The following is an 86,123-nucleotide window of genomic DNA, read 5'->3' as shown; positions in this document are numbered from 1 at the left end:
TAACAAGGGGCGCCGGGCGCCCCTTTTTTACAGCGCCATCGCCAACCGCGTGCCCTGATCGATCGCGCGGCGGGCGTCCAGCTCGGCGGCCACGTCGGCGCCGCCGATCAGGTGCACGGTTTTCCCCATCGCCAGCAGCGGCTGCTGCAGTTCGCGGCGCGGTTCCTGCCCGGCGCAAATGACCACCGTGTCCACCGGCAGGCAGCTGTCTTGCTCGGCGCGGGTGATGTGCAGCCCTTCGTCGTCGATCAGCCGATAGCTGACGCTGTTGAGCATCTTCACGCCGCGCATCGCCAGGCTGGCGCGGTGGATCCAACCGGTGGTTTTCCCCAGGCCTTCGCCCACTTTGCTGGTTTTGCGTTGCAACAGGTAGATCTGCCGGGCGGCGCGCGGCGCCTGCGGCCCTTGCTCCGCCAGCCCGCCGCGCTGCTCAAGGCGCCCGTCGATGCCCCATTCGCGGTTGAATTCCGCCTGATCCAGGCTGCTGGACACGCCGTGCTGGCTGAGGTACTCGGCGGTATCGAAGCCGATGCCGCCGGCGCCGACGATCGCCACCCGCTGGCCGACCGGTTTTTTATCGCGCAGCACGTCCAGATAGCTCAGCACCTTGGCGTGCCCGATGCCGGGAATATCCGGGGTGCGCGGCACGATGCCGCAGGCGAGGATCACCTCATCGAATTCGCTTAAATCCGCCGCTTCGACCTTGACGCCCAGCCTGACCGTCACTTCACGCAGCGCCAGCTGGCGGCGGAAGTAACGCAGGGTTTCATGGAATTCTTCCTTGCCGGGGATCTGCTTGGCGATGTTGAACTGGCCGCCGATCTGCTCGGCGGCGTCGAACAGCGTCACCCGATGGCCGCGGCTGGCGGCGGTGGTGGCAAACGCCAGCCCGGCGGGGCCGGCGCCGACCACCGCCAGTTTTTTCGGTTTTTCCGCCATCGTCAGCGGCATTTCGGTTTCACGGCAGGCGCGCGGGTTGACCAGACAGGAAGTCAGCTTGCCTTCAAAGATCTGGTCGAGACAGGCCTGGTTGCAACCGATGCAGGTATTGATCTCGTCGGCGCGCCCCTCGGCGGCTTTCTGCACAAAGGCGGCGTCGGCGAGAAACGGGCGCGCCATCGACACCATGTCGGCGCAGCCGTCCGCCAGCACCTGCTCGGCCACCGCCGGATCGTTGATGCGGTTGGTGGTGATCAGCGGGATGCTGACCTTGCCCATCAGCTTGCGGGTCACCCAGCTGAATCCGGCGCGCGGCACCATGGTGGCGATGGTCGGAATACGCGCTTCGTGCCAGCCGATGCCGGTATTGATGATCGTGGCGCCCGCCTGTTCGATCGCCAGCGCCAGCTGCTCGATCTCCTCCCAACTGGAGCCGTCTTCCACCAGATCAAGCATCGACAGCCGGTAGATCAGAATGAATTCCGGGCCCACGGCCTGGCGTACCGCCCTGACGGTCTCGACGGCGAAGCGCATGCGGTTGGTGAAGCTGCCGCCCCATTGGTCATCGCGCTGGTTGGTGCGCGTCGTCAAGAATTGGTTGATCAGGTAGCCTTCGGAACCCATCACTTCAACGCCGTCGTAGCCGGCCTGCTGCGCCAGCGCCGCGCAGCGGGCGAAGTCGGCGATGGTCTGCGCGATCTCCGCTTCACTCAGGGCGCTCGGCGTAAACGGGTTGATTGGCGCCTGCAGCGCGGAAGGGGCCACCAGCTTGGGTTGATAGCTGTAGCGGCCGGTGTGCAGGATCTGCAGCGCAATTTTGCCGCCCGCCCGGTGGACGGCCTCGGTTACCGGGCGGTGGTGAGGCAATTGCGCTTCGCTGTTGAGGATCGAACCGCCGCGAAACACCACGCCCTGTTCGTTCGGGGCAATGCCGCCGGTGACGATCAGCGCCACGCCGGCGGCGGCGCGCTCGGCATAGAACGCGGCCAGGCGCTGCGGGCCGTCGGGCAGCTCTTCCAGGCCGGTATGCATCGATCCCATCAGCACCCGGTTTTTCAGGGTGGTGAAGCCGAGATCCAGCGGCGCCAGCAGGTGAGGGTAATTGCTCATTGCACTCTCCATCGTTCATCCCCCGCCTCTTTCAACCTGCAGCGTTGTTGCCTGCGTTCGCTCGCCCCAGTCACTTACTTGAGTAAGCTCCTGGGAACGCCCGAACTTGCCGCCTGGCTGCAGGTTGAAAGCGATTGGGGATGAGCATCTGTTATTATTATGTGAACACAAGTGGTCGGATGAGATAAATCTAGCCGTTGTCGCGCCGCTTGGGAATCTGCGTTGCGCCGAATGTGATAGATGTCATGAATCTCAGACTCTGTTTGCATAACGAACAAAAGATCGGTTAGCCTTTACGCGTTGCAAAATCCTTCTCTCTGCGGAGCCATTACCGAAAATGAACACCCACACCTGTTGATATCGTGTCCCACGCTGTGCGCTCTCGCGCCCTGTGGGGATGTTTTGATCTCATTCAGGAGTGCTTATGGCTCATTCAGCGCAGTCCCCTTATTTCGTTTTACATCAACTGGTCTGCCAATTTGCTGACGGCGAAACGCTGTTCGGTCCGCTGGATCTCGCTTTTGATCGGCAGCGCTGCGGCCTGGTGGGGCGCAACGGCGTCGGCAAAACCCAGCTGCTGCGCCTGATCGCCGGGCTGGATCAACCGGGCAACGGGCACGTTGAATCTCATGCCACATTGGCTTACGTTGCACAGCAACCGGAGATCGCCGCGGACACCACGCTGGCCCAGCTGCTGGGTTGTGGCGAGACGTTCGCCGCGCTGGCGCGTCTCGAGCAGGGGCGGCCGCTGGCGGACGATATCGATCGTCTGGAAGGGCGATGGGATCTCCACGATCGCCTGCAAAACGCTTTCGTCGCCGCCGGGCTGCCGGCCTTCGATCCGTTGCGATCCGCCAGTTCGCTGAGCGGCGGCGAGCGGATGCGCGCGGCCCTGTGCGGCGCCTTGCTGGGCGAGGCGGATTTTCTGCTGCTGGATGAACCGACCAACCACCTCGACAGCGCCGGGCGCGCCTGGCTGTATCAACAGCTGGATCAGTGGCGGGGCGGGTTGCTGATCGCCAGCCATGACCGGCAGCTGCTGGCGCGCATGGAGCGCATCGTCGAACTGACGCCCGGCGCGCTGCGCAGCTACGGCGGCAACTATGATGACTACCGGCGCCAGCGCGATACGGAGCAGCAGGCGGCGCGCGCCGATCTGGAACATGCGCGCGAGGAGCGCCGCCGCACCCGCGCCCGCCAACAGAAAGAGCACGACATGAGCCAGCGGCGCTCGGCGCAAACGCTGCGCGTCGTCGATACGCTGAATATCGCCTCTTTCGAACGGGTGGCCTACAAGTCGGCGGCGAAGGAGAGCCTCGGCACGCTGCGCAAACAGCATCAGGATCGGCGCGACAGCCTCGATGCGGCAGTGCGCGAAGCCTATCAGCGGGTGGAAGAGGAACAGCCGGTGTTGCTGGCGCTGCCCGGCAGTGAAGTGAACGCAAACAAGCAGGTGCTGGTGCTCGAGCGGCTGCAGCTGCCGTTCGTCAGCGCGCCGCCGCTGGATTTGCGGATCGACGGTCCGATGCGCGTGGCGTTGACCGGCCCCAACGGCTGCGGCAAATCCACCTTGCTGAAGACCGTTCTCGGTCAGTTGGCGGCGCTTTCCGGCCATTGTCATTGCCCGCTGTCGACGGCCTACCTCGATCAAACCCTGTCGCAGCTCGATCCGGGCCTGTCAGTAATGGAACATCTGGGGCTGCAGGATTCGCCGTTGGCGGAAGGGGCGTTGCGCACCCGGCTGGCGCAGCTGCAGCTTGGCGCGGATCGCATCGCGTTGCCGCTGGGCTCGCTGAGCGGCGGTGAACGGCTGAAGGCGGCGCTGGCCTGTGCGCTCTGGCGGCGACAACCGGCGCAGCTGCTGTTGCTCGACGAGCCGACCAACCACCTGGATCTGGCGTCGTCGCTGGCGATCGAAACCGCGCTGGCGGATTTCCCCGGCGCGATGCTGGTGGTGTCGCACGACGAAGACTTCCTGCAGGCGCTGCGGCCGACGCACCGCCTGTACCGACAGGCGGACGGCTGGCGGTTTCAGGCCTGGTGAGGCAGGCGGGCGGCGCTCTGACTTAGTGCGGGGCGTTGATGCACGCCAGCAGTTGGGTGAAGGCGGCGGCCATCTGCTCTTCCGGCACGCAGGCAAAACCCATCAGCAGACCGCGCCGGCGGTTGGGCAGCATGTAGTAGCGCGACAGCGGCCTCACCAGCACCCCTTGCGCGCCGGCGGCGGCGGCGATCGCCACGTCGTCGGCCTCGTCCGGCAGGTTGAGGATCAGGTGCAATCCGGCGTTGCTGTTGAACTCGCTGAGCGCCTGTTTGCCGAGGTGCCGTTCGATCAATCCGGTCAGGAAGGCGCGCCGCCGGGCGTACAGCAGCCGCATGCGACGGATATGCGCCGTATAGTGCCCCGCCTGAATAAACTCCGCCAACGCGCTCTGGATGAGCAGGTGCCCGCCGCGGTACAGCTCGGCGTGGGCGGTTTTCAGCGCCTGCACCAGCGGCGGCGGCAATACCACATAGCCGAGACGCAGCGCCGGGTAGAGCGTTTTGCTGAAGGTGCCGATGTAGATCACCGGCGCATCGGCTTCCAGCCCCTGCAGCGCCGGGATCGGTTGGCCGGAAAAGCGGAATTCGCTGTCGTAATCGTCTTCGACGATCCAGCCGCCGGCGTTCCGCGCCAGCGCCAGCAGCCGTTGGCGGCGCGCCAGGCTCATCACCGAGCCGAGCGGATATTGGTGCGACGGGGTGACGAAAATCAGGCGGGGCGGCGTCGTTGGCTGCTCCGGCGGCACCAGCCCGGCCTCGTCCACCGCCAGTGGGCAGATGTTCAGCGCATTGATGCGCAGGATATTGCGGATCCCCCAATAGCCCGGCTCTTCGATCCAGGCGTCATCCCCCGGATTGCACAACATGCGCGTCACCAGATCGATCGCCTGATGGATGCCTTCAGTGATCAGGATCTGTTCCGGCGAGCAGCGCACCGAGCGCGCCACCCGTAAATACTCCACCAACGCATGCTGCAGCTCCGGGCTGCCGCCCTGATTGCTGTAGGTCAGCCGCTGCGGCGTCGGGCGGCGGCTGAGGCGCGCCTGGATCTTGCTGAACAGCTGATGAGGAAAGGCGTTGACGTCGGGGACGCCGGGAATGAACGCCCCCCACTGTTTGGGGCTGGCGCTGGCGTGGTGCAGCAGCGTGGCGCCGCGCTCCGACAGTTCGACGCGCCGCGGTTGCCCGCTGCCGTCCGCCGGAGCGCCGCCGGTGGACAGGCAGCTGTCCGGCACCGTGTCGGCGACGAAGGTGCCGCTGCCGGCGCGCGCCGACACGTAGCCCTCCGCCAGCAGTTGTTCATAAACGGTTAATACGGTGTTGCGTGACAGGCTGAGCTCCTGTGCCAGATCGCGCGAGGCGGGCAGGCGGCTGGAGGGCGGCAGGCTGCCATCGAGAATGCTGGTGCGGATCGCGTTGTAAAGCCGCTTGTGCAGCTTGTCATCGGGCTGTTCGCCGAGGCGTTGCAGCAACAGATCACCACTCAATGAGCGCAATTGGATCCCTCATTTATTCGTAACTGGCACTCGATTATAGGGCCACATCCTGTGTAAATAAACGTCATTGTTTCACGAATGTGAACGAAACGTGTAACTGGCACCGACCGGAGAGAACAGCATGAAAAACGCAGAATTGAACCAACGCCGTCAGGACGCCACCCCGCGCGGAGTGGGCGTGATGTGTGGTTTTTACGCCGAGCGCGCAGAGAACGCCACGCTGTGGGATGTGGAAGGTAAGGAAGTGATCGACTTCGCCTCGGGGATCGCCGTGCTGAACACCGGCCATCGCCACCCAAAAGTGATCGCCGCAATTGAAAAGCAGCTGCAGGCCTTCACCCACACCGCCTATCAGATCGTTCCTTACGAAAGCTATGTCTCGTTGGCGGAGCGCATCAACCAGCGCGCGCCGATCGCCGGTCCGTGTAAAACCGCTTTCTTCACCACCGGCGCGGAAGCGGTGGAAAACGCGGTGAAGATTGCCCGCGCTTACACCGGCCGTCCGGGCTTGATCACCTTCGGCGGCGGCTTCCACGGCCGCACCTATATGACCATGGCGCTGACCGGCAAAGTGGCGCCTTACAAACTGGGCTTTGGCCCATTCCCCGGCTCGGTGTTCCACGGCCAGTACCCGAACTCGCTGTACGGCGTGACCACCGAAGACGCGATGAACAGCCTGGATCGCCTGTTTAAAGCGGATATCGATCCCAAGCAGGTGGCGGCCATTGTGCTGGAGCCGGTGCAGGGCGAGGGCGGTTTCAACGTGGCGCCGGCCGATTTCATGCAGGCGCTGCGCGCGCTGTGCGACCAGCACGGCATCCTGCTGATCGCCGACGAAGTGCAGACCGGCTTCGCCCGTACCGGCAAGCTGTTCGCCATGGAGCACTACAGCGTTAAACCGGATCTGATCACCATGGCAAAAAGCCTGGCGGGCGGCATGCCGCTGTCGGCGGTGGCGGGCCGCGCCGAGGTGATGGACGCGCCGGCGCCGGGCGGGCTGGGCGGCACCTATGCCGGTAACCCGCTGGCGGTGGCCGCCGCGCACGCGGTGCTGGACGTGATTGAAGAAGAGCAGTTGTGCCAGCGCGCTCAGCGCTTGGGGCAGCACCTGGTGGAAGTGCTCCAGCAGGCGCGCAAAACCAGCCCGGCGATCGCCGATGTGCGCGCGCAGGGATCGATGGTGGCGGTGGAGTTCAACGATCCGGCTACCGGCAAGCCTTCGGCGGAGATCACCCGTCAGGTGCAGCAGAAGGCGATGGAGGAAGGGCTGCTGCTGCTGAGCTGCGGCGTGAACGGCAACGTGATCCGCTTCCTCTACCCGCTGACCATTCCGGACGATCAGTTCACCAAGGCGATGGGCATCCTGTCCCGCGCGCTGGCCCACTAAAGGAGTGAACGGCATGAAATTGAACAATCCCGAGCTGTTGCGCAGCCAGTGTCTGATCAACGGCGAATGGTGCGATGCCCTGAGCGGCAAGCGCGAAGCGGTGATCAACCCGGCCACCGGCGCCGAGCTGGCCAGCATTCCGCTGGTCAGCGAAGAGGAAACCCAGCAGGCGATCGCGGCGGCGCAGCGGGCGCAAAACGACTGGAAACAGCTGACCGCCAAGCAGCGTTCTGCGCTGCTGTTGGCCTGGGCCGACCAGGTGCTGGCCGCGCAGGAAGATCTGGCGCAGCTGATGACCGCCGAGCAGGGCAAATCGCTGGCGGAAGCGCGCGGCGAAGTGGCCTACGCCGCGTCGTTCATCACCTGGTTCGCCGAAGAGGCCAAGCGGGTGGACGGCGCGGTATTGCAGGCGCCGCAGGCTTCGCAGCGCCTGGTGGTGGTGAAGCAGCCGATCGGCGTGTGCGCGGCCATCACCCCGTGGAATTTCCCGGCGGCGATGATCACCCGCAAGGTGGCGCCGGCGCTGGCGGCCGGTTGCGCCATCATCGTCAAACCGGCCGAGCAAACGCCGCTGACCGCGCTGGCGCTGGCCAAGCTGGCGCAGGACGCCGGTATTCCCGCCGGCGTCCTGCAAGTGGTGACTGGTGAAGCGGCGCAGGTGGGCAAGGTGCTGTGCGACAGCCCGGTGGTGCGCAAGCTGAGCTTTACCGGTTCGACCGAGGTCGGCCGCATCCTGATGGCGCAGTGCGCGCCGAGCATCAAGAAACTGTCGCTGGAGCTGGGCGGTAACGCGCCGGTCATCGTGTTCGACGACGCCAATCTGGACGCGGCGGTGGCGGGCATCATGGCCTCCAAGTTCCGCAACAGCGGCCAGACCTGCGTGTGCGCCAACCGCATCTACGTGCAGGACGGCATCTACGAGCGGCTGGCGGAGAAACTGGTGGCGGCGGTCGAGCAGTTGAAAGTCGGCGACGGCAGCCAGGAAGGCACCACCCAGGGGCCGCTGATCGACAGCGATGCGGTAGCGAAGGTGCAGAGCCATATCGACGACGCGCTGATCAAAGGGGCGCAGATCGCCACCGGCGGCCAGCCGCACGCGCTGGGCGGCACCTTCTTCCAGCCGACGGTGGTGACCGGCGTGACGCAGAAGATGCGCTTCGCCAAAGAAGAGACCTTCGGGCCGGTGGCGCCGCTGTTCCGCTTCCATGACGAGGCGGAAGCCATCGCCATGGCCAACGACACCGAATTCGGCCTGGCCGCCTACCTGTTCACGCAGAACGCCGCGCGCCAGTGGCGGGTGCCGGAAGCGCTGGAGTACGGCATGGTCGGCATCAACACCGGACTGATTTCCAACGAAGTGGCGCCGTTCGGCGGCGTGAAACAATCAGGGCTCGGGCGTGAAGGATCGCGCTACGGGATAGAAGAATATCTGGAGCTGAAATACCTGTGTATCGATGTGAGCCGTTGAGCGTCAGGACGTTAACCCATCCCGGCGGCCAGCGTCGCCGGGCGATAAAGGATGATGCATGTCTGATAATATCTCTGTTTCTCCGGCGCTTGCCGCCGGGGTGCGAGCACCTGCACCCGCCAAATCGTTAAGTTTCCTCGAAGGGGTGGCGATGATCGTCGGCACCAACATCGGCGCCGGGGTGCTCTCCATCGCCTACGCCTCCAGCAAGGCCGGTTTCCTGCCGCTGCTGTTTTGGCTGGTGCTGGTGGGGAGCCTGACCACCATCACCATGCTGTACGTTGCCGAATCTACGTTGCGCACCCGCGCGCATCTGCAACTGAGCGGGCTGGCGAAGCGCTACGTCGGCGGACTTGGTGCCTGGCTGATGTTCGCTTCGGTGTGCGTCAACAGCGTCGGGGCGCTTACCGCCTACATGACCGGCAGCGGCAAGCTGCTGCAATCGCTGTTCGGCATCTCGCCGGCGCTGGGCAGCCTGCTGTTCTTCGTACCCGCCGCCGGCGTGCTGTACCTCGGTTTGAAAGCGATCGGCCGCGGCGAGAAGTTCATCAGCATTGGCATGGTGGTGATGTTGACCGCGCTGGTGGCGGCGACGCTGCTGAAAGACACCACCCAGATGCGCAACCTGCTGGACGGCGACTGGCGCTATATGGTGCCGGTGTTCAACGTGGTGGTGTTCTGCTTCTCGGCGCAGTACATCGTGCCGGAGATGGCGCGCGGCTTCGCCGACAAGCCGGAACAACTGCCGAAGGCGATCATCGTCGGCATGGTGGTGACCTTCATTTTGCTGGCGGCGGTGCCGATGTCGGTGATTGCGCTCAGCGGGCTGGATGACATCTCCGATGTGGCCACCATTTCCTGGGGCCAGGCGCTGGGGCAGTGGGCGTTCTTCTCCGCCAACATCTTCGCGCTGTGCGCGATGCTGACCTCGTACTGGGGGTTGGGCGGCAGTTTTCTGACCAATATTTTCGACAAGTTTAGGCTGGGCAACGACGAGCTGCCGCTGCGCCGTTTCGGCGTGCTGCTGCTGGTGGTGGTGCCGCCGTTCGTGCTGGCTTACAGCGGGCTGGTGTCGTTCGTCAACGCGCTCTACTTCGCCGGGGTGTTCAGCGGGGTGATCCTGTCGATCATGCCGATGCTGATCTTGCGCGGCGCGCGCAAACACGGTGACCAGACCCCGCGCTGGCAGTGCAACTGGATCACGCACCCGCTGCTGCAGGTCAGCATTGTGTTGCTGTACCTGGCCAGCGCGGTGTACGCCATCGCTTCATTGTTAGGCTATCTGCCCTCTGGATGGTGATTTGCCTTCCCTCAAGCAGTGATGTTGTTTCTCGGCATTGAGAACGGCGGCGTCGTGGCCGCCGATTTTTTTCTCAGGCACGCCGTTTTTCCGACAACGCCAGCCAGGCCTGCACCGACGGGCGCTGCCACTGCTTGTGCGCATAGTGGCGCACGCGCTCCGGCACCGGATCGCCGTGCATCACCAGCCGGTTGAGCATCAGCGCCAGATCGGTGTCGGCGATGCACCACTCCCTGAACAGATTGTCCTGCCCGTGGCTCAGCAGTTTTTCCACGGCGGCGATCAGCTTGCGCGCGGCCTCCTGCGCGGCTTCGGACAGCGGCGGGAACTTGCCGTTGTTGAACACCACTTCGGTCGAACGCTCGGCGCGGATCGGCAGCAGATCGCTGCGCAGCCAGGCCTGGATCTCGCGCGCCTTGGCGCGCAGCTTCACGTCGCGCGGATACACGGCGTGGGCCGGGTGGATGTCTTCCAGGTATTCGGCGATCGCCGAAGACTCTGAGAGCTGGAATTCGCCGATCGCCAGCGTCGGCACCCGGCGGGTGAGCGACAGCGCCGCGTAGGCCGCCTCTTTGTTCTCTTCTTTCGCCAGATCCACCGGCTTCACGGTGAACGGAATGCCTTTTTCCGTCAGCACGACAAAGGCGGACATGGCGTACGGGCTGAAAAATTCACTGTCGGTATAAAGCTCGGTGATCGGTTGAGACATCGGCGGTTCCTCGGGGTTAAGGGGGGAACATTCATCATTGTTGAGAGGAGGCTAAAAATCAATCTGTTAGCCTAAAAGTTCTTGGGCGGCGCGGTTTACGGCGCCGTGAGTTCCTTCAGGATGATGTGATATATTTGTTGCCAACACGTGAATTGAGCCGTATTGGGTAACATGAAGACGCAGTGGATAGAACGGGTGAAAGTGGGATGCGCGCGCCTATGGCCGCACCCGCTGGCGGTGGGCAAACGAGAGATGCTGATTTCCAGCGTCGGCGCCGGTTTGGGGCTGATGCTCGCCGGCTGGATCAGCCACTTTATTTTGGGCGAGGTGAACCTGTGGTTTATCGCGCCGATGGGCGCTTCGGCGGTGCTGCTGTTCGGCGTGCCCAACAGCCCGTTGGCGCAGCCTTGGTCGATCGTCGGCGGCAATGCGCTGGCGGCGACGGTGGGCGTCAGCGCCGGTCTGCTGATCCCCGATCCCGGCCTGGCCTGCGGCGCGGCGGCGGCGGTGGCCATCGGCCTGATGTTCAAGCTGCGCTGCCTGCATCCACCCGGCGGCGCGGTGGCGCTGACCGCCATCCTCGGCGGCCCCGGCATTCACCAGATGGGCTACCACTTCGTGTTGTACCCGGTGCTGCTGAACTCGGTGCTGCTGGCGGCGCTGGCCATTCTGTTCAATAACCTGGCCGGGCGGCGCTACCCGCACGCGCTGGCGCCGGCGGAGGCCAAGCCGGCCAATCTGCCGATCGATGCCGTTTCCATTACCCGCGCCGATCTGCACGAGGCGCTGATGGAGGGAGATCTGTTCGATATCGACGAGGACGATCTGCAGGAGATCCTGCTGCGCGCCGAGCAGCTGGCGCATCAGCGGCAAAGCAAGATTGCCTGATCAGCCCAGCGTTTTATCGGATGGCGGAAGGCGCGTAGCCAAAGCGCTTTTGAAAGCGTTCGCTAAAACGCGCTCTGGATTTGTAACCGCAGGCCTCTGCAATGCGGGCCATATCCCATCGGGTGGTTTGAAGCAACATCATGGCGTGATGCATACGGACGTCTATCAGCAAATCTTCGAAGCGTGTCTGTTCGGCGGCAAGACGCCGCCGCAACGTTGCCGGGCTCATCGCTAACGTTTTTCCCGCTGTTTCTGCTGTCCAGTTTTGTTCCGGAGCCTCAAAAATCAAGGTGCGCAGGCGCTGTGATGGGCTATCCAATGGTAAATGCGTAAAAAAATGTCCCCGTTCGGCCAGCGCGGTCAAAAAGTCCAGAAGGCGGTATTGCAGGCGAATATCACTGATTTCCTGTTTTTCCACGCTTTCAATCACGTGATAAAACGTCGCCGACAGGTCTTCGTCCAGAGGCAGCGTTTTCCACGCGTCATCTTTAGGGGGAATAGGGGGTGAAGCCTGCCGGGGTCGGTGAAAGACATCCAGCAGTTCTGCCGACAGCGTCAGGAGTATCGAGCGAAAAGGCCGATCGATATCGCCCGGCGTTTTGACTAAATCTGCGCGGGTGTTGGGGGGAACCAGGAGCAGTTCGCCGGGGGTCTCCAGAGACAAATGTTGTGAAGCGGATGTGATACCGAGTTGGCCCGCCACGATCAGCAAGACCGTCGCTTCATGGAAGACGAACTGCGGCGTGTACAGCTGGCGTTTCAATGTCGGCTGGCACACTCCGCACAAGCGGCGCCTCGACACCGGAGCCCCCGACGGAGAGTGCCAATGCAAAAGCTTCACACCCGGCTCGCGTCTGGTTCGCACTGATCCGAAGGAACCGGTTCGGCTCATATTCGACTCCTTCATGCGATTATTTCGCCGTTGATGCTACGTTAGGGTTCAGGCTATAAAGGCCTGTCAGGCTTGCCTGGGCCAGCACTGGCGCCTTCGCCAGGGCGGCATTCACATTAGCCCCTGTCAACGGCCCTTGTACATCCAAACCGTGGGTAGCAAGCGCATAAACCGTGAAAATATAATGATGAACTAACGTATCGTTCCACGGTGGGCATGGGCCATCGTAACCGTAATATTCCCCCTTCATCTGCTCGTCGGCGGCAAACCAACCGGTATAGTCATTGATGCCGTGGCGATAGGCCGAAGGGGCGTTTGGCCCGGTTTTGCCACGCGGCGTTACGCCGTCCGATTGAGAGCCCGCCGCAATTTCCACGGTACTGGCCGGAATATCCAGCAGCAGCCAGTGAAAGAAATCAACGCGCGGCAACGATGCGGGCACAACCCGACCCTCTTGATTCACATCATCACCGCGGCTTGGCACGTCGGGATCATGGCAGACGATCACGAAAGACTGCGTGCCTGCAGGCACTTCACTCCAGGCGAGATGGGGGTTGCGATTTCCCGATAAAGCGACACGATTGGCGGCATCGGGGATAGCGAAGGCGAACTCAGCGGGAATGAACTCTCCTTCTTTAAAGCTTTGGCTGGTCAGTTTCATAAATGCCAATCTCCTGTTCTATTGAGCGGTATCTGCGGGTATGTGATGTCCCCATTATAAGTTTTTCAAAATAAAGTAAGGCGACAAATCCAATCAAAATAGAACCAATTACGCTCATTATGATTGTATTTGATAGCCTTATGTTGATGGGCGACCGATTCGGTTGCTGTGCCGGTGAGAGTGCCACGGCAAACGCTGGATGGGGATGGGGATGGGGTTTGGTTAATATTGGTGGGGAAGAGGCTGCTGCGCGCCGAGCAGTTGGCGCATCAGCGGCAACACAAGGTGCCTGATCAGCCCAGCGTTTTTCGGTAAAACACCACCCGTTCCGTTTCTGCAAAGCCCAGCGCCGCATGCAGGCGTTGGGAGTCCAGATTGGCGATATCGGTATCCGACGCCAGCTCGCTGCACCCCTGTTGCTTCGCCCACTCCTGCACCTGCGCGATCAGGCGGGCCGCCCAGCCCTGGCGGCGGGCGCGTTCGGCGGTATAAATCCCTTCCAAAAACGCCACCGGCGACGATTCGCAGCCGTTGACGTAATCGTGGCGCAGCGCGACCTCGGCAAAGCCAACGAAAGCGCCGTCCAGCCCCCGCGCCATAAACGCGGTGTGGTGCGGCGAAGCCAATATTTCGCGCATCTCCGCGCGGTGCTCTTCCAACGGGCAGGTGGGCCACAGCGCCGAGCGCAGCGCCAGCCAGGCGTCGAGGTTGTCGTGGTCGCAGTTGACGATCATGCAGGGGCCTTATCTGATGGCAGAGAAGTGATGGGGAATAATATCACGTTGCATCGTCAGTGAGCGGCCGGACATGCCGGCACGCGTGATTGGCGCATCCTGGATTTATCGCCACAGATGGCGACCACACCGTCAACGTCATCGAAAGACGGGGATCGTGCCTAAAGCCGTCCGTCGCTCGCCGGCCTCTTTAAGTCTGCGCCCCAGTTCGGCGATGCGGCGTTCACCGGCTTCCAACGCGGGTGCTGAGGTATGCACCGAATAGGCGCCGAGGTGCAGCGGGTGCGGGTGAGGCACGGCTGAGCCGAGAACGAATACGGCATCTTCATTGCCGGATGCTTCAAGTGCAATGGGCATTTCCCCCGGTTCGAAGACCACCATTTCGCCCGCGTCGACAGGAGCGCCGGCGCTGAGACGGCCTTTGGCCAGTGCGAGCCAGCCGACAGAATGATGCGCTGGCGGCCGATAAGTCCAGCGTTCGCCCGGTTTGAGTGTGACGAGCAAGTAATTGATACCTTCCTGCGCGGGCACCGGGCTTTGCACGCCTTCATGGTTGCCAATGATGACATGCGCCGGCCCGATTTGGCGCATGTTCTGGGCTTCGATATAACGGCTTTCCTGTTCACCGTTTTCCAGTTCGGCGGGCAAGGCCAACCAGAGCTGGAATCCCTGGATGCGCGGCGTATCCGTGGCGGACAATTCCTTGCCGTGCCACATGCCGCCGCCCGCCCGCGCCCATTCCACCGCGCCATAGCCGAGCGTACCGACAGAGCCGCCGGCGGGATCTTCGTAGTGAAAAGCGCCTTCGAGCGGTACGGTCACGGTGGCTATGCCTGAATGCGGATGCAGCGGCATGTTGGCCAGCATTGCCATGGTGCGCTGATCCGCATCGAACAGATCGAGGAATACGAAGGGTTTAAGCACCTGACCCAGATCGGAAGGGCTCATCAGCCGGGTGATCGGGCCGTGGCTTTGGCCTCGGGTGCGTTGTGTAATACGCCGCGGGTTGGGCGCGAGTGGCGAGGTCAACGTGGTGTTCATGATTGAATCTCCAGTTTACAAATCCGGCGCGAACGAATTCCGGGGTACGCGGCACAGCCATAGGATTGAGCGGTATTGCATCGCCGGTGGCCAGCCCAAAAAAGGGACTGGCCGCGATCCTGTTATCGTTGTGCCGAACAGGCTCGATTAAGCGGTCAGGCCGTCAATCTGAGCCGCCGCCGCATCGATGGCGACAGTGCGGTTTTCCGGGCTGAGTGCCAGTCCCTCTGCTCGAACGAAGGTGATGTCCGTAATGCCAAGGAAGCCGAAGAAACTGCGCAGATAGGTTTCCTGATGGTCCAGGAAGGCCAGTGGCGTGCCTTCGCCGTACAGGCCACCGCGGGTGGAAGCAACGATAACGCGTTTCCCCTTGGCGAGGCCTTCAGCGCCGTTTTCCGTATAGCGGAAAGTTCTGCCTGGCACTGCAAGTCGGTCAAGCCAGGCGCGCAGCTGAGTCGGCAACGTAAAGTTATACATAGGCGCACCGACGATAATGACATCGGCGGCAAGGAAGTCGTCGACGAGTTTGGCGTTGCGGGCAACGGCCTGTTTGACGTGCTCGTCTTGCGGCTCCACGCCTTGCAGAGCCAGAAATTCGGCGCTGGAAAGGTGGTTAATCGGGTCGGCGGCGAGATCGGTGTGGATGATCCTGGCGTCTGGCTTAGCTGCAGACAGCTGTTTGGCGATCGCCGCCGTGAGCTGGCGGCTAACCGATTGTTCGTTGAGAATGCTGGAGTCGATATGAAGCAGTGTCATGATGAAATCCTTAGGTATAAAATGGTAACCAGGGATAACAATATAACCATGTCCTAAAATGGCAGACAATAAGGCACATTAGGAGAACCCGGTATCATGAATGTGACTGATCAACCTCGAGATTTAAGACATGCCGACTGCCAAAAGATCAGCCAGGTATTGGCGCGCGTTGGTGAGAAGTGGAGTGTCCTGATCATTATGCTCTTGGCGAACGGGCCACGCCGATTCACTGAAATAAAGCGTACAATCAATGGAATATCTCAGCGGATGCTGACGCTGTGCCTGCGCAATATGGAACGAGATGGGTTAGTCAAGCGGACAGTTATTGCCGTCATGCCGCCGCACGTCGAATATGAATTGACGCCGCTCGGTTGCTCATTGACCGTACCCGTCATCGCGCTGGGAACCTGGGCGAATGAACATATTGCCGATATTGATGCGGCGAGAACCGCATTCGACGCGCAAAATAGCGAGGCCGGTGAGGATGTTAATTCACGCTAGAGGCGGCAGGGGGGCGAATGAAATTTGCGTTCTGTTGCAAAAGAGGCGAATGCCTGGTTGCGCCGCAGAAAAAACTAAGGGGCTACGCTGTTAACGTAACCCCTTGATAATTTGGTGGCCCCTGTTGGGTTTGAACCAACGACCAAGCGATTATGAGTCGCCTGCTCTAACCACTGAGCTAAGGGGCCAAGCCGCGAGATTATAGGGAATCCTTAAGCATCGGTCTACTGTTACCCGCCCGTATGTTGCTTTTCTGCGCAGTTCTAGCCTGTTGTAATTGCTGGCGGATTTTGCGATAACCGCAGTAAATCCCTGCAATGGACTCACGACACTCATGGAACTTCTGGCGCCCAATCTGCGGGTGGTGTTTTGCGGCATCAACCCCGGCCTTTCTTCCGCCCATCAGGGCTATCCTTTTGCCAACGGCAGCAACCGCTTCTGGAAGGTGATCCATCAGGCCGGCTTTACCGAGCGCCAGCTGGCGCCGGAGCAGTGGCAGCAGTTGAAGGACAACGGCTGCGGCATTACCGCGCTGGTGGCGCGCCCGACGGTGGCGGCCAGCGAGCTGTCGCGCGACGAGTTGCGCAGCGGCGGTGAGGCGCTGCAAGAGAAGATCCTGCGCTACCAGCCGCGCGCGCTGGCGATTTTAGGCAAACAGGCATTCACCACCGCCTTCGGGGTGAAAAACGCGCCCTGGGGCAAGCAGGCGATGATGCTGGGGCAAACCGAGGTGTGGGTATTGCCCAACCCCAGCGGATTGAACCGCGCCACGCTGGAGCAGCTTACCGCCAGCTATCACGAGCTGTTCCTGGCGCTGCAATGACATAAGGGAGTATGCGATGACATCGATGATGAAAGGCTGTGTGATGGCGCTGTTATTGGTGACCGGCGCTGCGCAGGCGGGGCATTCGCCACAGGAGGCGCGCAACAAGCAGAACGTGCTGGAGTTTTATCGGCAGGGGCTGAACAACAAGGATTTTGCGGCGGCGCGACCGTTTTTAGGCGAACAGTACAAACAGCATAACCCCAATGCCCAAGACGGCGTGGCGGGTTTTCGTCAATTTGTCGAGCTGCTGAAAACGCGTTACCCCAACTCGCACAGCGAGATTAAACAGGCGTTCGTCGACGGTGACTATGTGATTTTGCATGTGGAAGTCAGCGGGCGCGAGGCCGGCAAGACGGCGGCGATCGTCGATATCTTCCGTCTGGACAGCGCCGGAAAAATCGTCGAGCACTGGGACGTGACGCAGCCGGTGCCGGAGAAGACCGCCAGCGGCAACGGCATGTTCTGAGGCATAAAAAAACCCCGGCAGGCCGGGGTTTTTGTTTTGGGTGCGGCAGCCGGACTTAGTCGTCCAGGAAGCTGCGCAGCACTTCGGAGCGGCTTGGGTGACGCAGCTTGCGCAGCGCCTTGGCTTCGATCTGACGAATACGCTCACGGGTAACGTCAAACTGCTTGCCTACCTCTTCCAGCGTGTGGTCGGTGTTCATGTCGATGCCGAAACGCATGCGCAGCACTTTCGCTTCGCGCGCGGTCAGGCCGGCCAGCACGTCGTGGGTGGCGGAACGCAGGCTTTCCGAGGTCGCGGAATCCAGCGGCAGCTCGAGGGTGGTATCCTCGATGAAGTCGCCCAGATGCGAATCTTCGTCGTCGCCGATCGGCGTTTCCATCGAGATTGGCTCTTTGGCGATCTTCAGCACTTTGCGGATCTTGTCTTCCGGCATCAGCATGCGCTCGGCCAGCTCTTCCGGCGTCGGCTCGCGGCCCATCTCTTGCAGCATCTGGCGCGAAATACGGTTGAGCTTGTTGATGGTCTCAATCATATGCACCGGAATACGGATGGTGCGCGCCTGGTCGGCGATGGAGCGGGTGATAGCCTGACGGATCCACCAGGTGGCGTACGTCGAGAACTTGTAGCCGCGGCGGTATTCGAACTTGTCTACCGCTTTCATCAGGCCGATGTTGCCTTCCTGGATCAGATCCAGGAACTGCAGGCCGCGGTTGGTGTATTTCTTGGCGATGGAAATAACCAGACGCAGGTTGGCCTCAACCATCTCTTTCTTCGCGCGGCGGGCTTTCGCTTCACCGATCGACATGCGACGGTTGATGTCTTTGACCTGCTCGATGGTCAGGCCGGTCTCTTCTTCGATCTGACGCAGTTTCTGCAGGCTGCGCTGCACGTCTTCAGCAACGTCTTTCAGCTTTTCCGACCATGGCTTGGCCATCGCCAGCGCGGCTTCAAACCAGGAATCGCTGGTTTCGTTGCCGGCGAACAGGGTGACGAAGTTTTTCTTCGGCATTTTGCACTGTTCAACGCACAGCTTCATGATGATGCGTTCTTGGGTGCGAACGCGGTCCATCATGGTGCGCATGCTGTTGACCAGGAAGTCGAACTGTTTCGGCACCAGGCGGAACTGCTTGAACACTTCAGACAGCTTCAGGATCTCGTCCGCGGCGCTGGCGTGGCTGCGGCCGTTTTTCTTGATCACCAGACGCGTCGCTTCATACTGATCGCGCAACTCGGCGAACTTCTGACGCGCCAGCTCAGGATCGATGCTGTTATCGTCTTCGGTGTCGTCGTCTTCGTCGTCTTCATCTTCTTCGTCGTCGTCTTGCTCTTCGCTCGACAGTTCAGAACCGATGTGGGTCGCGGTGGGGGCGATGTCCTCTTCCGCGTTAGGATCGACGAAGCCGGTGATCAGATCGGACAGGCGCGCTTCACCCGCTTCGACGCGATCGTACTGCTCAAGCAGGTAGGTGATGGCTTCCGGGTATTCGGCAACCGAGCACTGTACCTGGTTGATGCCGTCTTCGATGCGCTTGGCGATGTCGATTTCGCCTTCGCGCGTCAGCAGTTCGACGGTGCCCATTTCGCGCATGTACATGCGCACCGGGTCGGTGGTGCGGCCGATTTCGGATTCCACGCTGGACAGAACCTGTGCGGCGGCTTCTTCCGCATCTTCGTCCGTGCTGTTCGAGTTTTCGGCGAGCAGCAGGTCATCGGCGTCCGGTGCTTCTTCCATCACCTGGATGCCCATGTCGTTAATCATCTGGATGATGTCTTCGATCTGATCGGAGTCGACGATATCTTCCGGCAGATGGTCATTGACCTCAGCATAGGTCAGATAGCCTTGCTCCTTACCACGGGTGACAAGTAGCTTCAGCTGTGACTGCGGGTTTTGCTCCATAAGACGGTATCCACACTTCAGAGTATTTAGGTTGGTGTCGGTCGGCGAAACCGCCAACAATAGCATTTGGGGCGTTTTCGTTATCGCCGCGGCCCACTATGGCGGCACTGTGCAGGGCTCTGCCCTCGCAATTATCGGCACTTAAGCCGTTTGGTATTCAGTTTTTCTTCGCTAAAACCTGGTTGAGAGAACGGACTTCTTCACGTTCCTCCGCGCTCAGACCGCGCGTTCTGGCCTGGGCGATCAGCGTTTCCAGCCGTTGCTCGAGCACCGAGTCGTACAGGCTGGCCAACGTATCCAAAAAGGTCTGTTCGACCATGTCCTCAACGATCATATGGTTCCATGTCGCCAAGGTTTCAAGCTGCTGGCTGAATTTGTTGTCGCGATACAGCTCCAGCAATTGCCCGGTCGTCAGGCCCGGCTGCGCCAAACAGGTCTGCACCAGTTCGACGAACAGCGGCAATCCCGCCTGTTTGGTCTGCTCCAACCCTTCCAGCGAAGGGATAAGTGTAGCCAACTGCGGATTTTGCACCAGTAACCCTATCAGTATACGCATGGTTGTGCGTTTTAGCTGGGGCGCCTGATAAGGATTCGCATTTTCAGCCTGCTTGGGCATCAGCTTGTCGAGCTGGCTGTCGTCCAGCAGCCCCAGCTTGTTGCCGAGCTCCTGGCGCAGGTACAAGCGCAACGTTTCGCCCGGCACCTGAGTAATCAGCGGCAGCGCCAGCGTGCTCAGCTTGGCGCGCCCGTCCGGGCTGCTCAGATCCACCTGCGGCAGCAGGCTTTCGAACAGGAACGTGGACAGTGGCTGCGCCTGCTCCATTCGTTGTTCGAAGGCTTCTTTGCCTTCCTTGCGCACCAGCGTGTCCGGGTCTTCGCCGTCGGGCAAAAACATGAACCGCAGCTGGCGCCCGTCATTCAGGTATGGCAGCGCGGTTTCCAGCGCCCGCCAGGCCGCTTCGCGGCCGGCGCGGTCGCCGTCGTAACAGCAGACGACGTTGTCGGTGGCGCGGAACAACAGCTGAATGTGTTCCGCCGTCGTCGAGGTGCCGAGCGAGGCGACGGCATAGTCGATGCCGAATTGCGCCAACGCCACCACGTCCATATACCCTTCCACCACCAGCAGCCGCTGCAGGTTAGGGTGGTTCTGCTGTGCTTCATACAGGCCGTACAGCTGGCGGCCCTTATGGAAAACTTCGGTTTCCGGCGAGTTCAGGTACTTCGGCATACCGTCGCCCAGGACGCGGCCGCCGAAGGCGATCACGCGCCCGCGCTTGTCGCGGATGGGGAACATCACCCGTTCGCGGAAACGGTCGTACGAACGCCCCTGATCGTTAGTCACCAGCATGCCGGCATCGTTCAATGCGCGGCGCGAGTCGGCGTCGCGGCCGAAACGCTTCAGGGCGTTGTCCCATCCCGCCGGCGCGAAGCCGATGGCGAAATGGCGAATAACGTCGTCACTCAATCCGCGCTGCTGCAAATAGCTGCGCGCCGGCGCCCCGGAGGACTGCTGCAGTGACTGTTGATAGAACGCGCTGAGCTGTTCCATCAGTTGGTACAGGCTCTGGCGCTGATGGCGCTCGATCTGGGTTGGCCCGGTGCCCGCTTCGTAAGGCACTTCCAGCCCGTGCATGGTCGCCAGTTCTTCGATGGTTTCGACAAACTCGAGTCGGTCGTAATTCATCAAAAAGTCGACGGCGTTGCCGTGTGCACCACACCCAAAACAGTGATAAAACTGCTTTTCGCCATTAACGGTAAAGGAAGGCGTCTTTTCGTGGTGGAACGGACAGCACGCGTGATAGTTCTTGCCTTGCTTCTTGAGCTTCACGCGGGCGTCGATCAAATCGACGATGTCGGTGCGAGCCAGCAAGTCATTGATAAATACGCGCGGAATTCGTCCAGCCATAAGCCCTTACTTCATTAGCCTATAAACGAGAACAAGCCGCGCATTCCTTTCGGAAAGCACGGCCTTCGTATGCAACTACTCGGTCTGCGCGATTTTGAAAATCAGAAATTCACGCGGTGGGGTTGCCCCCGAAGAATTAATACAGACGAGTGCGGCGTGCGTTTTCGCGAGCCAGTTTCTTCGCGTGACGTTTCACAGCAGAAGCTTTAGCGCGTTTACGTTCGGTAGTTGGTTTTTCATAAAACTCACGACGACGAACTTCAGCTAAAACACCCGCTTTTTCGCAAGAGCGTTTGAAACGACGCAGAGCAACGTCAAATGGCTCGTTTTCACGTACTTTAATTACCGGCATGTGCCTCTCACCTCAATAAAATTCGGTTTGCTGCTGGCCAAGCGCCAGCCTTTTCAAAATGGTGCGGAATTTTACTCCAATGGATGCTGCTTTGTAAAGCATCACAGTAAATTGAAACCCGCGTCGCTCTGCCGCAACGTGCGCAATTTTGCACCGGGCGCTGATTATAGACTAATCAGAAAAAAATGCTCGTGTTTAATCGCTCGGGCATTTTCTGGATGAATCATCGACATAGGCGCAAGCCGGTGACAAGATGCGCGGCGCCGGCGGTAAATGCGGCGGAATGTGGTAGACTGGCGGCCGCACGTGAATGATGGGAAATGTAATGCGAGTACTGGGTATAGAAACGTCCTGCGATGAAACCGGAATTGCAGTGTATGACGATCAAACCGGTTTGTTGGCCAACCAATTATACAGCCAGGTGAAGCTGCACGCCGACTACGGCGGCGTAGTGCCGGAACTGGCCTCCCGCGATCACGTGCGCAAAACCGTGCCGCTGATTCAGGCGGCTCTGAAAGAGGCTAACCTGACCCCGGCCGATATTGACGGCGTGGCTTATACCGCCGGGCCGGGCCTGGTGGGGGCGCTGCTGGTCGGCGCAACCGTGGGGCGTGCGCTGGCGTTCGCCTGGAACGTGCCGGCGGTGCCGGTGCACCATATGGAAGGCCACTTGCTGGCGCCGATGCTGGAAGATAACCCGCCGGCGTTCCCGTTCGTCGCGCTGCTGGTCTCCGGCGGCCACACTCAGCTGATCAGCGTCACCGGCATCGGTGAATATGAACTGCTGGGCGAGTCGATCGACGACGCGGCCGGCGAAGCGTTCGACAAAACCGCCAAGCTGCTCGGCCTGGATTATCCCGGCGGGCCGATGCTGTCGAAGATGGCGCAGCAGGGCACGGCGGGGCGTTTCACCTTCCCGCGGCCGATGACCGATCGTCCGGGGTTGGACTTCAGTTTCTCCGGGCTGAAAACCTTTGCCGCCAACACCATCCGCTCTAACGGCAACGACGATCAGACGCGTGCCGACATCGCCCGCGCCTTCGAGGATGCGGTGGTGGATACGCTGGCGATAAAATGCAAACGCGCGTTGGAGCAGACCGGCTTCAAACGCCTGGTGATGGCCGGCGGCGTGAGCGCCAACCGCACGCTGCGCGCCAAACTGGCGGAGATGATGCACAAGCGCGGCGGGGAGGTGTTCTATGCCCGCCCGGAATTTTGCACCGACAACGGCGCGATGATCGCCTATGCCGGCATGGTGCGGCTGAAGAGCGGCGCCAACCCGGCGCTGAGCGTTTCCGTGCGGCCGCGCTGGCCGCTGGCGGAACTGCCTGCGGTATAAAACAAAGGGCCGGATTATCCGGCCCTTCTGTTATTCTTCTCTCGGCTGGTCACCGTTATCCGCGTCGTTTTTCTTCTTGCGGAACTTGCCCCAGATCTTGCCTTCCTGGCCGCGCCACAGGCGCTGAATATTGTCGTGATGCCGCATCAGGATCAGGCAGGAGAGCATCGCTACCGGGAAGGTGAACTGCGGTTTGAACCACCAGACGTAGAACGGGGCGATCAACGCGCTGACGATGGCGCCGAGCGAAGAGTAGCCGCTGAGCAGCACCGTCAACAGCCAGGTGCCGGTCATCAGGCCGGTCAGATCCCAGCCGATAGGCGCGATGGCGCCAAACGCCGTCGCCACGCCTTTACCGCCGCGGAAGTGGAAGAACACCGGATAGATGTGCCCCAGACAGGCGGCGATCGCCGTCAGGCCCAGATACAGCGGCGGCACATCGAGTTTGTAGGCCAGCCAGACCGGCAGCATCCCTTTCAGAATATCGAACACCAGCACCGCCGCCGCCGCCAGCCGGCCGCCGATGCGCAGGACGTTGGTCGCCCCGGGGTTTCCTGAGCCATGTTCACGCGGATCCGGCAGCCTGGCGATCCGGCAAACCAGGATCGCGCTGGAAATCGAGCCGCACAGATACGCGAAGATAATCATGCCAAGCGCGGTAGCACTCATAACGCGGTTCCGTTTAATAATGGTCGTTTTACTCGCAACATCTATGGATAATACGCACATTCCGCTGGAAGTGGTATCCGGCAAGGCCAAAAACAGAGAATGACGTGATGGATATCGTATTTATTGAAGAGCTTACCGTAATTACCACCATTGGCGTTTATGAGTGGGAACAGGGCATTCGTCAGAAGCTGGTGTTCGATATCGAAATGGGCTGGGATAACCGGCCGGCCGCCGCCAGCGACGATGTAAATGACTGTCTGAGCTATGCCGATGTCAGCGACGCCGTGATCCAGCATGTTGAGTCGAACCGCTTCGCGCTGGTGGAGCGCGTGGCGGAGGAAATATCCGAAATGTTGCTTCAGCGCTTCAATTCCCCGTGGGTCCGTATTAAGGTCAGCAAACCGGGCGCTGTAGCACATGCCAATCGGGTCGGCGTGATCATTGAGCGCGGCACTCGTCCCGCATGATTTTATGTCATCTGCTTGCAACGAAAGACCGTTAAACTGGTCTTAATCCTGAGAATTGTTTTAGCGGCATTGTCTTTTAAGCACTGCCGCTTTTTTATGTGATGGCCGTTATTTTATGGGGTGAGCGAAGCACATGGCTGACATGCATTCACTGTTTATTGCGTTTGTTCTTGGGGTTGTCGAAGGGTTAACCGAATTTCTGCCGGTGTCTTCCACCGGGCATATGATTATCGTTGGCGAGTGGCTGGGTTTTACCGGCGACAAAGCCAAAACCTTTGAAGTCATCATCCAACTGGGGTCGATCCTGGCCGTGGTGGTGATGTTCTGGCGCCGGTTGTTCGGCCTGATCGGCATCCATTTCGGCGGCAAGCCAGTGGAGCACGAGGGCAAAACCAGCGGCCAACTGAAGCTGGGGCATATCCTGCTGGCGATGATCCCGGCGGTGGTGCTGGGTCTGGTATTCCACGATGTGATTAAATCGCTGTTCGCGCCGAAAAACGTGATGTACGCGTTGGTCGTCGGCGGCCTGCTGTTGCTGGCGGCGGAATGGCTGAAGCCGAAGAAACCGAGAGCGGAAGGGCTGGATGACATCACCTACCGCCAGGCGTTCATGATTGGCTGCTTCCAGTGCCTGGCGCTGTGGCCGGGTTTCTCCCGTTCGGGTTCCACTATCGCCGGCGGTATGCTGGTGGGCGTAAACCGTTATGCGGCGTCCGAGTTCTCCTTCATCCTGGCGGTGCCGATGATGATTGGCGCCAGCGGTCTGGATCTGTACAAGAGCCTGCACTTCTTGACCTGGGGCGATCTGCCGATGTTCGCCGTCGGTTTCGTGACTGCCTTCGTGGTGGCGCTGATTGCGATCAAGACCTTCCTGTCGCTGATCAAACGCATCTCGTTCGTGCCGTTCGCCATCTACCGCTTTATCGTGGCGGCCGTGGTTTACATGGTATTCCTGTAAGCACGATGGCAAGTAAAAAACCCCGCTCTGCGGGGTTTTTTTATGCCTGATCGTTGAGGATGGTTTGGTTGAGCTTCCAGTCGGCCAGCGCCTGCTGGCGACGGCGTTTGAGCTCATCGCGGATCGCGGTGCCCTGCAGCCCGCTGGCTACCACCTCTTTAATCGATACCGCGTTCGCCACCTGATACGCCTGGCGCAGATAGTCGCCCTGCGGATAAGGATTCTCCTCAAAGCCGGTGCGGCCGCGCGCGTCCGCTTCGCTGGTCAGGATCATCTGCTCCAGCCTTTGGGGCTTGCGCCAGACGTCGATGGCATCGAACAGCTTCAGCAGGGTCTCCGGCCGCAGCTTGTTCACGGTGTGGATCAGATCATGGTACTCGGCCACCAGCTTGCTCAGATCGCGCACCGGGTTGGGCACCCGCAGCCGCTGGCACAGCGCCTCGACCAGCCGGACGCCCGCCGGGCCGTGGCCGTGGTGATGCGGCCAGAACGCTTTCGGCGTCAACCCTTTGCCAAGATCGTGGCACAGCGTGGCGAAGCGCACGTCCACCTCCGGCGTGAGGCGGGCGGCCATCGCCAGCGCCATCAGCGTGTGTACGCCGGTGTCTATCTCCGGGTGCCACTTGGCGGGGGCCGGCACGCCGAACAGCGCGTCGATTTCCGGGAACAGCACCGCCAGCGCATCGCAGTCGCGCAGCACCTGAAAATAGACCTGCGGGCTCTGGCTTTGCAGCGCTTTTTCAGTTTCTTTCCAGACGCGTTCGGCGGTCAGCGCGGCCAGTTCACCGCTGTGCGCCATCCGGCGCATCAGGGCCAGCGTTTCGTCGGCGATGCGAAAACCCAGATGAGCGAAGCGAGCATTGAATCGCGCCACGCGCAGCACGCGCAGCGGATCTTCGCCGAACGCGTCGGAAACGTGGCGCAGCACGCGCGCCTGCAGATCGGCCACGCCGCCGTAAGGGTCAATCAGTTCCCCTTCGGCGGAACGGGCGATGGCGTTGATGGTCAGATCGCGCCGCAGCAGATCGTCTTCCAGCGTCACGTCCGGCGCGGCATAGCAGGTAAAACCGGTGTACCCCTGGCCGGATTTGCGCTCGGTGCGCGCCAGCGCATACTCCTCGTGGGTATCGGGATTGAGGAACACCGGAAAATCTTTGCCGACCTGCTGGTAGCCCAATGCCAGCAACTCCGCCGGCGTGGCGCCCACCACCACCCAATCATGATCGACCACCGGAATGTTGAGCAGGCTGTCGCGAACGGCGCCGCCGACCAGATAAATCTGCACTGTTGACTCCTGAATATCGTGTAAGGCCCTGTCTATCAGATTACATGAATTGGCCGCGGGATGTCGGCGCCAATGAAAAAGGCGCCCGCAGGCGCCCATACTCAAACTGAACGATACTGAAATCAGTTCATCCAGCGATTGTTGTTCTTGCGACGCGGGATCAGGTGCGGCAACAGCAGGCCCAACAGCAAACCGACGCCGGCAACGCCGCCGCCGTACATGAACCACTGCAGGATAATGGTGCGCTGCTTGTCGTCGAGCTGCAGGTTAACGGCGTTGACCTTCTTCTGCGCAACCACCAGCTGGTTTTTCAGATCCTGGTTTTCCTTCTGCAGGCTGCTGATGGTGCTGTCGCTGCCCGCGACTTTTTCCTGCATTTCCGAGGTACGCTGGTTCCAGGTGTTATCGATGTTGGCCAGTTTGTCGGTCAGGGTTTTCACCTGCTGTTCCAGCTCCGGCACGCGGGTGCGCAGGCTTGGCGTCTGGCTGAGCTGATCGAGCGGGATCCAGGTGGTGCGGCCTTTCGGATCGCGGATCTGGCCGTAATTGGTGCTGTCGTTGACGCTCAGCAGGGTCACTTCTTCACCGGCGTTCAGAGTGCCGACAATACGGTACTGATTACCTGGGCCGCTATGGACGTAAGTGCTTAACTCATCGGAGATATAGCGTTTATCTTCGGCATGTGCGGCCCAAGTGATGCTGAAGCTCAGCGCGGCAAGGAAAATCAGGCGTAATTTCTGCATTAGTTCATCGTTTCTGGGTGAATTTATGGAACGATAGTAGAGGGTTCAGTCTGACGACGCAACGCCAAAACCGGAATGAGAACTATCTTACTGTGGCTGATTCTGTGAGTTGCGCAGCGTTTTATAACGTAACAGGTTTTTTCTACAGTTAGCAGGGTTAAGGCGCCGGGAATCGCGGTAAGATAATGACAACTGTGCGTCAGTAGGCAGCATACGGCGGGCCGAGCGCGCCGCGCTGAAACCGACGCGAATGCGTAACTTATTGGTGTTAAAGAATTATGACCGTTGAAATTGAACTGAAATTCATCGCCGCGCCGCAAGCGGTGGCCGCTCTGCCACACTGGCTCGCCGCCTGGCCGCATCAGCATTCCGCGCCGCAAAAGCTGACCAACATTTACTTCGAAACGGCCGACAACTTCCTGCGCCGTCACGACATGGGGCTGCGCATTCGCGGTTTCGACGATCGCTTTGAGATGACCATCAAAACCGCCGGTAAAGTGGTGGGCGGCCTGCACCAGCGCCCGGAATACAATGTCGCTATCGCTGAGCCGCAGCTGGCGTTGGCGCAGTTCCCTGCCGACATCTGGCCGCAGGATTGCGATATCGCGGCGCTGCAGCAGGCGTTGCAACCGCTGTTCCGTACTGATTTCGTGCGTGAGAAGTGGGTGGTTACTTACGGCCAAAGCGAGATAGAGATTGGCTTGGATCAGGGTGAGGTACGCGCCGGTGATCTCAGCGAAGCCCTGAGTGAGATAGAACTGGAGTTGCTGAAAGGCAATACCGCCGATCTGCTGGCGTTGGCCGGTGAGCTGGCGGCGCACGACGGGCTGCGTCAGGGCAGCCTGAGCAAGGCAGCGCGCGGTTACCACCTGGCGCAGGGCAATCCGTCGCGTGAGGTGCGTCCGCTGCGGGTGCTGAAGCCGGCGGCGAAGGCGACCGTAGAGCAGGGGATGATCGCCGCCTTCGAGCTGGCGCTCAGCCACTGGCAGTACCATGAAGAGCTGTGGCTGCGCGGCGACGCGCAGGCGCGCGCTTCGGTGATTGAGGCGGTCGGAACGATCCGCCAGGCGCTGGTGATCTTCGGCGGCCTGGTGCCGCGCAAGGCCAGCGCCGATCTGCGCGCCCGCCTGACCGAGCTCGAACCGCTGTTGGCGGACAAAACCGCGCAACCAGAGACCCTGTGCTACAGCGCGGTCTACCTGCAATGTAAGTTGGCGCTCACATCATGGCTGGTGAGCGGCGCCTGGCGACCGTTTATCGACGCCAAAGCGCAGGCCAAGCTGGATGGTTCTTTCAAACGCTTCAGCGACATCATGCTGGGGCGCAGCGGCGCGGAGCTGAAAGAGGCCTTCAGCCGTACGCTGAACGAAGATGAATATCAGGAACAATTGCCGCGCCTGACGCGTCAGATTTCGGCGCTGGTCCTGCTGTCGGGCGCTTATCCCGACGAGCAGACCGGGCCTTATATCGAGGCCTGGCGCGAGCTGCAGGCGGCGCTGAGCGAGCGCCGCCAGGGCTGGTATGAAGCCAGCCGCAAACAGGCCTTATCGCATGCGCCATTCTGGTTAAACGGCGCGCTTCGTTAATCCAGCCGGCCCGCCAGCCGTGGGCCGCAGAACGGGTCATACACTATGTCGCCACTTTCAGCCGCGTTACAGGCTCAGGCACAGCAGATTGTGCAGCGTTTTCAGGAAGTTCACGGCGCGGACTGCGCCTTTAGCGAGCAGGAACAGTGGGTGCTGGCGTCGAGCGATTTCGTCAGCGACGCGCTGCTCGCTCAGCCTGCCTGGCTGGCGACGCTGCGCGAACAGCCGCCGGCGCCCGGCGAGTGGCAACACTATGCCGCCTGGCTGCAGGACGAGCTGGAAGAGGTGCGCGACGAGGCGCAGCTGATGCGCACGCTGCGTCTGTTTCGCCGTGAAACGCTGGTGCGCATCGCCTGGGCGCAGGCTCAGGGGCTGTGTTCGACCGAAGAAACGCTGCTGCAGCTGAGCGGACTGGCGGAAACGCTGATCGTCAGCGCGCGCGACTGGCTGTACCAAACCTGCTGCCGCGAATGGGGCACGCCGTGCAACGCCGCCGGCGAGCCGCAGCCGCTGTTGATCCTCGGCATGGGCAAGTTGGGCGGCGGCGAGTTGAATTTCTCGTCGGATATCGATCTGATCTTCGCCTACCCGGAGAACGGCCAGACCCAGGGCGGACGGCGCGAGCTGGACAATGCCCAGTTCTTCACCCGCCTCGGCCAGCGGTTGATCAAGGCGCTGGATCAGCAAACCATCGACGGCTTCGTCTATCGCGTGGACATGCGGCTGCGGCCGTTCGGCGACAGCGGCCCGTTGGTGATGAGCTTCGCGGCGCTGGAAGATTATTATCAGGAGCAGGGGCGCGATTGGGAGCGCTATGCGATGGTGAAGGCGCGCCTGATGGGCGGGGCGGAAGACGCCTATAGCCAGGAGCTGCGCAAAACCCTGCGGCCGTTCGTGTTCCGCCGCTACATCGATTTCAGCGTCATCCAATCTTTGCGCAACATGAAGGGCATGATCGCCCGTGAAGTGCGGCGGCGCGGTCTGAAGGACAACATCAAGCTGGGCGCCGGCGGCATTCGAGAAATCGAATTCATCACTCAGGTATTCCAGCTGATCCGCGGCGGCCGTGAACCGGCGCTGCAAGGGCGTTCGCTGCTGCCGACGCTGCAGGCGGTGGGTGAGCTGGGGCTGTTGGAGGCCGAGCAGGTGCGGGCGCTGAGCGCCGCCTACCTGTTCCTGCGGCGGCTGGAGAACCTGTTGCAGGCGATCGGCGATCAGCAAACCCAGACGCTGCCGCAGGAGGCGCTCGATCAGGCGCGGTTGGCCTACGGCATGGGATTGGCGGATTGGCCGGCGCTGATGGCGGCGCTGGACGCGCACATGCAGGCGGTGCGCGCGGTGTTCGACGACCTGATCGGCGACGATAGCCCGGATGTCGGTGAAGATCCCGACTACCAGCACTACCACAGCCTGTGGCAGGACGCGCTGGAGGAGAACGAGCTGGCGCCGCTGACGCCGCACCTCGACGAAGAGGCGCGTCGACAGATGCTGCGCACCATCGCCGATTTCCGCCACGACGTCGACAAGCGCACCATCGGCCCGCGGGGCCGCGACGTGCTCGATCAGCTGATGCCGCGCCTGCTGGCGGAGGTGTGCCCGCGCCAGGACGCGCCGACCGCGCTGGTGCGGCTGGCGCAGCTGCTGCTGAGCATCGTCACCCGCACCACCTACCTCGAGCTGCTGGTGGAGTACCACGCGGCGCTCAGCCATCTGATCCGCCTGTGCGCCGCGTCGCCGATGGTTGCCAACCAGCTGTCGCGTTACCCGCTGCTGCTGGACGAACTGTTGGATCCGGCCACGCTGTATCAGCCGGTGGCGCTGGACGCCTACCGCAGCGAGCTGCGGCAGTATCTGCTGCGGGTGCCGGAAGACGACGAAGAGCAAAAGCTGGAGGCGCTGCGCCAGTTCAAACAGGCGCAGCAGCTGCGCATCGCGGCTGCGGATATCGCCGGCGCGCTGCCGGTGATGAAAGTGAGCGATCACCTGACTTATCTGGCTGAGGCGATCATCGACGCGGTGGTGCAGCAGGCCTGGAGCGACATGGTGGCGCGCTACGGCCAGCCCACCCATTTGCAGGAGCGTGAGGGGCGCGGCTTTGCGGTGATCGGCTACGGCAAACTGGGCGGTTGGGAGCTGGGTTACAGTTCCGACCTCGATCTGGTGTTCCTGCTGGATTGCCCGCCGGAGGTGATGACCGACGGCGATCGCTGCATCGACGGCCGCCAGTTCTACCTGCGGCTGGCGCAGCGGGTGATGCATCTGTTCAGCACCCGCACCTCTTCCGGCATTCTGTATGAGGTGGACGCGCGCCTGCGGCCTTCCGGCGCCGCGGGGATGCTGGTCAGCACCGTCGAGGCGTTCGCCGACTACCAGCAAAATGAAGCCTGGACCTGGGAACATCAGGCCCTGGTGCGCGCGCGCATCGTGCATGGCGACCCGGCGCTGCATCAGCAGTTTGACGCGATCCGGCGCGAGATCCTGTGCAAAACGCGCGATCCGGAGACCCTGAAGCGCGAAGTGCGCGAGATGCGCGAAAAGATGCGCAACCATCTCGGCAACAAGCAGCGCGATCTGTTTGATATCAAAGCTGATGAGGGCGGCATTACCGACATCGAATTTATCGCCCAATATCTGGTCTTACGCTATGCGCCGGGTGAACCGCGCCTGACGCGTTGGTCGGACAACGTGCGCATCTTCGAGCTGATGGCCAATTACGACATCATGCCGGAAGAGGAGGCGCGCGCGCTGACCCAGGCTTATGTCACCATGCGCGACGAGATCCACCACCTGGCGCTGCAGGAGCATTCCGGCAAGGTCGACAGCGAGCTGTTTGCCGCCGAGCGCGAGCAGGTGCGCGCCAGCTGGGCCAAATGGCTGGATTGATACCTTTTTGCGGGTATTCCGGCGGTCTGTGGTAATATCTGCGCCACTAAAATTTTGTTCTTTTTTGGAGTTATCGGATGAAAGTTACGCTGCCTGATTTTCGCCGCGCCGGTGTGCTGGTGGTCGGTGACGTCATGTTGGATCGCTATTGGTATGGGCCGACCAGCCGCATTTCACCGGAAGCCCCGGTGCCGGTGGTCAAGGTCGATACCATCGAAGAGCGTCCCGGCGGCGCGGCTAACGTGGCGATGAACATCGCTTCGCTGGGCGCTACTTCCCGCCTGGTGGGTCTGACCGGCATCGACGATGCGGCGCGGGCGCTGAGCGCCAAACTGAATGAAGTCAACGTGCGCTGCGACTTCGTCTCGGTGCCGACCCATCCGACCATCACCAAGCTGCGCGTGCTGTCGCGCAACCAGCAGCTGATCCGTCTCGACTTCGAAGAAGGCTTCTCCAACGTTGATCCGCAGCCGATGCTGGAGCGCATTCAGCAGGCGTTGCCGCAGATCGGCGCGCTGGTGCTGTCCGATTACGCCAAGGGGGCGCTCAGCCAGGTGCAGGGCATGATCCAGCTGGCGCGCGCCGCCAAGGTGCCGGTGCTGATCGATCCGAAAGGCTCCGATTTCGAGCGCTATCGCGGCGCGACGCTGCTGACGCCGAACCTGTCCGAGTTCGAAGCGGTGGTGGGCCACTGTAAGGATGAGGCGGAACTGGTGGAACGCGGCATGAAGCTGGTGGCGGATTTCGAGCTGTCGGCGCTGTTGGTTACTCGCTCCGAACACGGCATGACGCTGCTGCAGCCTGGCGTTGAGCCGCTGCACTTGCCGACTCAGGCGCAGGAAGTGTTTGATGTGACCGGCGCCGGCGACACCGTGATCGGCGTATTGGCTGCCTCGCTGGCCGCCGGCAACTCGCTGGAAGAGTCCTGCTTCCTTGCTAACGCCGCCGCCGGCGTGGTGGTGGGCAAGCTCGGTACGTCTACCGTGTCGCCCATCGAGCTGGAAAACGCGGTGCGCGGCCGCGCCGAAACCGGCTTTGGCGTGATGACCGAAGCGCAGTTGAAAAATGCCGTGGCGCAGGCGCGTCAGCGCGGCGAGAAAGTGGTGATGACCAACGGCATCTTCGACATTCTGCATGCCGGCCACGTCTCTTATCTGGCCAACGCCCGCAAGCTGGGCGATCGCCTGATCGTGGCGGTGAACAGCGACGCCTCGACCAAACGCCTGAAAGGGGAAAAACGCCCGGTCAACGCGCTGGAGAACCGCATGATCGTGCTGGGCGCGCTGGAAGCGGTGGATTGGGTGGTGCCGTTCGAAGAGGACACGCCGCAGCGCTTGATCGCCGACATCTTGCCGGATCTGCTGGTGAAAGGCGGCGATTACAAGCCGGAAGAGATTGCCGGCAGTGCGGAAGTGTGGGCCAACGGCGGCGATGTCAAAGTGCTGAACTTTGAAGACGGCCTGTCGACCACCAACATCATCAAAGCGATCAAAGACGGGCGCGGCTAACGCCGGGCGACGTAAAGTACAAGGGCGCGCGGTGCGCGCCCTTGGCGGGAATTATTCGTCTTCCTGCTTGGCGGCCGGCGCCGCGCTCAGCTTGCTTTCCAGCTCGGCCATGCGCTGCTCCAACAGCGCCAGCTTCTCGCGGGTGCGCAACAGCACCTGAGTCTGCACGTCGAACTCTTCGCGGTTAACCAAATCCAGACGGGTCAGCTGCGACTGCAGCACCTGACGGATTTTTTTCTCAACGTCTTCCCCGAATTCACGAACGCCTTTAGGCATGGACTCATGAACCTGGCGTGCGATTTGTTCGATTTTTTTCGGGTCAATCATGGCGTATCCCTTTCAGAGTTTAATAGCTGCCGCTTAGTGTAATGCGAGTTGCCCGTCGGATAAACCATTAAGCGCATTCGCCGTACGTGGCCGAATTGTGCTTTTACCAATTGCCCTGCCTACCCATTAGCGTTATAGTCATCTTGCTTATTCTCAGGGCGGGGTGAAAGTCCCCACCGGCGGTAAATCACCTTCTACGGTGAAAGCCCGCGAGCGCTCAGCCAGCCTGTAAAGGCCGGTTAGAGGTCAGCAGATCCGGTGTAATTCCGGGGCCGACGGTTATAGTCCGGATGGGAGAGAGTAACGGTATCTGCCGGGCATGCGCCCGCTTGCGTTATTTTTTTAGCTATTGCTAGCTACTCCTCAAGATCGCCCTGGTTCTGGTAATCCATAATTTTTAATGAGGTTTTTTACCATGAATCAGACGCTACTTTCAGACTTCGGCACGCCAACAGAACGCGTTGAACGCGCGATCGATGCACTGCGCAACGGGCGCGGCGTAATGGTGCTCGATGATGAAAACCGTGAAAACGAAGGTGACATGATCTTCGCCGCGGAAACCATGACCGTTGAGCAGATGGCGCTGACCATTCGCCACGGCAGCGGTATCGTGTGCCTGTGCATCACCGAAGAACGCCGTCAGCAGCTTGAGCTGCCGATGATGGTGACCAACAACTCCAGCCAGTTCCAGACCGCCTTCACCGTGACCATCGAAGCGGCGCAGGGCGTGACCACCGGGGTTTCCGCTTCCGATCGCCTGACCACCATCCGTGCGGCGGTGGCAGACAGCGCCAAGCCGAGCGACCTGAACCGCCCGGGCCACGTGTTCCCGCTGCGTGCGCAGCCGGGTGGCGTGCTGAGCCGTCGCGGCCACACCGAAGCGACCATCGATCTGGTTTCCATGGCCGGTTTCAAACCAGCCGGCGTGCTGTGTGAACTGACCAACGACGATGGCAGCATGGCGCACGCGCCGGAAGTGATCACCTTCGCTAAACAGCACGACATGGTGGTGCTGACCATCGAAGATCTGGTGGCCTACCGCCAGGCGCACGAGAAAAAAGCCAGCTGATAGCCGGCCGCTTTCAACGATAAAAAAGCCGCGTAAAGCGGCTTTTTTTGTGGCTAGCGTTTTGACAGGCGTTCGCCGATGCGGCTGGCGTAATTCATCACGTGGAAGGTGTAGTTCTCCTCCACCGTGCCCTGGAACAGGTGCGCCCAGGGGCCGATGGCGTAGATGCCGAGATCTTCCCCGCCGTGCGTCTCGCTGTTCAGCGGCACCAGTGCCGGCTGAATAAAGTCGGGCGCGGTGGTTTGCTCCATGGTCAATGCCGGGCGCTCGGTCAGCGGGATCGCGCCGCCGGGGCCATTGGCGAAACCGACGGTGGTGTAGGGCTTGCCGTCGCTGCCCAACCGAGGTTTGCCGTCGACGCCGACGGAAATGCCGAGGATAGGATTGCCGCGCTTGGCATAGCCGGCGATGGTCAGCGTGTGGCTGTGATCGCCGGTCACTATCACCAGCGTGTCGTCCAGATCGACCTTATCGACGATGGTTTTCACCGCTTCGTTCAGGGCGACCGCGTCGCTCAGCGTGCGGTAGGCGTTGCCGTTATGGCTGCCGTGATCGACGCGCCCACCCTCCACCAACAGCAGATAACCCTCAGGATTCCTGGACAGAATATCGATGGCCTTGCCGGCCATTTCCGCCAGTGAGGGTTCTCCCGCCGCGTCTTGTCGCCGGTCGTGCTCGAAGTTCATGTGCGACGGCTCGAACAGAGCCAGCAGATGGTCGACGTTGCCCGGTTCGATTTTGTTGAACTGCGCCTGATTCCAGACGTATTGCCCGCGCTCGCCGTAGCGTTGCAGCCAGGCCTGCGTCAGGTCGCGGCCGTCCTTTCTGGCACCTTTCTTGCCGGGGTATTCCGGATCGCTCACGCTGTCGGGCAGGAAGTTGGCGCGCCCGCCGCCCATCGCTACGTTCAGGCCGTTGCCGTACTTCATTTCCACCAACTGGCGCGCGATGTCGCGGCAGCCTGCGGCCAGGGCATTTGCCGGCATTTTGGCGTCAGACTCCCAGTCGCGATTGGCGATATGGGCATAGGTGGCGCCCGGCGTGGCGTGGGTAATGGTGGCGGTCGTCACGGCGCCGGTGGACATGCCGAGCGTTGCGGCCATCTCCCACAGCGTGGTGACGACCTTGGTTTGCTGATCCTCGCAGTTGTTGAGGGTAGCCGTATGATCGAGACCCATCAGATCGTTGATGGTTTTGACGCCGGTGGTCATCGCCACCGCGCTGGGCGCAGAGTCGGTGATTTGGGCGTCGGCGGAGTAGGTTTTGGCCGCCGCCAGATAGGGGAAGGCCTCCCAGGCCAACACGTTGGATTCGCCGTCCACGCCGCGCTGCTGCCCTTCAAAAATGCGGGCAGCGGTCACGGTGGAAAACCCCATGCCGTCACCGACGACCAGAATGACGTTTTTGGCGCGGTTGGTGTTTGGGGTTTGTTTCAGTCGCTGTTGCAGCTGAGCTTGCGCCTGAAGGAAGTAAGGATCTTCGCGCTGCGTCAGCTGCGCGTTGTCCGCCGCGCCGGTGGTTGCCGTCCAGCCGGCGAGTAAGAACATGGAAAGCGCCAGGCGGGTTGCCAGTGTGAGTCTGAACATGAATTCCTCCTTGGTGAGACGTAATTCCCATCGCGCGACGGCGTTGCCTGCTCCCGTCGGCAGAGGAGGAGTGTATAGATTTTGTTAACAAAAAATACATAAATTGTTCACAAATTGGATCTGTGTGGCAGTAATGTCATGGCATTCACTGAACTTATTATTTTATTGAAATATATGATTTTTTTATCTTTCTGTTGACCGGCGTATTTCTCTGCTTTTAATTCAAATTTATTGAATATCTTCATCACGGTTATCCGGCTGTGTTGCTGCGGCAAAGCGCGTAATGTAGCGGCATAGCACAATTTGAACTAAGGATCCCTCTATGAACACCTCTCGTATGCCGGCACTGTTTCTTGGCCACGGTAGCCCGATGAACGTGCTGGAAGACAACCGTTACACCCGGGCATGGCGTGCGTTGGGTGAGTCATTGCCGCGCCCGAAGGCGATCGTGGCGGTTTCCGCGCATTGGTATACCCGCGGCACTGCGGTCACCGCGATGGAAAAACCCAAAACCATTCACGACTTTGGCGGGTTCCCGCAGGCGCTGTTTGATACCCGTTATCCGGCGCCAGGCTCTCCCGCACTGGCCGCGCAGCTGCAGCACATTCTGGCGCCGGTGCCGGTAACGGCGGATCTCGGCGAGTGGGGGTTGGATCACGGCACCTGGGGCGTATTGATCAAGATGTATCCCAATGCCGATATCCCGGTGGTGCAGCTCAGCGTCGACGGCACGCAGCCGGCGGCTTACCACTATGAGCTGGGCCGCAAACTCGCGGCGCTGCGGGATGAGGGCGTGATGATCGTCGCCAGCGGCAACGTGGTGCACAACCTGCGCATGGTGAAATGGCAGGGCGACACCAGCGCCTACCCATGGGCGGAATCGTTCAATAACTTTGTCCGGGATAACCTGCGTTATCGGGGCGATAATCACCCGCTGGTGGATTTCATGCGCCATGAGGGCGCGGCGTTGTCGAATCCGACGCCGGAACACTATCTGCCGTTGCTGTATGTGCTTGGCGGTTGGGATGGAAAAGAGACCATCAGCGTGCCGATCGACGGTATCGAAATGGGGGCGCTGAGCATGCTGTCGGTACAGGTGGGGTAAAGAAAGAACGCCAGTCAGAGACTGGCGTTTTTGCTTTCAGCGGGGCGATCAGCCGAGAATAGTGTGCGGATAGAAGCGCGACAGATCCTGCGTGATCAGTTCGCGATCTTCGCGCAGGCCGATGCCGCAGGGTTGATCGTTCACCAGCCAGCTGCCGATCAGCGTGTAGCTGTCTTCGAACTTCGGCAGCGGATGGAACTGCTGCACGATCATGCCTTCTTCACCGTACGGCCCATCGACGCGCGCCACTTCCTGACCGTTTTCGACGATCTGGATATTGGCGCCTTCCCGCGAGAACAGCGGTTTGGTGACGTAATGATCCATCGGCGGATGATCGTCTTGCGCGAAATAAGCCGGCAGCAGGTTAGGGTGGTTCGGGAACATTTCCCACAGCAGCGGCAGCAGCGCCTTGTTGGAGATGATGCTCTTCCAGGCCGGCTCCAGCCAACGCACGCCAGCGTCTTCCAGCTTGGTGGAGAACATCTCGCGCAGCATGAATTCCCACGGGTAGAGCTTGAACAGGTTACCGATCACCTGATCCTGCAGATCGGTGAACTGGCCTTTCTCGCCAAGGCCAATCTCTTCCATGAACAGGAATTCGGTCGGCAGACCGGCTTCCTGCGCGCAGTCCTGCAGATATTGCACCGTGCCGCGATCTTCTTCGCTGTCCTGGCAGCACGCCAGGTGCAGCAGGCCGAAGCCGTGGTGCGCTTTCAGCTCGCCGAAACGCTCGATCAGCTTCTCCTGCAGGCTGTTGTACTGATCCGATTGCGGATCCAGCTTGCCGGCATTGATCTGGTCTTCCAGCCACAGCCACTGGAAGAAGGCCGCTTCATACAGCGAGGTCGGCGTATCGGCGTTGTTCTCCAGCAGCTTCGGCGGATTGACGCCGTCGTAGGCCAGATCGAGACGCGAATACAGCGACGGCTGGTTGGTGCGCCAGGAACTGCGCACGAACTCCCAAGTGTGTTTCGGGATGCAGAACTTGGCCATCAGCTCGTCGCTGGCGACCACTTTCTCCACCACCAGCAGGCACATCTGATGCAGCTCGGCGGTGGCGTTTTCGATCTCTTCAATCTGCGCCAGCGTGAACTGGTAATAGGCGTCTTCACACCAGTACGGCTCGCCGTACATGGTGTGGAAACGGAAGCCGAACTCGGTCGCTTTTTCACGCCAGTCCGGGCGCTCGGTAATAGCAATACGTTTCATGCATCAACCGCCCATGCTGCGAGAGCCGGAGTTGGAAGTGGCGCTGCTGCGCTGCATGCTGGTCTGCTTGGCCACGGTCTCGCCGAAACCACCGCGGGTCACGGTATTGGTGACCGCAGGCTTCGGCGCCATGGCGGTTTTCGGCACCGTCATGGTGCGGCCGCCGGCGGTGGCCGGGCCGTAGCTCTTGCCGCTGGCGTCGACAAACTTGCCGTTCGCCGGGCTGGCGGCGTTCTTGGAGGTGAACAGCGGCTGCTGCGCGAAGCCGGAACCGCCCATCAGGCGGCCCATCATATAGCCCGCCATCAGCGGCATCCAGAAGCTGCCGCTGCTTTGTGATTCCGCCGCCATGCCGGCCTGTGCCGGAGCCTGGGTACACTGCGCTTCGCCGAACTCGGCGACGCAGTCTTCGCGAGTGGCGTATTTCGGCGCGGTTTTCGCGGCTTCTTTCAGGGCATTGTTGTAGGCGGTGGTGCACTGTTCGCTCATCGAAGGATTGGCGCGCGAACAGTCATCGGCATTCTGATACAGGGAGACCGTTTCATCGCTCTTCTCGCAGCCGGCCAGCATAAAGACGGCGCTGATCGCCAAAGCCACGGGCGCGACACGGTAGCTGCGCCAGGATTTGCGGAACGTCTCTTGGTTGATGTTTTTTGTCCGTTTCATCGTTATCAATCCCATCATGCGGGCTGTTTTCGCCCTTTCCCAGTAGTGGCGCTAAGGATAGGGGAAACATGGTCAAAATTAAAGCTGAAACGCCCGCAGAATCGACTCTTTACGCAGTTATACGTTGGGGTGTGCGCCAGTTCGCTTTCGCGGCGAAAAAACGCGCGTTGGCGTTTCATCATGAAACGTTGTCGCTATGATGATGTTCCATAATGGAACAAAAATCGCGTGGCTCGCCAGGCGGGCGGCAGGCGCTCATAGTCGAAGCACAACAACAAGCCGGCGGCGAAGTCGGCGCGTCATCACCTGATATCTGAACGTACCATCGCCAACTCCCTACAAGGATCCGGTTATGTTGAGAATCATCCAGTCACCAGGCAAATACATTCAGGGCGTCAATGCGCTGGCCGCCGTCGGCGAATACGCCAAATCCCTCGCCGACCATTATTTCGTGATCGCCGACGACTTCGTGATGCAGCTGGCGGGCGACACCCTGATGGGCAGCCTGCGGCAGCACGGCGTGAAACATCATGCGGCCCGCTTCAACGGCGAGTGCTGCCGTAAAGAGATAGACCGGCTTGGCTGCGAGCTGCAGACCCACGGCTGCCGCGGGGTGATCGGCGTCGGCGGCGGCAAAACGCTCGACACCGCCAAGGCCGTCGCCCACTACCAACGGCTGCCGGTGGTGCTCATTCCCACCATCGCCTCCACCGATGCGCCGACCAGCGCGCTGTCGGTTATCTACACCGAACAGGGCGAATTCGCCGAATACCTGATCTACCCGCGCAACCCGGACATGGTGGTGATGGACAGCGCCATCATCGCCAACGCGCCGGTGCGCCTGCTGGTGGCCGGCATGGGCGACGCGCTCTCCACCTATTTCGAAGCGCAGGCCTGTTTCGACGCCCAGGCCACCAGCATGGCCGGCGGCAAATCGACGCTGGCGGCGCTCAGTCTGGCGCGGTTGTGCTACGACACGCTGCTGGCCGAAGGGGTGAAGGCCAAGCTGGCGGTCGAGGCCGGCGTGGTGACGGAAGCGGTGGAACGCATCATTGAGGCCAATACGTATCTGAGCGGCATCGGCTTCGAGAGCAGCGGGCTGGCGGCGGCACACGCCATTCACAACGGTTTCACCGTGCTGGAGGAGTGTCACCACCTGTATCACGGCGAGAAAGTGGCGTTCGGCACCCTGGCGCAACTGATGCTGCAGAACAGCCCGATGGCGCAGATTGAAACCGTGCTGGCGTTTTGTCATGACATCGGCCTGCCGATCACGTTGGCGCAGATGGGCGTCACCGGCGATGTGGCGGCGAAGATGATGGCGGTGGCCGAGGCCAGCTGCGCCGCGGGTGAAACCATTCACAACATGCCGTTCAAGGTCACCCCTGCGGGCGTGCAGGCGGCGATCCTGACGGCGGATAGGCTGGGCGCCGCCTGGTTGCAGCGTCATTGATACCGTTGGGGCGCGGTGCGCCGCGCCCCTGTTCTTACAGAGGAAACCATCGTGAAAAAACTGATTAATCAGGTCGAGTCGGTGTTGGAAGAGCAGTTGCAGGGGCTGGCGGAGGCCCATCCCGAGCTGCTGGTGCACGCGGATCCGGTGTTCGTGACCCGCGCCGACGCGCCGGTGGCGGGCAAGGTGGCGATCTTGTCCGGCGGCGGCAGCGGCCATGAGCCGATGCACTGCGGCTTCGTCGGTGAAGGGATGCTCGACGGCGCCTGTCCGGGCGAGATTTTCACCTCGCCGACGCCGGATAAAATGTACGAGTGCGGTCAGGCGATCGACGGCGGCGCCGGGGTGCTGCTGCTGATCAAGAACTACACCGGCGACGTGCTCAACTTCGAAACCGCCACCGAGCTGCTGCACGACAGCGGCGTCGCGGTGGCGACGGTGCTGGTGGATGACGACGTGGCGGTCAAAGACAGCCTGTTTACCGCCGGGCGGCGCGGGGTGGCCAACACCGTGCTGATGGAGAAACTGCTGGGCGCCGCCGCGGCGCGCGGCGACGATCTGGACAGCGTGGTGACGCTGGGGCATCGCATCAACAACCACGGGCATTCAATCGGCATCGCACTGGGCGCCTGTACCGTGCCGGCCGCCGGCAAGCCGTCGTTCACCCTGGCGGAGAACGAAATGGAGTTCGGCGTCGGCATTCACGGCGAGCCAGGCATTGCGCGCCGCCCGTTCACCACGCTCAACGCGGCGGTGGACGACATGTTCCATACGTTGATCGACCACGGCCACTATCAACGCGCGATCCGCGTCTGGGATCGTCAGCAGGGCGAGTGGCGCGACGAAATGCAGACCAAGCAGCCGCTGACGCGCGGCGATCGGGTGATCGCGCTGGTCAACAATCTGGGCGCCACGCCATTGTCTGAGTTGTATGGCGTGTACCATCGGCTGGCGGAGCGCTGCGCCGAGGCGGGCATCATCATTGAACGCAACCTGGTGGGTTCTTATTGCACCTCGCTGGATATGCAGGGGGTGTCCATCACGTTGTTGAACGTGGACGACGAGCTGTTGTCCTTGTGGGATGCGCCGGTGAAAACGCCTGCGCTGCGTTGGGGTTGCTGAGGAGGAATCATGGCGTTGACCAAACAACAGGTTGTCGATTGGCTGATGCGTTGCGGCGAGGTGTTCAGCCGGGAGCGCGATTTTCTGACCCAGCTGGACACCGAGATCGGCGATGCCGACCACGGTTTGAACATGAATCGCGGTTTCAACAAGGTGGTGGAAAAGCTGCCGTCGGTGGCGGACAAGGATATCGGCTTTATCCTGAAAAACACCGGCATGACGCTGCTGTCGAGCGTGGGTGGCGCCAGCGGTCCGCTGTTCGGCACCTTCTTCATCCGCGCGGCGCAGGCGGCGAACGCCAAGCAGAGCCTGGATCTGGCGGAGCTGCATCAGGTGATGCAGGAAGGGGTGGAAGGCGTGGTGATGCGCGGCAAGGCGGAGCCGGGCGACAAGACCATGTGCGACGTCTGGTGGCCGGTGGTGGAAAGCCTCGGTCAGTCCGCGCAGCAGAACCTGAGCGTGGCGGAGGCGCTGCAGCGCGCCGCCGACAGCGCCGAGCGGGCGGTGGAGAGCACCATCACCATGCAGGCGCGCAAAGGGCGGGCCAGTTACCTGGGCGAGCGCAGCATCGGCCACCAGGATCCCGGCGCCACTTCGGTGATGTTGATGATGAAAACGCTGGCCGAGGTCGCCGGCAGTTAGCAGGAGGCGAGATGATTAATATCGTGGTGGTTTCGCACAGCGCGTTGCTGGCGCGCGGCGTTGAGCAGTTGGCGCGGCAGATGATGCGCGGCGACGGCTGCAAACTGGCGCTGGCGGCGGGCGTGGATGACGAGCAGCATCCGATCGGCACCGACGCGGTCAAAGTGATGGAGGCGATCGAAGCGGTCGCCGACGGCGACGGCGTTCTGGTGCTGATGGATCTGGGCAGCGCGCTGCTCAGTGCCGAAACCGCGCTCGATCTGCTGGATCCGGATCTGGCCGCCAAAGTGCGGCTGTGTGCGGCGCCGCTGGTTGAAGGCACGCTGGCGGCGGTGGTGGCCGCCAACTCCGGCGCCTCGCTGGAGCAGGTGGTGGCGGAGGCGCAGGGGGCGCTGCAGGCCAAACAGGCACAGCTGGGCGAGGCTTCACCGACGGCGAAAAGCGTGGCCTTGCCGCTGGCGCAGGGCAAAAGCGCAACCTGGACGGTGCAGAACCCGCATGGGCTGCATGCGCGCCCGGCGGCGCGGCTGGTCGAGACGCTGGCGCCGTTCAAGGCCGAGCTGGTGCTGGAGAAGCAGGGGCAGTGCGTCGATCCGCGCAGCCTCAATCAGCTGGCGCTGCTGCAGGTGCGTCACGGCGACACCGTTCGCCTGATCGCCGACGGCGCGCAGGCGGACGAGGCGCTGGCGGCGTTCAAAGCGCTGGCGGAACAACATTTTGGCGAGACGGTCTCCGAGCGGCAGCAGCCTTCGCTGCACGGTATCCCGGTGGCGGAAAGCGTCACCAGCGGGCCGGTGTTTCAGGCCCACAGCTTCTGGCCGCCAACCGCCGATCGGCGTATCGGCGCGGACGAGGTTCTGGGCGAACAGCAACGCCTGCGGGAGGCGTTACAGCACACGCTGAGCGATCTGAACCGGCTGGCGGAACGCACCGGCACGCTGATCGGCAAGCCGCAGGCGGCGATCTTCGGCGCCCACAGCATGCTGCTGGACGATCCGGATCTGCAGCAGGCGGCTTACACCTGCATCGCGCAACAGCTGTGCAGCGCCGAGCAGGCCTGGCGGCAGGTGCTGGAGGCGATCGCCGAAGAGTACCGCGAGCTGGATGACGACTACATGCGGGCGCGCGAATTGGACGTGCGCGACATGCTGCGCCGCACGCTGTGCCATCTGCAGAGGCTGCCGCTGCCGGTTATTGCGCTCGCAGAACCGTCAATATTGGTGATGGACGAACTGATGCCTTCGGAGGTGGTGATGCTCGACAGGCGGCTGGTGCTCGGCATCTGTCTGAGCGGCGGCAATGCCCTGTCGCACAGCGCCATTCTGGCGAAGGCGATGGGCATTCCGATGGTGGTCGGCATGCAGGATTGCCTGAGCAAAACCCGCAGCGGGCAGAAGGCGATGCTGGACGCCGCGCGCGGGGTATTACAGCTCAGCCACTAAGCGCGCAGCTTGAACTGGCGGATGTCGATCCCGTGCTGTTTGATCTTCCGCCACAGCGTGGTGCGGCCGATGCCCAGCAGCTGCGCCATCTCCGTCACCTGGCCGCGGCTGACGGTCGCCGCGCGCAGGATCGCCTGGCGTTCCATGTCCGTCAGCGTCAACAGCGGCGCGCCGGGCTGCGGATCGCTTTCCAGCAGCGACGGCTGGCCGAGCAGGTGCGCCGGCAGATCCGCCAACTGGATGTGGTGGCCGTGGCAAATCATCGCCGCGCGCTCCACCACCCCTTTCAGTTCCAAATCGTTGCCCGGCCACAGATAAAGCGCCAACTGGGCCATTACCTCGTCATCCACCCGGAAGCGACACTGAAAATGCTGCTCCAGCGTGCGCAGATGGTGTTTGACCAGCAGCGGAATATCGCTCAGCCGCTGGCGCAGCGGCGGGATCTGGATCTCGAACGCCTGCAGGCTGTAAAACAGCTGGCGGCGGAAGCGGTTTTGCTGCACCAGCAGCGGCAGGTCGGCGGCGCTGCCGGCGATGACTCGGACATCGACCGGGATCACCCGGCTGGAATTGAGGCGGATCACCACGCCGGTTTTCAGCACCTGCAGCAGCGCCGACTGCATCTCCGCCGGCAGGTATTCGATCTGTTCGAGATACAGCGTGCCGCCGTTGGCCAATTCGAATTTGCTGAGCTGGCCCGCCTCTTCTTCGCTGGCGTCGCTGCCCAACAGTTCACGCAGCCCCTGCGCCTGCGGCAGCAGCTGGCAGTTGAGGGCGATATACGGCCCGGCGGCGCGTTCGCCGGCGTTGTGGATAGCCTGGCTGAGTAGCTCTTTGCCAACCCCTTCCTCTCCGCGCAGCAGGATCGGATGCTGGCCCTTGGCCGCCTGCTGGCCGTAACGGATCAGCCGCCGCATTTCCAGCGAGGCGGAGGGCATTTGCTCGAAGCTGTGGCTGACACGCCCCAACTGGCTGCTGACGTACTGGCGCAGCCGCTCGAGCGGGTGCAGCAGGGCGATGAAACTGCAGCGATCGCCGTCGAAAATCGGCTTTAGCGTCAGCAAAGCGGCAATAAACTGCCGCTGGCTTTCGAAGGTGACTTCGACGTGTTGCAGCGGCTGCCGGTCGGCGATGGCGCGCTTGAGCAGGGCGGGCAGCGTCAACAGCTGCGCCAGCGGTTTGCCCTGGCTCTGCTGTTCGTCCAGCTTCAGCAGACCGGCGGCGCGCTGGTTGATGTATTGCAGGTAGCCGCGGTGATCCCAGGCCATGACGCCGTCGTCCACGCCGTCCAGCAGGCCGTAAAGTTGATTCAGATGGCGGTTGGATTCCGCCAGCAGGCCGTCGGCGTTCAGCGAGTTGCCGATTTCGCGGGCGATGGCCAGCGTCAGCGACAGATCGCCGGCGGCACAGTCGGCCAGCAGGCAGCCCAGCGCGATCGAGCCGCGCTGGCGGCCGCTGTTGTCGTAGACCGGCGTCGCGCAGAATGACCAACCGTGCAGCGCCCGGCGCACGTGCTCTTCACCGCTCACTCGTACCGGGTGGCCTTCCGCCGCCGCCAGCGCCGGAGCATTGGTGCCGATCTGCCCCTCGGCCCAGTAGGCGCCGGGGGCGAACCCCAATTGCTGCAAAAGCTCCCAGGTTGGGGCGTCGCCGCAGCGCCACAGCATGCAGCCGCTCTCGTCGAAGATCATCAACAGACAGCGACGCGGCTCCATGTATTCGCAGGCGTCTTCCAGCGCCGCCTGACCGAGCGTCAGCAGATCGTTCTTGCGGCGGCAAATCGATTCGAAGGTGGCGCCCTGAGCGCGGTGCGGTGCTTGCCAGACATCGGGTTGCATCAGGCTGCGGCAGCGCAGCCAGGAGGCGTACACCGCCGGCGTCGGGCGCAGCGGCGGCGGCAATTCGCCGTCGTTAATCAGACGCTGCCAGCGTGAATCGTTGTCCATCGAACCTCATCCAGACTGCGAAAACGAGAGTGATGATGATACCACCTGACGCGGCGGCGGCTGTGAGGCGGCGGGCAGAAGCGGGGAAAATCGGGACAAAAAAAACGGGGCGCGGCGCAGGCCGGACCCCGTGTTTGTCAGCGTGCGCGCATCAGTTGCGGAATGGGTTGCCGCTGTTGCGAGCCGGTTGGCTGGTGGTAACGGCCGGCGCGGATGCGCGAGTGGCCGCCGGTGCCGGCGCCGCAGTTTGTTGCATCGGCGCATTGTCCTGATAGCCGTCCGCATAGGCGTCCTGCGCGCGATTCTGCGGTGCGACGGCGTCAGGCGCGGTCGATACCGGTTTGCCCAACGCGCCGTTCAACAGCAACAGATCGTTCTGGTTCAGCGTGCCGAGCGCCGACTTGATGTTCAGTTGGTTGATCAGATAGGTATAACGCGCGTCGGACAGCTGACGTTTGGCGTTATACAGCGTGGTGGTGGCGTCCAGCACGTCGACGATGGTGCGGGTACCGACCTGATAACCGGCTTCCATCGCGTCCAGGGAGCTTTGCGCGGAGATCACCGCCTGTTTGTAGGCGTTGATGCTGCTGATCGAAGCGTTAACGTTGTTGAACGACGAACGCACGGTCTGCACCACGCTGCGGTGTGAGCTTTCCAACTGCTCGCTGGCGCCGACGAAGCCGTACTGCGCTTGTTTCACCTGCGAATTGGTCGCGCCGCCGCTGTACAGCGGCAGGTTGAAGCTCAGACCCACTTTGTTTTCACCGAGGTCTGCGTCGCGCGTGGTGTTGCGTGAGCCGCCGTAATTGTTGTTGGAGATCGCCGTGGAGGCGCTGAAGTCCACTGTCGGCATATAGCCGGTCTGCGCGGCGCGGATCTGTTCGCGCGCCAGATCCTGGCTCAGGCGGGCGGACAGCAGGCTCAGGTTGCGCGCTTCCGCTTCTTTCAGCAGGTTGTTCACCGCTTCCGGGCGCTGGGTGCTGAAGCGATCGGTGTTCAGCGAGGCCAGCTCGGGGTAGAAGGTGCCGGTGACCTGACGCAGCGTTTCCAGCGCGTTGTCCAGATCGTTGCGGGCGGAGACTTCCGCCGCCAGCACGGTGTCGTAGTTCGAGCGGGCGTTCTGCACGTCGGTGATCGCCACCAGACCCACGTTGAAACGCTGGGTGGTTTGATCCAGCGTGCGGTACACCGCGTCTTTCTGCGCCTGGGTATAGGACAGCGTATCGATCGCTTTCAGCACGTTGAAGTAAGCGGTCGCCGTGTTGAGAATAAGCTGTTGCTCAGCGGTCTGGAAGGTGACGTCGGAGATGCCGGCGGTCTTTTCCTGCAGCGTCAGTTGGCGCCATTTCGACATGTCGAAGATGGTTTGCGTCAGCGCCAGCGAGCCGCTTGTGCTATCGCTATGGGTGTCGCGGCTGTCTCGATACCCGCTGGTGTAGTTGTAACCGGCGGTCAGGCCGAGCTGCGGCAGCAACGGGCTGCGCGCTTCGTTGATCTTTTCGAATGCGGCGTCGCGGTCAGCTGCACTTTTGCGCAGATCCGGGTTACTTTCCCTGGCCTGTTTGTAGACCTGCAGCAGGTTCTCTGCCTGGCTCATTGCACTGAAGCCGCCCAGGCTCAGTCCGATAAGAAGGGGGAGCAGTTTCTTCATTTGCATTCCTTGTTGTGCAGCAATATTGCTATGTTAGCGCTGACGATAGACGAAATAGTTGCCGATTCTAGCAGAGTCTGAGGTACGCATCAGGTGGCTGAATGTGCCATCTCACGTAACTTTTACCTTTCAGACCGCCCATTTACCTTGGCGTACTGCCCGGGTCGACTGCAGCTGATATTATGGCTGACAATCCGGATTGTTTCCCGCTATTACCTGCGAGCGCACAAACGTGCCGCATCCGGCGGCGAAAAACAGCCTAACATAAAGCCGCGGCGGAGAGTCCCGCTGTTTCTGTCATCAAAACCGTTTATTTTATCGGCATACTCAAGCAGGAGAATTCGCGCATGAACCGTTCGCAGCCGTCGCCCGTTACTTTCGATAAAAAAGATGTAGAAATTATTGCACGCGAGACGCTGTACCGTGGTTTTTTTTCACTCAATTTATACCGGTTTCGCCACCGGTTGTTCAATGGTGAAATGAGCCCTGAAATCACGCGTGAAATTTTCGAACGCGGCCATGCGGCGGTGCTGCTGCCCTACGATCCGGTGCGCGACGAGGTTGTGCTGATTGAACAACTGCGCATCGCCGCGGTCGATACCAGTAATTCGCCCTGGCTGCTGGAAATGGTGGCGGGTATGATCGAAACCGGTGAAAGCGTCGAGGACGTATGCCGCCGCGAAGCGCAGGAAGAGGCCGGCGTGGTGGTCGGGCGCTGCAAACCGGTGCTGAGCTACCTGGCCAGCCCCGGCGGCACCAGCGAACGTTTGTCGATCATGGTCGGCGAAGTGGACGCCGGCACCGCCGAGGGCATCCACGGCCTGGCGGAAGAACATGAAGATATCCGCGTCCATGTGGTCAGCCGCGAACAGGCTTACCGCTGGGTTGAGGAAGGCGCGATCGATAACGCCGCATCAGTGATTGCATTGCAATGGCTGGCGTTGCACCATGAATCGTTGAGAAAAGAGTGGGCCAACTAATGAAACAGCGCTATACCCCTGATTTCCCCGAAATGATGAGATTGTGCGAAACCAACTTCGCGCAATTGCGCCGCTTGCTGCCGCGCAACGACGAAGCGGGCGAAACGGTGACTTATCAGGTGAACGGCGCCGGCTATCGTTTGACCATCGTTGAGTCCACGCGTTACACGTCGCTGGTGGAGATCGAGCAGATCTTTCCGGCGGTCAGCTACTGGAGCCTGCCCGCGATGACGGTGCGGTTGTACCATGACGCCATGGTTGCGGAAGTGTGTTCCAGTCAGCAGATCTACCGCTTTAAAGCGCGTTATGATTATCCTAATAAAAAGTTGCATCAACGCGACGAAAAGCATCAAATTAACCAGTTTCTTGCTGATTGGCTGCGCTACTGTTTGGCGCATGGAGCGATGGCGGTTCCGGTTTGTTAGACAGACTGAAATAACAAAGGACACCATTTGGAAAGCCTGTTTAAACTGCCCGTGGCGAGTGGGGCCGCGGTCAGGATTCTACAAATAACAGATACCCACCTTTTTGCCGGCGAACACGAGACGTTGCTCGGCATCAATACCTATCGCAGCTATCACGCGGTGCTGGACGCCATCCAGGCGCAGCGCCGCGACGTCGATTTGATCGTCGCCACGGGAGATTTGGCGCAGGATCATTCGCAAGAGGCGTACCGCCACTTCGCCGCCGGCATCGCGCAACTGCCGGCCCCCTGCGTGTGGCTGCCGGGCAACCACGATTTTCAACCGGCGATGGTCGACGCGTTGGCCGCCGCGGGCATTGCGCCTTCCAAACAGGTGCTGTTGGGTGATAATTGGCAAGTGCTGATGCTGGACAGCCAGGTGTTCGGCGTGCCGCACGGCGAATTGAGCGAATACCAGCTGGAGTGGATGGAGCGTTGCCTGCAGGCTCACCCCGAGCGCTATACGCTGCTGCTGCTGCACCATCATCCGCTGCCTTCCGGTTGCACCTGGCTCGATCAGCACAGCCTGCGCAACCCGCATATGCTGGGCGCAATCCTGCTGCGTTATCCGAAAGTGAATACCGTGGTGTGCGGGCACATTCACCAAGATCTGGATTTGGAATGGCAGGGTCGGCGTCTGTTGGCGACGCCGTCTACCTGCGTGCAATTCAAGCCGCACTGCACGAACTTCACCATCGACGACGTTTCCCCCGGCTGGCGCTACCTCGATCTGCTGCCGGACGGTCGCGTCGAGACGCAGGTGTTCCGCCTGGAAAACGACGATTTCCGCCCCGATATGGACTCGGATGGATACTGATGCCTTCGACACTGCTCTACCTGCACGGCTTCAACAGCTCGCCGCAGTCGGCCAAGGCGGTGGCCTTCAAGGCCTGGCTGGCCGAACACCATCCCGATATCGAGATGCTGGTGCCGCAGCTGCCGGCCTTTCCGGCGGAGGCCGCCGAGATGCTGGAAAATCTGGTGCTGGAACGCGCCGGGCAAACGCTCGGGCTGGTCGGCTCGTCGCTGGGCGGCTATTACGCCACCTGGCTGTCGCAGTGTTTTTCCCTGCCGGCGGTGGTGGTCAACCCGGCGGTCAAGCCGTTTGAGCTGCTGGTCGACTATCTCGGCGCCAACGAGAACCCCTACACCGGCCAGCAATATGTGTTAGAGTCTCGGCACGTTTACGATCTGAAAGTGATGCAGATCGATCCTTTGGAGTCGCCGGATTTAATCTGGCTGCTGCAGCAAACGGGCGATGAAATTCTCGATTACGGCCAGGCAGTGGCGTATTACACCGCGTGTCGGCAAACGGTGGAGTCGGGTGGAAACCACGCCTTCGTCGGTTTCGAGCACTACTTCCCCCAGATTGTGGATTTTTTAGGGCTAAACGCGGTCTGACGGACCGTTCCGGCACCTCCCTTTAACCACGAAAAAATAATCAACGATGACTCAATCCAGCTATAACGCTGATGCCATTGAAGTACTCAGCGGTCTAGAACCAGTGCGCCGTCGTCCCGGCATGTATACCGACACGACGCGCCCAAACCACCTCGGCCAAGAGGTGATCGATAACAGCGTCGACGAAGCGTTGGCCGGTCACGCCAAGCGCATCGACGTGATCCTGCACGCCGATCAGTCGCTGGAAGTGATCGACGACGGCCGCGGCATGCCGGTGGACATCCACCCGGAAGAGGGCGTGCCGGCGGTTGAGTTGATCCTGTGCCGGCTGCACGCCGGCGGTAAATTCTCGAATAAAAACTACCAGTTCTCCGGCGGCCTGCACGGCGTTGGCATCTCGGTGGTCAACGCCCTGTCGAAGCGGGTGGAAGTCAACGTGCGCCGCGACGGCAACGTCTACGGCATCGCCTTCGAAAACGGCGACAAAGTGCAGGATCTGACGGTGACCGGCACCTGCGGCAAACGCAACACCGGCACCAGCGTGCACTTCTGGCCCGACGAACAGTTCTTCGACAGCCCGCGTTTCTCGGTATCGCGCCTGACTCACCTGCTGAAAGCCAAAGCGGTGCTGTGCCCCGGCGTCGAGATCTATTTCATCGACAAGGTGAACAACACCGAGCAGCGCTGGTGCTACCAGGACGGCCTGACCGACTACCTGATGGAAGCGGTTAACGGCCTGATAACCCTGCCGGAAGCGCCGTTCGTCGGCAATTTCGCCGGTGACACCGAAGCGGTGGACTGGGCGCTGCTGTGGCTGCCGGAAGGCGGCGAGCTGCTGACCGAAAGCTACGTCAACCTGATCCCGACCATGCAGGGCGGCACTCACGTCAACGGCCTGCGTCAGGGGCTGCTGGACGCGATGCGCGAGTTCTGCGAATTCCGCAATATTCTGCCGCGCGGCGTGAAGCTGTCGGCGGAGGATATCTGGGATCGTTGCGCCTACGTGCTGTCGGTGAAGATGCAGGATCCGCAGTTTGCCGGGCAGACCAAAGAGCGTCTCTCCTCGCGTCAGTGCGCGGCCTTCGTTTCCGGCGTGGTGAAAGACGCCTTCAGCCTGTGGCTGAACCAGAACGTTCAGGCGGCGGAACAGCTGGCCGAGCTGGCGATCTCCAGCGCCCAGCGCCGCCTGCGCGCGGCCAAGAAAGTGGTGCGCAAGAAGCTCACCAGCGGGCCGGCGCTGCCGGGCAAGCTGGCGGACTGCACCTCGCAGGATCTGGCCATGACCGAACTGTTCCTGGTGGAAGGGGACTCGGCGGGCGGATCGGCCAAGCAGGCGCGCGATCGCGAGTATCAGGCGATCATGCCGCTGAAGGGCAAAATCCTGAATACCTGGGAAGTGTCCTCGGACGAAGTGCTGGCCTCGCAGGAAGTGCACGACATTTCCGTGGCGATCGGCATCGATCCGGACAGCGAAGATCTCAGCCAATTGCGCTACGGCAAAATCTGCATCCTGGCGGATGCGGACTCTGATGGCTTGCATATCGCCACGCTGCTGTGCGCGCTGTTCGTGCGCCACTTCCGTTCGCTGGTGAAAGGCGGCCACGTCTATGTCGCCATGCCGCCGCTGTACCGCATCGATCTCGGTAAAGAAGTGTTCTACGCGCTGGATGAAGAAGAGAAAGCCGGCGTGCTGGAACAGCTGAAGCGCAAGAAGGGCAAGCCGAACGTGCAGCGCTTTAAAGGGCTGGGCGAGATGAACCCGCTGCAGCTGCGCGAAACCACCCTCGATCCGAACACCCGCCGTCTGGTGCAACTGACGGTGGCGGAGGATGACGTCGATCAGACGCTGGCGGTGATGGACATGCTGTTGGCCAAGAAGCGTTCGGAAGATCGCCGCAACTGGCTGCAAGACAAGGGCGACATGGCCGAATTGGCGGTCTGAGCCTGACCCTGGCCCGGTGAAACGCCGGGCCGGCTTTCCCGCAGGGCGTTCATGCGGCGCCCGATAACCTGGGCCGGAATGCATGAAGATCACGCTCGAAGAATTGCTGGCGTTCACCTCGGTGGTCGACAGCGGTTCCATCACCGCCGCCGCCGATCAGCTCGGCCAGACAACATCCGGCATCAGCCGCGCGCTCAGCCGCCTGGAGAATAAGCTCGATACCACCCTGATGCGCCGCACGACGCGTCGTTTGGAGCTGACCGAAGAGGGGCTTAGCTTCCTGAACCATGCGCGTACGATCATCAGCTCGGTGGAAAATGCCGAAGAGCAAATGGCGGTGCGCCGGCAAATGCCCGCCGGGCGGCTGCGGATCAATGCGGCCGCACCTTTTATGGAGCACGTCATCGTGCCGCTGGTGGCGGGGTTCAGAGAACGTTATCCGCAAATTTCGCTCGAGCTGAACACCGACAACCTGATTATCGATCTGCTGGAAAAACGCACGGATATCGCCATTCGCATCGGTGCGTTGCGTGATTCGACCATTCATGCGCGCGCGCTGGGAGCCAGCAGGCTGCGCATCCTCGCCAGCCCGGCTTATCTGCAGCAGCACGGCACGCCGCAGAGCGTGGAGGAGTTGCATCGGCATTGTCTGCTCGGTTTTACCCAGCCGGAGTCGCTTAACCAGTGGCCGTTGCGCTATCGCCAGGCGCCGCATTTCACCATCACGCCGACGATCTCTGCGTCCAGCGGGGAAACGCTGCGGCAATTGGCGCTGCAGGGCGAGGGGATCGTACAGCTGGCAGACTTTATGACCCGCCGCGATCGGGAAGCCGGCAAGTTGGTGACGTTACTGGAGCAGGAGACGCTGGACGTGCGCCAGCCGATCAATGCGGTGTATTACCGCAATACGCAATTGGCGGCGCGCATCACCTGTTTTCTTGACTACGTCAGCGCGCACATCGACGCGCAGACGTTATAAGGCGGAGCTTACAGGGCGTTTTCCAGGATGTAGATCTCGGTGTCCAGCACGCTGTCCTTGATGGTCTCGCGGTGTTTGAGCATGTGCTCAATGGCCAGGTGTTTTTCCAGATGCGCCATGCTTTCCCATTTCTCCAGCATGAACACCGAATCCGGCGACCGTTTCTGCCAGGGTGCCTGGGTATTGCTGTCGACCATCGGCGTATATTCGCCGCAGCCGTCTTCCGCCAGCACCAGCGGCACCAGTTTTTCAATGGCTTGCAGTACGGTGGCGCGGTGGCCGGGTTTCACTTTGATTTCTGCGATTACGGTGATCATGTCTGCCTCGTTGATGAGAATGTTCTGCGTCAGTTAAGCAAAAATTTTCGCCAAATGCTCGCGATAACGTGCGATGTCCGCTTCGATATCCGGTTGTTTTATCACGTTATTGCAGATAAAGGTCGGCAGAGCTTCCATTCCCAGGAACTGGTTGGCCTTGTGGAAGTGCAGGTAAACGCCGTCGACGCCGATACCGTGGAAGAACTGATCGGGATCGGTGAAGGCCTCCATCGGGGCGTTCCAGGTCAGGCTCAGCAGGTATTTTTTGCCCTGGATCAGGCCGCCGGAGCCATATTTTTTGCTTTCGTCAGAACGAGAGCGACCGTCGTTGGCATACAGGCTGCCGTGACCGGCGGTGAACACTTCATCGATGTATTTTTTCAGGATCCAAGGTTCGCCCATCCACCAGCCTGGCATCTGATAGATGACCGCGTCGGCCCACAGGTATTTCTGTACTTCGGCTTCGATGTCATAGCCGTCGTCGACCACGGTGACCTGCACATCGTGCTGCAGATCGCGCAGGAAGCCTTCCGCCACGTCGCTCAGGGTTTGGTTGAGTTCGCCGTTGGAATGGCCGAATTGTTTTTTAGCGTTGATAATCAGGATATTGCTCATCTTTCGCGGCTCCCGTCAGAGTTAAGATATGGCATGCTTCCCGCTGAAAAGGCGGAAACCATCTCGCTGGTGACGAGTGTAATCGTGAGTCAGGCAAGTAAAAATGCGATCCAGCGCACAACAGTGTTGACTGCCAGTCAATAAACGGGCCGCCAGACAGCGAAATTTTGCATAAACCGCATCGCGCAACCGGCCGCCGGCGGCGATCCTTGCGCCAACTGTGACAGCTACCCCGCAGATGGGTTACTATCGCGGGCAGAATCGACAAGCGATGCCTTTTGTCGTCCAAGGGATTGCCAAGCCACGGTCTGAGGATAATTGAGTAATGAGTGATCTGACTCATGACGGTGTAGAGCGTTTACCGCTGCACACATTCACTGAAAACGCCTATCTGAACTATTCCATGTACGTCATCATGGATCGGGCGTTGCCGTACATTGGCGACGGTTTGAAGCCGGTACAACGCCGCATCATCTACGCCATGTCTGAACTGGGGCTGACCAACAGCGCCAAATTCAAGAAATCCGCCCGCACCGTGGGCGACGTGCTGGGTAAATACCACCCGCACGGCGACAGCGCGTGTTATGAAGCCATGGTGCTGATGGCGCAGCCGTTCTCGTATCGCTATCCGCTGGTGGACGGCCAGGGGAACTGGGGGGCGCCGGACGATCCCAAGTCGTTCGCGGCGATGCGTTATACCGAATCGCGCCTGTCCAAATACGCCGAGGTCTTGCTGGCCGAACTGGGCCAGGGCACGGTCGACTGGATCCCGAACTTTGACGGCACGCTGCAAGAGCCGAAGATGCTGCCGGCGCGCCTGCCGAACATCCTGCTGAACGGCACCACCGGCATCGCGGTCGGCATGGCGACCGACATTCCGCCGCACAACGTGCGCGAAGTCGCCGCTGCGGCGGTGGCGCTGCTCGACAAGCCGGGCGCCTCGCTCGATGACCTGCTCGAGTTCGTGCAGGGGCCGGACTTCCCGACCGAAGCCGAGATCATTACCCCGCGCGATGAAATTCGCAAAATTTACCAGAGCGGCCGCGGCTCGGTGCGCATGCGCGCCGTGTGGAAGAAAGAGGACGGCAGCGCGGTGATCACCGCCTTGCCGCATCAGGTCTCCGGCGCCAAGGTGCTGGAGCAGATCGCCAGCCAGATGCGCGCCAAGAAGCTGCCGATGGTTGAGGATCTGCGCGATGAATCCGATCACGAGAACCCGACGCGTCTGGTGATCGTGCCGCGTTCCAACCGCATCGATCTGGAGCAGGTGATGAATCACCTGTTCGCCACCACCGATCTGGAGCGAAGCTACCGCATCAACATGAATATGATCGGTCTGGACAACCGCCCGCAGGTCAAAGGGCTGGTGGAGATCCTCACCGAATGGCTGGCCTACCGTCGCGATACGGTGCGTCGCCGCCTGAACTACCGCCTCGAGAAGGTGCTCAAGCGCCTGCATATCCTCGAAGGTTTGCTGGTGGCGTTCCTCAACATCGACGAGGTGATCCACATCATCCGCAGCGAGGATGAGCCGAAGCCGGTGCTGATGCAGCGTTTCGGCATCTCCGATACCCAGGCGGAAGCGATCCTCGAGCTGAAACTGCGTCACCTGGCCAAGCTGGAAGAGGTCAAGATCCGCGGCGAGCAGGACGAACTGGCGAAAGAGCGCGATCAGCTGCAGGCGCTGCTGGCGTCCGAACGCAAGCTGAATACGCTGATTAAGAAAGAGATCCAGGCCGACGCGCAAACCTACGGCGACGATCGCCGTTCGCCGCTGACCGAGCGCGCGGAAGCCAAGGCGATGAGCGAGCACGACTTCGTGCCGTCCGAGCCGGTGACCATCGTGCTGTCGGAAATGGGCTGGGTGCGCAGCGCCAAGGGCCACGACATCGATCCGGCAGGGTTGAGCTACAAGGCCGGCGACAGCTTCCGCGGCGCGGCGCGCGGCAAGAGCAACCAGCCGGTGGTGTTCATCGATTCTACCGGGCGCAGCTATGCGCTCGATCCGATGACGCTGCCTTCGGCGCGCGGGCAGGGCGAACCGTTGACCGGCAAGCTGACGCCGCCGCCGGGCGCCACCATTGAGCAGGTGCTGATGGCGGCCGACGATCAAAAACTGCTGATGGCGTCCGACGCCGGTTACGGTTTCGTTTGCACCTTTAACGATCTGGTGGCGCGCAACCGCGCCGGCAAGGTGATGATCACGCTGCCGGACAACGCCAGAGCGCTGCCGCCGATGGAAATTCACGGCGCAGACGATATGCTGCTGTCGATCACCGCCGCCGGGCGCATGTTGATGTTCCCGGTCGCCGATCTGCCGCAACTGTCGAAGGGCAAGGGCAACAAGATCGTCTCCATTCCGGCGGCGCAGGCCGCAGCCGGTGAAGACAAGCTGGCCTGGCTGTTCGTGCTGCCGCCGCAGGCGTCCGTCACGTTGTATGTCGGCAAACGCAAGCTGACGCTGCGTCCGGAGGATCTGCAGAAGTTCCGCGCGGAGCGCGGCCGCAAGGGCACCCAGCTGCCGCGTGGCCTGCAGCGCATCGATCGCGTCGAAGTGGATGCGCCGGTGCGGGCGTCGGGCGGCGACAGCGAAGAGTAAGCGTTGGCGCCGGCGTTAAAGGGCGGTCGCAGCATGCTGTGGCCGCCTTATTTATTTTTGCTGGCGTTTATTTTCCAAATAGTTAACATTTCTGCGCATAAAATTATTGTGCGTACTGCCGCCTGGCAGGAAAATAGCGAGAAATGCAGGCAACATCGGCGTGCTTACCGCCTGGCCGGCAAATAATGAGTAAAGGAATCTGCGCAGCGAAGTAAACTGCGTTGGCAGTGTGCTAATGAGGTTGTTATGTTATTGATTTTGCGTGCCGTTCTCGCCACTCTTTTCTGTATTCTGGTGTGTATTTTCGGTTCTGTTTATTGCTTGTTCAGCCCGCGCAACCCTCGCCACGTGGCGACCTTCGGCCATCTTTTCGGCCGCCTGTCGACGCTGTTCGGCATCAAGGTTGAAACCCGCGTGCCGGCCGATGCGGCCAACAATGGCAACTGCATCTATATCGCCAACCACCAAAATAACTACGACATGGTGACGGCCTCCAATATCGTGCAGCCGCGCACCGTGACCGTCGGTAAAAAAAGTCTGGTGTGGATCCCGTTTTTCGGCCCGCTGTATTGGCTGACCGGTAATCTGCTGATAGATCGTGATAATCGCGCCAAGGCGCACGGCACCATCGCCCAGGTGGCGGAGCAGTTCAAAAAGAAAGACATTTCGATCTGGATGTTCCCGGAAGGGACCCGCAGCCGCGGTCGCGGGCTGATGCCGTTTAAAACCGGCGCGTTCCACGCGGCCATCGCCGCCGGCGTGCCGATTGTGCCGATCTGTGTATCAACCACCAGCGGTAATATAAATCTTAATCGCTGGAATAACGGTCATGTGATCGTCGAGATGTTGGCACCGGTGGATACCAGTAAATACGGCAAAGAAAACGTGCGTGAGTTGGCGGCCCATTGCCGTGAACTGATGGAGGCGAAAATCACCGAATTGGACGCCGAAGTCGCCCAGCGCAACGCCGCCAAAAAATAAGAGTCTACCGGCTTCAAAGAATAGGGTTTTAATTGGCGTTCAGCGCCGTTAACGCCTGAACGCCTGCTAATCTTGATTGGCGGGCGTTTGGGTTTTGCACACGGTTTAGTTATTGCTTTTCATGGAGAAAATATGTCACTCAGTCGACGTCAGTTTTTACAGGCATCGGGCCTGGCGCTGTGCGCGGGCGCCGTGCCGCTGAGGGCTGAGGCGAGCGGAACGCAGACCCCGTTACCCATTCCCCCGCTGCTGGAGTCTCGCCGCGGTCAGCCGCTGTTCCTGACCTTGCAGCGCGCCCATTGGGCGTTTATGGATAACCGCAAAGCGGCGGTGTGGGGCATCAATGGCATGTACCTGGGGCCGACGGTGCGGGTTTACAGCGGTGACGACGTCAAACTGATCTACAGCAACCGCCTGCAGGAGCCGGTAGCGATGACCGTCAGCGGTCTGCAGGTGCCAGGCACGCTGATGGGCGGCGCGCCGCGCATGATGTCGCCTAACGTCGACTGGTCGCCGGTGCTGCCCATTCGTCAGGCGGCGGCCACCTGCTGGTACCATGCCAACACGCCGAACCGTATGGCGCCGCACGTTTACAACGGGCTGGCCGGGCTGTGGCTGGTGGAAGATGCCGTCAGCAAAGCGCTGCCGCTGCCCAACCACTACGGCGTCGACGATTTCCCGCTGATCATTCAGGACAAACGCTTCGATAACTTCGGCACACCGCAATACGATGCACCGTCGCAGGGCGGTTTCGTCGGCGATACGCTGTTGGTCAACGGCGTGCAAAACCCGTATGTTGACGTGTCGCGCGGCTGGGTGCGTCTGCGCCTGCTTAACGCCTCCAACGCGCGCCGCTATACCCTGCAGCTCAGCGACGGGCGGCCGTTCAACGTGATTGCCAGCGATCAGGGCTTCCTGCCTGCGCCGGTCGCGGTGCAGCAGCTGTCGTTGGCGCCTGGCGAACGCCGGGAAGTGCTGATCGACATGTCGAAGGGCGAAGAGGTGACCATCACCGCCGGTGAAGCGGCGGGCATCATGGATCGCCTGCGCGGCCTGTTCGAGCCGTCGAGCATTCTGGTGTCCACCCAGGTGCTGACGCTGCGCCCGACCGGCCTGCTGCCGCTGGTGACCGACAACCTGCCGATGCGCCTGCTGGCGGATCAGCTGTTGGACGGCAGCGCCAGCCGCACCCGCGATTTCCGCCTGGGCGACGGCGGCGTCGGCATCAACGGCGCGATTTGGGACATGAACCGCATCGACGTACAGGCGCAGCAAGGCACCTGGGAACGTTGGAACATTCATGCGGATACGCCGCAGGCGTTCCATATTCAGGGCGTGCAGTTCCTGATCAAACGCGTCAACGGCGCGCAGCCGATGGCGGAAGATCGCGGCTGGAAGGACACCGTCTGGGTCGATGGCGACGTCGAGCTGCTGGTGTATTTCAACCAACCTACCTCCGAACACTTCCCGTTCCTGTATTACAGCCAGACGCTGGAGATGGCCGATCGCGGCACCGCCGGCCAGCTGATGGTGCAGCCGACGATGTAATCTGCGCTGCGGGCCGCTTACGGCGCCCGCAGCATTTCCAGGAAGGCCTGCACCACCGGCGTGACGCTGTCGGCGCGATACACCGCGTACAGATCCGCCGGCGGCGCCTGTTGCAGCGAGCAAAAGCGTACGCCGGGCCACGGGATGCGGCCGTAGCTGTCCGGCAGCAGCGTGATGCCGCAGCCTTCCGCCACCAGCGCCAGCAGGGTCTGCGGTTCGTTGACCTGATAAGCGACGTCCGGCAAAAATCCTTGCTGCAGACACAGATTGTGCAGATACAGCCCCAGGCTGGCCTCATGCGGCGGCAGCACGATGAAGCTGTCGTTCTGCAGCGCCGCCAGCGGGATATTTTCCTGCTGCGCCAGCGGATGATCGAGCGGCAACACCACGGCGATGCTCTCGCTTGCCAACCGTTGGCAGGTTAACCCCGGCAGCGTCTGCTGCTGCGCCTCTCGCCAGACCCCGATGTCGATATGCCGCTTTTGCAGCGCGGCGATTTGCTGGCTGGGCGTCAGCTCGTTCAACGACCAGGTGACGCCGGCGCTCCGCTCGCTGAATCGCCGCAGCGCCGCGATCAGGCCGCCCCAGGCCGAGGTGCCGACCATGCCGACCACCATGTGGCCGCCTTCGCCACGCCCCATCTGTTGCACCTGATGCAATGCGCTGTCGGCCTGATCCAGCAGCCGCTCGACGTTGCGCAGCAGCGTGCGGCCGGCCGGCGTCAGCGTCATGGAGCGGGTGGTGCGTTTGAACAGCACGACGCCAAGCTGACTCTCCAGCTCCTTGATGTGCTTGCTGAGCGGCGGCTGTGACATATTCAGCCGCCGCGCCGCCTGGGTGAAGTTCATCTCTTCCGCCACCACGCGGAAATAGTGCAGCAGGCGGAAGTTAATCCGGCCGGGATCGGGCAGGGCTTGGGGCGGGTTCATCCGGGGTATCGCCTCCTTGTGACGCAGCTCAACTTATAGGTAAATGGAATAAATCGGCCGCCAAGAATGTATTGGTCTCGGCCGCGCCTCGCTCTCTACTATGGGGCTTATTATCCCCCGCTGAAAGAGAGAATACGATGTTTAATCAAGAAGATGCTTTTACCTGCGCCGATGTCGTCCGCGCACGCCTGCCGGGTTTCCAGCCGAAAGCGGCCTTGATTCTCGGCTCCGGGCTTGGCGCCCTGGCGGAGGTGATGACCGAAACCGTCACCCTCGATTACGCGGAGCTGCCGGGCTTTCCGGTGAGCGGCGTCGCCGGCCACGCCGGGCAGCTGGTCGCCGGCAAGCTGGAGGGCGTGCCGGTATTGTGCATGAAAGGGCGCGGTCATTTCTATGAAGGGCGTGGCATGCAGGTGATGACCACCGCGGTGCGCACCTTCAAACTGCTGGGCTGCGAATTCCTGCTGGCGACCAACGCCGCCGGTTCGCTGCGCCGTTCGGTGGCGCCGGGCAGCCTGGTGGCCATTACCGATCACATCAACTTCATGCCGGAATCGCCGCTGGTCGGCGCCAACGACGAGCGCTTCGGGCCGCGCTTCTTCAGCCTGGCGAACGCCTACGATCGCGATCTGCGCGCCGGGCTGGCGGCGGTGGCCGAAAGCGCGGGCATCCCGCTGGCGGAAGGGGTATTCGCCGCCTACACCGGGCCGAATTTCGAAACGCCGGCGGAGATCCGCATGATGCAGACCCTGGGCTGCGACGTGGTGGGTATGTCGATCGTGCCGGAAGTCCTGGCGGCGCGCCACTGCGGTCTCAAGGTGCTGGTGGTGTCCGCGATGACCAACTACGCCGAAGGGCTGTCGGATACGCCTCTTTCTCACGAACAAACGCTCAGCTGCGCGGCGCTGGCGGCGGACGATTTCATGCGCCTGATCCGCGAGCTGTTCAAAACGCTGTAACACCGCAAGCAAACCGGCGGCGGGCTGCAGGGGGCCCGCGGCACCAATCATCGTTGAAAGCATAATAACAAGGTGATGGCGATGGCGATAAAAACACGATTAAAGGTCATGATTTTCCTGCAGTTCTTTATCTGGGGCGCCTGGCTGGTGACGCTGGGCTCCTACATGATCAACACGCTGCATTTCAGCGGCATGCAGGTGGGGATGGTCTACAGCGCCAAAGGCATCGCCGCGCTGATCATGCCGGGGCTGGCGGGCATCATCGCCGATCGGTGGATGAAGGCCAACTATCTGTATGCGCTGTGCCACCTGCTCGGGGCACTGGCGCTGTACTGCGCGGCGCAGGTCGAGCAACCGATGCTGATGTTCTGGGTGATGCTGTTCAATGCCATGGTCTATATGCCGACCATCGCGCTCTCCAACGCCATTTCCTATTTTTGCCTGGAGAAGCACGGCTTTGACACGGTGAGGGATTTTCCGCCGGTGCGGGTGTACGGCACCGTGGGGTTCATTCTGGCGATGTGGTTGGTCGGCTTCAGCCGCATCGAGCTCAGCAATCTGCAGCTGTATCTGGCTTCTGTGGCGTCGCTGCTGCTGTCCGCCTATTCGCTGACGCTGCCGCGTTGCCCGACCAACCGCGCGGCCGAGTCGAAAAGCTGGGTGAGCGTGCTGGGGTTGGATGCGCTGGTGTTGTTCCGCCAGCGGCGCATGGCGCTGTTTTTCCTGTTCGCCATGTTGCTTGGCGCGGCGCTGCAGATAACCAATACCTTCGGCAACCCGTTCCTGCACGATCTGTCGCTCAATCCGCTGTATCAGGACAGCCTCAGCGTCCGGTATCCGGCGGTGCTGCTGTCGCTGTCGCAGATCTCCGAAGTGTTCTTTATCCTCACCATTCCCTTCTTCCTGCGCCGTTACGGCATCAAGCAGGTGATGCTGATCAGCATGGCGGCCTGGACGCTGCGCTTTCTGTTCCTGGCTTACGGCACGCCGGTCGGCTTTGGTTTCGTGCTGCTGTTGCTGTCGATGATTGTCTACGGCTGCGCCTTCGACTTCTTCAATATCTCCGGCGCCATCTTCGTCGAGAAAGAGGCCGATCACCGCATCCGCGCCAGCGCGCAGGGGCTGTTCATGACCATGGTCAACGGTTTGGGCGCCTATCTGGGGGCGCTCGCCAGCGGCGAGGTGGTGGACTTCTTCAGCCATGACGGCGTGAAAGACTGGCAGAGCATCTGGCTGGTGTTTGCGCTGTATACGCTGGTGCTGGGGATCGTGTTCGCGTTGAGCTTCAACTACCGCCACCCGCCGCAGGAGAACGCGGCGGCGGCGCAGTGAGGCAGAGGGCGCGGCTTTGCTGCGCCCTGAAACGTCAGGCCTGCGGGAAGCGCTGCTGCAGCTGCTGCCGGTCCGGCGGATTGGCGGCGCCGAGGCTGGCCACCACGCAAGCGGCGACCCGGTTGGCCAGATCGACCGCCCGCGGCAGTGGCCAGCCGGCAGACAGGCCCGCCAGCAAACCGGCGCAGTGGGCATCGCCCGCGCCGATGGTGTCAACGACCTCTACCGGATAGGCCGGAACGTGCAGCGGCGGCGTGCGGCCGTCGCAGATCCACGCGCCGTCGCGATCCAGGCGACAGATCAGCGTCAGATTACGGGCGGTGGCATAGCGCTGTGCGGCCTCCACGGCGTCGCCGGCGCCGCACAGCGTGGCCACTTCGTCGCGGTTGAGCGTCAGCAGAGTGTGGCTGTCGCTGAGCATGGCGAAGAAATCTTCGCTGAGCTGGGCGATGCGCGGGCCGGGATCGATCAGGCGCGGTTGGTCGAACGGCATGCGCGTCAGCCACTCGCGCAGCGCTTCGCCGTTTTCGCCCGCCAGCTCGTAGCCGCTGGCGTAGATCAGAGTGTGTTCCGTCAGCGGCAGGGTCGCCAGCTGCGCTTTATTCCATTGGCTTTCGCAACCGGACACCGTGATAAAGGTGCGTTCGCCGTCGGGCTCCACCAGCGCCAGGCACCAGCCGTTGTCCATCTGGCCGTGGCGCAACAGCACCTCCAGCCCCAGTTCGCCCATGGCGGCTTCGATCGCCGCGCCCCACTCGCCGTTGCCGACCGGCATGCCGTTGATCACCGGCGCTTCAAGGCGCGTCAGCGCGCGCGCCACGTTGAACGCGCAACCGCCGATTTGCCGCGCCTGCGGCAGGGCTTCGATATCTTCACCGCGGGTTGGCAGGCGCGGCAGCGTCATCACCAGATCGCCGACCGCGCCCCCAATCACCAGGACAGGTGTTACAGCTTCCCACTCATTCATTGATGTTCTCTGCGTTGGGTCAGGTACAGACCGTAAGCGATCAGACTCACCGCAAACGACACAAACAGCCCCAGGCTGGAGTCGGCGAACAAGCCTTTGGCCAGCGGGCCGTCGATAAAACCGGTTTTGGTGACCAGCAGGCCGCACAGGGCGCCGAGGAACCAGCAAAACAGCGGGGCTTTGCGCACGCCGCGGTTCTGGCCATGCAGGCCGTACAAAGCGTTGCCATCATACCCGTGGCGGCGGCGCAGGCACAGGTAATCGAGCAGGAAAATCGCCTCCCAGGCCGCCAGAAACACCCCGCAGAATACCAGGAAGGAGATGAACGGCCCCATGAAATCGCCGGAGATGAACAGCACATACAGGGCGATGCCCAGCACCACCACGGCGTCGATCGATACCGCCAGCCATTGTTTGACCTGCACGCCGATGGTCAGCAGGTTAAGGCTGGCGGAATACAGGCTGAGCACCGCGATGGTGACGATGCCGGCGGTGGCGGCCAGCAGATAAGGGATGGCCATCCAGGCGGGCAGCACCGAGCCTATCAGCGCGATGGGGTTGGCGGCGCTGGCCAGATCGGGGAGCTGCACGGAAAGCAGAATACCGGCCAGCATCAGCAGCATCAGCGGCAAACAGGCGCCGCCCATCACCGCGGCGAAAATGCCTTTGCTCGACGAGCTCGGGCTTTGATAGCGGCTGTAATCGGCGCCGGCGATTGCCCAGCTAATGCCGGTGCCGGCGGCGATCACCGATACCGCCGGCAGGAAACCGGTCAACCAGCTGCCGGAAGGCAGCGCCAGCACCTGGCTCCACTCGGTGTTGAACAGGATATAGAGCACCACGATCAGCGTCATGGTGCCGAAGATGCGGCTGAACCAGCTCTGCATCCAGACCACGGTATTTTGCCCCAGCAGGCTGACGACGACAGTGAGCCCGCCGAACAGCAGCAGGCTGAGCGCGGTCAGCAGGTGGCTGGTTCCCAGTCCGAAGGCCTCGAACAGCGCCGCCAGCGTCAGGGTGCCGGTGATCACGTTGACCGCTTCCCAGCCCATCAGGTTGATCCAACTGAACAGGGTGGGCGCCACGTTGCCCTTCAGCCCGAAAATCACCCGCGAGAGCGTCAGCGTAGAGGTGCGCCCGCGCTTGCCGGCGAAGCTGGTGAGGCCGACCAGCACGAAGCTGGCGACGCCGACCAGCGCGGCGAGTACCGATTGCAGAAAGGATAAGCCGAAGCCGACGATGATGGCGCCGTACACCACGCCGAGAATACCGATATTGGCCGCCGACCAGATCCAAAACAGCTCGATGGGCTTACCGGTCTGTTCCGCGTCCGGCACCCGGTCGATACCGGTGCTTTCTACCTTCCATGCTTCATTGCGATTGATATCGGTCATAGCAAATGATCCCTGTTGCGCAGGGCCGCGAGGGCCGCCGCAGTTGACTGAAAATCGATTCCGTTGGCGCGGTTGAGGCCGGCTATCCCGCTGTCGGTGAAGACGCCGATTCCGCGCAGTGTGTAGCGGCTGATGCCGCCGGGTCTGTCAAAATGAGGGCGGTATCCGCCTTATCGGGTGAGGCACGTCGGCCGCACGGCGCCAATGAGTGTAGTCAAAGAGTGGGGCTGCAGCGGGGTTTGGCGAAGCGGGAACGTTTCTATTTGCCGACATCGATCCGCTTCGCCCTCCGCGATGGGATCCTGTGATGCGGCGATGAGCCGTGAGCAGGCTATCCATTAGCTCCGTTGCTTATTATCGGCCGTTTGCGCCGGCAGTATAGGCCCGCTGCCGGCCATCAAGGGTATCCTTTAGGGCTGGCAGCGGGTTTTTTATTGTTTTTAAAGTGGGTCCCTGGTGTTGGTGCTATTGATGTATCAACATCAATAAGCACAGATTACGCGCGATCTAGATCCAATGAAAGTCCATTAGGCAAAAATTGTGATGCCACTCTGAAAGCATTAGCGATATTTTAGTTAAAGTGAGGTGCCTATCGCCGGACAGGCGATAGGATAACAATGAGACTCAGACGAATGGCATAAGCAAGAGGGCGGGCGAATGACGGATTTTATGGCCTGGCTGCGTGGCCATCTGGCGCAGGGGGCGGTAGCGCCGCGTTATATTCAGCTGGCGGCGGCGATAGAAACCGCGATCAGGCAGCAGGTGTTGGCGGCGGAGGCATTTCTGCCGCCGGAACGGCAGATGGCGGAGGGGCTGGCGCTGTCGCGCGTCACCGTCAGCAAGGCAATGAAGCTGCTGGAGGATAAAGGGTTGATTTCACGGCAGCAGGGGGTCGGCACCCGCGTGGCGATGCGCATTGGTTATTCCCTCGATAAGGACAGCGGTTTCACCGCTCAGGCGCTGCGTCACGGCAGCCGCGTCAGCAATCGATGGCTGCTGCGCACCCGAGTCGGCGCGCCGGCCAAGGCCGCGGCGGCGCTGGGGCTGGCGGAGGGGGATGAAGTGATCAAACTGCGGCGGTTACGCTTGCTGAACGGCAGCCCGGTCTCGCTGGAAACCACCTATATACCACCGCGCTTCTTGCCCGAACCGGCGCAGTTGGAGCATTCACTGTATGCACTATGGCAATCGCGCGGCATCGTGCCTGAAGATAAACACTTTCTGTTGAAGGCGGTGTCCTGCAGCGACGAGGTCGCCGAACTGCTCAACGTGCCGTGCGGCGCGCCGTTGTTGCACATCATCCAAACCAGCCGCAACGCTCAGGGTGAGGCGCTGGAGTTCAGCGATATCTTGTGCCGCAGCGACGTTTATGAATTCGAAGTGAACGGTTAGCGAAATAACCATGCTCTTTTTGCTGCTAGTGCGTATAATCGCCGCCCGGCGATTAATTAACCTGTAAAAAGAGCAGCAGAATGAGCACCACCAGCCTGATCCAACCCGATCGTGAACTGTTTTCCTATAAGCCCTATTGGGCCGAATGTTTTGGCACCGCGCCGTTTTTACCGATGTCGCGGGCAGAGATGGATCAACTGGGCTGGGACAGCTGCGACGTGATCATCATCAGCGGCGACGCCTACGTCGATCACCCAAGCTTTGGCATGGCGATCATCGGCCGCATGCTGGAAGCGCAGGGCTTTCGCGTCGGCATCATCGCGCAGCCGGACTGGAGCAATAAAGAAGACTTCATGCGGTTGGGGAAACCGAACCTGTTCTTCGGCATCACCGCCGGCAACATGGACTCGATGATCAACCGCTACACCGCCGATCGCAAACTGCGCCACGACGATGCCTATACCGCCGGCAACGTCGGCGGCAAGCGGCCGGATCGCGCCACCCTGGTCTACAGCCAGCGCTGCAAAGAAGCCTATAAAGACGTGCCGATCGTGTTGGGCGGCATCGAAGCCAGCCTGCGGCGCATCGCCCACTACGATTACTGGTCGGATACCGTGCGCCGCTCGGTGCTGGTGGACTCCAAAGCCGACATGCTGATCTACGGCAACGGCGAGCGTCCGTTGGTGGAAGTGGCGCACCGTCTGGCCGCCGGTGAGAAGATCGGCGATATCCACGATATTCGCAATACCGCGGTGATGCGCAAAGAAGCGCTGCCGGGCTGGAGCGGCGTGGATTCCACCCGCCTCGACAAGCCGGGCCGCATCGAACCTATTCCGAACCCGTACGGCGAGGATCTGCCGTGCGCCGACGGCGCCAAGCCGAAAGAGCCGGAAGCCAAGCCTGTCACCGTGCGTGCCGCCAAACCGAAGCCGTGGGAGAAGACCTACGTGCTGCTGCCGTCCTTCGAGAAAGTGAAGGGCGACAAGGTGCTGTATGCGCACACCTCGCGCATTTTGCACCATGAAACCAACCCAGGCTGCGCCCGCGCGCTGATGCAAAAACACGGCGATCGCTACGTGTGGATCAACCCGCCGGCGATCCCGCTGACCACGCCGGAGATGGACAGCGTCTTCGCTCTGCCTTATCAACGCGTACCGCACCCGTCCTACGGTCAGGATCGCATTCCGGCCTATGACATGATCCGTTTCTCGGTGAACATCATGCGCGGCTGCTACGGCGGCTGTTCGTTCTGTTCGATCACCGAGCATGAAGGGCGCATCATCCAGAGCCGTTCGGAAGATTCGATCGTTCGCGAAATCGAAGAGATCCGTGACAAGGTGCCGGGCTTTACCGGTGTGATCTCCGATCTGGGCGGCCCGACCGCCAACATGTATATGCTGCGCTGCACCAACCCGCGCGCTGAGCAGACCTGCCGCCGCGCCTCGTGCGTGTATCCGGAGATCTGCACTTACATGGATACCAACCACGAGCCGACCATCAAGCTTTACCGCCGCGCGCGTTCTCTGGAGGGCATCAAGAAGATCCTGATCGCTTCCGGGGTACGTTACGATCTGGCGGTGGAAGATCCGCGCTATATCAAGGAACTGGCGACCCACCACGTCGGCGGCTACCTGAAGATCGCGCCGGAGCACACCGAAGAAGGCCCGTTGTCGAAGATGATGAAACCGGGCATGGGCAGTTACGATCGCTTCAAGCAGCTGTTTGATCACTATTCGAAGCTGGCGGGCAAAGAGCAGTACCTGATCCCATACTTTATCTCGTCGCACCCGGGCACCCGCGATGAAGACATGGTGAACCTGGCGCTGTGGCTGAAGAAGAACCGTTTCCGCCTCGATCAGGTGCAGAACTTCTATCCTTCGCCGATGGCCAACTCCACCACCATGTATTACAGCGGCAAAAACCCGCTGAGCAAGGTGGGGTACAAGAGCGAAGACGTGGTGGTGCCGCGCGGCGATCGCCAGCGCCGCCTGCACAAGGCGCTGCTGCGTTACCACGATCCGGCCAACTGGGCGCTGATCCGCGCCGGGCTGGAAGAGATGGGCCTGAAGCACCTGATCGGCAGCCGCCGCGATTGTCTGGTGCCGGCGCCGAGCATCGACGAACAGCGCGAAGCGAAACGGCTGCAGCGCCATACCCGGCCGGCGCTGACCAAACATACCGATATCAATCGGCAGCGCACGCCGTCCAACCGGCCGCCGCGCAAACCGATTCGCAAAGCCAAGCCGTAACGGCCGCACCGCATGCGTAAACAAAAAGGAGAACCCCCGGGTTCTCCTTTTCACTGTTGAGCGTCACAGCTGCTCGTACGCGGCTTCCACTTTCATCAAATGGCGCGGCGCCTGCGGCGCGGGATGGTATTTGCGCACGTGCCAGTTAAAGGCCTCCGGCGACAGGTTGTTAATCATCGCGATGGCCTGCTGACGGTTGCTGGAGAAGGTGCGCAGCAGTGCCCCGGTGCCGTTGACGTAGGCGATGATGGTGGCGTAGCGCAGCGTGACGGGATTGGCTATCCCTTTAAGCTGTTGTTTTTGCAAGGTGGCCAGATAGGCGGCGCCGAGATCGATATTGGTGTCGGGATCCCGCAGATCGTCATCGTCCGGGCAACCGCGTTTGCCTTTGTAGCGATAGGCGTCGCAGCCGGCGGTATCGGCTTTCAGCTGCATCAGGCCGATCGCATTGGATCTGCTCACTGCGGCGGGGTTGAAACCGGACTCCACCTGGATCATGGCGGTGATCAGCTTGGCGTCTACGCCGTATTCGCTGGCGGCGTCTTTGATGGCGCTATCGAAGGCGTGGCGATCGTAGCTGACGCGCTGTTTCTTGCCGGCGCAACCCGCCAGCACCAGCATGACGCAAAGCATGCCCAGCCGTGACCCGTGTGAGAAAGAGAATTTCATGGTGCTCCGTGCTTGTCTGTTTTTTAACGGCGTTAACCGGCGGGCGGAGCCTCCGGCGTCGTCATCATAACGTCAGGCGGCGCAAAGGAGCAATGTGCGGGAAGGAAAAGCCCCCTCCGGCCGGAGAGGGCTTGGGGGGAGATTACAGGGTATCCGGATCCGGCCCGAGGCGGTTGCCGACATCCAGCTTGGCGATCTCGCCCAGTTCATCTTTATCGAGTTTGAAATCAAACACCTCGAAGTTTTCGCGAATCCGCGACGGCGTGACCGATTTCGGGATGACGATAAGACCGCTGTCCAGGTGCCAGCGCACCACAATCTGCGCCGGGGTTTTCTCGTATTTTTCGGCCAGCGCCTTGATCAGCGGCTGGTCGAACACGCCTTCACCGCCTTGCGCCAGCGGGCTCCAGGATTCGGTGGCGATATGGTGCGTGGCGTTCCAGGCGCGCAGCTGGCGCTGTTGCAGCAGCGGGTGCAGCTCGATCTGGTTGACGACCGGCGCCACGTTGGTTTCATCCAACAGACGCTGCAGGTGCGGCGTATGGAAGTTGCATACGCCGATGCTTTTCACCAGGCCTTGTTCGCGCAGCTTGATCAGCTCGCGCCAGGCGGAGACGTATTGATCCTGCTGCGGGCGCGGCCAGTGGATCAGATACAGATCCACATAGTCCAGCTTGAGCTTTTCCAGACTGCTTTCCAGCGCCGCCAGCGGATCGCCCTGATCGTCGTTCCACAGCTTGGTGGTGATGAACAGGTCGCTGCGCGGCAGCGAGCTGGACTGCAGCGCGGCGCCGACGCCTTCCTCGTTCTTGTAAATCGCGGCGGTGTCGATGGAGCGGTAACCGATCTCCAGCGCTTTGCTCACCGCGCGGGTGGTCTCTTCAATACTCGCCTGCCAAACGCCGAGACCCAACTGCGGCATCAGATTACCATCGTGGAGTTTGATGATGGGTTGTTGCGTTGTCATGCGCATCTCCTTGTGTACGGATTGCGGCGCCTGCGGCGCCGAAACGGCTATAGATAAATTCTAGTTGGCAAAATGGGCGGTTGCCGGGTTTGCCAGCCTAATTTCAGCGGTGGCGGGAGGGCCATTTTCTCCCCGCTCTCCCTGCGAATGAGCGGTAAGACGAGTGGTGCGAAACGATCGGCGGCGCTGAAGCGCCCGACTGCGCCCGGTGATCGGCCGGGCGCAGGATGCGGCGAAAAATGGCTGGCGGAGACTAAAGCCTAGCAAAAAATCGCCGTTTTGCGATTAACGCGCCGCTTCATAAATGCGGCGGCTGACGTCCAGGGTGATGTCCTGATGCTCGCCCAGGGCGGTCATGCCGTGCTGATGGAGCTTGTCGAGCAGCGCCGGAATGCTGCTGCCGTCGAGCTGATAATCCGCCATGCGGGTCGGCACGCCCATCTGTTCGAAGAAGGCGCGGGTGGCGGCGATGGCGCCGTCGATCCGGCTGTCTTCGCTGCCTTCGCGCAGGCCCCAGACGCGTTCAGCGTACTGCAGCAGTTTTTCGCGCTTCTGCGCTTTCTTCTCGTGCAGCAGCGCCGGCAGCACGATGGCCAGCGTTTGCGCGTGGTCGAGATCGTGCATGGCGGTCAGCTCGTGGCCCAGCATGTGGGTCGCCCAGTCCTGCGGCACGCCGGCGCCGATCAGGCCGTTCAGCGCCATGGTGGCGCTCCACATCACGTTGGCGCGCACCGCATAGTTCTCCGGCTCGGCCAGCGCGCGCGGGCCGTCTTCCAGCAGGGTCAACAGCAGGCCTTCGGCGAAGCGATCCTGCACCTTGGCGTCGACCGGGTAGGTCAGATACTGCTCCAGGGTGTGCACGAAGGCGTCGACCACGCCGTTGGCGATCTGGCGGGGCGGCAGCGAGTAGGTCACCACCGGATCCAGTACGGCGAAGCGCGGCTGCACCAGCGGAGAGAAGAAGTGCTGCTTGTCGCCGCTGCTTTTGCGGGTGATCACCGCGCCGCTGTTGGACTCGGAGCCGGTGGCCGGCAGCGTCAGCACGCAGCCCATCGGCACCGCGTCGGCGATGTGGCTGCCGACGGTCTGCAGAATGTGCCAGGCGTCGTTGCTGGCCGTATAACGGGCGGCGGCGGCGATGAACTTGGTGCCGTCAACCACCGAACCGCCGCCGACCGCCAGCAGGAAATCGATGTTTTCCGCTTTCACCACCTCGACCGCTTTCATCAGCGTTTCGTAGGTCGGGTTAGGCTCGATGCCGGAAAACTCCCGCACGTCGCGGCCGGCCAGCGCACTATGCACCTGATCCAGCACGCCGTTTTTCTTTACGCTGCCGCCACCGTAGGTGATCAGGATGCGCGCGTCCGCCGGGATTTGGCCGGCCACGTCGGCAATTTGGTCCTTGCCGAACAGGATTTTGGTTGGGGTATGCAGAATGAAGTTGTGCATGGTTGATTTCTCTCTTTCTGTCAGGCGGGCGCCAAAGTGGCGCAAAAGTATCTGGCCCGTATTGTCAGGAACCGGGCGGCAACGCACAATGCACATTCCTGTTTGGTTCTTGCCTATTTCTACAACTGGCTGTAGAAATGGCGAGTTTTAAATTATGATTTATGCCGAATCGTTCTGACTGTAAGAGGGTGTTTCCGTGATTGAAATCGATGCGCTGCGCAGCCGCATGGCGCGCCAGGCGATGGCTATCGCCAGCGGCAACGGCTACACGCCGTCGCCGGTGCCGCGGGTGAAGATTTTGTATGTCGATCGCCACAGCCCGCGTCAGCCGGTGATGTATGAACCGGGGATCGTCATTGTTTTTCAGGGGCACAAGGTCGGCTATTGCGGCAATAAGAAGTTCCAATACGATCCGCGCAACTACCTGCTGATGACGGTGCCGCTGCCGTTTGAATGCGAAACCTTCGCCAGCCCGGAACTGCCGCTGGTTGGGTTGGCGGTCAATATCGATACCCAAATGCTGCAGGACTTGCTGATCGACATCGGCGATGACGACTACCTGATGCAACCGCGCGCGGAGAGCAACGGGGTGAACCTGGCGGAAATGACGGAAGAGTTGCTGTGCGCCACCGAGCGTCTGCTCGACGTGATGGCCAATCCGCTCGACGCCCGGGTGCTTGGGCCGCAGATCGTACGGGAGATTCTCTATTATGTGCTGCGCGGCGCCTGCGGCGCGTCGCTGCAGGAGTTGGTCAATCGGCATACCCACTTCAGCCAGATCGCCAAGGCGCTGCGGCGTATCGAACATCAGTATGCCGACAGCATCAACGTCGAGCAGTTGGCCAGCGAGGTCAACATGAGCGTCTCGGCGTTCCACCACAACTTCAAGGCGGTGACCAACACCTCGCCGCTGCAGTACGTGAAGTCGTACCGGCTGCATAAGGCGCGCCTGTTGATGGTTCATGACGGTCTGAAGGCCAGCACGGCGGCGATCCGCGTCGGCTACGAAAGCGCGTCGCAGTTCAGCCGCGAGTTCAAACGGCTGTTCGGCATGACGCCGAGCGATGAAGTCGCCCGGCTGCGCGAGGCCAACCCGCTGTTGCTGGAGGGCTGAGCCGCATTTATGGGGTTAAGACGATCTTGCCGAATGGCCCGCGATCGAGGTGATCCAGCGCCTGCGGCAGCTGATCGAAGCGGTATACCTGGTCGATCACCGGCTGCAGGTTGACGGCGTCCACGGCGCGCACCAGGTCTTCCAGCGCGCGGCGGTGGCCGACGCCGATGCCCTGAATCACTGCGGATTTTAATAGCAGCGGGCCGGCGGGGGCGGAAATTTCGTTGCCTTCCAGGATGCCTATTACCGAGATGCGTCCTCCCACCGCCACGGCGCGCACCGAGTTGCCGAGGTTGGTGCCGCCCACGGTATCCACCACATGGTCGATGCCGCGATCCTGGGTCAACTGATAGACCTTCTCCACCCAGTCGCCATGCAGGCGATTGATGCCGCGGTCGGCGCCCAGCGCCTTGGCGCGCGCCAATTTTTCGTCGCTGCCGGAAGTGACGTACACCTCGGCGCCGTGCGCTTTGGCGATCTGCAGCGCGAACAGCGCCACGCCGCCGGTGCCTTGCACCAATACCGAGTCGCCGGCGCGCAGCCTGCCTTGCTCCACCAGTGCGAACCAGGCGGTCAGCCCGGCGCACGGCAAGGTGCTGGCCTGAACATCGTCCAGCGACGCCGGCGCCGCCACCAGCCAATCTTCATGCACTATCACGTATTCCGCCAGCACGCCCTGATAAAAACCGCCGAGGGTGTGATAAGGCACCCGGCGCGCATCGCCGTAGGGTTTTTGCTCGCCGTCGAGCCAACCGGGGCTGAAGGTGGAAATGACGCGCGCGCCGGGCTGAAAGCGGCTGACGCCGGGGCCGATGGCATCGACCTCGCCGGCCATGTCCGAGGCGGGCGTGAACGGCTGCGGCAGCGTGAGCCCCATGCCGCTTTCTATCATCAGTTTGTCACGGTAATTGAGTGAGATAGCCTTCACTTTCACTCTGATCTCGCGCGGCCCCGGCTGCGGGATCGCGTCGGTGGTCAGCTGCAGGTGCTCACGCCCCAGGGCGCTCATCGTCCAGCGTTGCATCGTGTCGGTCATGATGTTCTCCAAAGTCTGCGATTAACGACCTGTCGATAATATCGTTGATGAAGGTTCGCCAGTGGCGATAAGATTTCCGCAGATTGTTTCTTTCAGGGCGACAAATCATGAGCGATCGGTTGAGCGGCATTTCGGTATTCGTTACCGCCGTGGAGGCGGGCAGTTTTGCGTTGGCGGCCAGTCGGCTGCATCTTTCGCGTTCGGCGGTCGGCAAAACCATTGCCCGGCTGGAACAGCGGCTGGGGGTGCGGCTGTTTCATCGCACCACGCGCAGCCAGAGCCTGACCGACGACGGTGCGCTGTTTTATGAGCGCTGCCTGCGGGCGCTGGAGGAGATCCGTGGCGCGGAAACGCTGCTGGAGTCGGGGAAACGACAGGTCAGCGGCCGGCTGCGGGTGTCGATGCCGGTGCTGTTTGGCCGCATGTGCATTGCGCCGCTGCTGACCGAACTGACGCGCGAGCATCCTGGGTTGGAGCTGGAGCTGTCGTTCAGCGATCGGGTGGTGGACCTGATTGAGGACGGCTTCGATATGGCGATTCGCAACGGTACGCTGGCCAACAGCAGCGGCTTGGTGGCGCGCCGCATCGGCGATCACCGCATGGCGCTGTGCGCCTCGCCGGCCTATCTGCAGCGGTGCGGCGAACCGCACAGCATCGAGCAACTTGCGCAGCATGAGGCGGTGACCTATATGCGCGCCGGCGCGCGGCGCAGCTGGTTGGTATTGGATAGCGACGGCAAGCCGCAGGACGTGATGCCGAATAACCGGCTGCAAATGGACGACCTGCAGGCGATTGCGGATGCGGCGACGGCGGGTTTCGGCATTGCCTGGCTGCCGTGCTGGCTGGTGCGTGAGCAGTTGCTGAGCGGGGCGCTGGTGCGCTTGCTGCGCGATCGGCCGGGCGCCGCCTTTGAAGCGCATGCGGTGTGGCCGCACACGCCTCACCTGCCGCTGAAGGTGCGGCTGGCGGTGGATACGCTGGTGAACAAACTGCCTGCCAGTCTGGCGTTGGTCGAGAAGGCGCTGTAGCGCGCCCGGTTCAGGAAGAGGCGGCGCGTTTTTTACGCCAGATCACCAGCATGGCGCCCAGCAGGCCGACGAACAGCAGCAGCAGCGGCAGCAGCATCAGGCCGGTCATCACCTGGCTTTCATAGCGTTTCACCAGAGGGATTTGGCTGAACGCGTAGCCGAGGCCGACCAGCGCGCAGACCCAGATCGCCGCGCTCAGCCAGTTGAACACCTGGAAGCGCGAGCTGTTGAGCCCGGAAATGCCGGCCATGGTCGGCAGCAGGGTGCGTACGAAACCGAGGAAGCGGCCGATCAGCAGCGCCGTCAGCCCGTGGCGGTTGAACAGGTTGTGCGCGCGCTGGTGGTACTGTGCCGGCAGTTGCAGCAGCCAGCTCTTCACCAGGCCGGTGTGGCCCAGCCAGCGGCCCTGGATATAGCTCAGCCAGCAGCCGAGCCCGGCGGCGGCGGTCAGTATCAGCAGAGTGGGGGCAAAGCCCATCACGCCTTTGGCGATCAGCGCGCCCGACAGCAGCAGCAGGCTGTCACCGGGAAGGAAGGAGGCGGGCAGCAGTCCGTTTTCCAAAAACAGAGTGGTGAAAAGTACGGCGTAAACCACCCAAATTACGCTTGGATCGGCGAGGGCGATGAAGTCCTGCTGCCAAAGCGCATGAATAATCTCTCGTAATACATCCATTTTATGTCCTGTTGCATGCCGGTTGCGCCCGGGGTCACGTTCTCCAGGATGCGGCGGTTACCGTATCTGACAGTTACCCGGTTAGTGTACCGCTAATAGCTTAAGCCGACATTAAACGAGACGAAGAAAATTATCGGAATCCGCCTTAGCGCACGCCGTTGAGGCGATCGAAGCCGGCCGCCAGATCGGCGATCAGGTCTTCGACGTTCTCCAGACCGATATGCAACCGCACCAGCGTGCCGGAAAAATCGACGCCGCCCGCCGGGCGGATCGCTTCCAGTTCTTCCGGCTGGTTGGCCAGGATCAGCGACTCGAAGCCGCCCCAGGAGTAGGCCATGCTGAAGTGGCTGAAGTTGTCCAGGTAGGCGGCCAACTGCGCCTCATCCAGCCGCTCTTTCAGCACGAAGGAGAACAGCCCGTTGCAGCCGCTGAAGTCGCGGCGATAGAACTCGTGGCCTTTGCAACTGGGCAGGGCCGGGTGATTGACCGTCGCCACCTCCGGCCGTTCGGCCAGCCAGTTGGCGACCTCAATGCTGCTGCGTTCGTGCTGCTTCAGGCGCACGCTCAGGGTACGCAGGCCGCGGCTCGCCATGTAGGCGGTGTCGGCATCCACCATCTGCCCCATCAGATAGGAGTACTCGCGCAGTTGCTCCCAACAGCGCGCGTTGGCGACGGCGGTGCCGAGCATGTAATCGGAATGGCCGATCAGGTATTTGGTGCCGGCCTGAATGGAGATATCGATGTCGAAATCCAACGCCTTGAACAGCACGCCCGCCGCCCAGGTATTGTCGATCATGATCACCACCTCCGGCGCCACGGCGCGAATGGCCTGCACCATCGCCGGAATGTCCTGCACTTCCAGGGTGATGGAGCCGGGGGATTCCAGGAACACCACGCGGGTGTTGGGTTGGATCAACGTGGCGATATCGGCGCCGATCAGCGGATCGAAATAGGTGGTGCTGACGTTCATGCGGCCGAGGATATGGGTGCAGAAATCCTGGGTCGGTTCGTACGCCGAACCAGTGACCAGCAGGTGATCGCCGGCGCCGACGAACGACAGAATCGCATTGGCCACCGCCGCCGCGCCGCAGGGGTACAGCACGCAGCCGGCGCCGCCCTCCAGCTCCACCATCGCATCCTGCAGGGCGAAGTGGGTCAGGGTGCCGCGTCGGCCGTAAAACAGCTCGCCGTGGGCGCGTTGCGCGGTGGCGTGTTTTTTGGCAGCGACGGAGTCGAAGACTAAAGAAGAGGCGCGTTGCGTGACGGGATTGACGGAGCCCTGGGTGTAACGCTGGCTGCGGCCGGCGCCGATCAGCGTGGTTTCGATATGTTTTGACGTCATGGTACCTGGCTCACCTCTGGTTGCTCTGCACGTGCCCGTTTGCGATAGCCCTTACGTTAACATGAGTTAATATAGCCATCCAGACGTTTTAACTTCCAGATATAGAAACGGCTATAATTGTCTGTCGGGCGCGCATTTCTCGCCTCATCCTTCTGCCGTGGTGCGAGAGAGAAGCCCATTCATCGGTCAAGACGCCGTTCGGCAGCGCGGCGTTGTTGCGTCGTTGTGGGAGAAAAGTAACGAAATAACCCTATAAAAGGGGCAGTTGGCGGTGAACGGACGCAGATTGGCGCTTTGTGGCGGGGCTGGCTAAAATTTTCTCGTTTATTTGGTAAATAATAATGAGAACTACTATCAATCCCCGGTTGGTTTGATATGATCGCACGCTGAATTATTCCTTAATTTTGATCGGTAATGGGTGGAGGCACAGCGTGAAAACGGCTGGCAAGAATTTAAATCAAGGATCGTTCGGCCAGGGCCGGGCGCAGTGGGGCAAGGCCTTCGGCCGCAGCCTGATGGCTTCTATGGTGCTGGTCGTGGGGCTGGCCGGCAGCGCGCAGGCCGCGCCGGCGAGCAATCCGGCCGTTGCCGAAAGCGTTGCGCCGACCACCGCGCCTGCACCTGCGGCAGCCGCCGCGCCGGAGAGCATCACGCCGGTGAACCCGGCGCCAACGATCCAGCCACCGGAAACCCGCGGCATGGACCTGTCCGTTTGGGGCATGTACCAGCACGCCGACGCGGTGGTGAAAGCGGTAATGATCGGCCTGGTGCTGGCCTCGATCGTGACCTGGACCATTCTGTTCTCCAAAGGCAGCGAACTGCTGCGCGCCAAGCGCCGTCTGCGCCGCGAGCAGTTGGCGCTGGCCGAAGCGCGCTCGCTGGATGAAGCCTCCGAGCTGGCGCAAAACTTCGCCCCGGAGAGCGTCAGCGCGGTATTGCTGAACGATGCGCAAAACGAGCTGGAGCTGTCTGCGGAATCCAACGACAACAACGGCATCAAAGAGCGCACCGGCTTCCGTCTCGAGCGCCGCGTGGCGGCCTACAGCCGCAACATGGGCCGCGGCAACGGCTTCCTCGCCACCATCGGCGCCATCTCGCCGTTCGTCGGCCTGTTCGGCACCGTGTGGGGCATCATGAACAGCTTCATCGGCATCGCCCATTCGCAGACCACCAACCTGGCGGTTGTGGCGCCGGGCATCGCGGAAGCGCTGCTGGCGACCGCGCTGGGCCTGGTGGCGGCGATCCCTGCCGTCGTTATCTACAACATCTTCGCCCGCGTCATCAGCGGCCACCGTGCGCAGGTGGGCGACGTGGCGGCGCAGGTCATGCTGCTGCAGGGCCGCGATCTGGATCTGGCCGCGACGGCGGAAGCCAAGCGCTCACAGCACGCGCACCAACTGCGGGCGGGGTGAGTCATGGCGATGCGCTTAAATGAAGATCTGGACGACAGCGGCGAACTGCATGAAATCAACGTGACGCCGTTTATCGACGTCATGTTGGTGCTGTTGATCATCTTTATGGTGGCCGCGCCGCTGGCAACGGTAGATATCCGCGTCGATCTGCCGGCTTCTTCCGCCAAGCCGCAGCCGCGGCCGGAAAAACCGGTGTTCCTGTCGGTGAAGGCCGACAAGCAGCTCTACGTCGGCGATCAGCCGGTGAATGCCGATCAGCTGACTTCGGTGCTGGATCAACGTACCCAGGCTAACAAAGAAACCACCATCTTCTTCCAGGCGGACAAGAGCGTGGACTATGAAACGCTGATGAGCGTGATGGACACCCTGCGTAAAGCCGGCTACCTGAAAGTGGGGCTGGTGGGCATGGAGGGCGCCGCCAAGTAGCGGCAGCAAAACGATAAAGGGCGCTCAGGCGCCCTTTTTTATTGATTCTGAGATATCACTCCCCGGCTAACAAAGCCCGGGAACCGGCATGACGCCAGTGGATACGGCCCGGCAGATAAAGCGCGCTCTGTTCCAGCGGCCGTTCGTCGATAAGCGCGGTGACTTGGTCGAAGCTATGTTGCGCCAGTGCCAGGCAGTCTTGCGCGACCGTGTCTATCTTCAGCGTCATGCAGTCGAACAGGTAGTGATCGTCGAAGCTGCACAGGTGAATGTCGCTCTCCATCAGCTGATGCTGAGTCAGATAACGCAATACGCCTTCCAGCAGGCCGCAGGCGGCGGTAAACAGCGCTTTAGGCGGACGCCCCAGCTGTGCGCACAGCTGGGCAAACATCTCGTAACCTGAGCTGGGGTGATAGTTGCCGTTGATGATCCATTCCGGTTTGCATCTGATGCCGGCGCGCTCCAGGCCAAGCTGGAAGCCGGCGAGGCGATCGCGGGTCGGCGAAATGCGCGGCTGCCCGCCGAGAAAATAGATCTCATCCGGATGTTGGCGCGCGACCTTTTCCACTAGGTCGGCAGTCGAATTGACCGAATCGGTGATCACCAGCGGCAGTTCGGAGCCGGCGATCAGACGGTCCATCTGCACCACCGGCAGCCCGGCGTTGATCTTCTGGTATTCCGCGTCGTTCAACTGGCTGGAGGCGACGATCAAGCCATCCACCTGCCGCTGCACCAGACTGTTCACCGCCATCATCTCCTGCGCCGGGTTTTCATCGGTGCAGGCGATCAGCAGCTGCAGACCGGCTTCGCGGCACAGCGTTTCCAGCTCGCGCGAAATCACCGCAAAGCCGTAGTTGGTCATCTCCGGCACCACCAGCCCCAGCGTGTGGCTGCGGTTGGAGCGCAAAGAGCGGGCGTGGATGCTGGGCTGATAATGGTGTTCGTGCGCCAGCGCCAGAACGCGATCGCGGGTGTCGTCGGACACCCGATATTCCTTGCTGCGGCCGTTCAGCACCAGGCTGGCGGTCGATTTCGACACCCCGGCCAGCGTGGCGATGTCACTGATGGTAATGCGTTTATTTTTTTTCACTGACGCCATCTGAAGTCATCGGAGGATGCGTCATTCTAGCATGCATGGCGTCAGCGGCCAGTATTCCAACGCCAGCGGCGCGCTCCCGCACAGCCGCAGTTGCGGCTCACCAGCCGGGAAGTAGCGCGCGCTCATCACCGCCTCGCCGCGGTTGATGAAAATTTCCACGCTGGAACGATCGAACAGCAGTTGCAGATGCGTGACCGAGCCGCGCCAGTAACGGTGCTCCGGCCGGCCGTCGGTCAGGGAAGTGCGCGTCAGCTGCAGCCTTTCGCCGTCCCAGTTCAGCGTCATCGTGTCGCCAAAGGTTGCGCTGAACGCGCCCTGCGGCGTCATTTGCAACTCCGCGGCCCCCAGCGCATAGGCGGGGGCGTCATCGGCGCGGCCTTGCCAGCCTGCTCGCTCACCGCGCAGCTGTTGCAGCTCGCGCGCCGGGCGCTGGTGGAGGCGGCCATGCCGCAGCGACAGCTCGCGCGGGCAGGTCATGGTGTGGATCCAGCCGTAACGGCGCGTCGGATGGGCTTCTTCATCTTGCTCGGGCACGCCCATCCAGCCGAACAGCAGGCGCCGGCCATCTTCCGCCAGTGTCGTCTGCGGCGCGTAGAACTCGAAGCCGGCGTCCAGCTCGCGGAATTCGCCGTGGCTGAAGGCCGCCTGCCGGTAATCCAGCTTGCCGAGCAGATAGCCGGCCTGATAACGGTTGAGATAGCGTTCCGGCTGCGGCGCCAGCCCCTGCGGGCAGCAGATCAACACATCGGAGCCGTCCAGCGTGAACAGATCCGGGCACTCCCACATGTAGCCGAATTCCTCTAAGCCGTTCAGACCGGAACCGGCGATCTCGCCCAGCGATTGCCAGTCACGCAGATTGCTGGAACGAAACAGCAGCACCTTACCGCGATCCTGCAGGTCACGCGCGCCGAGCACCATGTACCAGTCATTTTGATGACGCCACACTTTCGGATCGCGTACGTGACCGCTGTAGCCCTCCGGCAGCGGCAGCACCGGCCCGAGCTTGCGGTATTCGCCCCGTTCGCTTTCCTGAGCCAGGCATTGGTAAGCGGTGCGTGAGCCGTCTGGGAATTTCACGTTGCCGGTGTAGATCAGCGTGATTTTGCCTTCCGCCGCCACCGCCGAGCCGGAGTAACAGCCGTGGCTGTCGTAACAGGCGCTGGGCGCCAGGGCGATTGGTTGGTGCTCCCAACGCAGCAAATCGGCCGACTGCCAGTGTCCCCAGCATTTGTTGCGATGATCGCAACCCAGCGGATTCCACTGATAAAACAGATGATAAACGCCGTTGTGCTGGATAAAGCCGTTGGGATCGTTCAGCAGGCCAACGCTGGGCGCCAGATGCCAGGCCGGGCGGTGCGGATCGCGCAGCGCGAGCGGCTGGCCGTTCATGACCGCCCGCATTGCCTGTTTGATTAAGCTGAGTTCTTCCATCATTGCGCGTCCGTTTTGTATTTCAGCAGCAGGGAGAGAACAAAGGCGCTGCCAAACGCGATCGCCAGACCGATGATATAGCTGACCAGAGAACTGGCCTGCACGATCGCCATGCCGGGGATCGCCGTCAGCCCGACCGCGTTCATGCCGACATGGTTGGCCACCACCCAGGCCCCGCCGAGCGCGCCGCCCGCCAGCGCCGCCAGAAACGGTTTCACGAAGCGCAGATTGATGCCGAACAGCGCCGCCTCGGTGATGCCGAGCATGGCGGAAAAGGCCGAAGGCACCGCAATGGCTTTGATTTTGGCGTCGCGGGTTTTGAAATAGACCGCCAGGCAGGCGCCGCCCTGAGCGATGTTGGCCATCGACCAAATCGGCAGCAGGAAGTTGACGCCGATAGTGGGGTTGCCGAGCAGCCCGGCCTCTACCGCGTGGAAACTGTGGTGGATGCCGGTAATGACGATAGCGGAATAGAGGCCGCCGAACAGCAGCCCGGCGAACCACCCCGCATGAGCGATCAGCGTGCTGAGCACGAAGGAGATGCCGTCGCCCAGCGCACGGCCGGCGGGGCCGATAAACAGCAGGGCGACAAAGCCTGAGATCACCACCGTCAGGAACGGCGTCAGGATCAGATCGAGCGCGTTGGGGATCACCTTACGCAGACGTTTTTCCAACAGGCTCATGAACCACACCGTCAGCAGCACCGGAAATACCGTGCCCTGGTAGCCGATCATGGCGATGTCCAGACCGAAGAAATTCATGGTGTGGAACCCGCCGGCGACGCCCCAGGCATTGGTCAACGCCGGATGCGTCAAAATGCCGCCGAGCGTGGCGCCCAGATAGGGATTGCCGCCGAATTCGCGTGCGGCGGTGAAACCGATCAGAATCGGCAGGATAATGAACGCCGCCGAGCTGAACATATCCAGCATGATGAACAGCGCGCTGTTGGCATCGGCCCAGCCGTAGGTTTTCACCATGCCGAGCAGCCCCATCAACAGGCCGGAAGCGACGATCGCCGGGATGATTGGCACGAAGATGTTCGACAGCAGGCGCGCGATGCGCTGCAGCGGGTTGAGCTTTTTCGCCGCGATATCGGCGGCTTCGGCCTTGCTGGATTCGCTGACGCCCGCCGCCTTGATGAATTCCGCATGCACCTTGTTGACCAGTCCGGTGCCGAAGATCACCTGGATCTGACCGGCGTTGCTGAAGCAGCCTTTAACGCCGTCCAGTTTGCCGATGGCCTCTTTGTCCACCTTGCTGTCGTCCACCAGCACCAGGCGCAGGCGCGTGGCGCAGTGGGCGGCGCTGGCGATGTTCTCTTTACCGCCGAGCAGCGGCAACAGCGCGTTGGCGGTTGCGGTAATGTCCATGTTGTCCCCTTGCTAAATAAAAATGCCGCCGCGCAGTTTGCGGCGCAGCGCCGTGAATCGATGTCAGAAGAAATACTTGAATCTGGCGCGCATGCCGTAACGCTGGTCGTTGTCGCCGTTGGCGATCTTGTTGTCGGCGTTGGCTTCCAGCAGCGACACATAGGCGCCTAAATACAGGTTGAAATTCTTCATATTCATAATGTTAGGTATCTGATACGACGCGTGAACGGTGTGGATGTCGTAGTTGCCCGGTTCGCTGAGCGGGTTGTGGATATCGGCGGCGATCCCGGCGGTATTGAACTCTTTGATATTGTTATGGGCATAGATATAACCCAGTTCGAAGCGTCGCCACAGCACGTTGACGCCGGCGGTGAAGTCTTGCTCGCCTGAGGCATCCAGATAGGCGGTGCTCAGGTTGGCCACCACGCCGTTATCCGGATTGGCGGCGCTGTTGTTCCAACTCATCGTCATGCCGTAGCCGTTGCGCTTGGATTGGTCGACGAAGCGGCCCTGGCTGTCCTGATAGCCGTAAGCGTTATTCACCACGTTGCTTTCCATCGCCGCCGCGATGCTGAAGGCGTCTTTCTTCCAGGCGATCACCGGGCGCAAATAGGCGACGTTTTTCTTATTTTCCAGCGCATTGCCGTGGTAGCTGTTGTCCTGGAACAGCGAGGTGCCGTCTTCCACCAGCGTGTTCAGTTCGAAATAGACATCCCCGGCGTATTTGCTCAGCATCAGGTTGCCGCCGCTGCTGCGGCCGCGGCCTTCTTTCATCATGTAGATATAGCCGAAGCCGTCGGCGTACAGGTCGTTGGCGGTATTGCCGGAGTATTGAATGAAGGTGTCCTGATTCAGCGGGAACATGTCGTAGGCTTCGAAGCGGCCGATTTTGGTTTGCCAGTTCTTTTCATTGCCGAAGAAGAAAGCGGCGTCGTCCAGGTTCATTTTGCCGCTCATGTCCGCCAGCGGCTGGACGCTGAAGCCGGAGAAGTTGCCGTCCGGATTGCGGCGGTAACCGTCCAGCCCGACCAGAATGCGGCCATTGATGTCCCAGCGCTCTTTGTTGCCGGGTTTCCAGTCCTTGTGGTCGCTGCCTTTCAGCGACGTCAGCTGGCCGCTGCGGCTGGCGCCGTCCAGATTGAACTCCACGTCGCCGTACAGTTTCAGATCGTTGAAACCGTTCAGTTTCAGCGCGCTGGTCGGAGAGGATTGCGTTTCAAGCGCGGCGGCGCGCTGCACGACCTGCGCGGTTTGCCTTTCGGTGCTGGCGGTGCGCTGTTCCAGCTGTTGCGCCCGGCGTTCCGCCGCGGTGGCGCGAGTTTCAGCCTGAGCGGCGCGCTGTTCCGCCTGCGCCAGGCGTTGTTCCAGCGCGTTGAGGCGCGCCTCGATGCCGCCGCCGCCGGAGGCTGCAGCGGCAGACGTGGAGAGGAAAAGCCCTGTTGTTATCGCCAAATAGCTGAGTTTTTTCATCATCGTCTATCATCCGGGAAGGGTTGTTATTATTTTTTGCTAAATTGCTAAACCGGTTTTTCATGGCGAAAGATAACGATCGAGGAGCGGACTGGCAATCAAGTTTGCTAACCCGATTCAGCTATTGTGATCGAGCGCGCAAATCGCGGGTTAAAAGACCACGGCGCCCAGGGGATCGCCGTGGATGCAGGGGATCAACGCAGAAAAGCGGCCAGCTCTTCGGCGTGAGGCAGGGCGGTCATGGCGCCCTTGGCGGTGGTGGCCAGCGCGCCGCAGGCCTGAGCCTGGGCGATAACCGCCGGCCATTGCGAGTCCTGCGGCAATGCGTGAAGGCGCGCCAGCGCCGCTAACAGCCCGGCGACAAACGCGTCGCCGGCGCCGGTGGTATCGACCGGCACGACCGACGGCGCGCGGAAATGGCGCAGGCGATGCCCATCGTGTACGCAGACGCCGTCGCCGCCTAGCGTCACCAGCAGCAGGCGCAGCGGATAGGTTTGCATCATCCAGCGGATGCCGTTCTCCACATCGTCAAGGTGGCTGATGAAAGCCAGCTCTTCGCGCGACAGTTTCACCACATCCGCCAGCAGCAGCGCCTTTTGCAGGCAGGGGCGCAGCGCTTCCGGCTGACGCCAGACCTCTTCGCGGATGTTGGGATCGAAACTGACCCGGCCGCCGACTGCCCGCATGCGTTCCATCGCCGTAAAGGCCGTGCTGCGGCTGGGCTCCTGCGACAGCGCGATGGAGCAGAGGTGCAGCCATTCGCCCCGTTGGAAAGCCGGCAGATCGTCGGGCTGCAAAAACAGATCGGCGCTGGGCTGCACCATAAACGTGAATGAGCGCTCACCGTGCTGATCGAGATCCACCACCACCGTGGAGGTGTGGTGTTCGGGATCCGAAAGCATATGGTCAATATCCACCCCTTCATCGCTCAGCACCTGCTGCAGAAAGGCGCCGAAGCTGTCTTGCCCCACCCGGCCGATAAAGGCGCTGTCGCCGCCCAAGCGGGCGATACCCACCGCCACGTTCGCCGGCGCGCCGCCGGGGCATTTGAGATAACCGTTGGCATTTTCCGGCACCAGGTCGATCACGGCGTCGCCCAGTACCCATACGCGATTCATCATGCTTAATCCCTGTTTTTGTCGTTGTCAGATGGTGAGCTAAAATAGAAGAACCGGTTTAGCAAGGCAATGAAATAATCCTCAGAGCCGCTTGGTCAGTGAGGAAGATCAATCTTTCTGCTGGGCTTGGGGAAGAGGGGATCTGCCCCGCGAACCAGCGCGGGGCGAGATAGCGGGGCGTTTAGCCCAGCTTCGGATAGACGCCGGGACCGATTGGCAAGCCTAGCGCATACCAGACCAGCAGCAGCAAAATCCACACGCTGAAGAACACCACGGGATAGGGCAGGATCAACACGTAATAGGTGCCGAGCTGCGCGTCTTTGCGGTAGCGCTGCAGGAAGCCGAGGAACAGCGGCAGGAACGGCGACATCGGCGCCAGCGGCAGCACCGCAGAGTCGGCGATGCGAAAGATCATCTGGGCGAACGCCGGGTGGAAACCGAGCAGCATAAACATCGGCACGAAGATCGGCGCCAAAATTGACCAGATCGCCGAGCCGCTGGCGATGAACATACACAGGAAGGCGGAGAGGAACATCAGGCCGAGAAATGCCGGTGCGCCGCTCATGCCGGCGGCTTCCAGCATATCGGTCAGACCGACGGCCATAAACTTGCCCATGTTGCTCCAGTTAAAGAACGCCACGAACTGCGACAGCGGAAACACCATCACGATAAAACCCGCCATGCTTTTCATCGGATCGAGCAAGTGGTGGGGAATATCGTCCGGCCGCCGGATCTGTTTGGTGACTACGCCATAGGTAATGGCGACGGTGAAGAAGAACAGGATGATGATCGGCACAATACCCTTGATGAACGGGGAAGGGATCACCGAACCGGTGTTCGGGTCACGCAGCGGCGCGGCCTCCGGCACCACCAGAGCGGCGATGATGGCGATAAACACCAGCGCGGCGATGCCGCTCATCATCAGCCCCCGGTTCTGCAGCGGGGTCAGCGCTGCGATTTTGTCTTCGGCGCCGCCTTGCCACTTCGGCAGACGGGGCTCGATAAACTTGTCGGTGAGCAGCGCGCCGGCGATGGTCAGCACGATCACGGAGGTGGCCATAAAGTACCAGTTGTCTATCACGCTGACGTGAACCGCGCCATCCACCGCTTTGGTGGCTTCGGTGCTGATGCCGGAAAGCAATACGTCGGTGGTGACGATCAACAGATTGGCGGTAAAACCGGAGGCGACGCCGGCGATCGCCGCCAGCAGTCCGGCTATCGGGTGGCGACCCACCGCTACAAACATCAGCGCGCCGAGCGGCGGCATCACCACCAGCGCGGCGTCCGACGATATATGACTGAAGAAGGCGATAAACAGCACCATATAGCTGGCGTAGCGGGCGCTGACGCGCGAGGCCATTTTATACATCAGCGCCTGCAGCAGGCCGACCTTTTCCGCCAGGCCGGCGCCTATCACCAGCGCCAAAATAGCCCCCAGTGGCGC

The 86,123-nt window shown here is 61.4% G+C and carries 74 protein-coding genes, 1 tRNA gene and 1 riboswitch (1 of these 76 cut by a window edge); of the genes, 37 read left to right on the top strand and 38 right to left on the bottom strand.

Annotated features, from left to right (window positions below; genetic code table 11):
- Window positions 1-27 precede the first annotated feature (27 nt).
- Window positions 28-2,049 carry an oxidoreductase gene (locus ACP39K_RS21915; protein ID WP_089185062.1) on the bottom strand — a complete coding sequence of 674 codons (2,022 nt, stop codon included), beginning with the start codon at window positions 2,047-2,049 and terminating at the stop codon, window positions 28-30.
- A gap of 424 nt (window positions 2,050-2,473) precedes the next feature.
- Between ACP39K_RS21915 and ACP39K_RS21910 the strand changes: the two genes are divergently transcribed.
- On the top strand, window positions 2,474-4,093 hold the full coding sequence (locus ACP39K_RS21910; RefSeq protein WP_497008828.1) for an ABC-F family ATP-binding cassette domain-containing protein: 1,620 nt from the start codon (window positions 2,474-2,476) through the stop codon (window positions 4,091-4,093).
- 22 nt (window positions 4,094-4,115) lie between these two features.
- On the opposite strand, the gene pdxR is transcribed toward ACP39K_RS21910, so the two are convergent.
- A complete protein-coding gene (gene pdxR / locus ACP39K_RS21905) occupies window positions 4,116-5,588 on the bottom strand; it encodes a MocR-like pyridoxine biosynthesis transcription factor PdxR (protein ID WP_048794637.1) in 1,473 nt (490 codons plus the stop codon).
- 121 nt (window positions 5,589-5,709) lie between these two features.
- Here pdxR and ACP39K_RS21900 point away from each other — a divergent pair, with 121 nt between their 5' ends.
- The 3 genes from ACP39K_RS21900 to ACP39K_RS21890 are packed head-to-tail and all read left to right on the top strand — an operon-like array spanning window position 5,710 to window position 9,743.
- Window positions 5,710-6,975, top strand: a complete 1,266-nt coding sequence (locus ACP39K_RS21900; RefSeq protein ID WP_346403406.1) for a 4-aminobutyrate--2-oxoglutarate transaminase — start codon at window positions 5,710-5,712, stop codon at window positions 6,973-6,975.
- 13 nt (window positions 6,976-6,988) lie between these two features.
- Window positions 6,989-8,443: an NAD-dependent succinate-semialdehyde dehydrogenase gene (locus ACP39K_RS21895; protein ID WP_033639323.1), complete on the top strand. Its 1,455-nt coding sequence runs from the start codon at window positions 6,989-6,991 to the stop codon at window positions 8,441-8,443.
- A 58-nt stretch (window positions 8,444-8,501) separates the two neighbouring features.
- Entirely contained in the window at window positions 8,502-9,743 is a 1,242-nt protein-coding gene (locus ACP39K_RS21890; protein WP_033639324.1) for an aromatic amino acid transport family protein, read from the top strand.
- Window positions 9,744-9,816: 73 nt separating this feature from the next.
- Here the strand turns inward: ACP39K_RS21890 and yfcF are convergent, their stop codons facing one another.
- Window positions 9,817-10,452, bottom strand: coding sequence for a glutathione transferase (yfcF, locus tag ACP39K_RS21885; RefSeq protein WP_004937171.1), 636 nt, complete (start codon window positions 10,450-10,452; stop codon window positions 9,817-9,819).
- 171 nt (window positions 10,453-10,623) lie between these two features.
- Here yfcF and ACP39K_RS21880 point away from each other — a divergent pair, with 171 nt between their 5' ends.
- Entirely contained in the window at window positions 10,624-11,340 is a 717-nt protein-coding gene (locus ACP39K_RS21880; protein WP_016930165.1) for an HPP family protein, read from the top strand.
- Window positions 11,341-11,353: 13 nt separating this feature from the next.
- On the opposite strand, the gene ACP39K_RS21875 is transcribed toward ACP39K_RS21880, so the two are convergent.
- From ACP39K_RS21875 to ACP39K_RS21855, 5 genes are all read right to left on the bottom strand, one after another.
- Window positions 11,354-12,103, bottom strand: coding sequence for a helix-turn-helix transcriptional regulator (locus tag ACP39K_RS21875; RefSeq protein ID WP_497008827.1), 750 nt, complete (start codon window positions 12,101-12,103; stop codon window positions 11,354-11,356).
- A gap of 148 nt (window positions 12,104-12,251) precedes the next feature.
- On the bottom strand, window positions 12,252-12,893 hold the full coding sequence (locus ACP39K_RS21870; RefSeq protein ID WP_033639325.1) for a YbhB/YbcL family Raf kinase inhibitor-like protein: 642 nt from the start codon (window positions 12,891-12,893) through the stop codon (window positions 12,252-12,254).
- 293 nt (window positions 12,894-13,186) lie between these two features.
- Entirely contained in the window at window positions 13,187-13,627 is a 441-nt protein-coding gene (aac(6'), locus tag ACP39K_RS21865) for an aminoglycoside 6'-N-acetyltransferase (protein ID WP_033639326.1), read from the bottom strand.
- A 138-nt stretch (window positions 13,628-13,765) separates the two neighbouring features.
- Entirely contained in the window at window positions 13,766-14,668 is a 903-nt protein-coding gene (locus ACP39K_RS21860) for a pirin family protein (protein ID WP_342149255.1), read from the bottom strand.
- A 147-nt stretch (window positions 14,669-14,815) separates the two neighbouring features.
- Window positions 14,816-15,424 carry an FMN-dependent NADH-azoreductase gene (locus tag ACP39K_RS21855; protein WP_033639328.1) on the bottom strand — a complete coding sequence of 203 codons (609 nt, stop codon included), beginning with the start codon at window positions 15,422-15,424 and terminating at the stop codon, window positions 14,816-14,818.
- Between the two features lie 96 nt (window positions 15,425-15,520).
- Here ACP39K_RS21855 and ACP39K_RS21850 point away from each other — a divergent pair, with 96 nt between their 5' ends.
- Window positions 15,521-15,925, top strand: a complete 405-nt coding sequence (locus ACP39K_RS21850; protein ID WP_016930161.1) for a winged helix-turn-helix transcriptional regulator — start codon at window positions 15,521-15,523, stop codon at window positions 15,923-15,925.
- 112 nt (window positions 15,926-16,037) lie between these two features.
- On the opposite strand, the gene ACP39K_RS21845 is transcribed toward ACP39K_RS21850, so the two are convergent.
- Window positions 16,038-16,113: transfer RNA gene (locus ACP39K_RS21845), tRNA-Ile, on the bottom strand.
- A 146-nt stretch (window positions 16,114-16,259) separates the two neighbouring features.
- Here ACP39K_RS21845 and mug point away from each other — a divergent pair.
- Window positions 16,260-16,748 (top strand): G/U mismatch-specific DNA glycosylase, encoded by a 489-nt coding sequence (mug, locus tag ACP39K_RS21840; protein WP_033639354.1) that lies wholly within the window; start codon window positions 16,260-16,262, stop codon window positions 16,746-16,748.
- 16 nt (window positions 16,749-16,764) lie between these two features.
- Window positions 16,765-17,217 carry a nuclear transport factor 2 family protein gene (locus ACP39K_RS21835; RefSeq protein WP_080286907.1) on the top strand — a complete coding sequence of 151 codons (453 nt, stop codon included), beginning with the start codon at window positions 16,765-16,767 and terminating at the stop codon, window positions 17,215-17,217.
- 55 nt (window positions 17,218-17,272) lie between these two features.
- Here the strand turns inward: ACP39K_RS21835 and rpoD are convergent, their stop codons facing one another.
- The 3 genes from rpoD to rpsU form a co-directional block, all read right to left on the bottom strand.
- The gene (gene rpoD, locus ACP39K_RS21830; RefSeq protein ID WP_004937194.1) at window positions 17,273-19,114 is read right to left on the bottom strand and encodes an RNA polymerase sigma factor RpoD; all 1,842 of its coding nucleotides are present in this window, start codon (window positions 19,112-19,114) and stop codon (window positions 17,273-17,275) included.
- A gap of 157 nt (window positions 19,115-19,271) precedes the next feature.
- Entirely contained in the window at window positions 19,272-21,020 is a 1,749-nt protein-coding gene (gene dnaG, locus ACP39K_RS21825) for a DNA primase (RefSeq protein ID WP_016930158.1), read from the bottom strand.
- A 136-nt stretch (window positions 21,021-21,156) separates the two neighbouring features.
- Window positions 21,157-21,372: a 30S ribosomal protein S21 gene (gene rpsU, locus ACP39K_RS21820; RefSeq protein ID WP_001144069.1), complete on the bottom strand. Its 216-nt coding sequence runs from the start codon at window positions 21,370-21,372 to the stop codon at window positions 21,157-21,159.
- A 325-nt stretch (window positions 21,373-21,697) separates the two neighbouring features.
- Here rpsU and tsaD point away from each other — a divergent pair, with 325 nt between their 5' ends.
- Complete coding sequence (gene tsaD / locus ACP39K_RS21815; RefSeq protein WP_028127590.1) at window positions 21,698-22,711, top strand: tRNA (adenosine(37)-N6)-threonylcarbamoyltransferase complex transferase subunit TsaD; 1,014 nt, start codon at window positions 21,698-21,700, stop codon at window positions 22,709-22,711.
- 30 nt (window positions 22,712-22,741) lie between these two features.
- On the opposite strand, the gene plsY is transcribed toward tsaD, so the two are convergent.
- On the bottom strand, window positions 22,742-23,380 hold the full coding sequence (gene plsY, locus ACP39K_RS21810) for a glycerol-3-phosphate 1-O-acyltransferase PlsY (RefSeq protein ID WP_004937201.1): 639 nt from the start codon (window positions 23,378-23,380) through the stop codon (window positions 22,742-22,744).
- 107 nt (window positions 23,381-23,487) lie between these two features.
- Between plsY and folB the strand changes: the two genes are divergently transcribed.
- Together folB and bacA are read left to right on the top strand one after the other, a co-directional pair.
- Window positions 23,488-23,847, top strand: a complete 360-nt coding sequence (gene folB, locus ACP39K_RS21805; RefSeq protein WP_033639356.1) for a bifunctional dihydroneopterin aldolase/7,8-dihydroneopterin epimerase — start codon at window positions 23,488-23,490, stop codon at window positions 23,845-23,847.
- 133 nt (window positions 23,848-23,980) lie between these two features.
- A complete protein-coding gene (bacA, locus tag ACP39K_RS21800; RefSeq protein ID WP_033639357.1) occupies window positions 23,981-24,805 on the top strand; it encodes an undecaprenyl-diphosphate phosphatase in 825 nt (274 codons plus the stop codon).
- A 40-nt stretch (window positions 24,806-24,845) separates the two neighbouring features.
- On the opposite strand, the gene ACP39K_RS21795 is transcribed toward bacA, so the two are convergent.
- Both ACP39K_RS21795 and ACP39K_RS21790 read right to left on the bottom strand, forming a co-directional pair.
- The gene (locus ACP39K_RS21795) at window positions 24,846-26,090 is read right to left on the bottom strand and encodes a multifunctional CCA addition/repair protein (RefSeq protein ID WP_049299879.1); all 1,245 of its coding nucleotides are present in this window, start codon (window positions 26,088-26,090) and stop codon (window positions 24,846-24,848) included.
- A gap of 122 nt (window positions 26,091-26,212) precedes the next feature.
- Window positions 26,213-26,833, bottom strand: coding sequence for a TIGR04211 family SH3 domain-containing protein (locus ACP39K_RS21790; protein WP_016930153.1), 621 nt, complete (start codon window positions 26,831-26,833; stop codon window positions 26,213-26,215).
- Window positions 26,834-27,111: 278 nt separating this feature from the next.
- On the opposite strand from ACP39K_RS21790, the gene ACP39K_RS21785 reads away from it, so the two are divergent.
- From ACP39K_RS21785 to hldE, 3 genes are all read left to right on the top strand, one after another.
- Window positions 27,112-28,419 (top strand): CYTH domain-containing protein, encoded by a 1,308-nt coding sequence (locus ACP39K_RS21785; protein ID WP_244757813.1) that lies wholly within the window; start codon window positions 27,112-27,114, stop codon window positions 28,417-28,419.
- Window positions 28,420-28,464: 45 nt separating this feature from the next.
- Window positions 28,465-31,302: a bifunctional [glutamate--ammonia ligase]-adenylyl-L-tyrosine phosphorylase/[glutamate--ammonia-ligase] adenylyltransferase gene (gene glnE / locus ACP39K_RS21780; protein ID WP_060445073.1), complete on the top strand. Its 2,838-nt coding sequence runs from the start codon at window positions 28,465-28,467 to the stop codon at window positions 31,300-31,302.
- 77 nt (window positions 31,303-31,379) lie between these two features.
- Window positions 31,380-32,810: a bifunctional D-glycero-beta-D-manno-heptose-7-phosphate kinase/D-glycero-beta-D-manno-heptose 1-phosphate adenylyltransferase HldE gene (gene hldE, locus ACP39K_RS21775; protein ID WP_004937214.1), complete on the top strand. Its 1,431-nt coding sequence runs from the start codon at window positions 31,380-31,382 to the stop codon at window positions 32,808-32,810.
- 51 nt (window positions 32,811-32,861) lie between these two features.
- Here hldE and ubiK read toward each other — a convergent pair whose 3' ends face one another.
- Window positions 32,862-33,137: a ubiquinone biosynthesis accessory factor UbiK gene (gene ubiK / locus ACP39K_RS21770; RefSeq protein WP_004937216.1), complete on the bottom strand. Its 276-nt coding sequence runs from the start codon at window positions 33,135-33,137 to the stop codon at window positions 32,862-32,864.
- A 145-nt stretch (window positions 33,138-33,282) separates the two neighbouring features.
- A riboswitch (FMN riboswitch) is annotated at window positions 33,283-33,443 on the top strand.
- 109 nt (window positions 33,444-33,552) lie between these two features.
- Between ubiK and ribB the strand changes: the two genes are divergently transcribed.
- Window positions 33,553-34,206: a 3,4-dihydroxy-2-butanone-4-phosphate synthase gene (gene ribB / locus ACP39K_RS21765; protein ID WP_004937218.1), complete on the top strand. Its 654-nt coding sequence runs from the start codon at window positions 33,553-33,555 to the stop codon at window positions 34,204-34,206.
- A 53-nt stretch (window positions 34,207-34,259) separates the two neighbouring features.
- Here ribB and ACP39K_RS21760 read toward each other — a convergent pair whose 3' ends face one another.
- Entirely contained in the window at window positions 34,260-35,792 is a 1,533-nt protein-coding gene (locus ACP39K_RS21760; RefSeq protein WP_497008826.1) for an alkaline phosphatase, read from the bottom strand.
- A gap of 322 nt (window positions 35,793-36,114) precedes the next feature.
- Here ACP39K_RS21760 and ygiD point away from each other — a divergent pair, with 322 nt between their 5' ends.
- Complete coding sequence (ygiD, locus tag ACP39K_RS21755) at window positions 36,115-36,897, top strand: 4,5-DOPA-extradiol-dioxygenase (RefSeq protein WP_028127592.1); 783 nt, start codon at window positions 36,115-36,117, stop codon at window positions 36,895-36,897.
- Window positions 36,898-36,945: 48 nt separating this feature from the next.
- Here the strand turns inward: ygiD and ACP39K_RS21750 are convergent, their stop codons facing one another.
- A complete protein-coding gene (locus ACP39K_RS21750; RefSeq protein ID WP_330765206.1) occupies window positions 36,946-38,106 on the bottom strand; it encodes a glutathionylspermidine synthase family protein in 1,161 nt (386 codons plus the stop codon).
- Window positions 38,107-38,109: 3 nt separating this feature from the next.
- A complete protein-coding gene (locus ACP39K_RS21745) occupies window positions 38,110-38,772 on the bottom strand; it encodes a DUF1190 family protein (protein ID WP_004937226.1) in 663 nt (220 codons plus the stop codon).
- A gap of 352 nt (window positions 38,773-39,124) precedes the next feature.
- On the opposite strand from ACP39K_RS21745, the gene ACP39K_RS21740 reads away from it, so the two are divergent.
- From ACP39K_RS21740 to dhaM, 4 genes are read left to right on the top strand one after another with little or no spacing between them, the layout of a single operon-like run.
- Window positions 39,125-40,225 (top strand): glycerol dehydrogenase, encoded by a 1,101-nt coding sequence (locus ACP39K_RS21740; protein WP_060445076.1) that lies wholly within the window; start codon window positions 39,125-39,127, stop codon window positions 40,223-40,225.
- Between the two features lie 51 nt (window positions 40,226-40,276).
- Window positions 40,277-41,347 (top strand): dihydroxyacetone kinase subunit DhaK, encoded by a 1,071-nt coding sequence (dhaK, locus tag ACP39K_RS21735; protein ID WP_015379086.1) that lies wholly within the window; start codon window positions 40,277-40,279, stop codon window positions 41,345-41,347.
- Window positions 41,348-41,356: 9 nt separating this feature from the next.
- Window positions 41,357-41,989 (top strand): dihydroxyacetone kinase subunit DhaL, encoded by a 633-nt coding sequence (dhaL, locus tag ACP39K_RS21730; protein ID WP_048325502.1) that lies wholly within the window; start codon window positions 41,357-41,359, stop codon window positions 41,987-41,989.
- Between the two features lie 11 nt (window positions 41,990-42,000).
- Entirely contained in the window at window positions 42,001-43,431 is a 1,431-nt protein-coding gene (gene dhaM, locus ACP39K_RS21725; protein WP_033639365.1) for a dihydroxyacetone kinase phosphoryl donor subunit DhaM, read from the top strand.
- Here dhaM and dhaR read toward each other — a convergent pair.
- Window positions 43,428-45,377 carry a dihydroxyacetone kinase operon transcriptional regulator DhaR gene (gene dhaR / locus ACP39K_RS21720; protein WP_033639366.1) on the bottom strand — a complete coding sequence of 650 codons (1,950 nt, stop codon included), beginning with the start codon at window positions 45,375-45,377 and terminating at the stop codon, window positions 43,428-43,430. The genes dhaM and dhaR overlap by 4 nt on opposite strands.
- A 151-nt stretch (window positions 45,378-45,528) precedes the next feature.
- Complete coding sequence (gene hasF / locus ACP39K_RS21715) at window positions 45,529-47,028, bottom strand: multidrug efflux transporter outer membrane subunit HasF (protein WP_016930142.1); 1,500 nt, start codon at window positions 47,026-47,028, stop codon at window positions 45,529-45,531.
- Between the two features lie 347 nt (window positions 47,029-47,375).
- Here hasF and nudF point away from each other — a divergent pair, with 347 nt between their 5' ends.
- The 6 genes from nudF (at window position 47,376) to ACP39K_RS21685 (ending at window position 52,793) form a co-directional block, all read left to right on the top strand.
- Entirely contained in the window at window positions 47,376-48,008 is a 633-nt protein-coding gene (nudF, locus tag ACP39K_RS21710) for an ADP-ribose diphosphatase (RefSeq protein WP_004937242.1), read from the top strand.
- Window positions 48,008-48,433: a DUF1249 family protein gene (locus ACP39K_RS21705; RefSeq protein ID WP_004937244.1), complete on the top strand. Its 426-nt coding sequence runs from the start codon at window positions 48,008-48,010 to the stop codon at window positions 48,431-48,433. The genes nudF and ACP39K_RS21705 overlap by 1 nt, the downstream gene beginning before the upstream one ends.
- 27 nt (window positions 48,434-48,460) lie before the next feature.
- On the top strand, window positions 48,461-49,288 hold the full coding sequence (gene cpdA / locus ACP39K_RS21700; RefSeq protein WP_004937250.1) for a 3',5'-cyclic-AMP phosphodiesterase: 828 nt from the start codon (window positions 48,461-48,463) through the stop codon (window positions 49,286-49,288).
- Window positions 49,288-49,872: an esterase YqiA gene (gene yqiA, locus ACP39K_RS21695; protein WP_015379081.1), complete on the top strand. Its 585-nt coding sequence runs from the start codon at window positions 49,288-49,290 to the stop codon at window positions 49,870-49,872. Before cpdA ends, yqiA begins: the two co-directional genes overlap by 1 nt.
- A gap of 46 nt (window positions 49,873-49,918) precedes the next feature.
- Window positions 49,919-51,814, top strand: a complete 1,896-nt coding sequence (parE, locus tag ACP39K_RS21690; protein WP_025304305.1) for a DNA topoisomerase IV subunit B — start codon at window positions 49,919-49,921, stop codon at window positions 51,812-51,814.
- A gap of 82 nt (window positions 51,815-51,896) precedes the next feature.
- Entirely contained in the window at window positions 51,897-52,793 is an 897-nt protein-coding gene (locus tag ACP39K_RS21685) for a LysR substrate-binding domain-containing protein (RefSeq protein WP_033639368.1), read from the top strand.
- A gap of 8 nt (window positions 52,794-52,801) precedes the next feature.
- On the opposite strand, the gene ACP39K_RS21680 is transcribed toward ACP39K_RS21685, so the two are convergent.
- Both ACP39K_RS21680 and ACP39K_RS21675 read right to left on the bottom strand, forming a co-directional pair.
- Entirely contained in the window at window positions 52,802-53,110 is a 309-nt protein-coding gene (locus tag ACP39K_RS21680; protein ID WP_004937258.1) for a putative quinol monooxygenase, read from the bottom strand.
- Window positions 53,111-53,143: 33 nt separating this feature from the next.
- The gene (locus ACP39K_RS21675; RefSeq protein WP_016930136.1) at window positions 53,144-53,725 is read right to left on the bottom strand and encodes an NAD(P)H-dependent oxidoreductase; all 582 of its coding nucleotides are present in this window, start codon (window positions 53,723-53,725) and stop codon (window positions 53,144-53,146) included.
- Between the two features lie 325 nt (window positions 53,726-54,050).
- On the opposite strand from ACP39K_RS21675, the gene parC reads away from it, so the two are divergent.
- The 3 genes from parC to ftsP all read left to right on the top strand — a co-directional run bounded on the left by parC (window position 54,051) and on the right by ftsP (window position 58,853).
- Window positions 54,051-56,324, top strand: a complete 2,274-nt coding sequence (gene parC / locus ACP39K_RS21670; protein ID WP_016930135.1) for a DNA topoisomerase IV subunit A — start codon at window positions 54,051-54,053, stop codon at window positions 56,322-56,324.
- Between the two features lie 246 nt (window positions 56,325-56,570).
- Window positions 56,571-57,305: a 1-acylglycerol-3-phosphate O-acyltransferase gene (locus ACP39K_RS21665; RefSeq protein WP_033639371.1), complete on the top strand. Its 735-nt coding sequence runs from the start codon at window positions 56,571-56,573 to the stop codon at window positions 57,303-57,305.
- Window positions 57,306-57,437: 132 nt separating this feature from the next.
- The gene (gene ftsP / locus ACP39K_RS21660) at window positions 57,438-58,853 is read left to right on the top strand and encodes a cell division protein FtsP (protein WP_004937270.1); all 1,416 of its coding nucleotides are present in this window, start codon (window positions 57,438-57,440) and stop codon (window positions 58,851-58,853) included.
- Between the two features lie 17 nt (window positions 58,854-58,870).
- Here ftsP and ACP39K_RS21655 read toward each other — a convergent pair whose 3' ends face one another.
- Entirely contained in the window at window positions 58,871-59,782 is a 912-nt protein-coding gene (locus tag ACP39K_RS21655; protein WP_049278926.1) for a LysR family transcriptional regulator, read from the bottom strand.
- A 137-nt stretch (window positions 59,783-59,919) separates the two neighbouring features.
- On the opposite strand from ACP39K_RS21655, the gene xapA reads away from it, so the two are divergent.
- Together xapA and ACP39K_RS21645 are read left to right on the top strand one after the other, a co-directional pair.
- Window positions 59,920-60,741: a xanthosine phosphorylase gene (gene xapA, locus ACP39K_RS21650; protein WP_033639373.1), complete on the top strand. Its 822-nt coding sequence runs from the start codon at window positions 59,920-59,922 to the stop codon at window positions 60,739-60,741.
- Between the two features lie 81 nt (window positions 60,742-60,822).
- Entirely contained in the window at window positions 60,823-62,073 is a 1,251-nt protein-coding gene (locus ACP39K_RS21645; protein ID WP_147881454.1) for a nucleoside permease, read from the top strand.
- Between the two features lie 34 nt (window positions 62,074-62,107).
- Here the strand turns inward: ACP39K_RS21645 and ACP39K_RS21640 are convergent, their stop codons facing one another.
- Both ACP39K_RS21640 and ACP39K_RS21635 read right to left on the bottom strand, forming a co-directional pair.
- Window positions 62,108-63,040, bottom strand: coding sequence for a PfkB family carbohydrate kinase (locus tag ACP39K_RS21640; protein WP_147881453.1), 933 nt, complete (start codon window positions 63,038-63,040; stop codon window positions 62,108-62,110).
- Window positions 63,037-64,434: a purine-cytosine permease family protein gene (locus ACP39K_RS21635; protein ID WP_004937281.1), complete on the bottom strand. Its 1,398-nt coding sequence runs from the start codon at window positions 64,432-64,434 to the stop codon at window positions 63,037-63,039. The genes ACP39K_RS21640 and ACP39K_RS21635 overlap by 4 nt, the downstream gene beginning before the upstream one ends.
- 657 nt (window positions 64,435-65,091) lie before the next feature.
- Between ACP39K_RS21635 and ACP39K_RS21630 the strand changes: the two genes are divergently transcribed.
- Together ACP39K_RS21630 and ACP39K_RS21625 are read left to right on the top strand one after the other, a co-directional pair.
- A complete protein-coding gene (locus ACP39K_RS21630) occupies window positions 65,092-65,826 on the top strand; it encodes a GntR family transcriptional regulator (protein ID WP_016930130.1) in 735 nt (244 codons plus the stop codon).
- An 80-nt stretch (window positions 65,827-65,906) separates the two neighbouring features.
- Window positions 65,907-68,075, top strand: a complete 2,169-nt coding sequence (locus ACP39K_RS21625) for a YgiQ family radical SAM protein (RefSeq protein WP_497008825.1) — start codon at window positions 65,907-65,909, stop codon at window positions 68,073-68,075.
- Window positions 68,076-68,138: 63 nt separating this feature from the next.
- Here the strand turns inward: ACP39K_RS21625 and ACP39K_RS21620 are convergent, their stop codons facing one another.
- From ACP39K_RS21620 to yqhD, 3 genes are all read right to left on the bottom strand, one after another.
- On the bottom strand, window positions 68,139-68,744 hold the full coding sequence (locus ACP39K_RS21620; protein WP_016930129.1) for a transglycosylase SLT domain-containing protein: 606 nt from the start codon (window positions 68,742-68,744) through the stop codon (window positions 68,139-68,141).
- Window positions 68,745-68,886: 142 nt separating this feature from the next.
- Window positions 68,887-69,711 (bottom strand): 2,5-didehydrogluconate reductase DkgA, encoded by an 825-nt coding sequence (dkgA, locus tag ACP39K_RS21615; protein WP_060445081.1) that lies wholly within the window; start codon window positions 69,709-69,711, stop codon window positions 68,887-68,889.
- Between the two features lie 285 nt (window positions 69,712-69,996).
- Window positions 69,997-71,160 (bottom strand): alcohol dehydrogenase, encoded by a 1,164-nt coding sequence (gene yqhD / locus ACP39K_RS21610; RefSeq protein ID WP_016930127.1) that lies wholly within the window; start codon window positions 71,158-71,160, stop codon window positions 69,997-69,999.
- A gap of 226 nt (window positions 71,161-71,386) precedes the next feature.
- Between yqhD and ACP39K_RS21605 the strand changes: the two genes are divergently transcribed.
- Entirely contained in the window at window positions 71,387-72,274 is an 888-nt protein-coding gene (locus ACP39K_RS21605; protein ID WP_156866316.1) for an AraC family transcriptional regulator, read from the top strand.
- Between the two features lie 7 nt (window positions 72,275-72,281).
- Here the strand turns inward: ACP39K_RS21605 and ACP39K_RS21600 are convergent, their stop codons facing one another.
- Complete coding sequence (locus ACP39K_RS21600) at window positions 72,282-73,310, bottom strand: zinc-dependent alcohol dehydrogenase family protein (RefSeq protein WP_244757807.1); 1,029 nt, start codon at window positions 73,308-73,310, stop codon at window positions 72,282-72,284.
- Between the two features lie 107 nt (window positions 73,311-73,417).
- On the opposite strand from ACP39K_RS21600, the gene ACP39K_RS21595 reads away from it, so the two are divergent.
- A complete protein-coding gene (locus tag ACP39K_RS21595; protein ID WP_033639377.1) occupies window positions 73,418-74,338 on the top strand; it encodes a LysR family transcriptional regulator in 921 nt (306 codons plus the stop codon).
- A 10-nt stretch (window positions 74,339-74,348) separates the two neighbouring features.
- On the opposite strand, the gene ACP39K_RS21590 is transcribed toward ACP39K_RS21595, so the two are convergent.
- Window positions 74,349-75,011: a DedA family protein gene (locus ACP39K_RS21590; RefSeq protein WP_004937300.1), complete on the bottom strand. Its 663-nt coding sequence runs from the start codon at window positions 75,009-75,011 to the stop codon at window positions 74,349-74,351.
- 145 nt (window positions 75,012-75,156) lie between these two features.
- Entirely contained in the window at window positions 75,157-76,353 is a 1,197-nt protein-coding gene (metC, locus tag ACP39K_RS21585; RefSeq protein ID WP_033639378.1) for a cystathionine beta-lyase, read from the bottom strand.
- A 431-nt stretch (window positions 76,354-76,784) separates the two neighbouring features.
- On the opposite strand from metC, the gene exbB reads away from it, so the two are divergent.
- Both exbB and exbD read left to right on the top strand, forming a co-directional pair.
- Window positions 76,785-77,765, top strand: coding sequence for a tol-pal system-associated acyl-CoA thioesterase (gene exbB, locus ACP39K_RS21580; RefSeq protein ID WP_072270933.1), 981 nt, complete (start codon window positions 76,785-76,787; stop codon window positions 77,763-77,765).
- A 3-nt stretch (window positions 77,766-77,768) separates the two neighbouring features.
- Entirely contained in the window at window positions 77,769-78,191 is a 423-nt protein-coding gene (exbD, locus tag ACP39K_RS21575) for a TonB system transport protein ExbD (protein ID WP_004937307.1), read from the top strand.
- Between the two features lie 55 nt (window positions 78,192-78,246).
- Here exbD and ACP39K_RS21570 read toward each other — a convergent pair whose 3' ends face one another.
- The 6 genes from ACP39K_RS21570 to abgT form a co-directional block, all read right to left on the bottom strand.
- Window positions 78,247-79,290 (bottom strand): LacI family DNA-binding transcriptional regulator, encoded by a 1,044-nt coding sequence (locus ACP39K_RS21570; RefSeq protein WP_197788032.1) that lies wholly within the window; start codon window positions 79,288-79,290, stop codon window positions 78,247-78,249.
- 21 nt (window positions 79,291-79,311) lie between these two features.
- A complete protein-coding gene (locus ACP39K_RS21565) occupies window positions 79,312-80,721 on the bottom strand; it encodes a sucrose-6-phosphate hydrolase (protein ID WP_497008830.1) in 1,410 nt (469 codons plus the stop codon).
- On the bottom strand, window positions 80,721-82,091 hold the full coding sequence (locus ACP39K_RS21560) for a sucrose-specific PTS transporter subunit IIBC (RefSeq protein WP_033639379.1): 1,371 nt from the start codon (window positions 82,089-82,091) through the stop codon (window positions 80,721-80,723). The genes ACP39K_RS21565 and ACP39K_RS21560 overlap by 1 nt, the downstream gene beginning before the upstream one ends.
- A gap of 63 nt (window positions 82,092-82,154) precedes the next feature.
- Entirely contained in the window at window positions 82,155-83,561 is a 1,407-nt protein-coding gene (locus ACP39K_RS21555) for a carbohydrate porin (RefSeq protein ID WP_497008829.1), read from the bottom strand.
- 194 nt (window positions 83,562-83,755) lie between these two features.
- A complete protein-coding gene (cscK, locus tag ACP39K_RS21550) occupies window positions 83,756-84,682 on the bottom strand; it encodes a fructokinase (RefSeq protein ID WP_060445085.1) in 927 nt (308 codons plus the stop codon).
- 178 nt (window positions 84,683-84,860) lie between these two features.
- Window positions 84,861-86,123, bottom strand: the 3' portion of a protein-coding gene (abgT, locus tag ACP39K_RS21545) for a p-aminobenzoyl-glutamate transporter (RefSeq protein WP_028127596.1). Its footprint extends 264 nt past the window's final position; 1,263 of the gene's 1,527 nt are visible here — the last part of the coding sequence; the start codon falls outside the window, past its right edge; the stop codon is at window positions 84,861-84,863.

The sequence above is a fragment of the Serratia sp. EC4 genome (genome assembly GCF_059652115.1).
The sequence above is the reverse complement of the archived record's forward strand: the minus strand, read 5'-3'. Positions and strand labels throughout refer to the sequence as shown.

Bases quoted from the DNA above. Each gene is read 5' to 3' on its own strand.
- ACP39K_RS21760 (WP_497008826.1), bottom strand. From the start codon at position 35,792: ATGTTCAGACTCACACTGGCAACCCGCCTGGCGCTTTCCATGTTCTTA.
- parE (WP_025304305.1), top strand. From the start codon at position 49,919: ATGACTCAATCCAGCTATAACGCTGATGCCATTGAAGTACTCAGCGGT.
- ACP39K_RS21555 (WP_497008829.1), bottom strand. From the start codon at position 83,561: ATGAAAAAACTCAGCTATTTGGCGATAACAACAGGGCTTTTCCTCTCC.
- ribB (WP_004937218.1), top strand. From the start codon at position 33,553: ATGAATCAGACGCTACTTTCAGACTTCGGCACGCCAACAGAACGCGTT.
- ACP39K_RS21570 (WP_197788032.1), bottom strand. From the start codon at position 79,290: ATGGCGTCAGTGAAAAAAAATAAACGCATTACCATCAGTGACATCGCC.
- rpoD (WP_004937194.1), bottom strand. From the start codon at position 19,114: ATGGAGCAAAACCCGCAGTCACAGCTGAAGCTACTTGTCACCCGTGGT.
- ACP39K_RS21665 (WP_033639371.1), top strand. From the start codon at position 56,571: ATGTTATTGATTTTGCGTGCCGTTCTCGCCACTCTTTTCTGTATTCTG.
- ACP39K_RS21705 (WP_004937244.1), top strand. From the start codon at position 48,008: ATGAAACAGCGCTATACCCCTGATTTCCCCGAAATGATGAGATTGTGC.
- ACP39K_RS21750 (WP_330765206.1), bottom strand. From the start codon at position 38,106: ATGAAACGTATTGCTATTACCGAGCGCCCGGACTGGCGTGAAAAAGCG.
- ACP39K_RS21880 (WP_016930165.1), top strand. From the start codon at position 10,624: ATGAAGACGCAGTGGATAGAACGGGTGAAAGTGGGATGCGCGCGCCTA.
- ACP39K_RS21740 (WP_060445076.1), top strand. From the start codon at position 39,125: ATGTTGAGAATCATCCAGTCACCAGGCAAATACATTCAGGGCGTCAAT.
- yfcF (WP_004937171.1), bottom strand. From the start codon at position 10,452: ATGTCTCAACCGATCACCGAGCTTTATACCGACAGTGAATTTTTCAGC.
- xapA (WP_033639373.1), top strand. From the start codon at position 59,920: ATGTTTAATCAAGAAGATGCTTTTACCTGCGCCGATGTCGTCCGCGCA.
- nudF (WP_004937242.1), top strand. From the start codon at position 47,376: ATGAACCGTTCGCAGCCGTCGCCCGTTACTTTCGATAAAAAAGATGTA.
- ACP39K_RS21605 (WP_156866316.1), top strand. From the start codon at position 71,387: ATGGCGCGCCAGGCGATGGCTATCGCCAGCGGCAACGGCTACACGCCG.
- ubiK (WP_004937216.1), bottom strand. From the start codon at position 33,137: ATGATTGACCCGAAAAAAATCGAACAAATCGCACGCCAGGTTCATGAG.
- ACP39K_RS21785 (WP_244757813.1), top strand. From the start codon at position 27,112: ATGACCGTTGAAATTGAACTGAAATTCATCGCCGCGCCGCAAGCGGTG.
- ACP39K_RS21560 (WP_033639379.1), bottom strand. From the start codon at position 82,091: ATGGACATTACCGCAACCGCCAACGCGCTGTTGCCGCTGCTCGGCGGT.
- dkgA (WP_060445081.1), bottom strand. From the start codon at position 69,711: ATGACAACGCAACAACCCATCATCAAACTCCACGATGGTAATCTGATG.
- yqhD (WP_016930127.1), bottom strand. From the start codon at position 71,160: ATGCACAACTTCATTCTGCATACCCCAACCAAAATCCTGTTCGGCAAG.
- ACP39K_RS21910 (WP_497008828.1), top strand. From the start codon at position 2,474: ATGGCTCATTCAGCGCAGTCCCCTTATTTCGTTTTACATCAACTGGTC.
- ygiD (WP_028127592.1), top strand. From the start codon at position 36,115: ATGAACACCTCTCGTATGCCGGCACTGTTTCTTGGCCACGGTAGCCCG.
- ACP39K_RS21640 (WP_147881453.1), bottom strand. From the start codon at position 63,040: ATGAATGAGTGGGAAGCTGTAACACCTGTCCTGGTGATTGGGGGCGCG.
- ACP39K_RS21655 (WP_049278926.1), bottom strand. From the start codon at position 59,782: ATGAACCCGCCCCAAGCCCTGCCCGATCCCGGCCGGATTAACTTCCGC.
- ACP39K_RS21685 (WP_033639368.1), top strand. From the start codon at position 51,897: ATGAAGATCACGCTCGAAGAATTGCTGGCGTTCACCTCGGTGGTCGAC.
- ACP39K_RS21600 (WP_244757807.1), bottom strand. From the start codon at position 73,310: ATGACCGACACGATGCAACGCTGGACGATGAGCGCCCTGGGGCGTGAG.
- ACP39K_RS21675 (WP_016930136.1), bottom strand. From the start codon at position 53,725: ATGAGCAATATCCTGATTATCAACGCTAAAAAACAATTCGGCCATTCC.
- plsY (WP_004937201.1), bottom strand. From the start codon at position 23,380: ATGAGTGCTACCGCGCTTGGCATGATTATCTTCGCGTATCTGTGCGGC.
- bacA (WP_033639357.1), top strand. From the start codon at position 23,981: ATGGCTGACATGCATTCACTGTTTATTGCGTTTGTTCTTGGGGTTGTC.
- ACP39K_RS21590 (WP_004937300.1), bottom strand. From the start codon at position 75,011: ATGGATGTATTACGAGAGATTATTCATGCGCTTTGGCAGCAGGACTTC.
- ACP39K_RS21870 (WP_033639325.1), bottom strand. From the start codon at position 12,893: ATGAAACTGACCAGCCAAAGCTTTAAAGAAGGAGAGTTCATTCCCGCT.
- ACP39K_RS21915 (WP_089185062.1), bottom strand. From the start codon at position 2,049: ATGAGCAATTACCCTCACCTGCTGGCGCCGCTGGATCTCGGCTTCACC.
- ACP39K_RS21895 (WP_033639323.1), top strand. From the start codon at position 6,989: ATGAAATTGAACAATCCCGAGCTGTTGCGCAGCCAGTGTCTGATCAAC.
- hasF (WP_016930142.1), bottom strand. From the start codon at position 47,028: ATGAAGAAACTGCTCCCCCTTCTTATCGGACTGAGCCTGGGCGGCTTC.
- ACP39K_RS21745 (WP_004937226.1), bottom strand. From the start codon at position 38,772: ATGAAACGGACAAAAAACATCAACCAAGAGACGTTCCGCAAATCCTGG.
- cscK (WP_060445085.1), bottom strand. From the start codon at position 84,682: ATGATGAATCGCGTATGGGTACTGGGCGACGCCGTGATCGACCTGGTG.
- rpsU (WP_001144069.1), bottom strand. From the start codon at position 21,372: ATGCCGGTAATTAAAGTACGTGAAAACGAGCCATTTGACGTTGCTCTG.
- ACP39K_RS21860 (WP_342149255.1), bottom strand. From the start codon at position 14,668: ATGAACACCACGTTGACCTCGCCACTCGCGCCCAACCCGCGGCGTATT.
- ACP39K_RS21835 (WP_080286907.1), top strand. From the start codon at position 16,765: ATGACATCGATGATGAAAGGCTGTGTGATGGCGCTGTTATTGGTGACC.
- parC (WP_016930135.1), top strand. From the start codon at position 54,051: ATGAGTGATCTGACTCATGACGGTGTAGAGCGTTTACCGCTGCACACA.
- ACP39K_RS21790 (WP_016930153.1), bottom strand. From the start codon at position 26,833: ATGCAGAAATTACGCCTGATTTTCCTTGCCGCGCTGAGCTTCAGCATC.
- ACP39K_RS21565 (WP_497008830.1), bottom strand. From the start codon at position 80,721: ATGGAAGAACTCAGCTTAATCAAACAGGCAATGCGGGCGGTCATGAAC.
- ACP39K_RS21620 (WP_016930129.1), bottom strand. From the start codon at position 68,744: ATGAAATTCTCTTTCTCACACGGGTCACGGCTGGGCATGCTTTGCGTC.
- hldE (WP_004937214.1), top strand. From the start codon at position 31,380: ATGAAAGTTACGCTGCCTGATTTTCGCCGCGCCGGTGTGCTGGTGGTC.
- tsaD (WP_028127590.1), top strand. From the start codon at position 21,698: ATGCGAGTACTGGGTATAGAAACGTCCTGCGATGAAACCGGAATTGCA.
- ACP39K_RS21890 (WP_033639324.1), top strand. From the start codon at position 8,502: ATGTCTGATAATATCTCTGTTTCTCCGGCGCTTGCCGCCGGGGTGCGA.
- glnE (WP_060445073.1), top strand. From the start codon at position 28,465: ATGTCGCCACTTTCAGCCGCGTTACAGGCTCAGGCACAGCAGATTGTG.
- ACP39K_RS21630 (WP_016930130.1), top strand. From the start codon at position 65,092: ATGACGGATTTTATGGCCTGGCTGCGTGGCCATCTGGCGCAGGGGGCG.
- ACP39K_RS21595 (WP_033639377.1), top strand. From the start codon at position 73,418: ATGAGCGATCGGTTGAGCGGCATTTCGGTATTCGTTACCGCCGTGGAG.
- ACP39K_RS21625 (WP_497008825.1), top strand. From the start codon at position 65,907: ATGAGCACCACCAGCCTGATCCAACCCGATCGTGAACTGTTTTCCTAT.
- metC (WP_033639378.1), bottom strand. From the start codon at position 76,353: ATGACGTCAAAACATATCGAAACCACGCTGATCGGCGCCGGCCGCAGC.
- ACP39K_RS21635 (WP_004937281.1), bottom strand. From the start codon at position 64,434: ATGACCGATATCAATCGCAATGAAGCATGGAAGGTAGAAAGCACCGGT.
- exbD (WP_004937307.1), top strand. From the start codon at position 77,769: ATGGCGATGCGCTTAAATGAAGATCTGGACGACAGCGGCGAACTGCAT.
- yqiA (WP_015379081.1), top strand. From the start codon at position 49,288: ATGCCTTCGACACTGCTCTACCTGCACGGCTTCAACAGCTCGCCGCAG.
- ACP39K_RS21645 (WP_147881454.1), top strand. From the start codon at position 60,823: ATGGCGATAAAAACACGATTAAAGGTCATGATTTTCCTGCAGTTCTTT.
- ACP39K_RS21850 (WP_016930161.1), top strand. From the start codon at position 15,521: ATGAATGTGACTGATCAACCTCGAGATTTAAGACATGCCGACTGCCAA.
- ftsP (WP_004937270.1), top strand. From the start codon at position 57,438: ATGTCACTCAGTCGACGTCAGTTTTTACAGGCATCGGGCCTGGCGCTG.
- dhaL (WP_048325502.1), top strand. From the start codon at position 41,357: ATGGCGTTGACCAAACAACAGGTTGTCGATTGGCTGATGCGTTGCGGC.
- ACP39K_RS21855 (WP_033639328.1), bottom strand. From the start codon at position 15,424: ATGACACTGCTTCATATCGACTCCAGCATTCTCAACGAACAATCGGTT.
- dhaR (WP_033639366.1), bottom strand. From the start codon at position 45,377: ATGGACAACGATTCACGCTGGCAGCGTCTGATTAACGACGGCGAATTG.
- ACP39K_RS21900 (WP_346403406.1), top strand. From the start codon at position 5,710: ATGAAAAACGCAGAATTGAACCAACGCCGTCAGGACGCCACCCCGCGC.
- dnaG (WP_016930158.1), bottom strand. From the start codon at position 21,020: ATGGCTGGACGAATTCCGCGCGTATTTATCAATGACTTGCTGGCTCGC.
- dhaM (WP_033639365.1), top strand. From the start codon at position 42,001: ATGATTAATATCGTGGTGGTTTCGCACAGCGCGTTGCTGGCGCGCGGC.
- folB (WP_033639356.1), top strand. From the start codon at position 23,488: ATGGATATCGTATTTATTGAAGAGCTTACCGTAATTACCACCATTGGC.
- mug (WP_033639354.1), top strand. From the start codon at position 16,260: ATGGAACTTCTGGCGCCCAATCTGCGGGTGGTGTTTTGCGGCATCAAC.
- ACP39K_RS21680 (WP_004937258.1), bottom strand. From the start codon at position 53,110: ATGATCACCGTAATCGCAGAAATCAAAGTGAAACCCGGCCACCGCGCC.